The following is a 96,089-nucleotide window of genomic DNA, read 5'->3' as shown; positions in this document are numbered from 1 at the left end:
CCCTCAAGATGAGATTTCCCAGTATGTAAGACCCCTGAAAGACGATCAGGTTGATAGGTTCGAGGTGGAAGTGCAGCAATGCATGCAGCTGACGAATACTAATCGGTCGAGGGCTTATCCTACGAACGTTCGCTCGGATGTTCAACTTCGGACAAGATCAGCTAAACAAGACCTTCGCAAAGGTTCGTATCCAGTTTTCAGGGTGACAAAAGTTCCTGAATTAAACTGTTCCCTGATAGCTCAGTTGGTAGAGCACTCGACTGTTAATCGAGTTGTCACAGGTTCGAGTCCTGTTCGGGGAGCCATTCATGGAGAAGTACCCAAGTGGCTCAAGGGGACCCTCTGCTAAGGGGTTAGACTGCGTAAGTGGTGCGAGGGTTCGAATCCCTCCTTCTCCGTTGTACTTTTTTCATCAAGGCCCGTTGGTCAAGTGGTTAAGACACCTCCCTTTCACGGAGGTAACAGGGGTTCGAGTCCCCTACGGGTCACCATTCATTTCCCTGGAGGCTTAGCTCAGCTGGGAGAGCATCTGCCTTACAAGCAGAGGGTCGGCGGTTCGATCCCGTCAGCCTCCACCATATATGTTTTACTATCGCGGGGTGGAGCAGCTCGGTAGCTCGTCGGGCTCATAACCCGAAGGCCGCAGGTTCAAATCCTGCCCCCGCAACCAATTTTACTGCGGAGCCGTGGTGTAGTGGCCCAACATGCCTGCCTGTCACGCAGGAGACCGCGGGTTCGAATCCCGTCGGCTCCGCCATTTTAACCAAAGCAAACCAATTCAACACTTGCCGGTGTAGCTCAGTTGGTAGAGCAACTGACTTGTAATCAGTAGGTCGTGGGTTCGACTCCTATCGCCGGCACCATCTTTACTCGAGTCATTAGCTCAGTTGGTAGAGCACCTGACTTTTAATCAGGGTGTCGTAGGTTCGAATCCTACATGACTCACCATTTTTTATGGAAAATGATTTTCACTCATGCGCGTATGGCGGAATTGGCAGACGCACCAGACTTAGGATCTGGCGGGCGACCGTGGGGGTTCAAGTCCCTCTACGCGCACCATATTTACTTGCGGAAGTGGCTCAGCGGTAGAGCATCGCCTTGCCAAGGCGAGGGTCGCGGGTTCGATTCCCGTCTTCCGCTCCATTAGTGCCCTTAGCTCAGCTGGATAGAGCATTTGACTACGAATCAAAAGGTCGGGAGTTCGAATCTCTCAGGGCACGCCATTTTTTCTTCATAACGGGATGTAGCTCAGCTTGGTAGAGCACCTGGTTTGGGACCAGGGGGTCGCATGTTCAAATCGTGTCATCCCGACCATCTTTTAAACGAACGCTCCTTGCGAAAGCAAGGGGCTTTTTTTGTGCTTTCCGGCGAGTAGTGGAGTGCGTAGAGAAGCGTGTGTTGAAGCGAGTAGTAAGGTGCGTGATGGAGCGTTTAGTGAGGGTGTAGCATAATGGTGGCATCATACGGTGAGTGGACGAACATGCTGGGGGCAGCTCCTTTTGCGGACATAAAAACGTTTTATATAAATATTGCCGGGCTTGTACGTTTTTTCGTTATTTTTATAGCGAAAAATCGAGAAAGCCCAGTGTTATCAAGGGTTCCACCGCTGAAAAAGTGCCGTTTGTTTTATTGTTGAAGGGATCACGCAGTCGATGGTAAGATGGCAGTATTATGAACTGAAAGTGCTTGCAAAGACTTGATTCTCCATCCTAAGGCGGAGACTAGCCGCTTTAGGATTACATTAAAAACGTTTTATGTGATTATCACGTTTTCTCAATAATGAAGGCTTCGGTTATTTTGCAAAACATCAGTTTCCGCCATTGTTGAACTGTTTATATAGGAATAGCGGGAATCGTATTAGAAATTTATTGTGTCTTTCGAGGCCTGATCCGGAGCAGTTAAATCGTAGGCAAAGTGAGGAACTTACTATGGAGACGACAACAATTAGAGCTGAGGAAAAACTGCCGGTTTGGATTTGGCATCAGGAGCGTGAGCAGCGGCCCAAATGCGTGCTGACTCGTGCATTTACGGCAGAACAAGAAATTCGCCAAGTCTCCTTACACGCATCGTTTACGGGTGGAGCGCGCGTCGTGCTTGACGGGCAAGTAGTTGCAGAGATTGAGGAACGTGCCGGGAATGCCGGTGCTTTTATGAAGATTGTTGATTTTCCCGATGTTTTGCCGCCGGGGGAGCATGAGCTCAGGTTTGAAATGGACTGTACGGCGTTCATCCCGCTGGTAGAAGTGAACTATTATCTGTGGAATCGCCGAGTTGGAGCGATCGCTTTCCTTCACGGAGAAGGATTGTGGGTAACGACGGAGGAAGAGAACTGGCAGGCGGATGAATCGGCTGCAGCACAAATATGCTTATTGGGCGAGGAACCGTTCGGCGATTTAGAGAACAGCCCGCCGGCGTTCGTAGCAGGCGGCTTCGGAGATATTGCGGCCTATGACCTGAATGAAGTGGTTGTGCAGGACCAATTCGCCATTGAAGCGGAGGTAGCGGGCGATGGCAAGGTCAGGCTCAGCGGTGCACATGGACAGGACGGCCTAGCGGTCAAACCGGAGCAGGAGCAGCTAGACCTGTTCTACCATCTGCGGAAGCAGAATGAATGGAAAGCGATGAGACAGCAGCAAATGGAGATGGATCTCAGCGGCGCTTCGAGCGTGACCGTCGATCTGCTGGCGGAGCATAACTGCCGGTTTACAGTCTCCAACCATGGCGCCGAGACGGTCAAGCTGTTATGGAATGGTGCCGAGTCGCTCATGGAGCTGGAACATTATGAGGGATGTATAACGGAGTGGCTCGTTGTAGCTCCGGGAGAAACGGTATGCACGCTCCCGCAGGGCTGCCGCTACATTCAGCTGTATGTGCTTGGCGAGCCGGGGCAGTCTTTCGAGTTGGAGCTGATGTTCCAGACGGTGCATGTGGCGCTGCGTCAGGCCGGGAAGCTGCAAAGCGATAATGCGGAGCTGAATCAAATCTTCGAGGTTTCCGCGCATACGAGCCGGATCTGTCATCAGATTGGTCTGTGGGACGGGATTAAGCGGGATCGGCTGAACTGGACCTTCGATTTCTACCTGGCGGCAAAATCCTGTTATTTCTTATGGGACGATACGAAGGTCACTCGCCGCGCGGTGCGCGAGCTGGGAGAAGGTACGCCGAGCGGGCATTGGATGAACAGCATTTGTGAATATACGCTATGGTGGATGAAGACGGTAACGGAGTATTATTTTCAAACGGGCGATAAAGAGTTCGTGCTGGAGCTGAAGGAGCCGTTACAGCGTCATATCAAATGGGTGCTCGCCAACACGAGACCCGGCGAAGGGCTTCTCATCCAAGACGGCATTCTGATTGAATGGGTGCCGCTCACCAATGAAGAGAAGGTTATAGCGCTTCAGGCCATCTATGCGCTGACGCATGCCGACTTGGTGAAGCTGGCTGCCGAGCTGCCTGAGCTGGAGCTGGCGCCGCTGCTGGATTGGCCGATGCGGAAACTTACTTCCGAGGATTATATGAAGGATTCTTATGCACTGGCGGTTAAAGTGCTTGGCATTGCGAGCGGTTATGTAAGTGCTGAAGCTGCGGAAGCCTTCTTGGATGAATATGAACTGATGGATCCAATCACACCGTTGTCGGCGTTCCAGCTGGCTGAGTGTTACTCCCGGTATGGGAAACACGAGCGGGCGTATGAAGTGATCTCGATCGTATGGGGCGGGATGCTCGATCACGGGGCTACGACTTTCTGGGAAGCCTATTCGCACGGGGATGGCGGGGGGCGCGATTTTCACGATGCCCTTACGACATATACAGCTTACGGTTCGTACCGAATGAGCTTGTGCCATGCCTGGTCCAGCACGCCTGTGAAATGGATCGGCGAAGTTGTTCTCGGCGTTCAGTCGCTTGAGCCCGGCTACAAAACCGTGATGGTCTCACCGAATCCGGTTGGCGGTATTCGCTCATGCAGCGGCACGGTTAACACTCCGCACGGCGACCTCGATGTGAAGTGGTATGTAGACGATAATGGCAAGGTGTGTACGAGTGTTATCGCGCCACCCGGCGTGCAGGTCGTGGAATTGAGCGAAAATAAGGTCATATAAACAGACCGGCAGAATAGTAGTTGATTTATGGGGCTTAATTCGGTATGGTGAAAGTAATTTAGCAGAGAGGTAAGGGGAGCTACGAGTTCTCCTTACCTCTATTTGTATTCGGAGAGGAGCGATGTGCGTGAAATCCTACCAACAGGAATTGTTTGAGAAACCTTATCCGGGGAGAACCTTGATTGCGGGCATGACACCTTCCGGGACGCATTATGTGCAGGTGTATTGGATTATGGGACGCAGTGTAAACAGCCGCAATCGGGTTTTTGAACAGGATGGCTTGTATGTGAGGAACAAAGCATTCGATCCGGCGTTGTTGGAGGACCCTTCACTTATTATTTATTATCCGATCCGCCACTGGGGGGATGCGCACATTGTCTCTAACGGCGATCAGACCGACACAATCTATGAAGGGCTGCAGCTCAGGCAGACGTTCGAGCAAGCGCTTATGAACCGAGAGTTCGAGCCGGATTCGCCGCATTTTACGCCGAGGATCTCGGCTGTTATCTATGCGGATGTGCAGCAGTATGAATTGTCGATTCTCAAAACCTATGACAATGATCCGTCGGTTTGCTTGCGTAATCGATACCATTTCAGCCGCTTCAAGCTGGGAACCGGACATTGTATACATACCTACGAAGCGGAGCGTGACGGTGTATTGAAGCCGTTCAAAGGCGATCCGTTCGAAGTGCCTTTATTCGATTCGATCGAAGAAACCGCCGATTTCTATTGGGAGGGAATCAATCCGGATAACCGCATCTCGCTGCTGGTCAAATCGATTAGCGTGGAGGATCAAACGATTCAGTACGCTTTTCGCAATAAGCATGTATGAGAGGCTGGCGGGATTAGGGAAGATAATCGGGGCATACTGAAGTTTTAGATTATGGCATTAGGTGGAAAAGGAGGCATGAGTGCAGTGGAGCTTCTGAAGCATAAAATCATGCAAGAGGGCATCGTGCTGGATGGCGGCGTGTTAAAAGTAGATACGTTCCTGAATCACCAAGTGGATGCGGAGCTGATGCTTGCGATCGGAAAAGCTTTTGCCGAGCTGTTCCGCGAGAGCGGTGTGACGAAGATCATGACGATCGAGTCTTCGGGTATCGCGCCGGCCGTATTGACCGCGCTTCAGCTTGGCGTGCCGATGGTGTTCGGGCGTAAACGCAAATCGCTGACGCTGCGGGACGATCTGTACACGGAGAAGGTCTATTCGTTCACGAAGCAAGAGGAGAGCGAGGTCACGATATCGAGAAAGTTCCTCGCGCCGAAGGATCGCGTACTGATTATTGATGATTTTCTCGCTCATGGCGAGGCTGCGCTTGGGATGGCTCGCATCGTTCGGCAAGCCGGGGCAGAGGTGGCTGGAATAGGAATTGTAATCGAGAAGTCATTCCAAACCGGAAGAGGCAAACTGCTGGAGCAGGGATTCCGCGTGGAGTCGCTTGCCCGCATTGCTTCGCTGGAAGGCGGCAAGGTGGAATTTGTTTAAATGCAATTGGTGAGCGAGCGCTAACGAATCGTAGGAGTCTTATTTGCACGAAATTAGCCCATATTCAGATCTAACGAATCGTACGGGCCTTATTATGAGGAAACGGTGTTGAAATCGGCATCCGGACACGAAATAAGCCGTGTGGGATTCGTTAGAAATTCAAATCCGGTTAATAGGTTGAAATAAGGCCTCTGGGATTCGTTAGAGTGAAACTCTATAGTGGGGAACGAGGGGGAGAAGCTTGACACTGGGTAATTCTACGGACTAGATCCAGGTCTTCTTCAGCATGTGCAAGTAGCGATTAAGTGCCTCGATGAAGCTGTCGGTGCCGGAGGTCAATCGGCTCAGCAGGGTGTGAAGCGTATCGCCCATTTCGAGGCGGTACGGGGCGACCCACCGTTTCTTGTTTCCCGTCCATAATAAGCGGGATGCGCTGTTCGCCAAAGTCTGCTGCATCTCTTGATTGTGGCTGAGCGCGATGACACGGCTCACGAAGTTATATTCGAACTGGCATAGCGCAAGCTCGCCGCCGGCCTCAGGAGCGGGCTCGTCGCCTTCTGCCAGCAGCGATTCCAGCTCGTTAACCAGCCGGCGGGACAACTCGCCGAGCGCTTCTTCATCGCGGAGGCGCACGCTCGTCACGGCATACAGCAGCAGCGCGGTCAGCAGCTCCAGCAGATCGCCGACCCGCTGAGCGGATGAATCGAGCACGAGCACGCCGTGCTTGGGAATAATGCGCAGGAAGCCTTCGTTCTCAAGCTGCTGCAGCGCGGCGCGGACCGGCGTGCGGCTCATATCGAGCTGACGGCTGAGCTGTACCTCGGAGGTGACGGTTCCTTTGGGCAGCGCACCGCCTATGATTTGTTCATAGATGATGTGATAGGCTTCATCGCGCAGCGATCGACGGGGGATGGGCAGGTGCATGCTGAGCAACCTCCTATTATTAATATGCAGCCAAGCGTTGTTAAAAAGTAGTATAACATAAGAGAGTGGATGCGAAGGAGGGACGGCCGTTGGAGAAGCTGCAGACCGCTGTGACGCTGCGAGACCAAGCCTTCGAAGCGATTAAGAATCGGATTGTAACCGGTGAGTGGCAGGGCGGGATGTTTCTATCCGAGAAGCTGCTCAGTGAACTGCTGGGAATGAGTAAAACGCCGATTCGCTCCGCGCTCGATCGCCTCGAGATGATGGGCCTTGTGAAGCTGTCCCCGAAGCAAGGGGTCATCGTGCAGGAGGTATCGCTTAAGAAGATTCTGGAAATCTACGAGCTGCGATTATCGCTGGAGACCTACGCGGTTCGGCGGCTGACGGGCAAGATGGATGCGGCGTTTTTCGCTGGGCTGGATGATAATTTGGCGCATCAAGCAGAAGCGATAGCCGAGGAAGATATTATTCGTTATGTGGAGCTGGATCGCCAGTTCCATGCACTGATTATCGCGGGGCTCGATAATGAGGAGTATACCGAGGTGATGTCGCGCATCCAGGATAAATTCCTGCTCGTCGTGCGGACGACCTTCAATCGCAATCAGAAGCGGCTCGCGGGCAGCATTGAAGAGCATTGGCAGATTCGTCATGCGCTGGCAGGCACAGACCCTGAGCTTACCGTGCTATTAACGCAGCGGCATATCGAATACGTGAAGAAGATTATGCTTTGATGGGTTGATGGTTTGTTTTTTATGATGTATACAAGTTAGACATCTTGTCGCTCCCTAAACCGCTATGCTACGCTGGGCTCAATCAATGTCAATGAATTTGGGAGGCATAGCGGCAATGAAAATAACAAACATTCGCACCTATATTCTCGGCAACCCGTGGAAGAACTGGCTCTTCGTTTTAGTAGATACGGATGAAGGCGTCACGGGGCTTGGCGAAGGGACGCTGAACGGCTTTGCCAAAACCGTAGAGGCTGCGATTCATGAGCTGAAGCATCTTGTCATCGGACGCGATCCGTTCGACGTGGAAACGATCAGTCTGAAGCTGTTCCGCGACGTCTATTCCGACGGCGGACAGATTCAAGGTTCAGCGCTGGCTGCTATTGAAACCGCTTGCTGGGACATCATGGGCAAGGTGACGAATCAGCCGCTCTATAAGCTGCTTGGCGGCAGCTGTCACGATAAACTGCGCTGCTATGCAAACGGCTGGTACCGTGGGCCGAATACGCCGGAGAATTTCTTCGAGAAAGCGAAGATCGTTGTCGATAAAGGCTACACCGCTTTGAAGTTCGATCCGTTCGGCGCTGCGTGGCGAACTGTCAGCCGGCAGGATTTCTCGGCTGCGATCGAGAATATTGCAGCCGTTCGGGAAGCAGTCGGCAAGGATGTCGACATTCTCATCGAAGGTCATAACCGCTTCAGCGTGAGCACGGCACTGCAATTCGCGGAAGCGATGCTGAAATATGAGCCGACTTGGTTCGAGGCACCCGTTCCGCCGCAGCTCATCTCGAGCATGGTCGAAGTGGCGCGGCGCAGTCCGGTGCCGGTAGCTTGCGGGGAGGACTACTACTCGCGCGAGCAATTTGCGGAGCTGCTCCGTCATGATGCGGTGCATATTATTCAGCTGGAGCCTCAGTATTTGGGCATTTCGGCTTCGAAGCAAATTTGCGGCATGGTGCATGCCCATAACGGCGTGACGGCGCCGCACAGCGCGCAAGGTCCGGTCTGCTCGGTCGTATGCAGCCACTTGAATATGGCGACGCCGAATTTCCTCATCCATGAGATTTTCGATGAATTCAATGAGCCATGGGAAGAGCAGGTGCTGCTTCCGCCTTTGAAGGTTCAGAACGGCTATTTGCTGCCGCCGGAAGGACCGGGCCTTGGAGTGGAGCTGAATCTGGAAGAAATCGATAAGCATCCGTACCAGGTGGGGAACTGGCTGCCGCTCTTCAAACAAGGCTGGGAGAAGCGTGAAACCGTAAAGTAAGAGCAACCGAGAGGCGTCCATTCCAAGGACGTCTCTTTCGATAATAGCGTTAGTCTGACAATGGGGGCGGCATATGAGCTGGATCGGGAAAGTGGTCATCGTTACAGGTGGAGGAAGCGGGATTGGGAGAGCGGTCTGCCACCGTTTTGCCAAGGAAGGCGCGTCGGTCATCGTGGTGAATCGCACCGCTTCGAAGGGCGAGGCGGTTGCAGAGGAGATTACGGAAGCGGGATTGATCGCTACCGCGATGCAGGCCGATGTGTCGTCGGAAGCGGATGTGAAACGGGTGGTGGAGGATACGCTCGCCAAGTACGGCCGCATTGACGTCATGGTGAACAATGCCGCGGTATGCCCGCAAATTCGCATTACGGAGATGAGCTTGCAGGGTTGGAACGAAGTCATCACGAATAATTTGACATCGGTCTTTTTGTTCTGCCGCGAGGTGCTTCCTGCAATGGTCGGTAACGGCGGCGGTGCCATAGTGAACGTCAGCTCCGTGCACGCGCTGGCTACACTGGATGGTTACTCGGCTTACGCGGCATCCAAGGGCGGCATCGTGTCGTTGACTCGGGCCATTGCGCTTGATTTTGCCAAACAGAACATTCGGGTCAACACGGTGCTGCCCGGGGCTGTACATACACCGATGCTGGAGAGCAGCATTAAGAACCTCGACACGCCGCGCGAGGAAACGATGAAGCAGTGGAACGAAGCGCAGCCGATGGGCCGTGTTGGCACAGCGGATGAGATCGCATCGGTCGTCATGTTCGCGGCAAGCGCGGACAACTCGTTCATGACGGGGGCCGTGTTAGTGGCGGATGGCGGGATGACTATTGATTTGTAGGAGGACGAACGATTCATGCAGCAATCGAATGCACAACTGCGGGAGCAGCAACATTTGCGGAAAGCGGAGCTGGTGCTTGATGCCAGAGCGATACTGGCCGAAGGACCAAGCTGGAACGCGCAGCAACGGAAGCTCTATTGGGTGGATATAACAGGCGGTTCATTCAGCCGTTTCGATCCGGCTAAGGGTCACAACGAGCAATTTACGATCGGCAAAACGGTCGGTGCCGTCGTATGCGATGCTTCGGATGGCGACGCCGTCATTCTGACGACGCGGGATGGATTCGAGCATTACCACTGCGGAACCGGCAAGCTGACCCCGATTGCAGATCCGGAGGCACATCTGCCCGAGAACCGATTCAACGACGGGAAATGCGACTCCGCCGGCCGTTATTGGGCAGGGACGATGCAGGACGCCGAAGTGGATGTAAAAGGATCTTTCTATGTGCTGGATCATGATTTAAGCTGCCGCAAAATGGTCGATGACGTTGGCGTATCCAACGGCATCGCTTGGAGTCTCGATGAGACGCAGTTGTACTATATCGATTCCATGAAGCAGACAGTGACAGGGTTCGACTACGACGTGTCCACGGGGACGATCAGTAATTCGCGGCTTGTGATTGATTTTCGGCCGGAGGAAGGGTTCCCGGATGGGATGACGATCGACAGCGAAGGCATGCTGTGGATTGCGCATTGGGACGGCTGGCAGGTGTCGAGATGGAATCCGCTGACCGGACAGAAGCTGGAATCCATCTACGTTCCGGTGGCCAAAGCAAGCTCCTGCATCTTCGGCGGCGACAACCTGGATACTCTCTATATCACGACGGCGAGTATCGGTCTAACGGAAGAGACGAAGGGGGATCAGCCGCATGCAGGCGGCATCTTCACTTGCAAACCGGGTGTAGTCGGTACGCCGACGCATGCTTTCCGAACCGACAAAAGATTTACGTAAAATTTAGCAAATTCGAGCTTGCGGAATCTATCAATTTTGCCCAAAACGGGTATAGTAGAGATAGAGGCAAGCCTTACTCAAAGGGCAAGTCTCGCTAACGCTTGCGAGCGAGGAGATGGCATTTATGAACCGACATGCACTAGGCATCACGCTAACAATCATCGGATTGGTAGCTTGCATCTCAACAGCGTCGGCAGTCGATAATAAGGGCTACGCGCCTGTAACCCAAACTCCGGAAACGATCACCGTATACATCAATGGCATGGACAAGCAAGGCGGGAAGCTGCTTCTGCAGACAGACGAGATTCAGTGGTTCGAAGGCGAAGCGGCGGATGAGGCGTTCGTCATGGAAGAGCCGGATTCCGGTCTCGACAAAGCGCCGGACGGCTATTACATCGTGAACGACGATGAAACGCTGAAGACGCTTGAGGTTGATCCTCACGCAGCCGTCATCATGCAAATCTACGACCGTACCGGCAGTCTCGTAAATGCTTCCACCGAGTGGAATCAAGCGATTTCGCTAGATAAATTCGAAGCGGTTTATCATGCGGACGGCCTCGTTACAGTCAGTGATTATCCGTATCATCTCACGATCAAGAATGGTAAAGTTACGCGCATCGTACAGCAATTCATACCTTAATCTATTGGGCCATTCGCCATTGAAAAGCCGCTATCCATGATGCATCACGGATAGCGGCTTTATTTGTCTGTAACAGATGTATGTTATTCGAAACGTGCGAGGAAATAGTTCTTCTTCCCGCGGCGAAGGACAATGTACTTGCCGCACAGCTTCTGGTCAGGGCCAAGTACGGTTTCACCGTTCGTCAGCTTCTGTCCGTTGACGGAAACCGCACCGCTCTCGATGTCCTGTCTGGCTTGACGACGCGACGGAGCTGCTCCGACTTCAATCATCAGATTGATCAAGCTGCGATCTTCTTCACCCGTGCAAACGGTAGTCGGCATATCCTGCAGGGCTTCTACAAGCTCGGCTTCGCTCAGCGACATGAATTCGCCGGAGAACAGGGCTTGCGTGATTTTCTCTGCGGTGACGACTGCTTCTTCGCCATGTACAATCTTCGTTACTTCGCGAGCGAGCTCGCGTTGGGCAACGCGGCGTTCAGGCTGCTGCTTCAGCTCGTTCTCCAGCGCTTCGATTTCCGCTTGGGAGAGGAACGTGAAGTATTTCAAGAATTTCACGACATCGTTATCGTCGGTATTGATCCAGAACTGATAGAACTGGTACACCGATGTTTTGTTCCGATCGAGCCAGATGGCACCGGTCTCGGATTTACCGAACTTCTTGCCGTCGCTCTTCGTAACAAGCGGCATCGTCATGCCGTAAGCATCGCCGCCGCCCATTTTGCCGATCAGTTCAAGACCTGCGGTAATGTTACCCCATTGGTCGCTGCCGCCCACTTGCAGGGAGCAATTATGTTCTTGGTTGAGCTTATAGAAATCGTAAGCTTGCAAGATCATATAACTGAATTCCGTAAACGATATTCCGTTCGACAACCGCGAGTCTACGGAGTCCTTTGCCAGCATGTAATTAACGGTGAAGTTCTTCCCGATGTCGCGCAGGAACGTAATGACATCAAGCGGAGCAATCCAGTCGTAGTTGCTGACCAGCTTAGCGGGATTGCCTTCTAAATTGAAGTCGAGGAAGGCAGAAAGCTGAGCTTTCAAGCTGTTCGTCCACGAAGCGACCGTATCCGCCGTATTAAGCGAGCGTTCGCTGGAACGACCGCTTGGATCGCCGATCAAGCCTGTGCCTCCGCCTACGAGTGCAAGCGGAATATGACCTGCAAGCTGGAAGCGACGAAGGCATAGAATAGGTAACAGGCTGCCGATATGAAGGCTGTCTGCCGTAGGATCGAAACCGCAGTACAGCGTAACGCGCTCGCTTTCCAGCTTCTTACGCAAATTCTCGGTATCGGTTAGTTGATGAATCAGACCCCGGTACTCGAGATCATTAACCAGGTCTTTACTGCTTTGTACGGTTCCACTTAACATTAGATATCCCTCCAGTAGATAGTTGAAAACAAAAGAAAGACCCGCCCCTGTCATAGACAGGGACGAGTCATCGCGTTACCACCCTAATTGAAAACGCAGCGCGCTGCATTCTCCACTCTTGTCATGTAACGGCTGACAACCGTCTGCTCCTTCTGCAAACTGCAGTTTCAGAGGCGAGAAGCTCGGGAAATGTAATTGACGTTCAACCTGTACCGGCTTGCACCACCCGCCGACTCTCTGGAAGCAAGATTTGAACGCTGCTGTTTTCCTTCATGGCTTTATCCATTTGCTTATTGCAATAACTTTATACGATAGTGGCTCAGCATGTCAACTTTGAAGAGAGCCTAAGAAGAACTTGGCAGGTTTTTCGCTACGTTATAAGATAAGTCCATACCAGTGAAAGGAGCTCGATCACGCATGTTTGATCCGACTGTATTTGATAACTTAAAGGTAGCGATTGAGAACCAAGTCTATGATCTGGACAATATTGCCGGGCAAATCCTGATTACGCATCGGGTCGATCGGCTGGAGATGGCCGTGATGGCACGGGTATTCGCGCTGCAATTCACGCTGGTGAGCGGAGGCGGCATTACGGCAGAGATCCGGCTCGAAGCCTCGCTGAAGGATCTTGCGGCAGAGCTGTTGGAGCAGAAAGGCGAGAACCCGGGATGTGCGCTGCGACTGCGCTTCTATATGCCGGTTCAAGATATCGAAGCAGAGTGCAAAGCCATCGAACAGAAGCTGCTTGAGTTGTGGCAGCCGGAGCTGCCGCCTACACAAACGTTGAGCTTTTTATTCGGCGAAAAGACGGTCAGTTATTTTAATGAAATCGAGCTGCACTTCAATCGGAAAATCAACGAGGAACAAATGGAGGATTTGCCGGATCTTATTGATCATGTGATGCAGACGCTAGAGGCGCTGGATGGCCTGAGTTCGGCGGATTGACGGGGTGTTTTGAATTTTAATTCCGACAAAAACGATAGGAAAAGTCTTGACTTTGGATTCTATTGCCAATAAGATAGAAACAAGTAAAGCAAACGACAGCATTTCATTTGTCGGATGACATAGGATGATCAGTCTACTGGACCACCAGAGATTCAATGTGAGCGTGATTGTACACGCCATCGTTGGGTCTTCTTTTTTTATCCGGAATTCATCATTAAGGGGGAGGAACGACGAAGTAAGCTGTCGTTCTTTACAGGCACGACAAATTAGAATCCCATTACACGATGCTCAGAGAGCGAAGAAGGAGATGTTCTTTCCATGAAAAAACCAAACGTATCCAAACTTACTTATTCCTTAGTGATCGCAAGCGCTGTGTTCCTGGCGTTGACTTATACCGCAGTATTCGCCAATAAAGATTCGCAAGAAAGCACTAATCCTACTACGCCTGCCGTTGAACAAGCTGCAGCACCGGCATCTGCCCCTGCCGAAACGAAAGAAACTGCTCCTGCGGCAGTAGTAACAACGGAAGTACAACAACCGGAGTCAACGGTCGCACCTGCTGAAGAAACGCCGGCAGCTGAACCAGCTGTTGAAACGGCTGCCGCTCCAGCGCCTGCCGAAGAAACACAAACCGCAGCTGTGGAAAATAAGGATGCTTCAGCGAAACAAGCCAAAACAGAGCCGGCTGCTTCCACTAAAGCTGCAGCAGTGAAACAAGTGAAAGCTCCGGCAACAAGCACGAAAGCTGCTTCCCCGGTAACAACCAGCTCTGCTGCGCCTAAAACAGCTGCAGCATCCGTGAAACAAGAAGCACCGGCAGCAGCAGTTGTATCCGCACCGGTAGTTGAAGAGCAACCAAGCACGCCGGCTCCTGCAGCAGCACCTGTTGACAAAGGACCGAAGAAAGTAGGCTCCCTGGTGGCTAAGAAAGAAACTCAGCAACCAGCAGCTTCGACATCGTCTTCTTCATCGTCGTCGTCATCAAGCTCCAACTCTGCGTCTTCGGATTCCTCGAACTCTTCGGGCGGAGAAAACAGTGGTGCGGTGGAAGAAGAGGTTTGCCCATAACCGCAGCTCTATACACTCATCCCACTAATTAGGAGCGTAACCATATGCGAAAACATCAACCAATTGTCAGACTAGGGGCATTACTACTAGCCATCTTCCTAACGATTCCGTTCTTCCAAGCTTCGACCGCTGCCGCGGATCCGGCAACTCCAAGCCCAAGTCCAAGTGCCATCAGCCATTATGATTATTTTAGCGACGTATACCCGAATTTGAAGGATGCCAACCATGTGTTCAGAACGGCTACGTATGAGGATATCGCTCACCTATTCGAGAGTGAAGGAACATTCGCGGTACTGTTCGGCGGCGCATCCGTTGCCAGCACACAGGCGAATATCGGCTTCATTAATCAGGTTGCCAAAGAATACAACATCTCGACGATCTACAACTTTGACACCAAGCTTGACGGTGTCAGCCTGGATCTGGCAGACAGCACCAACCAGTTTGCCGGCGTGTACACCGATCTGGTGAACAAATATTTGACGGCGAAGGATGCAAGCGGCACGGCGGTGGGAACAAGTCCGGCAGCGGACGTGAAGGACCAAACGCTCCTCTTCATCTACGACAAGGACAATAAAGACGGCGCGAACAGCCAGCCAATCGTGGCTTCGCTGAAGAGCAGCAACACCTCGGCTGATTTCCTGACAGACGGCGTTGAGGATGCGGCGAAGGTAACGGCGTATAAGGATCAAGTCAAAGCGGTCTTTGGCGCAGCGCAATCCTTCGACACGATCAATCCGAACGATTTTATCGAATTGGCCTTCAATAAGAACGTGAAATTCAATTCGACGAATGGCCGGGATATCTTCGACGGTACGGACGGTAACGTCGTACTGGAGCATGTGACGTACCATGAGCTTACGAAGTTGCTTGCTTCGCAAGGCAACTACGCGATTCTCTTCGGCGGATCGTGGTGCCCGAATACGCAAGCGGCGATTAAGTTTATCAATGAATACGCGAAGAAATACAACGTCGATAAAGTGTACATGTGGGACCCTAGGCTGGATGCGGGCGTTGATGTGACGCAGACGGATTCGCCTACGTTCGACTCCCACGATATCGATCGTCTGATGGTTCGCGACACGAAACACCCGTATGCCAATCTGTACGTGGACCTGGTGAAAACGTACCTGACTAACATTAAAACGCAATACGTGAAAGGAACTACGGATGTTCGTTACACCGATGCGAATAACAATGAAATCATTGTGAATAAACTGCAAGTTCCTTACTTGTACGTTTACAACAAGGACAACAAGGATGCAGCCGGCAACAGCGCTCCGATCCTTGGACATGTCGAGCTGATGTACTCGTGGACGAATATCCAGCCGGATTACGTATCGAATGGCGTATTGCCAAACACGGTCTACAAGGCTGCGCTCGACAAACTGTTCTCGAGACTGGAAGCTGTACCGACAGGTCTTACGGGGGTAGCACCAACTTCGTCAGGCGCAAGTGACGGTCGCATTACAGGCACGAAAGCGGGCTTGGAATACAAGCTGGCCGGAGCTGCAAGCTACACGGCTGTAACGGGCGATTCCATTACAGGCTTGGCGGCAGGTACTTACAATGTCCGTTTTGCGGCGAAACCGGGCTACAATGGTCCTGTCAGCCAGCGCGTGAACAATGTTTCGACGCTGATTGCTCCAACTGAAGTGCTGTACAATCCGGGAGCATCCGTGGATGTTGTCGTTCCAGGAGATCAAATCATTAGTCCACCAACGCCGCCTTACGGAGTAGTCACGCCTCCTACTGTGGAGGTAACGAATACAACTTCAGGTAATACAGCTACTTCAAGCTTTACCGTGCCTTCCAAAACCGATGCGGCTACAGGTACAACATCAGCTGTCGTCACGAAGGAAGTTGTTACGGCTCTTGTAGCTGATGCAAAGAAAGCAGAAACGGCCGGAAAATCAGCGGTTGTCGAGTTTAAGGTAGAAGCAAGCGCAGCTACCGAAACCGGCCAGCTAAGCATTCCGCGCAGTGCTTTCAACGAAGTTGCGGACGGCACTGGGGCGCAGGTTAAAGTGAACTACACCACAGTCGGATCGATTGCGTTCGACACGAAAGCAGTAGAGAACATTCGTGCAGTCTCCGGTGACGGCGATATCACGATTGAAATTGCTAAGCGCGAGCTTACCGAAGAAGGCAAGCAAGTATTGGGCGACCGACCTGTATATGAGCTTACCGTGAAAGCGGGAGACCAAACGGTTTCCACTTTTGGCGGAGGCAGCGTCAAAGTCAGCGTGCCTTATACGCTGAAAGCGGACGAAGATCCAAATGCAGTCGTGGTCTACTATTTGACCGATGACGGTTACTTGGAAACGGTAAACGGCGTGTTCAACGCTGCAACCGGAACGGTAGATTTCGTGACGACTCACTTCTCGCAATATATCGTGGGCTACAACAAGGTTACGTTCTCCGATGTTGCACCGGCTTATTGGTACAGCAAAGCGGTAACCTTCCTGGCGGCAAGAGATATTGCTGCGGGTACGGACGATACTCACTTCAGCCCGCTCGCGAACGTAACGCGCGGCCAGTTCCTGGTGCTGTTATTGAAAGCATACGGCATCGTGCCGAACGAAACCGAAGCGGCTAATTTTGCGGACGCAGGCAATACCTATTACACGAATTATCTGGGCGCAGCGAAACGTCTTGGCATCACGAACGGCCTTGGCGACAACCTGTTCGTACCGGATAAAGCCATTACCCGCCAGGATCTGTTTACACTTCTGTATCGCTCGCTTGATGCGCTCGGCAAGCTTCCTGAGGCCAAATCAGGCGTAAGCGTAAGCAGCTTCACCGACGCTGATCACATTGCAGCCTATGCACAAGAGGCAGCTGAAACGCTTGTAGAAAGCGGAATCGTATCCGGCAATAACGGCAAGCTAAGCCCGCAAGGGGTTACGACAAGAGCTGAGGTCGCTCAGGTATTGTATAACTTGCTTTCGAGCAAATAAAAGTTTCGTTCAAAATGGGCATCCAATCGGCTGCCCATTTTGTTCATTTAAAGGAAGAGTAGGAGGAGAAAGCATGGATATCATCGTTGCCTTCTCAGCAGGACTGCTTTCTTTTCTGCCTCCGTGTGTGCTGCCGCTTATTCCGATCTACCTCAGTCATCTTGTCGGGACATCGGTCGCTGAACATCAATCCCATCAAGCAAGCATGAAATTGCTTCTGAAAGCGGGGTTCTTGCCGGATTCACGGCGGTTTTTATGCTGCTTGGGATTTCAGTCAGCTCTGTCAGCAAGCTGCTGACGATGAATTTGGAGGCGGTGAAGCAAATCGGCGGCGTGCTGATTATCCTCTTAGGGCTGCATACGACAGGTCTCTTGAAGATAAAAGCCTTGTATGCCGAGAAACGGCTGCTGTCGTTTGGCAAAGTAGGGGAGAAGACGGCCTTCGGGTCGCTTTTGCTGGGGATGGCTTTCGCGGCAGGCTGGACGCCGTGTGTCGGACCTACATTCTAATTTATGCAGGCAGCATGGACACGATCGGGAAAGGCGTATGGCTGCTGGCAGCTTATGCAATGGGACTGGCTCTCCCTCTAATCCTGGCAGCGCTGAGCGGAGGCGAAGGCCTGTTCGATCTATAGAAGGAGCTTGAAGAATGAAGAGAAGCGTACTGTTATGGGGGACGCTGCTTGTTGTCATGATGATTGCGGCTGCCGTGTATGTCACCGGTCATTACAGTCTAAGCGATGCGGAAGCCGGCGTTGCACCCCCCACCGCCAAGGCAACTGAGGATCGGGCCAGCGAGTTTACATTAGAGGATTTGAACGGGAATCATGTTTCCCTGCGGGAGCTGCGAGGACATAACGTCTACATCAACTTCTGGGCAAGCTGGTGCAAATACTGCAAGAAGGAAATGCCGGATATGAAGAAAATCTATGAGCGATATCAGGAAAAAGATCTTATTATTCTGACGGTCAATGTCGGCGAGAATCGAGAGAAGGCCGCTGCGTACCTGCAGGACAACGGCTATCCGTTCCGCGCTGTCCTCGATCCCGATAAGAAGATCGCGATGAAGTACGGCATTACGTCCATTCCGGTATCTGTTTTCGTTGATCGTAAGGGTAATATTGTGCAAAAACGAGTCGGTGCGATGAAGGAAGCGGAGATGAGGGCTATTCTGGATCCGATGATTAATTCGTAACAAAAAGCCCTCCTGCGTCCAAAAGAATTGGACGGGAGGGCAATTTTACTACTTATTAAATCGCAGCTTGCAAGGAAATCTCGTCGTCCTTGTCATTGTTGAAGGCTTCGCGGTCGAACTCGCCTTCCGAATTCGCAACGAGCAAGGAAGTAACGGTTGTTCCTGTTGCGTTAACCGTTGTGCGGCCCATATCGATCAGTGCCTCAACGCCGGCAACAATGGCAATCCCTTCGAGCGGAAGACCCAGAGCGGTCAATACGACGGTTGTCGAGATAACGGCAGGTCCCGGAACGCCGGCAACGCCGATCGAAGAAACAATGCTGACAAGCACAAGCACGATATAATCCGTAAACGATAGATCAATGCTGTACACCTGGGCGGTGAAGACGACGACAATGGCCGGCCAGATGCCGCCGCATGCGTTGAAGTTAACAGAAGCACCAAGCGGTGCGACAAAGCTAGCTATACGCGGCGATACATGCAGACGCTTCGTAATGACATCCAAATTAACGGGAAGCGTTGCGTAGCTGCTGCGGGTTGTAAACGCGACGGCGATTGTCGGATAGATTTTGCGGAAGAACCGGATTGGATTGACTTTGGCCACGAAGAAGACCAGTCCGCCGAATACGAGAACGAAGTGTACGATCAGGGCTACATAGGAGGTGATGATTACACTTCCGAGCTCCTGCAGCGTCTCCCAGCCATAGTGGGATGTAACGCCGGCAATCAGAGCGAATACACCGTAAGGCGTCAGACGGATGATGAACTTCACGACTTGATGAAGCACTTGAGCGAGTGACTGGATCAGATCACGGACGGGCTTCACCGTTTCCGCATTTCTGGATCCAAGCTTGATAATCGCTACGGCAAGGAAGATGGCAAAGATAAGTACGGGTACTACTTTGCCGTTAGCCGCTTCATTAATCGGATTGGATGGAACAAGGTCAAGGATAACTTGGGAGAAGGTCGGAATTTCGCGAGCTTCAAAATCCGCCGGAGCCGCTTGTTGAATGCCGCTGCCCGGATTGAACGCAAGTGCGATCAGAAGGCCGATAATGGAGCCGACTCCGGTCGTTCCCAGGAACCAAGCGAAGGTTTTAAGACCGATTTTGCGCAAATACTCCAGGTTGGTTAAGGAAGAAATGCTGTTCAGTACAAGGATGAAGACCAGCGGTACAACGAGCATACGAATTAAGCTTATGTACATGCTGCCGAACGTTGTAATGCCTTTGGTATCATAGTCCAAATTCTGAAAGAGAATGCCGACGAGAAGTCCGATGCCCAGACCGATCAGAACCCGAGCGCCGAAGTTCACCCGCTTACGTGCAAGAAAGAATAATACCCAAAATACAAAGACGGAAGTAACAAAGCTGTACCAGTTCGTTTCAATGGCTGACAAAAAGTTGTTGTCTATATGTCCCATCGCTTAATCCCCCTAATCCAAGTTGTTTTGTCGGAAATATAGTTTCACTCTACTCGCGAAGGGGATTATTGTCAATAGGGAAGAAAGAACGAGCGGATAAATATCAGCGCTTGTGATTTCTTCCAGGGAAGAAAGAACGGAGCGGATAAATAGCTGCGATTTGAGTATAGGCGAAAGTGATGGAGCTCATAGATTCTAAATATTTCACGGATTCGCTTCCCTGCATTATGATGAAGGCAATCCCTGGAGGTGTTCGGAATGGAGAAACATCAGCATGTTCGCCGTACATTCGATGATACGGCAGCCGTGTACGATCAGCAGCGGCGAAAATTAATACCTTGCTTTGACGACTTCTATGGTGTTGCCTCGGCGCTCGCTGAGGTGGAGACGGAGACGCCTTCGATATTGGATTTGGGTGCGGGAACGGGGCTGCTATCTTCCTTTCTCTTGGCGCGTTATCCGAAAGCGAAGCTTACGCTCATCGATCTGTCCGATAAAATGCTCGCCGTCGCGAAGCTGAGGCTTGAGGAAATGGAATCGTCCGGTGTTACGTACCTCTGCGAAGACTACACGGCCTATGTTCCGGGAGAGGCGTTCGATATCATCGTTTCCGGGCTGTCGATCCACCATCTGTCCGATGCGGATAAGCTCACTTTGTATCGCAACAGCTTCGCGAATCTTAAGCCCGGCGGCGTGTTTATCAATGCGGATCAAGTGTTGGGACATACGCCTTTCGTAGATACGCTCTATAAAGAGGATTGGAGAGGGAAGGTAGAAGCAAGCGGATTGTCAGAGCCGGAAATCGCAGCCGCTTACGAGCGGACTAAGCTTGATCGGATGACGGATTTGCCAACCCAGCTTGGCTGGTTGAAAGATGCCGGGTTCTCTGATGTGGACTGCGTATACAAGTATTATAATTTTGCAGTGATGTACGGAAGAAAGCTATAATGGTCAGCTGAGCGGGTCCGGTGAGTAAAGCGCGCATGATGCGCCTTGCTTGCCGGACTTTACATTTTACCCGGCCATAAGCTATTGTGCTTATTTTACGGGTATAATGAAAACAACACCAAGATGTAGAAGGAGGACGATAGGATGAGTCAAATGCTGAACAAGCTATGCGTGAAAACGTTCAATAATACGAATGTCATTACCGAAATCGGCGTCGTGAAGAAGGTGAACAGCCGCACGATTCACGTGGATTGGGGCAAGAAGGTATGGGTATACCAGAATCGCGAGTTTCGGTGGGTGCCGGTGACGGAAGAAGAATTCCTTCAGAAGTATGGCAAGAATAAGTTTTCCCCTGAGGCACTTGTCAGAGCGGAAGAGCTCGGTCTGAATATCCAGAAGGGATAGGGACATAGGTATAGAATTTGGAATCGACTTTCTTCGACAACCTTCGCAATACCTAATTTTTTTGTAAAATAGGATGCCGTAATCGGCAAACTGCTGATATAATAAGAGTCTACCTTTTTTATCCACTGGAAGGAGACTCTATGCGTAGATATATCAGCCTAGTAATAATGGTTACGCTTCTGGTCGGCAGTCTTGGCATTTCCATGGTTTCCGCCACATCGGCATTCCCTTATCAAGCTAAAGTGAACAGCAGCGCGCTCAATGTACGCAGCGAACCGTCTCTGCAAGCATCTGTCGTAGGCAAGCTGAATAAAGGCGATATCGTTTCGGTTACGGATGAAGACAGCGACGGCTGGGTTCAGATTAAACACAACAAGTTGACCGGTTGGGCAGCCGGATATCTGCTCGGCAAGCTGGATGGCTCCGGTCAGGAATCCAGCCCGGCAGCTAATGAGCCGCCTACGAGCGGTACGGTAAGTACAAGCCCGGGTTCTACGGCGACAGTGCTTGCGGATTCGCTTCGGATTCGCTCCGGCCCGGGTGTGGGCTATAAGGTAGTCGGCTCCTTGTCGCAAGGCGAGCAGATTACGATTACGGGCAGTCAGAGCGAATGGATCAAGATTCGTACGGCAGGCCGTACAACGGGCTGGGTGGCCAAGGCATACGTCGGCAAAGGCGCTGTCCCGCCGAAGCATTCCGGCAAGGGACTCAGAGGCAAGGTCATCGTCGTTGACGCCGGGCATGGCGGTAATGATCCGGGCATGATCGGAACAACGTACGAAACCAAGGAGAAAGACCTGACGCTTAGCACAGCGGGTTATCTCAAGCAGGAACTGCAAAGCTTAGGAGCTACGGTCATCATGACGCGGACGACGGATAAGAAGCCCGAGCTCTCGGAGCGTGTACGGATAAGCGAAAGAGCGGACGCGGATGCGTTCGTCAGCATTCATTATAATTCCTCGGAGAAACAAACGTCCGGCATCCTTACTTTCTTCTATTCCGAGAAGAAAGACAGACCGCTGGCGCAAGCCATTGAGGACGAATTGACTGAAGTCGGCGGGCTGCGCAGCCATGGTCTATCCTTCGGCGATCTGTATGTACTGCGGGAGAATGACACGGTCGCGACGTTGGTCGAACTCGGATTTCTGTCGAACCGCAAGGATGAATCGATTGTTCGCGGATCCGCTTATCAGAAGAAGGCGGCTGCGGCTATCGCAAGAGGATTGGCGAATTATTTCGGATAAGTAGAGTTGCTTAGCAGCAGCAATGAGAAGGAGACTGCCCCTTGTGAGGGCGGTCTCCTTTTGCTTTTGGGGGAGGAATAGAAGTTTCCTTGAGGGGCTGAAGAGCGGCTTAAAAAGAATTGATGGATTTGGCAAACCGGTAGTGTTAAATGCGGCGGAAATCCTTTAAAATAACGATGACACCCCAGATTTAAACCCTATTTATTCCATGCGAAGAAAAGGGGAATCGCCATGCTGACCGTACTGCGACGAATGCAGTCTAGGATGAGTATTTGGCAAGTTATCACAGGGTTGTTCATCGTATTGTTGATTATCGAAGCGGTCGTGCTGCCTTACGGTTCATCAAAGCTGAATGTTTATTCCGGCAGTGCAGGCATTCTGGATTTGCGTCTCTCTTATTCCGTAGACAAGGCGTATGCCATTATTGGGGCATACAGCGACGCTGGAAGAACCTTTTACGTCACCTTTACACTCACAGCGGACTTTATCTATCCCATTGTATATAGTTCATTCTTCGCGCTGCTGACGACCGTTATTTATCGGCGTGCGTTCGCACCCCAGTCATGGGCGCATCAACTACCTCTTCTAATTTACATCACGCTTCTTCTGGATTACTTAGAAAATGCATGCATCGTGACGATGCTGACCCAATACCCGGATCAAATCACGTTCATCGCAAAGGCGAGCAGTCTCTTTACTACCCTCAAATGGATGATGGCGGCGATCAGCGTTCTCCTGCTGCTGCTAGGCGTAGTGATATTGATCGTCAAACGGTTGCGCAAAACCCATTAGAAAAGAGGAGTCCCCGTGTCGCACGAGCATCAGTCCCCGTCTGCCAAGTTCAAACGTCCTACCGCTTATCAAGCTGAAGCTCGGAGCACCGCAGGTTTAGCCTCAACGTCAGCCCAAGCCCCGGCATCCGGCAGTGAACACATGCTCTCTCCCCGGCAGGTGCTGCAGCTGCAGAAAGCTGCAGGCAATCGAGCGGTTGTGCAGATGATGCATAACAGCCGCTCGTCTGCCGTTCAGCGCAGCGCAGAGGGAGATGACGAACAGCGGCAGCAAGGGAAGCTTCCTGCAAGCGTGCAGCAGAAGATGGAAGCTGCCCTTCAAACGAATATGTCGGATGTGCGCGTTCATGAGAACTCCTCTTCTGCAAGGGAAGTAGGCGCGCTTGCCTACACACAGGGCAGCGACGTTCATTTTGCGCCGGGTCAATTTCAACCGGACACCCAAGAAGGGCAAGAGCTGATCGGCCATGAGCTGCAGCATGTCGTTCAGCAGCGTAAAGGGCGAATCGAGCCGACCCTGTCGGTGGCCGGTATGCCCGTGAACGATGACCCTGCGCTTGAGCAGGAAGCTGACGACATGGGCAAGAAAGCCGCTTCGCAGAAGGTTGATTAATCGGAACGGAAACCCGCTCTCCTCCCACATGGGAGAAGGGCATTTTTTCTATCAAGAGAGGGGATGGGAAGATGAGTATGCGGGATGGACAAGCTTTTCTGGCAGGAGCAATTAGGTGGGATGCTTGGTTTCCGACGAATGCATCTTATGCGGGATTCGTAGATTCATCGCTGTATACCGCTTTCAGCAGCAGGGAACCTATCGATGGCTGGTTCGATTCAGAGGTGCCGGATCACGCGGAGCGGGTTGACCGCCAAATTCAAGCTGCCGCTGACGGTCTGCTCGATTTCTGGGCTTTCGTCTGGTATCCCGACGACGATCCTCATGAAGGGATTAGACGTTTGAACAATCCATTGAAGGATTACATGGCTTCATCCAAACATGATCTCCTGCAGTTTGCGCTCATCTTGCAGACCGGTTGGGTAAGCGGCGCTGCCCAAGAGGAGCGGCGGGGTTGGCGGAGACGCAATGTACCTGAGTTTGTCGAGCTGATGAAGGACAAGCAGTATGTGCTTGTAGACGGCAACCGGCCGCTGCTGTTCTGGATGGACACGGCCTTCCTCGATGATGCGGAGCGCGGATTCGGCAGCCGCTGGGCCGAAGAGCTGGCCTACTTGGCGGAAGCTTGTGCCGAGGCCGGTCTGGGAGCGCCATACTTGGTGGATATGCGTAACGATTACGCGTCTGCCGCGCGGTTTGGTTTCGACGGCGTTTCCGATTACGGTCCTGCTTCGCACAGCGGCGAGGGGCATTATGCTTTTGGGGAGCTGGCTCGCCATGATCGTAACAAACGCGATATCGAGAAGGGACTTAAGGTGATCCCCGGCGTCAGCGCGGTTATCGATCCGAGTCCGCGCCATAATGAGGCTTGGACGGCTGCGGTTGGGGCCAGTTATTACGGGTACTCGTTTGAATATCCGACGTATACGGAATGGTTCGAGCATCTTAGCGAAATGCGCGGCTGGCTGCTCCATCATGCGCAGCATACGAGCTCGCCGCCGGTGATGGCGATCTATGCATGGAATGAGCTGGATGAAGGCGGTCCCGGCATTATGCCGACGAAGCAGGAAGGCACGATGTTTCTGGATGCGCTCCGCGCCGTGAAGACAGGTATTCATCCGGAACGTATCGAGAATCGGATCAATGATTCGAATCCCGGCATCACGTATGAAGGGAACTGGCAGCGGGAGCGGGGAGTTGCGGGCAGTTATAACGATGACTATACGTGGAGCGACACGGCAGGCGATAGTTTTAGCTTCTCCTTCCATGGCACCTGGGTGAAGCTCTGCGGAGAGCGCCATATGGCCGGGGGGAAGGCATCGGTAGCGATCGATGGTACTGAGGCGGGTACCGCTGATCGGGCAGTGGAACAGAACGGCGTTTGGTTTGAGACGGAAGGCTTGGCACCGGGTTCTCATACGGTACGTGTAACGTTGACTGACGGAGGTAAACTTGCGCTGGATGTGATTCGGTTCGGCTAAGGCGGGATATTGAACCAAGTTAAAGGATGGAGCGAGTCAGTTCCATTTGAAACCGAAATGTAACTCTTCTGTAACGCAAAACCGGCCATCTCGTTTTATAATCAAACATGCAGCCTAGAGACAGGTTAGTCAGTCAGCAAGTAGGGGGAAACGGTCCCCTGCCGGAAGGAGAAGGTTAATATGCCAAAACCATTAGGAAACAGCGGTCGCTACATGCCCGGAATCGATGGTTTGCGTGCAATTGCCGTAGTTGCGGTAATCGCTTATCATCTGAATCTATCGTGGGTACCGGGCGGATTGCTTGGCGTAGGCATTTTCTTCGTCCTCTCCGGCTACTTGATTACCGATATTTTGTTAAAACAACAGAGTCAAACAAGGCGGCTGAAGCTCGGCGATTTCTGGATTCGCCGGGCGAGAAGGCTGCTGCCGGCCATGTTTATCATGCTCCTGCTCGTAGCGGCTTGGCTGCTATATATAGACCCTGCAAGACTCGCCTCTTTAAAAGGGGAGATCGGCTCAGCGCTGCTTTATACGAGTAACTGGCGATTGATTTTCCATCAGGTCTCGTATTTCGAGTCGTTTGGGCCGCCTTCGCCGTTTGGCCATTTGTGGTCGCTCGCCGTCGAGGAGCAGTTCTATCTCGTATGGCCGGTGCTGCTGATGCTGCTCGTGCGTTTGGTCCCGCAGCGGGGGAAGCTGGCGCTTGTCATCTTGGCAGGGGCGGCGGCATCGGCGGGGCTGATGGCTGCGCTCTATGTGCCGGGGCTTGATCCGAGCCGGGTCTATTACGGTACAGATACAAGGGCGTTTGCGTTGTTGATCGGTGCCGCTTTGGCCGTGATTTGGCCAAGCTGGAAGCTGTCCGACCATGCCGGAAGCAAAACGAAAATGGTGCTGGATATCGCCGGCTTCAGCGGACTGGCCGTCGTGCTGGCGATGATCGCGACGGTTGGCGAATACGATCAGCTGCTGTATCGCGGAGGCATGGTGGTAGTGGCTGTTGCCACTGCGGCCGTGGTCGCTTCATTGGCACATCCATCAAGCAGGTTTGGCCGCATTATCGGCTGCAAGCCGCTGCGCTGGATAGGCGTGCGCTCCTACGGCATTTATCTCTATCATTATCCCATTATTGCTTCGACTACTCCTGCGGCACAGGCAGATGAGTTTCATGCGACGCGAGCCTTGCTTCAGGTGGCGGCAGCCATTGCAACGGCGGAGCTCTCTTGGCGCTTTGTCGAGGAGCCGATCCGGCGAGGTGCGTTTGGCAGAATTCGCAGCAAGCTATCGCAGCTAGTGGCGAGGCAACGGCAGCCGCTTCGCGCAAGTCGAATCGTGATGGTCATGTCGCTCTGCACGCTGATGGCTGTCAGCGTATCATGCTCGACACAATTGTACGCGATAGATGGTGGTTTATCGGTGGGAGTTCCCATTTTGAAGCCGGGCATCTCGAATGAAAGGCCGGGTGAAGATCAAGCCGGACAGGCTGTATCGGAAGGGCACAAGGAATCCGAAGATCGTCCGGTTGTGACGAACCCGGGGGATACGAAGCCGGAGGATACGACTCCAGGCGATACTAAGCCAGGGGACGGGAGTGCAAGTGAACCGGGCGATGGTGATGCGGATTCAGGCCATTCAATAGATACTAAACCGGCTGATCAAGGGACAAGCCCTGATCAGCCGACTACAAGTAAGTCCGGTTATAAGGGTTCGGCGGAGGAAAAACCGGGCAAGGGTGCGAGTGTTCCCGACAGCGCGAAAGACAGCGGGGCAACCACGACGACAACGCCTCCACCTGCAAAATTACCCAAGCCACCGATTACACCGCCTGCGGCAGGCAGCGTTACGGTGATCGGCGACTCGATCCTTCTGGATGCAAAACCCTATCTGGAAGAGCTTGTGAAAGGAATAGTCGTGGACGGGAAAATCGGACGCCAGATGTCTGAGGCTGATGAGGCGGTCTTGGAGCTGAAGGCAAACAACCAGTTGGGCCAAACCGTCGTCATCGAACTTGGCACGAACGGCTCATTTACGGAGAAGCAGTTAAACACGCTGCTAACGGCCATTGGCAGTGAACACAAAGTCATTCTCGTCAATACGCGCGTTCCCCGCAAGTGGCAGGATGTCGTCAACGGCATGCTGGCAGAGAAGGTCGCGAAGACGCCGGGACTCTCGCTCATTGACTGGTATTCGGCAAGCAAAGGCCAAGACGATTTCTTCGGCAACGACGGCGTTCATCTGAGGAAGAACGGCGCGCAGTTTTTCGCACAATTGCTTGTAGACGCATTGGCCAAATCATAAACAAGAAGCCCCCGCGGTTTTGTGTAAACAAACACAGAACCGCGGGGGCTTCTTTTGCCAGGTTAGCGAGTCGCCAGAAGCGCCTCAACTCCGCTTTCATTCGCCGCAATCACATGTGCTGCAACCTGTTCCTGATCGCCGAGAAGCTTCCGCCCCTTACCGTATGGAATACACAGCGGTGTCCCGAATATAGGATCCTGCACGACTTGGCATTCCATGTTAAAGACCTCATGGATAAACGAGGCATCCACGATTTGCTCCGGCTTCCCTTGCGCCAAGATGCGTCCTTCCTTAACCGCTACAATATGATGCGCGTACCGGCAAGCAAGATTGATATCATGGAGCACCATCACGATGGTGCGGTTTTCTTGCGCATTCAGATCAAATAGGAGATCCAATATTTCGATTTGATGCGTCATATCCAGATAGGTGGTCGGCTCATCGAGCAAGATCGTTTGCGTGTTCTGCGCTAACGTCATGGCAATCCAAGCACGCTGGCGTTGTCCGCCTGAGAGGGAGTCTACCGTACGTCCGGACAGTTCCTCCATATGTGTCGCTTGCAGCGCTTTCTTCACCATTTTCTCGTCCTCTGCGGACCACTGCTGAAGGAAGCTCTGATACGGGTAGCGTCCTTGCTTCACAAGCTGCTGCACCGTCAGTCCTTCCGGAGCTGTCGGGCCTTGCGGAAGAATGGCCAGACGCTTTGCTACTTCTTTGCTGGACAGCTTGGCGATGTCGGAGCCATCCAGCACGATAGAGCCCTCCTGCGGCTTCATTAACCGAGCAAGCGAGCGCAGCAGGGTGGATTTGCCGCAGCCGTTGCTCCCGATAAACACGGTGATTTGCCCTTTAGGAATCTCCAGCTCCAGATTTGCGAAGATCGGTTTCTTTCCATACGATAACGTGAGGTTATTAGCTGCAATAACGGACACAAGATTCACTCCTTCTACGAGTTGCGATGGCGGTACAGCAAGAAGATAAAGAACGGCGCTCCGATTGCGGCTGTAAATACGCCTGCCGGGATATCGAGCGGAATAAATGCGACTCTGGCGACCAAATCAGACAGCAGCAGGACTAGCGAGCCGATCAGGGCAGACACCGGGATGACGCCGCCATACGAGGGACCCACAAGCTTCCGCGCAATATGCGGAGCCATGAGTCCGATGAAATTGATGGCGCCGCCGATGGCGACCGCTGTGCCTGCGAGCGCGACGCTGATCATGAGCAGGATCGTTCTTTTGGCATTGACGGAACTGCCCACGCCTGTAGCGACTTCATCGCCGAGCTCTTGTACGTTCAGATGCCGGGCATAGATGAGCGCGATGGGCATTAATACGACCATCCAAGGCAGCAGCGTCATCACATCACGTTTCCAGGATACGCCGTAGATGCTTCCTGTCATAAAAGTGAAGGCTTTCACCGCAACTGCAGTAGGTGTAAACGATGCGGTTAGAATGAGCATGTAGGTGGCCGCCGTTAACGCGGTTGCCATGCCGATCCCGATCAGTACGAGCCGAAGCGGGGTAATGCCGCGCCGATAGGCAAAGAGATAGATCAGGAATGCGGCGGCAAAAGCGCCTGCAATCGAGCTGAGCGGCATGAAGCGTATGCTGACATGCGAGAAATAAATGATAAAGAACACGGTGCCGAGCGAGGCACCTCCGGAAATGCCGATGACGTCCGGAGAAGTCAGCGGATTACGCACGACACCTTGCAGCAGAGCACCGGATACAGCCAGCATCGAGCCCACCATAATGGCAATGACTACACGCGGCATTCGCAGCGAGAAAATAATCATGGAGTCCGCAGGATCGCCGATACCGAGCAGCGAGCGAATGACTGCGATCGGACTTACGAACGTGCTGCCGAGACCTACGCAGACGATAACGCCAACCAAGTTGGCAGCGATTAAGAGCAGAATAACCGATAAGGTTCTGCGTTCGATTAGAAACGAGAGCCGATTGTTTCGCATGGTCAGCGATTTGCTCATCTTAACGCTCCCCCCTTCTGGCGATATACACGAAGAACGGAACACCAATGATTGCGGTCATGATGCCGACGGGCACTTCCCCGGGATACGCGATAAAACGTGAACCCACATCAGCGACAAGCAGCAATATAGCACCTAGGAAGGCGCAGTAAGGGAGAACCCAGCGAAAATCAATGCCTACCACGTAACGCGTAATATGCGGAATAATGATGCCCACGAATGCAATCGGTCCGGCAATGGAAACCGATCCGCCGGCCAGCAGGACAATAATGACGGCGGCTGCGAGCTTCACGTAGACCGTCGTTTGCCCAAGTCCCGTAGCGACATCGTCCCCCAATACGAGCAAATTCATAGGACGGGAGAGGGCCAAGGTGCCCAGAAGCGCAATTCCCATATATGGGGCTGCGGTCGTAAAGATGTGCATGTCTCGTCCGGCTACAGAACCTACGAACCAGTACAAGACTTGATCGAAGGTCTGTCCTCCGGTAAGCAGCACGCCCATGGAAAGGGAAGAGAAGAACGCCGTCATCGCCGCTCCGGCGAGCGTCACCTTCAGCGGCGTGAGTCCATCGCTGCCGATTGAACCCAGAATATAGACAAGCAATGCCGTGAAGGCTGCGCCAACGAATGCCAGCGTCGCGAACGTTCCCAGACTGGTTGCCCCGAAGAATGCGGAGCTTACGACAATGAAGAAAGCCGCCCCGGCGTTGATGCCAAAGAGGCTTGGCGAAGCAAGCGGGTTGCGCGTGATGCCCTGCATCAATGCGCCTGCAACCGCCAGACTTGCACCGGCGAATGCCGCGATTAAAGCTCTGGGCATCCTTGCCGTTTGGATGATGAGGTGCTCTTGCGAACCATTATAGGCGGTGTAAGATTCCATGATGGTAGGTAGGCTTATATTGGAAGTTCCAAAAATAATGCTGCCTGACATCCCGAGGAAGAGAAGGACGAAACAGGCGATTAGACCCAGTACCTTCTGAAAGCGTGTTGTAAGTAAGGTGTTCATAATTGCCCCATTCCCAGCGCGAGAGATTATGTGTAGAAAAGAATAAATGCACTTCGTAATTTTAGGCGATGAGCACTTCGATGTCAATGAGAGTGATTCTCAAAATCATTGACATCCGAATATATCCCTGCTATAGTTGCTATCTGTGAAAGCATTGATAATCATTTTCAAATACGAAAGGAAGTTATTTGCGTAATGATATCCGTTTTGAAGAAGAAGCACATGTGGTCCGTCTCTGTTCTGTTGCTTACTTTCGCACTCATCTTGTCCGCTTGCGGGCAGTCCGATTCCGGCAATAATGCTGGCAATAACACGGGTAATGCATCGAATTCGCCGGCAGCGAATTCGGAAGAACATAAGATCACGCATGCAATGGGAGAGGCCACGATTAAAGGGACTCCGCAGCGTATCGTGGTATTGACGAACGAAGGAACAGAAGCTTTGCTGGCACTGGGCGTGAAGCCCGTTGGCGCTGTTAAATCATGGACAGGCGATCCGTGGTACGAGCATATCAAAGCAGACATGGAAGGCGTCACGGTAGTTGGCGAAGAAAGCCAGCCGAACGTGGAGCTGATTGCCAGCCTGAAACCGGATCTGATCATCGGCAACAAGCTGCGCCAAGAGAAAGTATTCGATCAGCTGAATGCAATCGCACCGACGATCTTCTCGGAAACGCTTCGCGGAGCATGGCAGTCGAACTTCATGCTGTATGCGGATGCGCTGGGCAAAAAAGCCGAAGGCGAGAAAATCATCCAAGCCTACGATGACCGCGCTGCTGATTTCAAAGCGAAGGCAGGCGACAAGCTGAACGAGAAAGTCTCTGTCGTGCGCTTCATGGCAGGCAAAACGCGTATTTATCTGGATGATACCTTTACGGGACTCGCGTTCTCCAAGCTTGGCATTACCCGTCCTGATAATCAGAAGAACTACAAGGATACATTCGTAGAAGAAATCACGAAGGAACGTCTTCCGGAGGTAGATGCGGATCGGTTGTTCTACTTCACTTACGAGACCGGTGACGGCAAAGGTTCGGCGATGGAAGAGGAAATGCTGAAGGATCCGCTGTGGCAGAGCCTGAACGTCGTGAAGAACAAGAAGACGACTCGCGTGAGCGATGCGATCTGGAATACAGCGGGCGGTGTCATTGCAGCAAACCTGATGCTCGATGAGCTGTTCAAAATCTACGAAATCAACTAATCATAGAAGTCAAAAAGAGGCTGAGACGTCCTGAGTAACAGGGCGCTTTCAGTCTCTTTGTCTTTGTCTATTTCTATTTCGTAAGTTTATTGATCTTGTTTCTCATCTTCAAGTAGCCAACCAGCAGCAAGGCGAAGAGGAAGATATACATGACCGCTAAAGGAATGATTATGCCCCAGAACTGATCGCTGCGAGGCAGCAGGTTCACCATATTCATCGTACATAATCCAAAATTCAGGAGCAGCATCAAGCCCATTGCACGCTGAATTTGCTTATAATGCGCGGCAAGCGAATCGCGGTCGGAGTATAGACGAGGCATCTCTCCGGGCTCCCACTCTCTGCGAAAATAGTGCCAAATTCCTCCGTAGGAGGTCATGTACTCCCAGCCCGCATCCCGGTACAGCTCAATATATTCCTGGAGCTTGCCGTTCTTCTTCGTCAGACCCGCTTGATAGTCCAGGCAATAGGTATATCTTACGGTCTCATCTCGAACGAAGGTACTGCTCAAGAAACCGGGTTTCCGGAGATGCAGGCCGCGAGCGGATTGCTCGTTCATCCACTTTTCCTCATTCTCGTAATCCCAGCTCAGGTTCAACCGATACTTTTTCTCCGTGTTTGGTTTCATCTCAGATCACTCCTTGAATGAAATTTGAGCCAGCTGTCCGGCTCTCAGAAGCTCTTCTAATCGAAGCATCTCGGCAGCTACGGCTGTCTTGCCGTCCTCTGTGACGGCATACATCTTCCGCCTTGGATCGAGGCCATCCGGTGCGGGGAATGGCGTAATGAGCCCTTTGTTCAGCAAGGTGTTAAGTGCCGTATAGAGCGTGCCCGCCCCGATCTTCACCCGGCCGCCGCTCATCTTCTCGACGTCCTGCATAATTCCGTAACCGTGGGAAGGCGCTATATGCAGCGCCACAAGAATGTAATAAAAGGCTTCTGTAAGGGGCAAGGAATCTTTGACCATAGGGTTCACTCCCTTCGTACTTATATCGCCAGTCGATATATCTTATAGCGATATAATACTCCCGGATATATCGAGTGTCAATATAGTTTGCGCTCAAATATCGGAAAACGGGCGGACATCTCGCGAACATTGAACGTTTTACCAAAATTTAACCGATTCTGAGCTATCATAGCTGTAGATGAATTGCAGGGGGAGGAAGTATGAATAAACGAATAGCGATGGTAATTATGCTTATCGTAGTTATCGCGGGGCTCTGGATCGGTTTTCTGCAAATGCGGCCGCCGTCACCGCCATCGGAATCCGGTGCGGATTATCCGGCTTTTCAACGGATGCTTGCCAATTTGACAGCCATGACCGTCGCGCCGCATCCATCCGGCTCCAAGGAGCTGGAAGCCGTACGAGCCCATCTACTGGGGCAAATTCGAGACATGGGCTTGGAACCGACCGTAGACGAGGAAGTGTACACGGCCGCCGACTTGGAAGCGGAGCATCTGGCCCAGGATGGACCGCCGAGAGAGGTTCGAATTGAAAAGGAGAAATCTTCGTCGGGAGACAAGAAGCCTGCTCCGGGAAGTAAAACGGTTGAAGTTATTCACAGAGAAGGACCGCCATTGAAAGATCTGGCCTTGAGCAATATTTGGGTGAAACTGGACGCGCCTGACACGGACCGCGGCGTCCTCATGCTGGCTCATTACGACAGTGAGGACAAGGCCCTCGGTGCGGCCGACGATATGGTTTCCGTAAGTTCCCTGTTGGAAGTCATGCGCGAACAAGGGAGCCGCCCCGAGCTGCTGAAGAATGATCTCTACTTCCTGTTTACGGATGGGGAGGAGGAGAGCGCGTTGGGTGCAAAAGCTTTCGTGAAGTCGCATCCGGAGCTTACGAGTAAGATTGATCTTGCCATTAATTTCGATGCGCGCGGGGATCGCGGGGGCCTGCTCATGTTTGAGACCTCTGCGCCGAACCATGGGCTTTTGCGGCATTTTCAAGCGGCAAGCTCTCATCCGATTGCGTTCTCATTCACAACGGGGCTGTACCGCAAAATGCCCAACGGCACGGATTTGACCTTCTTTATGGATGCGGGATATTCGGGGCTTAATTTCGCAGTGGCAGAAGGCGTGGAGCATTATCACCGAATGACGGATAACGTTGAAAATCTGGATCGCGGCACGGCTTATAACTTCTTGCAGACTGCCATGGAAATGGCTGAGTATGCCGCAGGGCATGAGCAGATTGGAGGGGCAGGCAGTTCAACGAGGGATAGTGTCTTCTTCACTTTCTTGCCCGGCCATCTTGTAGTCATGACTGATATAGTCGCTTATTTCATAGCCGCATCGGCAGTATTCGCTTCTTTATTCTGGTTATTGATGCAGCTTCGGCAGGGCAGGGTTCAGCTGCGTCAAATCCTTATTGGCACGGGCTGGTTTGCCGGGATGATAGGGGGCATGGGACTGCTGAGCTGGGGACTCGTCTTATTCGCGACACAGATGATGGGGCTGAGCAAACGGACGAATAATGACGATGTATTTCTCTGCCTGTTCGTTGTACTTAGCTTAATCATCTTTGCTGTCATGTACTTCAGGATGCGGAGTCAATCGCTTGCCGAAGCGCTGGCTGGCTTGCTGCCGATTCAACTGCTGCTCACAATCGGAACCGTACTCTTGTTCGTTGAGCTGAGTTACGTATTTGCCTTATCGACACTGGGCATGTTGATTGTCGCCCTGATGGATAGGCATCGTATAGGACGGATGGTTGCATCGTCCGTGCTCGGTTTCGGCATCTTGGTGCTTTATGTACCGGTAGGCTGGCTGATCTTCGTCATGTTTATGATGCCCATCACGCCGCTTGTTATTGCTTTGAGTGTACTGCCATTTTCGATTCTTAACGCATTCTTTGCAACAACCTATAAGCCGGACTACAAAGCAGCTGTCGAGCTGAAATAAAAATGAAAGCTCCTCTATTGGTCATGCCCTCGTCAAGCAAGACAATTAAAAAAACCAAACTGCAACAACGCGCATCGATACTCAATCGGTGCGCGTTGTTGCAGTTTGGCTTGGAAAACGAACGAACTCCGGAGCACTTCCACGTAGCTAATGCAGGTATTGGAAATTCTAACGAATCGTACAGGTCTTATTTGTTCCAAAACCCCAGCATTTCTGCTTCATTCTGCTAAATAAGACCTCTATGATTCGTTAGAATTTTGAAGGTGCCATTTTAAACAAAATAAGGCTTCTACAATTCGTTAGAGCGGCGAGGACTCCGGAAGCTTGGAAAGTTGACTGGGCTAGCTTGGCGATTGGCAAGTGTACTCCAAAAACTTGATTTGGAATTCTAACTATACGAGGGGGCTTTCTATGTGACTGTCTTTATTATTCAGAATGCTATCCTCCAGCACAGCGGATCGATCGCCATACTCTTTAATAATATGCGTGTCTCCCCAATTGCACAGTGCATTTAAGATGGCTTCCAAGCTCCAGCCATAGTCGCTGAGCTCGTATTCCACTTTAGGCGGAACCTGGTTGTAGCTGATCCGATTCACGATGCCGTCATGCTCTAATTCCCTGAGCTGCTGCGTTAACATCTTCTGCGTGATGCCCGGCATGAGGCGTCTGAAATCACTCGTTCGTTTCTTGCCATGCGTCAGATGACAAAGGATGACGCATTTCCATTTTCCGCCGATTACCTCCAGCGTCGCTTCCACGGAGATGTTGTATTTCTTCTTGAGCAATGGCCGTTCCTCCCCGAACCTAATAGGCACTTTTTAGTGCGTATAGTACTTAGAAGTGCCTATATCACTTTAAAGTACGTACTGTTCATACAAACTTATTTCACCTATAGTAGCACTTACCGGCCGGGAATATCAAACGAAAGAAGGCATCTCACTTGCCACTCGATAAGAAAAGAAGTACATTAGCCCTGCTTGCGCTTGCCATAAGCGCTTTCGCAATCGGGACGACGGAGTTTATCAGCGTGGGGCTGCTGCCTCTGGTCTCGAAAGACTTGAACATATCTGTGACTACATCCGCTTTAACGGTAACTATATATGCGCTTGGAGTAACGTTGGGAGCTCCAATATTGACTACCTTAACGACTGGTATTCCGCGCAAAACTTTGCTGTTATGGATCATGCTTGTCTTCATTGCGGGAAACAGTCTTGCGGCAGGGGCCGGCGGGATCGGCATTCTGCTCGCAGCTCGCGTGGTCTCTGCTTTCGCGCACGGCATCTTCATGTCGATCGGCTCCACTATTGCGGCTGATCTCGTACCTGAGAACCGCAGAGCGAGCGCTATTGCGATTATGTTCTCCGGGCTTACCGTGGCGACCGTTACAGGCGTGCCGCTCGGGACATTGATCGGTCAAGAATGGGGCTGGCGGGCTGCCTTTATTGGGATCGTCGTGATCGGCATCATTGCCTTGATCGCCAACTTGATCTTGATTCCTGCGAATATGCGCAAAGGGAGCCGTACGCCGTTTCGCGAGCAGCTTAAGCTAGTCACGAATGGACGGCTGCTGCTGGCATTCTCCATCACCGCAATTGGATACGGGGGCACCTTTGTCGTCTTCACTTATTTATCCCCGTTGCTTCACGATATAACCGGATTTAAAGATACGACGATCGCGGTCATTCTGCTCGTATATGGCGTGGCTATTGCGATCGGCAACGTTATTGGAGGTAAGGCGGCCAACCGCAAGCCGGTGTCTGCATTGTTCTTTATGTTTATTTTGCAATCCATCGTGCTGCTCGTCTTAACGTTCACCGTCCCGTTTAAAATTGCGGCGCTGATTACGATTTTCTTCATGGGGCTGCTGGCTTTCATGAACGTGCCGGGCCTACAAGTATATGTCGTGCTTTTGGCTGAACGTTATGCGCCCAAAGCGGTTGATGTCGCGTCTGCTGTTAATATTGCCGCGTTTAATGCGGGCATTGCGATTGGCGCCTTTATGGGCGGCGTCGTGACGGACTCTATCGGGCTTGTTCATACCGCATGGGTTGGAGCATTGATGGTCTTCGGAGCGGTTATCTTAACGGGGAGAGCGCGCGTCTTGGAGCGGAGAGCCGAAGCAAGTGCTGCATCGGAATCCGGATCTGTTACTTCGTCTACAACTACAACTACATCTACATCTACATCATACTAAACATAAATACAGGAGGTTTTTCTTATGATTTCGAAACATGTACAGGATACAACAACATTACACAACGGTGTGAAGATGCCTTGGCTGGGCCTCGGCGTATTTCAAGTGGCGGAAGGGGATGAGCTTGTCCAAGCTGTCAAAACAGCGATTAAACAGGGCTATCGCAGTGTAGATACAGCAGCCATTTACGGGAACGAGCAAAGTGTGGGGCAGGGCATTCAAGAAGCGATATCGGAGTCCGGGATCGCCAGGGATGAGCTGTTCGTGACGTCGAAGGTGTGGAATGCCGACTTGGGCTACGAGGCTGCGCTGGCTGCTTATGAGACTAGCTTAGCAAAACTAGGCCTCGATTATCTCGATCTGTATCTCATCCATTGGCCGGTGAAAGGTAAATACAAAGAAGCTTGGCGGGCACTCGAAACGCTCTACAAAGAGGGCCGAGTACGAGCGATTGGCGTGAGCAATTTCCAAATCCATCATCTTGAAGATGTGATGAAAGATGCGACGGTTACACCAATGGTGAACCAGGTAGAGCTCCACCCGCAATTGTCGCAGCAGGAGCTAAGACGATTCTGCGCGGAGCATGGCATTCGAATCGAAGCGTGGTCTCCGTTAATGCAAGGCCAACTGCTGGAGCATCCTGTGTTAAAAGAAATCGCCGACGCTCATAACAAATCGATTGCTCAAGTCATCCTGCGTTGGGATCTGCAGCATGGCATTGTGACGATTCCGAAGTCAACGAAGGAACATCGCATCATCGAGAATGCGTCGCTGTTTGATTTTGAGCTCTCGAGCGGTGAGGTGGCTCGCATTGACCAGCTGAACCAGAACCTTCGCATTGGCCCGGACCCGGACAACTTCGATTTCTAAGATGGGTTCGCCCAGCGGAATATGCGACAAAGAAATGTTGCCTCCAGGGCAACATTTCTTTGTCGTTTAGAGAGTGATTAGAAGCTGTCCGCAAGAGAGGTACTGGTTACCGCACAGTGGCGGGAAAGGGGGAAAGTAGCTGCAAGAGAGGTACTGGTTACCGCACACTGGCGGGAAAGCGAGGGAGAAGCTGCAAGAGAGGCACTGGTTACCGCACATTGGCGGGAAAGCGAGCGAGTAGCCGTAAAGAGAGGTACTGGTTACCGCACACTGACGGGAAAGCGGGAAAGTAGCTTTAAGAGAGGTACTGGTTACCGCACTTGGTGGGAAAGCGAGAGAGCAGCCACCAAGAGAGGTACCAGTTACCGCACATTCGCTAAGCGTTCGTCCAAACCTCGTAGTAGTCAGCGATGGTTGGATACCGATCGTCTTTCTCCGCGCTAACCGCGCGTAGAGCTGCGAGGTACTGCTTCTCGGAAGCTTGCCATTTAGCGATAGAACGGTCCATACCGCCGCCCATCAACTGAAATGCGGTGGCCCCCATTACGAAAACATTGGAGCGTTCATCAATCTCGGCGCCTAGCTGGAATTCTTCCGGAGACATGTACCGACTGGATCCCCACATTCGCCCCATCGTATTGACTACGGGTCTCTTGCTGTACACTTCAATGTCGCAAACCATGGTCCGTTGCGTGCGGAAGTCATACATGATACTGCCATCGTAGAAATCTAAGGCGATATAACCGCAATTGTTGGTATGAATGTGAAATAGCAAGAGGTCTCTGTAGATCGCCAACTTCTCTTCAATCGGCAAAGCTAAGAATTTATCATGAGACTGATATTGTCTGCCCATACACTCGCCTTCGAACCACTCATAGACCGTCAGATAGCCACCGGGAATTTCCTTGTGCGCGATCATATCAATGAGCACCGGATGACGTAAATCCTCATAAACAACTATGGTGGACCGAAGTCGAGCGATGGCTGCTTCCGGACTGACATTACTCTCTAATGTGGCAGCACCGGCCATTTTCAAGAACAGCTTCCTGTTCTCGCTCTTGCTCTCGTTCTCGCTCTTGCTCTTGTTCTCGTTCTCGTTCTCGCTCTGAACGCCAAAGCACAGGTATCCCGAATCCTGCTTATCGAATACGGCAAAGACCTTGCCGTATTCGCAAAGAAAATCAAAGTCAAAATCTTCTTTCAATCCGAAGGAAACGCCATCGATGGTTCTTGTTATCATCTCTGCCTCCTTGAATTAATCGATAATCGATTCGCCACTATCCATTTATTACAAGTATAACGGAATCCGTCCAGCGAAAGCGAAAAAAAGGGCTCTCCCACAAGTCATTCATGATGACGATGGGAAGCCCTTTTTTTTATTTAACGGCGCCAGCGGTAATGCCGCTCGCGATTCGACGTTGGAAGATGATGTACATGAACAGAACAGGTACGATCGTAATGAGCAAAGCGGCGAATAAGGGACCCCACTCGGTACGATACTGCATTTCCGCTCGCATGACGCCAATCTCAACCGGCAATGTATATTGCAGGGGATCATTTACGAGGATCGTCCCTACGATATATTCGTTCCAGATGTTCAAGACATTAATGATCGCCAGGGTGATTAACCCCGGCTGCGACAACGGCAGCATGACCCGGAAGAACGTGCCGAAATAAGAAGTACCGTCGACGATAGCCGCTTCCTCCAGTTCCTTCGGCAATGATTTAAAGAAACCGACGAGCACGAAGATTCCGAAAGCCAGCAAGCTTGAGGCATAGACGACGATCAATCCGAGCTTCGTGTTGATCAAGTGCATCGAATTCATTAGGAAGAACAATGGAATTAGAGCCAGCACGAACGGAATCATCATCGACGAAATGTAGAGCAGATACAGCATGTTGCTGCCTCTGAACTTGTATCTTGCCAGCACGTATGCCGTCATAGCCGATAAGATAAGGCCGAGCCCCGTAGAACCCGCTGTGACCACAAGCGAGTTGATGAAATAGGTGCCGAAGTTGTAATTGCTCCATACATAGGAGAAATTGGACCACAGAAGCGGGAATTCCGGTAAGGCCCACGGCGCGTTGCGGAAGAATTGCTCGTTATTTTTCAAAGCGTCCAGGAGTGTCCAAAACAGCGGGTATAAGACCGAAATGCCCCATACGACCAGGATTCCATAGAAGAATAGTTTAGCGACTGGATTTCTTAAACCTACAATCATCTCGAAGCCCTCCTTAACTCATCTCGACGGTCTCATGACGCATTAACCGCTGAAGTACGATTGTCGTAATCAACGACAAGATCAAGATGATAAATCCGATCGAAGCACCATAGCCGAAATGATATTGGCGGAATGCCATTTGGTATAAATAGGAGCCCATAACCTGCGTGCTGTTATCCGGACCGCCCTCGGTCATGATCCACACGATCACGAAAGAGCCGTTAAGCGTCGTCATCATGATATTGAGCGTCGACACTTTAATTTGCTCCCAAACGAGCGGAAGGGTAATGTTGCGGAATTGCCCCCATTGACCCGCTCCTTCTAAGCTGGCGGCTTCGTAATAGGAGTCCGGAATGCTCTGGATCGCGGCGATCAGGAGAATCATATAAAATCCGATACCGGCCCAAATCGCCGGAGGCAGCAGCATCCAAATCGTGTGATTCGTAAATCCAAGCCAGGTGATCGTAACCTGTTCTTTCGTGAATAGCGACAGAAACGCGTTCAGGAACCCGATTTGCGGATTATATATGAAGTTCCACAATACGCCGATAACGACGACGGAAATAACATTCGGAATGAAGAAAATCGAACGGAAGAACCCTGACAGTCTAAAGCCGAACCGGGTAAGCGCAACAGCGAAAAAGGTGGCGATCGTCATAATGCCGATAACCTTGCCCACTACCAGAAAATAATCGTTGCCAATCGCTCTCCATACAATGGGATCGTGAAACAATTCCTTGAAATTATCCAAGCCGATAAACGTTTTATGCTGCGACATGCCGGACCAGTCGAAGAACGAGAAATACAATCCTTGCGCAACCGGATAAATCGTAAATACCCCAAAGAACAATAGAGTAGGGATAATGAAGGTTGCGATAAATACATTACGCTGCCACTTAGCCGTTCTATGAGTCATAGTGCCTGCCATCCCTCCGAGTAAATTCGCAGAGAAGGATCGAGGCGGCTGCCCCGATCACCCTCCGCGTTAAGCCTCTGAAGGCTTATTATTTACTTACTTTTTTCACTGCGTCAGTTACACGTTTGACCCACTCTTCAGGGGTGATTTTGCTGATTGTAAGGGCATCCGTTGCATCCATCATCGCTTTATCCACGTCCGCGTTGTAAGTGATCGTCGGGATAACAACTGTATTTGGATCTGTTAGGTATTTCGCAGCATCTTTAACGAAGTTCGGAGCGTTGGAAGCGCTGATATCGCCTTTGATGTTGGAAGGTGCGCCGCTCAGCTCTGCCCACTGGGAAGCTTGCGCTTTAGAGAAGATGAATTGCAGGAATGCTTTCGCTGCATCTTTGTTCTTCGCATCTTTAGCGATGGCTACTGTCGATGTAGAAGTATTCGCTACTACTTTGCCGCCTGCATCTTGCGTTACGGAAGGAATGAAGCCGAAGTCGAAGCCATCCGGAATGTCTTTGGACATTTCGTTAGGCAGCCATAGGCCGTTCGGGATAAACGCATCCTTGTTTTGCAGGAAGAGCATTTGCGAATCGGTGTGGTTGATTTGAATCGACGCCGGATCGATGAAGCCTTTGTCGCGCAGCTCTACGATTTTGTTCAAAGCCGTAAGTACGGCAGGGCTTTCGAAAGCTTCTACTTTGTTCGCTGCCATGTCTTGAAGGATGGTGAAATCATTATTATTCGCCGAAACGATGGCCGGGTACAGAATCGATCCGTTGATGTAGTACGGATATTTACCTGTGTGGATAAATGGATTGATGCCGGCCGCTTTGATTTTGTCGCTTGTGTCCAGGAAGGATTGGAAGTCTGTAGGCTCCGTCCAGCCTTTTTCTTTGAACAAGGCTTTGTTCCAGAACACGCCCCATGAGTTAAGTACGAGTGGAATGTTGTATACTTTGCCGTCGAACTGCTGCGCGGGCTGTGCCAGAATATCGGTGATGAGATCGCCGTCGATGTTCTTGGCATCCTTCAGCCAGTCGGTCAAATCTTCAAGCTGGCCATCTTCAACCATTTGGCGGTCATTCAAGCCGGCGCCGTCGATGTACACGAAATCAGGCGGGTTGCCTCCGATCCAACGCGGTTTCATTTGCTCATTGATTTGCGGACCGCCGGATTGTTTGATTTTCAGATCCGGGTTAGCGGCTTGGAAATCGCTGATAACTTGTTTCCACCATTTGTCGCCGTATCCGCCAACGAAATATTGAATTTCGAAATCGCCGGTTAATTTAGCGGTTGTATCCGTGGAGGTGTTAGTGGTATTGGTTGCTGTTGTGTTCTCCGAGGCATTGGCCGTCGTATTTTCGGTTGTCGTGCCCGCAGCCTCGTTGTTATTCTTGGAACCGCATCCTGTTAGTGATACGGCAGCCAGAATGCTGGCAAGACCGATTGCAGCCATTTTTTTGTTCATGGTCATAAAAGCAAACCCTCCCAATAATGATGATTTACGCTTCCTTAGGTCGTTCACAAGTGAACTCCAGCGCTTGTTCTCATCATAAGGTGGGAGGGCTTAAGTCTCTATCGAATATCTTCCACGAATTCTTTGTTTTCTTCTTTTCTTATTTTGCTGCGTTACCGGCCGCTCTTCGTTTCGGCGAATTGCTGCAGCTTGTCCAAGGCGTCTTTGGGAGTAAGGTGCTCGTAGAGGACGGCATCGCCCATCTTGCGGGCGTAATCGAGGACCGCTTGCCAAGCGGGTTCTCCAACCGGATAAAACATCGCTTTGCTCAGCGCATCGAGATTGCCTTTCATGACATTATCTTGTATGGACATCCGGCTGCCTACCGTACTCGTAACAGGGAGGAGGCCTTCGCGCTTGATCATATCGCCATAGGCCGAATCGTCGTACAGGAAATCCATAAACTTGGACAACGCTTCTTTGTTCGTATGATCCGTCTTAAAGGAGATGAGCACGTCCTGCACGGCGAACGTAATCGGAGGCTGCCCGTCTTTCACGGGGATTGGGCCTTTGTCCCACTTGAGCGCGGGAAATTCCTTCGGTACAACGGAAGTGAAGTAGTTGCCCGAGATGAGCATGGCAAGTCCGCCTCCGCCCAGAATCCGCTGCTTCTCGTCACGCGTCGTAACGGTCGGCTCGGGATCGGTTAACCCTTTATCGAACAACTGCTTCAAGTACGTCAATCCCGCGATATTCGCAGGGGAATTAATCGTCCATTTGCCGTCCTTGGTCCAAGAGCCCCCGGCTCCGTAGAAGAAATAGGAGAGATATGCTTGGGTCTCATTGTCGGTCAAATCAACGCCGAAACCATCTGCAGCGCCTGCAGCTTTGATCTTGTGCGCCGCTTTCTCTAATTCAGACCATGTGGTAGGAGGAGACTTAATCCCGGCCTTCTCCAGCAGTTCCTTGTTGTAGTACAGATTCCGCGTCGAGGCTACGTACGGCAAGGCGAACTGCGTGCCGTTCATCCGATCCATCGCGACTAAATTCGGGTAGAGTCTATCGGCAAGCTCCTTCGATATAATCGTACCCATATCATTGAGCAGGCCATCCTGGGCAAAATGAGCGTATACATTCGTATTTAGTAGATCAGGCGGTTGGTTTTTGCTAATCATCGTCGTGTAGATGCCATCAAGAATGTCCCAGTTCGCGACCTGCAGCTCGACGTCGATCAGCGGGTTTTTCATTTCAAAATCTTTCACGAGCTTCTCCAGGAACGGCTTCGTTTCCGTACTGTATTCAGCGGCCACAAACCGAATAAGCGCTCTATCCTCCTTGTCGGGAGGAGTCGGCTCTTCGCCCGATGACATACAGGAGGACAGGATGACGGATAGGAACATTACGGAAACGGTTGCCTTCCAATGCTGACGGACTGGACGGAAGAAGACGGTCATATGCGGCTCACACCCTTCTCCTAGGAATTATTTGTTCTCAATGAATGGAAACAGCAGCTTCTGATTCTCAGGCAAATACATGTTTTTGCGATTGATTACATTCGATTCGATGTAGGTAACGGGAGCCGTATTCGAGCCTTCGATCAGGCTTAAAGCTCGCTTCACGCCGAGATAGCCCATATTAAACGGCTTCTGCGCGATGACCGCATTCAAGACGCCTTCCTCCAGCAGCTGAATTTCGTAGAAGGAGCTGTCGAAGCCGATCAGCTTGATTGCACCGGCTATGTTCTGTTCCTTTAACAATTTGGCTACGCCGATGGTCGCGGATTCGTTCATCGTAATGAAGGTATTGAAGGACTGACCATCGTCCAGCAGCTTCTTGGCAATGTCGTAGGCTTTATCTTCGGATTGCTCGCCATAATAAACACCGACAATGCTGTTCTTATAGCGCTCAAGGGCATGCTTCAAACCCTCCAGCCGCTCCTTCGAGATAGTGGCATCCGCATGATCGCTTATGATCGCGATGACGGGATTCCTCTTGGTCACATTAATTGCCGTTTCTCCCGCTAACCGCCCGGCCTCTACATGATTGTCAGACACGACGACGGGGGCGGATTTCATCTCAAGCGGAGTATCGATCACGACCAATTTAATGCCTTCTTCACGGATTTGTTTGAATAAGGCAGGCATGCGGTCATCCGCATAAGGTGCCACTACGATCGCTTGCGGCTTCTGCCCGATGGCCTCTTCCAGCACGTGAATTTGCTCCTCCGCGTCGCCTTCTTGCAGCGGGCCTTGGACGTTAAGAGTGAGCCCGTTCTCTTTAGCCGCCGCCGCCGATCCCGCACTGACCGCCTGCCAGAAATCCGAACGAACGTTTAAGGACTTCAGGACGACCGTAATGCTCTTCTCATGATGGCTCGTCACGCTAAACAGCTTAAAGTAGAAAATCGAATAAACCGCTGCAATGAATAATACAAGGGCCAGCCCTATCGTAAATCTCTGCCTAAACATAGTATTCTCCCTTTAACCGAGTTTCGGGATCGAAATCGAAACGCAGGTGCCGACTTCGATTTCACTGCGAATTTGGATGCCGTATTCATAGCCGAAATACAGCTTAATCCGCTCGTTGACGTTCCTGATCCCAATGCCTTGATTGCGGGTTTCCCCTTCGACAGGGATCAGCAGGCGTTCGGCTTGCTCCGGCGTCATACCGAAGCCGTTATCCTCGACCTCGAAGATGATCTTATCCTCCGTCTGCCAGCCGCGAATGGTAATGATGCCGTCATTAATGCCGTATTTATTGCGTATGCCATGATAGATCGCATTCTCGATTAAAGGCTGAAGCAAGATCTTCAACGTTTTGAAGTCCAGAATCGATTCATCCATCTGAATTTCATATTCGAGCTCCTCATACCGCATCTTCTGAATGAGCAAGTAGTTCGTGATATGCTCGATCTCCACGCGAATCGGTACCAGCTCCTGATCCTTCGTGATACTGGCACGGAATAGCTTCGCTAATGCCGAAGTCATCAGTACGACCTCTTCATGCTGCTTCTGCTCCGCCATCCATACGATGGAATCCAAGGTGTTGTACAAGAAATGGGGATTGATCTGCGATTGCAGCAGCAGCAGCTCGCTCTTCCTCTTGCTCTCTTGATTATGAATCGTCTCTTCCATGAGCGACTTGGTTCGACTGACCATCATATTAAAGGAACGGCCGAGCTGTCCGATCTCGTTCATTTGCCCGATTTCCGTCTGAATGTCGAAGTTGCCTTTCTCCACTTGCTTCATATCGGATTGCAGCACTTTGATCGGTTTCGATAAACGATGCGAGAGCCAAACCGAGATAAGCAGGGAGATAGCCAGTCCGCACAAGGAATAGAGGAGAATCGAGTTTCTTAAGTCGTCCTTGCTCGCAATAAGATCGTCCGTGTAGGCAACGCCGGCGATTTTCCACCCGAAATTCGTATCCTGCACGGAATAAATCCGCTTGCCTTCACCGTCATTCACGACGAAGGAGCTGCCGCTGGATGCCTTGATGACGTCGGCGATTCTCTCCGTCCGCAATTTACTGTCTATTAACTGTTGCTGAGGATGATAGACAATGTTGCCGCTATTATCGACGATGAAGAGGTAGCCTTTCTTGCCTAAGTCGATATTTTTGCAGATATCATTGATGATGCTGAGGTTCAGATCGACGAGGAAGACGCCCTCCGCCGTAATGCCGTCTGTGCTTTTGAGCTCCCGGCTCAAAGAAACGACCCAGCGGTATTCGTTCTGGATAATGTTCTGCACATGGGGCGAGGAGATGACGGATTTGCCGCCCTCGCTCTTGGCCATCTGGAACCAGCTTTGATCGGACAGCTTCATATTGGGATTCAAGTTCGTAATGCGTCTGTCGGAAACGAAACGCCCATTGTAGCCAAAAACCATAATCGAAGCGATGTCATTGCGCGTGTATAAGATCGCTTGGAAGAGGTCGGATATACGTTTCTCGTAGATCCGGCGATCCTCGGCGCTGATGTACGAATTGTCGGATATGTAGTACTTCACGTCCTTGTTCGTCAATGCGAGCAAGGAAATGTTCTCCATGTTATCCACGTAGGACTGAATATTCGTGTTCACTTGTTTGATGATTTCTTCGATGTACCCCTTGGAATTTCGTTCAACCGCATCGACCGACAGCTGATAGCTAATTAAGCTCGTCAGCACGATTGCCGCAAGGATGAGGAGAGAGAACGCCAAGGAGATATTCGATTGAATGCTCTTTAACGGAAATAGGGGTATTCTTCGCGCGCGTTCGCTTGGCATCGTTAGTTTCCGCTCTCCTTAAGCTGCTTCTCTCTGAAGTCCTTTGGGGTGATACCGGTATGCTTCTTAAACAAAATGCTGAAATAATTCGGATCCTTGTAGCCGACCTGTTCGGCAATTTCATAGAATTTCATCGTCGTGTTATGAAGGAGCTCCTTCGCCCGCGCAATGCGTACCCCGGTCAAAAATTCGATATACGTTTCGCCGGTATGCTGCTTGAAGACGAGGCTGAAGTAGCTGGTGCTCATCAAGACGTGACGGCAGATATCCTGCAGCGACATCTTATCGTTGGCGTAGTTCGTCTCGATATACTCGACTGCCCGATGAATCTGCATGTTCGTCAAATGGCTGCGGTTATCGGCAATCGTGGACATCACCGAGCGCACGACATCCTTGAGCCAAATCTCGACTTCATCGAGCGTCTTGAGCCCATATACATCCATAAGCCGCATCTGCCGGTCGAAGGACGCTTCCGGATCATGGGCAACGAGCTCCTGAATCGAGTTCATCAAGGACAGCACGACCTTCTGCATCTGCAGGAAGCAGGCTTCAATCGGAGCAAGGGAGGATTTCAGCTCCGCGACACCGTCCTCGATAAGCTGAAAAGCTTCCTGGGCAGAGCCCCTCTTGACGGCGGAAGCCAGCTTGCGGTCCCAATCGAGCTGAGGAGGCAGCGGAATGGAAGGTTTGCCCTCCATATCCAATATGCTGAGCACGCGGTTCTTGCCGAGCAAGAAGCGGTAGTCCAAGACGGATAGCGCGCTTTTATACGATTCCGGCAGCTGTTCAAGATGAGCGCAGGCTCGTCCGATGCCGATCGTGACCGTAAACTTTAAGTACTTCTCGATATGGTGCCTCACTTGCTCCGCCAAGGAATAGACCTGCTCGTAGAGCAAGCTTTCGTCATCCTGACCCGATATAATGGCAACCATGCGTTCCTCCCTCGTACGGAAGAGCATAACGCCTTCGCGTTCGAGCGTTTCTTTGAAGATATCGAAAGCCGCAAACCGCAGAAACTCTACATCATGCTCATAGGAATGAAGCTCTCGGTCTCCGAAATCATCAATGTCGACGATTAGCACAACATGCAGGGGAAGCGGCGCCGGAATGCCGAAATAGGAGAACCGTTCGTTGATTTCCTCAAGATTGAGTCCTACTGCGACCAGGCGTTCGAGGAAGCGTTCTTTCAATAGAGGAAGACTCTGGTTCAATTGGCTCTTTAGCCGCCCGAGATCCTCGCGGTGCTTGGTTTCTTCGTCCATTTCTTTCTTGACGCGATCGAGCAAGGCGCGGATTTCATTGGCCGTGATCGGCTTTAGGATGAAATCGGACACTTTCAATCGTATCGCTTGCTGCGCATATTCGAATTCATCAAAGCCCGTTAATATAATGATTTTGATATAAGGAAATTGAGTAGAGATCAATCCGGCCAGCTCAAGGCCATCCATGAATGGCATGCTGATGTCCGAGATAACCAGGTCCGGCTTGTGCTGCTCGACAGCTTCCCAAGCTTCTCGACCGTTCGCATAATCGCCGATCAATTCGAAGCCATGCTCGTTCCAGTTAATCGTATTTTTCAATCCGACCCGGACGACCGCTTCATCATCTACAATAATCACTTTGTACATCGGCGTTCCTCCTGCCTACCTGCGGTAAGTATAAGCGCTATAACCATTTCAATTATGCCTTATCTATAGACCGCTTTCAAAGACTTATTATTTGATGATTGCTTAGGAAGCTGGCATAGCTGTCTATTTAATGTATAGTTAACTTGACATTATGAATGGTTTTTATTACATTATGTATATCATTATTTACTTTATTTAGGGAAGATTATAAACAGGAGGCAAATCCATGACTTACCAAGAGAAGAAGAGCATCGTTTCTTTAATCAGCACTATCGTTATTTTCGGCTCTTATTGCTTGTACATGTATTCGCAGTTCCCCGAAGGCGGGCTTGAAGCGGAGGAAGCCTTTCATTATTGGGGCTCGTTCGTCCTCATTCTCATGTTGGTCTCTATCGTTGCGCATATCCTGGTCAGTATTGTTTTTAACATCATCTTCAGAATAACCACGCAAGAAAAAGAACCGACCTTCGCGGATGAGCTGGATAAACTTATCGAGCTGAAAGCGAATCGGATTTCGTTCTTCGTGTTTATCCTCGGCTTTCTGCTTGCAATGGGGTCACTGGTCTTGGATCAGCCGTCACAGGTGATGTTTGTGATTCTGATCGCGAGCGGATTCTTATCCGATGTGACCGGCTCCTTTACGAAACTTTATCACTACCGGAGAGGAGTATAAGTCTAAGATGAGTAAGCATCTTGTCGGCAATCACATCCGCAAATTACGATTCAACCATGATGAAATGACACAGCAGCAACTGGCTGACAAGGTGGGTGTTACCAGACAAACCATCGTGGCCTTGGAGAAGGGGAATTACTCCCCGTCTCTGGAACTTGCTTTTCGCATCGCGCACGCCTTTAGCTTGCCATTGGAAGAGGTTTTCTTTTACGGGGAATAGAAAAGGAGATGGGGAAATAATGTCGCCTAAATTAGCTGCCAAGATTGTTGGGATCCTGTTCATCCTTGCAGCCGTTACATCGATGATCGCTGCTTTTATTTTGTACAAACCGATTCTAAATAATGCTGATTATCTGGTTCAAGGTTCTAAGCACGCAAACCAAGTGATACTAGGCGCGGTGATGGAATTAATGCTTGTCGTTTCCGCGATTGGTACGGCAACCACCATGTTTCCCATTCTCAGAAAATACAATGAAACGATCGCGCTGTGGCATATATGCTTTCGATTTCTTGAAGCGATTATGATTACGGTTGGCGTAATCAGCGTTCTGTCCCTAGTGACGTTAAGCCGTGAATTTGTTGCAGCAGGCGCTGTCGATGCGGCCGCGTTTCAAGTTTCCGGAACGCTGTTAGCAGCCATTCATGATTGGACCTTTCTGCTTGGACCGTTATTCATGCTGGGGATCAACACGATGATGTACAGTTATATTTTCTATAAATCGAGGCTCGTCCCGAGGTTTATCCCGATCTTGGGCATGACAGGGGCAGTTCTCGTTTTCACTTGCGCCTTGCTCGTTATGTTCGGTGTCATTGAACAAATTTCGTTCTGGGGAGGTATTCTGGCACTGCCCGTAGCAGCGAATGAAATGATTCTCGCGGTGTGGCTCCTCATTAAAGGCTTCAATGACCCAGCGCTTCATTCCCTATCTGCAAATAAGAAAGCGACGACGATAGCAGCCTCTATGTAATTGAGATAGGCGGCCATATGGAAGCGGGCAAATGGCTGATGCAGATCAACCATTTGCCATCCTCTTCAACTAGCACTACCCGCACTCCGGGTACGGCAAAATATCATGAATCTGATTGAACGGATAATGGAATGTCGCGAATTGAGTCGCGTACAAATATTGCATGACATAGACCTCGCCGCCTTGAACACCGCAGATGACGCCGGATACGCCTTGGCCGTTTCGAAGGGAGATCCCGACTGGGCGCCCAGTAAGATACATTGCTTTCTGCTGCACCGACATGTTAATCTGTGCCTGACCGGGATTTTGCATTTGACCCGGACTTTGCATGAACATACGGAATCACTCCTTTATATATTGGCAAGTCGGAGCAAGCGGAAACGTTTATCCCATGTAGTGTATGCCCTGCCGGGTCAGATGCCTTCCGCCTCTGCCCAGCGCGATGTTTAGGCAAGAATTGGTCTGGCAAGTTCTGTTTCAAATATGCGGAATCAGGGTTAAAACACTCTAGTACCCGCAACCAGAGGAGGAGCTCATGTAATGGAAATTGGATTCTTTCTGCTGCCGAAAGAAAAAGTGTCATACCTGACGACATCAGCCACCATGAAAGACGCACTTGAGAAGCTGGAAGCCTGCCATTATTCAGCAATTCCGATTATCGATGAGGAAGGCAAATATATCGGTACGTTATCCGAAGGGGATATTCTGTGGAAGCTTCGGGGGACGGCCGGACTCACCTTTGAGAATATGCACGAAATTCCGGTGATCAGCATCAAGAAAAGAATTTATAACGAGTGCGTCGCCATCGGAGCGCTCATGGACGATATGTTAACCCTCGCAGCTGACCAGAATTTTGTTCCGGTCGTAGATGACGATCGCGTCTTTCTCGGCATTATAAGGCGTAAAGATATTATTGAGTATTACACGCGCAATATTACGGACTGATCCAGTTCATCATGCTTCATCACTGATAAGAACCTATCCGACTTTTCGGGTAGGTTCTTTTGTCGTCCGGCTGTCGGAGTCATCCTCGAGACGGCTTACAGTGCAGCAGCGTCAGCTGATTTATCCCGGGAAATGGATAATGCCATGGCACAAATGGATAAAATGATAATGAAGTAGCAGACTGCTCTGACCAAGCATCGTTAGACAAGAAAAGAACCTATCCGACTGCTCGGATAGGTTCTTTCGCGTTCTCGCGAACATTGAGATACAGGAAGGCTGAGGCAATCAGCACGCCGCCTGCTACGCACCAGGTGATGGAAATCGAAGCATACTGGGCGATGAAGCCGTGGAGAAAGGAGCCAATCAGGCCGCCCAGCTGCAGGAATAACGAATTGAGCGACTGCATCGTCGAACGGTTGTTTTCGTTAAGCTGCTGATTGAACAGGGCGGTATCCGGCGAGCTGGCAATGCCGTTGCACATGAACAAGATAAAGTAAAAGGCGGTGAAGCCTGCTACTCCATGCTGTGCGGCGAGAATGAGGAACAGGATGCCGAGCGCCGAGCGCGATCCGAACAGCATGACCGTTACCGGTACCCGCAGCAGCTTGGAGAGCGGCGTGAAGAGCAGGTTCCCTGCGGACGCAGAGAGGAAATACCCGGCTGTCAGCAATCCGAATTGCCAGTTCGCGGAATCGGGGCCGAGCATGTTCTTCACCTGCGGCTGCCAGTAGGTCTCGAGGCCGGAGAATCCGAAGCCCCAAGCGAAGCTGGTTAACAGAAGCAGGAACACGGCAATCTGTTTGAATCCGTATTGCACGGAATCAGCGACCAGTTGAGGCAGCTGGCGGAAGCCGCTCAGCATGCTCTTCGATCTGCTGGCATGGATTTGCTCCACCACGAGCTTGAACGTGAGCAAGAACTGGACCAAGATCATGACGGCCATGGCAATGAAATTAATGGAGTAGATGCCTGCGCCGAAATCGGAAGTGAGCGGACCGAGCAGATCGGGAAGCCAGCCCCCGGCAAGCGCGCTTATTCCCATCGCAAGCGGGATGAAGATCCCTGCTATTGCAAGTTTGCGGCTTAAGTCGCCTTCGGGCTCAAGCCGATTGTGTTCATCTACGAACCAAGCATCAATGGATCCGGAGGAAAGTGCCCGGGCTGCTCCGAACAGGATGTAGCCGATCATAAGCGTGATCAGATTCCAAGAAACCATGACGAGCAGCACCGCTCCCAGCATGAAGAGCAAGGAGATCAGATAGACGCGTTTGCGGCCGAGCGCATCCGATAATCCGCCTGTCGGCAATTCGAGCAGCAGCACTGCCGCCGAGGATACGGCGAAGACAAGTCCGATCTCTTGCAGATTAAGTCCCTTGTCTAGCATGAACAAGCTGGAGACGGGGAGAATCAAGCCGATAATGAACCAGTGCAGCGATTGATTCAGGATATAAACGAATAATAAGGATCGGGCGGATTTCATGCGAGTAGAACCTCCTGAAGAAGATAGGTTAAAGTTTAACGGTAAATGAATAAACGAACAAGACAATGTTACATGGACAAGGTTGCGCAAACGCGTTAAACTAATGAAGAAAAAGTGGTATTTTTTGCTAATTTGTCGAAACAAAGGCGAAGAGGCTGCATCTTTATGGGGCGTCCACTTGTTATTTGGGGTCGATCGGATGCGGAAATGGCATCATTGGACGAAGTGGGCCGAAAAAAATGATTTTTGAGCCAAAAAATATGGAAGAATTTATTCGTTATGGGAATGCTATACGTGAAACGATTGAGATGTGACATAAGTGTGAGAAAACGTTACATAAGAAGGTAGAGAGACTGGATTTAATCCGCAAAACTAGTTTACAAAAACCTCAAATCACCGTATATTTGATAAAGGTCAAACAAATGCTAAAACAGGTTTTTTACAAATGTTCAGACTGGGGTTAGCAGTAAACTAAATATGGAAATGAGGAGTAGAATACCATGAAGAAAAGTTTAGTAACAATCGTGATCTGTATGCTTGCATTTGCAATGGTCGTAGGTTGTGGAAGCAAGAACAACAACACCAACAACGCAGGTGGGAATGCAGGTACAAACGAAGGCACCAAGGCTTCCTTTAAAGCGGGTATGGTTACAGACTCCGGTACAATTGATGACAAATCCTTTAACCAAGGTACTTGGGAAGGCTTGCAGCGCGCTACGAAAGATCTTGGCGTAGAAACGAAATACTTGAAACCGGCTGGTACGACGGAAGCTGACTACCTGAAAGAAATCGGCAACCTGTACGATGCAGGCTTCAAAGTAATCGTAGCACCGGGCTTCAAATTCGAAACGGCGATCTTTGCGGCGCAAGATAAATATAAAGACGCAAAATTCGTTCTGATCGACGGCGCTCCTCATACTGCTGACGACTTCACGCCGGTTGTGAAAGAGAACACGGTTTCGATCTTCTTCGCAGAGCATGAATCCGGCTTCATCGCGGGTGTTGCAACTGCGGTTCAATTGAAAGAAGGCGAAGCAGGCTTCATCGGCGGCATGGAAATCCCTGCCGTGCAGAAGTTCAACTGGGGCTTCCAGCAAGGCGTGAAATACGCGAACGACAACCTGGGAACTAAAATTTCGATCAAAAAAGAAAACGTAGTATACCAAGGCAGCTTCGACAACGTAGCGGCAGGCGGCCAACTGGCAGCTCAAATGTATGACCGCGGCGTTAAAGTCATCTTCACTGCAGCAGGCGGCGTAGGCGTTGGTGCAATCAACGAAGCTAAGACTCGCGCTAAAGCAGGCAAAGAAGTATGGATCGTTGGCGTTGACGGCGACCAATTCAAAGACGGCGTGTATGAGGGCGACAAATCCATCATCATCACTTCCGCAATGAAGAAAGTTAACTCCGCGTCCTTTGACATGATGAAAGCCGAGCAAGACGGTACATTCCCTGGCGGCCAAACCTTGACGTTCGACATCAAGAACGATGGCGTAGGCTTGCCTGAAGAGAATCCGAACCTTAGCGAAGATACAATGACTAAAGTCAATGATGTTGAAGCTAAAATGAAAAGCGGCGATATCAAAGTAGCAGCTGAAAAAGGCGATCTTATTAAGTAAGAGTCTTTTGCGATAAACCTTCATTCTAAGAAGAGACGGGATGCTCCGTCTCTTTTTACCATTAATCGTCCTAATCAGCTTTACCCTTACGATCAATTAGGTAAAGGAGCCTATCGTATGGAATTTGTAGTGGAAATGTTGAATATTCGTAAGGAGTTTCCGGGGGTCGTGGCTAACGACGATATTACGCTCCAGCTTCGCAAAGGCGAGATTCACGCTTTGCTCGGAGAGAACGGGGCCGGTAAGTCGACGCTGATGAGCATCCTGTTCGGGATGTATCAGCCGGACTGCGGCACGATTAAGATCAATGGCGAACAGGTCAAGATCGCAAATCCGAATGTGGCAAACAAGCTTGGCATCGGCATGGTTCACCAGCATTTTAAGCTGGTCAGCAATTTTACCGTTACCGAAAATATTATTCTTGGCAATGAGCTTAAAAAAGGTTTTGTGCTGAACATCAATGGAGCAGCCCGCCGTATTGAGGAGCTCTCGAAGCGTTATGGCTTGAATGTGGATCCTCATGCGAAGATTGAGGATATTTCGGTTGGCATGCAGCAGCGCGTGGAAATCTTGAAGATGCTGTACCGGGACGCGGAAGTGCTCATTCTGGATGAGCCGTCAGCTGTTCTGACGCCGCAGGAAATTGAAGAATTGGGCAAAATCATGCTGAGCTTGATCGCAGAGGGTAAGTCGATCATTCTGATCACGCATAAGCTGAAAGAAATTAAAGCGGTAGCTAACCGGTGTACGGTCATCCGCCGCGGCAAAACAATCGGTACGGTTGATGTCGCGACAACGGGCGAGCTCAAGATGGCCGAGATGATGGTTGGACGCAATGTCTCGTTTAAAGTTGACAAAGAAGGTAGTCGTCCGGGCGAAGTGATTCTGAAGCTGGATGGGCTCACCGTGAATAATAATAAAAACGTACCCGGGCTCAAAAACTTCTCGCTGGATGTTCGGGCAGGAGAAATCGTCGGTATCGCCGGCGTAGAGGGCAATGGACAAACAGAGCTGGTGGAAGCGATTACAGGCTTGCGCAAAGTCGAAAGCGGACGGATTGAAATCGATGGTCACGACATTACGCGCGAATCGATCCGAGGCCGGATTCAGAAGGGCATCGCGCATATCCCGGAAGATCGTCAGAAACGCGGCTTGGTGCTGGATTACACGCTTGAAGAGAATATGATTTTGCAAATCTACAACCGCAAGCCGTTCGCTAAGCGCGGCATCCTGAACAAGGCTGCGATTCGCAAATATGCAAGCGGCATATTGGAGAGCTTCGACGTGCGTTCGGGCAGAGGCCCGCTTTCCTTATCGCGGTCGTTATCCGGCGGTAACCAGCAGAAGGCGATCATCGGCCGTGAAATTGAACTGGATCCGGGTCTGTTGATCGCGGTTCAGCCTACGCGCGGCCTTGATGTCGGGTCGATTGAATATATTCACAAGCGATTGATCGAGCACCGGAACAGAGGCAAGGCCGTGCTGCTCATCTCGCTGGAGCTTGACGAGGTGCTTAACGTGTCAGACCGCATCGCGGTACTCAATAACGGAGAATTGATCGGCGTCGTCAACGCGTCCGAGACAAACGAGAACGATATCGGCCTAATGATGGCCGGAGTTGGAAATGGGGGAGACCAATGAGAAATGTCATTATATCCCTATGTGCGGTGATATTCGGCTTGCTCGGGGGCGCAATACTGATGGCCGTGACGGGTCATCAGCCATTCGAGGGCTACAGATACCTCTTCGAAGGCGGTCTCAAAAATGCGTCGCGTTTCGGAGACACGTTGGCAACCGGGACTCCGCTTATCTTCACGGGGCTTTCGGTCGCTTTTGCCTTCCGCACGGGCTTGTTTAATATCGGAGCTGCGGGTCAAATGCTGTTCGGCGGTTTCTGCGCCTCGGCAGTAGGTCTTAATGTCGATACGTCCAGACCGCTGCTGCTGCTGCTCATGATCATTGCCGCTATCCTCGGCGGTGCCGTATGGGCATTTATTCCGGGACTTCTCAAGGCCAGATTCAATGTACATGAGGTTGTATCGACCATCATGATGAACTGGGTCGCTTATTGGACGATCTACTACGCCGTTCCGGCCTATCTGAAAGCAGAGCAAATCGAGACGGAATCCCGTTCCCTGGCTGACAAAGCTACCTTGAGAGCGCCATTCCTCTCCGATCTGTTCGGCGGCTCCTATGTGAACTTGGGCTTGTTCCTTGCAGTGATTGTCGTGATCATCATTGCATTCATCATTAACAAAACTACGCTCGGCTACGAGCTTAAAGCAGTCGGCTTCAACCGTCACTCGGCTGAATATGCGGGTATCGGCGTTAATCGCAGCATCATCACGTCCATGCTGATTTCCGGCGCACTCGCGGGACTCGGCGGTTTGGCGCAATATGCAGGTAACGGAAACAACATTCAGATCGGGATCTTGCCGACACAGGGCTATGATGGGATTGCGGTTGCGCTGCTTGGTGCCAACTCGCCGATCGGTGTATTGTTATCCGCGTTATTCTTCGGTCTCCTATACTCCGGTCGCGGCTTTATGAATGCGATGACGGAAATACCGCCGGAAATAGCGGATTCCATTATCGCGATCATTATTTACTTCGCGGCAACGAGCGTACTGATGGACAAGCTGATTACCCGATTCTTGTCCAAGCGTAAAGAGGCAGCTGCAAACTCAGCGGTCAGCGGAAAGGAGAAGGTGTAGCGTATGTGGATCACGATTCAACAAATATTCCCGTATGCGATCATGTTTACGATCCCGCTGCTCATTACGGCGCTTGGCGGATTGTTCAGCGAACGAAGCGGCGTCGTGAACATCGGTTTGGAAGGACTCATGGTCATTGGCTCCTTCGCTTCGGCCTTCACGATGTATAAGCTGCAGACGGCTTGGCCGGATCATCAAATCGCATCGATCTGGATCGGACTTCTGGTCGCGATCGTAGCAGGGACGCTCTTCTCATTGCTCCATGCTTTCGCGAGCATACATCTCAGCGCGAATCAGGTTATCAGCGGTACGGCGATCAACATGATTGCCGGAGCCCTCACGGTGTTCCTTTCCCGTAACATCACAGGCAGCGGGAACATCCGTCTTGCCGGCGGTTTCCCGCCGTTTGATGTGTGGGGACTATCGGATATTCCAATTCTGGGACCGCTGCTCTTCACGAAGACGTACTGGACGACATGGATCATCTTGCTGGTCGTCCTTCTCAGTTCCTTACTTCTGAGAAAAACAGCTTTCGGCTTGCGACTGCGTTCTTGCGGCGAATATCCGCAGGCAGCAGAGGCAGCAGGCGTCAATGTACGGAAAATGCGCTATATCGGCGTGTTGATTTCCGGTGCATTCGCAGGTTTGGGTGGAGGTATCCACCTGGTTACGATCGCCGGTGAATTCACGGGGACGGTCTCCGGTCTCGGTTTCTTGGCACTCGCGGCCTTGATCTTCGGACAATGGCGTCCAATCGGCATTCTGGCCGCAACCCTGTTCTTCGGCTTTGCCAGCACAGTTGCCAACGTATCGCAGGTTATTCCGGCATTTGCTTCATTTCCGCCGATTATCCTTAAGGTGTTCCCATATGTTATTACTTTGATCGCCTTGGTTCTGTTCTCCAAAACATCGCAAGCACCTAAGGCTGCAGGGGAGGTATTCGATTCGGGCAAACGTTGATGAAGAGTGAGTGAGCTATTGACAGGGGAGTGTTGAGAGCCAGTGCATGAAGAACGTTCAGATGATAAAAGGGGAAAAATGCTGGATGCGGTCCGGATGTATTATCAACTGGACTACAGCCAGCAGGAAATTGCCAAGCAGCTCGGGGTATCCAGACCTACTGTAAGTCGCTTCATCCAACAAGCTAAAGAAGAAGGCTATGTGATCATCAGCATCGTCGATCCGCTGGAGAACAATGACCTTCTCGCATGTCAAATCGAGCGTAAGTTCGGGCTCAAGAAAGTCATCATCGTCAATGTGCCGCATTATGAGGATGCCGTGGTCAAGAAGTACTTAGGCCCGGCAGCGGCAAAGTACGTGGACAAAACCATCAAGGACGGCGATATCGTAGGCATCACTTGGGGAACGACCCTATATGAGGTTGCGCTGAACCTGCAGGATAAGCATGTCAAAGACGTAAAGGTCGTGCAGCTAAACGGAGGCGTCAGCCATTCCGAGACGAACACTTATGCGTACGAGATTGTGAATCTGTTCGGTAAAGCGCTCCATACGAACCCGTACTTCATCCCTCTGCCTGCGATCGTCGATCACCCTGTCGTGAAGAAGACGATTGAAACGGATCGCCATATCCAGAATATATTGGAGCTGGGGAAGAAGGCCAACATCGCGATTGTAACGGTGGGTGCGCCGACGGAAGATTCCGTTTTGATCAAAGCGAACTATTTCAACGAGAACGAGCTTCGGATGATCTTCGAGAAAGGCGCCGGCGATATTTGCTCGCGATACTTCAATCTGGACGGTGTGATCTGCTCCCAAGAGCTGAATCAGCGCACCATCGGAATCGATCTCGAGGATCTGAAGAAGAAAGAAAAATCCATTCTGGTAGCAGGCGGTATCCGCAAGGTCGACGGGATCTACGGCGCGCTGCGCGGGAGATATACGAACGTGCTGATAACCGATCAATTTACCGCCAAATACCTGCTGGAACGGACTAACTAAAACAGACAGAGAGTAGGAAATAGGATGGGTAACGAGTTACAAGGAGCAGCATTAGCCGCTTATTTTGACCATACGTTGTTGAAACCGGATGCGACGGCGACGCAAATTGCTAAGCTGTGTGAAGAGGCGAAGCAGTATAAGTTCGCTACCGTTTGCGTGAATCCATACTGGGTATCGGAAGCAGCGAAACAGCTTGCAGGTTCAGGGGTCGGCATCACGACCGTTGTTGGCTTCCCATTGGGCGCTTCAAGCTCGCTCGTCAAAATAGCAGAAACGAAAGATGCCATCGAGAACGGCGCAACGGAAATCGACATGGTGCTAAACGTAGGCGCACTGAAATCGGGTCGCCTCGAAGAGGTGGAAAACGATGTGCGCGGCGTCGTAGAAGCTTGCAAAGGACGCGCAGCCAGCAAAGTTATTCTTGAAGTGGGCTTGCTTACGGATGAAGAGAAAGTGACGGCTTCCGAAATTTGCAAACGTGCCGGCGCAGGTTTCGTGAAAACCTCGACCGGTTTCGGTCCCGGCGGCGCGACGGTCGAGGATATCGCGCTTATGCGTCAAACAGTCGGACCCGAAATGGGCGTTAAAGCTTCGGGCGGCGTGCGTGATCTGGCAGCTGTGCGCAATCTCATTGCTGCAGGCGCGACACGCATCGGTGCGAGTGCGAGCGTGACGATCGTCAGCGGCGGTACAAACGAAGGCTACTAATTTCATGTGGCAAGACAAAGCGAGAGAGGTGCATATCATGCACCTCTCTCGGTTATTTTCTAGCGATTTAAGTATCGTTCACGGATGACATTCAGATGATGCAGCTCGTGGCCGACGATGACGTAAGCAAGCGCCCTGGCGGAAATGTCGGTGTTGCTGGCAAAGCCTTTCCGGAGGAAAGCCTCAGGCGGCAAGCTGCGCAGAAGCGCTGCGGTCGCGCCTTTGACGGCGTTGTAGTTCTCCAGCAGCTCCGCGACCGTTTCGTTATCGAACGTGGCCCCTTGCACAAAATCATTCTCATCGAAGCCCGGCAGCGGCGTGCGGTCTCCGCGTGCGGCGCGCAGCAGGCGATAGCTCATGATTCGTTCCGTATCTGTGATGTGGCCGAGCACTTCTTTCAGGCTCCATTTGCCCGGTGCATAGCGATAGAGCGCTTGTTCTTCGGTCAATGCGGAGAACAGGGCGTTTGTTTGGTTGCGATTGACTTCAAGCGCTTCGCGCAAATCTCCGTCCGGAGCAGCTGCGATATACGTGCCGAAGTGTGATCCGTATTCATCTGCTGAAGGTCTGGTTAACAAGAGCATCATCCCCTTAGGTTGAATTGAGCCTGCGATAAGGTGTAAGCTACTAGAACAAGAGTAACCCTCGAACCAAGTAAATACAAGGAGTGTATGTGAAAATGTCAGGAAGATCGAAAGAAGAGCTGCAAAGCGGCGGCATTACGCAGTTGGGCAATCAAGGCACGTCCTATCTGTTCAACTACAGCCCGGAGGTGCTGGAATCGTTCGATAACAAACATATCGGACGCGATTATTTCGTGAAATTCAACTGCCCGGAGTTTACAAGCCTGTGCCCGATTACGGGACAGCCCGATTTTGCCACAATCTATATCTCGTATATTCCCGATGTGAAAATGGTGGAGAGCAAGTCGCTCAAGCTGTACCTGTTCAGCTTCCGTAACCATGGCGATTTCCACGAGGATTGCATGAACATTATCATGAATGACCTCATCGCGCTCATGGAGCCGCGCTACATCGAGGTATGGGGCAAGTTCACGCCGCGCGGCGGCATTTCGATCGATCCTTACACCAACTGGGGCCGTCCGGGCACTAAGTTTGAAGAAATGGCACAATACCGTCTGATGAATCACGATCTGTATCCGGAGAAAATCGATAACAGATAATAAGTCAGGAAGTGGCTGCAAATGAATTTTTCATGGGAACGGAACTTAGTTGTACTGTGGATCGGGGTTTTCTTCTGCAGCATGGCCTACTCCATCTCGATTCCTTTTCTGCCGATCTTCTTAAATACCGAGCTGGGCGTGGAGCATCATCTGGAAGCATGGTCCGGCATTGCCTTTGGCATTACCTTTCTGGCGAGTGCGCTGATATCGCCGTTCTGGGGTTCGCTCGCCGATAAATATGGGCGTAAGCCGATGTTGATTCGCTCGGGCTTCAGTCTTGCCGCACTTTATTTATTGAACTATTTTGTCCATGATCCGTACTGGTTTCTGCTTATCCGTATTTTCCAAGGGCTGCTTGCCGGCTTCGTGCCTGCCTCTATTGCCCTTGTTGCAACGAATACGCCGGAAGAGAAGACAGGCTATGCGCTTGGTATCATGTCGACGGCCGGAGCGACGGGAAGCATTCTCGGACCGCTCGCCGGCGGTTTGGTCAGCCATTATATCGGCAACCGCGAGGCTTTCCTGTTCTCCAGTGCCATCGTTCTAATCTCTGCCCTTGTAGCGACCTTCTTCGCGAAGGAGCAGAATTTCAATCGCAAGGCCGTCAGGTCGCATGTGCGTGATGATCTGAAGCATGCGCTGGCCAATCGGCCGTTTATGATCCTGCTGATGCTTGTAGCTGTCAGCACCTTTTCGGTTATGATACTGGAGCCGCTCATTACGCTGTATGTCTTGAATATGGGCATTTCTCCTGATCGAGCTTCATTAAGCTCCGGTATTATTTTCTCGGCGGTCGGTATCGCTACGGTCATTATGGCGCCCAGATGGGGCAAATGGGGGCGTAAGCTCGGTTATCAGAAGGTGCTGTTGATTGGGCTTATCGGCGGCGGCATAGGCAATCTGCTGCAAATTTTCGTTACCGGTTATATCGGCTTCGGCGTGCTGCGGTTCGGGTACGGTCTGTTCTTCGCCGCCGTCAATCCGTCGATTAACGCGATGATCGTGCAGCATACCGAATCGGAATTCCGTGGACGAGCATTCAGCTTGAACCAGTCCGCATCGCAGCTTGCAACGATGGCCGGACCGATTATCGGAGGCGTCCTCGGCGGCATGATGCCGATCCACTATATCTTCGTCATTAACGGTAGTCTGCTGCTGTTATCTGCCTTCCTCTTTAAGTTCAAGGTAAAGCAGAATCCCGCGCCTGTTACCAGTCATCAACCATAATTTGTAAAAATACGGAATCCAAAACCGCTTCGCGAGAGGAATGCTCTCGCGGGCGGTTTTTTCGTCATAAAATGACAAAAATATGGCACTTTCGCATTCTCTATCGAATGCTCACGTGGTATAGTAGCAGTAGTATAAATGGTATAGAATGCCTATTGCGATCATAGATTCCGCTCTTCATATATGCCAGGGGAAGGATTTGTTCGTTCATGACTAAGAAACAGAGAAAACAGCGCCTGAAGTCCGTGAAGAAAGCAGCCCAACTATTCGGCACGGCAACCGCGCTGGCCGTTCCGGTTGCCCTCGCGGTACCCGGATTTGCCAGTGCAGACCCGGTTGCCATCCCGCAGCCGGTTAATCTCCCGGTCGTCATCAAGAGCATCAACAGTACGCTCGCCAATGAGTATGCTTCTAAGATAAAGGCGGGAAGTAATTTCCAACTTGATCTGAACACGATTTTTGAAGAGGCGGATACGCTAGAGTATACCGTTGTTGTCCAGAATAACAGCGTAGCCGACGTTAAGGTTACGAGTACGAACAAATTGGCTTTTAACCTCAAAAAAACCGGCTCCACCATGGTAGATCTCATCGTACATAAGCCGAATGAGAGCATGTCCATTCATGAACGCTTCACTCTAAAGGTCGGTGCCAACGGGGCGCTCGATCCCGATCAAGACGGAGCGGGGATTGCTGATATTATCAAGTATTTCAACAGCCACGCCGGCGAATTCCACTCCACAGGTGATTACCGCACACTCCTGCAAGCCGCCGTTTCAAGTACAGTGCCGACGCCGAATCATGCGCCGTTTGTCTCCCCTGAAACCACATCTATCGTAATGCCAGCAGGAACCTACACCGAAATTCAATTAAACGATCTATTCAGCGACGAAGATGGCGATGAGCTTTCCTTCGAGCTGATTGACCCTCCATCCAGCAGTTCCTTTGTCAATGCACACCTTTACAGTGAAACTAGTACTCTAGTCCTAACGGCTGTAAATCCAAGCTCGCAGTCTCTCATTGTTACAGTGGATGGGACAGATGGTGAAGAGAGTGCTACGAAGCTGTTTAGTGTGACGGTTGGGGCTGCGCCAGTGGTGAATCATCCTCCGGTGGCAGGTGCAATTAGCTTCGAAGTCGATGAAGACGGCAGCTATCTCGGTACGTTTAACGGAACGGATGCGGATGAGACAGACACACTTACATACAGCGTGCTCACTCCGCCTGGGCACGGTACGCTAAGTTATGATTCGCTAGATTTGAACCAGTTTAGATATACGCCTGCAGCGGGGTTTAGCGGGACGGACAGCTTCACTTATGTGGCGAATGACGGCACGGCGGAATCGCTGAAAGCGACAGTTTCGATTACGATTAACCCCGTGAACGATAAGCCGGTAGCAAATGCGATTAGTTTAGAAGTCGATGAAGATGAGAGCTATGTCGGAACGTTTACCGGAACAGATGAAGATACGACAGACACACTTACATACAAATTGATTTCTCAGCCGGGTCATGGAACGGTGAGCTACAGCTCACTGGAGTTGAATCAGTTTAGATATACGCCTGCTGCGAACTTTAGCGGAACGGATAACTTCACTTACGTGGCGAACGATGGAACGGTCGATTCGGAGCAGGTGACAGTATCGATCACAGTTCATCCGAAGAACGATAAACCGGTAGCGAACGCGATCAGCTTTGAAGTGGATGAGGATGGCAGCTATGTGGGTACGTACAGCGGCACGGATGTAGATGCGACAGACACACTTACGTACAAAGTGATCTCTCAGCCGGGCAACGGTACGCTGAGCTTTGGCTCGCTGGCATTGAATAAGTTTAGATACACGCCTGCAGCGGATTTTAGCGGAACGGATAGCTTCACTTATGTGGCGAACGATGGAACGGAAGACTCGGAAGCGGTAACCGTCACGATTACCATCAACCCATTGAATGATCGGCCGGAAGCGAATGCGATTAGTTTTGAAGTGGATGAGGATGGCAGTTACACAGGGAATATGAGCGGCGTCGATAAGGATCATGATGGACTGACCTATCGAATTGGATCCGATCCGAGTAAAGGTCAGTTAACCTTTTCAGACGAAACAGGTGCATTTACTTACGCGCCTAATCCGGGAGTAAGCGGAGCAGACTCGTTTACGTATGTTGTATTCGACGGAACGATGACCTCGCAAGCGGTGACGGTTTCCATTACGATCAATCCTGTAAACGATAAGCCGGTAGCGGATGCGATCAGCTTTGAAGTGGATGAAGATGGCAGCTATGTGGGTACGTTCACCGGAACGGATGCTGATGAGACAGATACACTTACATACAGTGTGTTTTCTCCGCCGGGTCACGGCACACTGAGTTATAGCTCAATGGAGTTGAATCAGTTTAGATATACGCCGGCAGCGGACTTTAGCGGCGCGGATAGCTTCACTTACATGGCGAACGATGGAACGGTCGATTCGGTGCCTGTGACAGTATCTATCACGATCAATCCGGTGAACGATAAACCGGTAGCGAGTGCGATTAGCTTCGAAGTGGATGAGGATGGCAGCTATGTGGGTACGTTCACCGGAACGGACGTAGATGCGTCGGATATTCTTTCATATGAAGCTGAGACGCAACCGCTTCACGGTACGTTAAGCTATGGCTCGTTGGCGTTAAATCAGTTTAGGTATACACCGGCAGCGAACTACAACGGCACAGACTCATTCACCTATGTAGCGGATGATGGCACCGAGGAATCGCTGAAAGCGACTGTTTCGATTACGATTAAATCAGTGAACGATAAACCGGTAGCAAATGCGATCAGCTTCGAAATCGATGAGGACGGCAGCTATGTGGGTACGTTTACCGGAACGGACGTAGATGCAGCGGACATTCTTTCTTTTGAAGTTAATTCGCAACCGCTTCACGGAACGCTGAGCTATGACTCGCTCGAGTTGAATCTGTTTAGGTACACGCTGGAAGCGGATTACAACGGCTCGGATTCCTTCACCTACGTGGCGAATGACGGAACGGTCGATTCAGTGCCTGTGACAGTATCTATCACGATCGATCCGGTGAACGATAAACCGGTAGCGAGTGCGATTAGCTTCGAAGTGGATGAGGATGGCAGCTATGTGGGTACGTTTACTGGAACGGATGCAGATGCGGCGGACATTCTTTCATTTGCAACTGCATCGATACCAAGTCACGGTACGCTAAGCTACAGCTCGCTGGAGTTGAACCAGTTTAGATACACACCGGCAGCGAACTACAACGGCACGGACTCTTTCACCTATGTGGCGAATGATGGAACCGGCGAATCGTTGCCAGTGACAGTATCGATCACCGTTACACCGAAGAACGATAAACCGGTAGTGAACGCGATCAGCTTTGAAGTGGATGAGGATGGCAGCTATGTGGGTACGTACAGCGGCACGGATGTAGATGAGACAGACACACTTACGTACAAAGTGATCTCTCAGCCGGGCAACGGTACGCTGAGCTTTGGCTCGCTGGCATTGAATAAGTTTAGATATACGCCGGCAGCGGACTTTAGCGGAACGGATAGCTTCACTTATGTGGCGAACGATGGAACGGAAGACTCGGAAGCGGTAACCGTCTCGATTACCATCAACCCATTGAATGATCGGCCGGAAGCGAACGCGATTAGTTTTGAAGTGGTTGAGGATGGCAGCTACACAGGCAATATGAGCGGCGTAGATAAGGATCATGATGGACTGACCTATCGAATTGGATCCGATCCGAGTAAAGGTCAGTTAACCTTTTCAGACGAAACAGGTGCATTTACTTACGCGCCTAATCCGGGAGTAAGCGGAGCAGACTCGTTTACGTATGTTGTATTCGACGGAACGATGACCTCGCAAGCGGTGACGGTTTCCATTACGATCAATCCTGTGAACGATAAGCCGGTAGCGGATGCGATCAGCTTTGAAGTGGATGAAGATGGCAGCTATGTGGGTACGTTCACCGGAACGGACGCAGATGCGGCGGATATCCTTACATTCGCAACTGCATCGTTACCAAGTCACGGAACGCTAAGCTATGACTCGCTCGAGTTGAATCAGTTTAGGTACACGCCGGAAGCGGATTATAACGGCACGGACTCCTTTACCTACGCGGCTAACGATGGAACGGTCGATTCCGTGCCTGTGACAGTATCTATCACGATCAATCCGGTGAACGATAAACCGGTAGCGAATGCGATTAGCATCGAAGTGGATGAAGATGGCAGCTATGTGGGTACGTTTACCGGGACGGATTTTGATGAAGCGGACATTCTTTCATTCGTAGCTACCTCGACACCAAGTCACGGGACACTGAGCTACAGCTCACTCGAGTTAAATCAGTTTAGGTACACACCTTATGAGGATTATTCGGGAACCGACTCCTTTACTTATAAGGTGAATGACGGAACGGAGGATTCGCTGGCACCAGCTACCGTTTCGATCACAGTCAAGCCTGTAAACGATCTGCCTACTGCGAATGAATTAAGTGTGGATGTCAACGTTGGCAGCAGTGTTGAAGGAAATCTTTGGGGTGAGGATCTTGATGAAGGCGATTCGCTGTCATATAGCATTGTAACTGCGGCAAGCCACGGTACAGTGACGATAAGTTCAACCGAATTAGGTCATTTTACGTATCAACAGGATGGCAGTGAGCAAGCATTCGATTCGTTTACTTATAGGGTCTATGATGGAACAGGGTATTCCCAGGAAGCGACCGTATCCATTTCAATACACTCGGTAAATGCAGCTCCGATAGCGGAAGACTTTGAAATCGCAGTGACGGGGAATGCTCCGTACGAGGATATCTTGCGCGGCGGGGATGCAGATGGGGATGAATTGACCTATTCCATTTATCTTTCCCCAGGTGCAGGCAGCGTGGAATTGAATCCGGAAACGGGCGAGTTTACTTATACACCGATGAGCGGCGTATCCGGCGCGGATTCGTTTGCGTATCAAGTTTATGACGGAAAGAAGTATTCCAATATTGCTTCCGTAGTAATTTCAATAGCTGAAAATGAACTGCCGACTGCATCCGATATGGAGCTTCAAGTGCCGGAAGCTGAATCGCATGCCTATGTTTTGGAAGGCAGTGATGTGAACACGAATGACATATTAAGCTATAGCCTGTTAGAGGGACCTCAACACGGTGAATTGATCATGAATGAGCCGGAGCCGGGGATGTTTACTTATACACCTACGGAAGGCTATAGTGGCAGTGACTCATTCACCTATGTGGTGAACGATGGTTGGGGGGATTCCAATACGGCAACCGTATACATCACAGTTGGTGACGGAAGGCCGAAGGCGATACCGCAAACCGTTGAAACGCTTGAAGATGAGCCTGTCTCCGGAACATTATCAGGAGCAGGTGGCAACGGAGAAGGTCTACAATTTTTCTTAGGTGGGACAAAGGTAAAAGGAGACGTAACGCTAGATCAAGAGACCGGCGAATTCACTTATACGCCGAATGAGAACGCCAACGGAGTGGGTTCCTTTACGTTCAAGGTCTATGACGGAACCTCGTATTCGGATGAAGTGACCGTTACGGTGAATATTACGCCGGAAGACGATGAACCGATTGCCGGTATGGTAGGTCTGGAAGGTTACATTCAGCTTCGCCCGGATCAAACGGCCATGCTGGATCTGTCTCAGATTTTCACCGAAGTGGACGGTCAGCAGCTTACGTATCGTGCAACCTTCCAAGGCAATAGCAGCTTAAACGGAACGCTTAATGGATCGAGTTATTATTTGAATGCGCTGGGCTCCCCAGGCTTCACTTCTTTCGATTTACAGGCTAGCGATGACGGCTTTGAAACGTATGTTTCGGCCCCGGTTATGGTTCAGGTCGATGGAGGCAACCTTCCGGATGTAGAGGAAATCAGCAATGATCAAGATGAGTATACCGTTGATCTATCCGAATATTTCTATGGTTATTTCGATTATGTTGCGTTTGACGCGGAATCAGGCGCAATGCTGCCGATTGAAGAGTCGACGTTAACGGTTCCGTTGGAAGATGATGATATTGTCACTGTTGTCGTTTCAGCTAGAGACGGATACGGTTTGACGATTACAGATACTTTCAACCTGTATGTAGGGATCGGTTTCAAAGATATTGGCGTGCAGTTCTTCGACAATAACGAGGGTTACGAGGATCACAATGCTTATTTAGACATGAAAGACATCTTCCATAATGCCGTTGAATTCCAAGTTACCGCTTATAACGAAGAAGAGATCAAGGGTATCGGCAGTTATACGCTAGGCGTCTGGACGGTTGATCCATGGCTGAACCTGTCGACGGATGTAACATTTACGACTGTGTCAGAGGTTGAAGTCAAAGGGCGTACGGCAGATGGGATCGAAAAAAGCTACACGCTCCGAATTCGGGAAAATACGGCTCCGACTTTAGATGGCGGTGGAGAAGCGCCACCGATCCTGCTTAAGAAAGGCGAAACGGTTGAGCTGGCAATCACGGATGCCGAGGGAGATCCTATTACTTCGGTTATTGCAGATCCTGACGATTCGATCTGCGGCGACAATAGCAGCTGTGTCACTGCCACCTACGCTGACGGGAAGCTGTTTGTAACAGCAGGGATGGAAAACGGTTCTGCGACACTGGATATCATGACATCGGATGGTCTGCCGTTTGGCACCGGTTATTCTTATCGTACCTTCATTATCTATGATGATAGCATTGATATTGTAGACGACTTTAGTATCGATAAAGAACTTGCAGGGCTGTTAGCGGGCATGGACGTAGGTTCATTGACGCTCGTAGGTGTTGAAAGTGAATACATGATTCATGATCCCGGAGCCACATTGAATGGGACAACGTTACATTTTGACGTTAATTCAGAGGCCATGTACCCGGGCGACAGCGAGTTTATAACCGTAACCATTACGGACGGCAATATCACCAGAGTACTCACCCTGTACATGAATGTTGCTTGGACGGAAATAGACCCAGGATCCGCTTAGAAGAAAGTAAAGAAGTTTAACCAATGGCCAACTCATTTCAGGTTGGCCTTTTCTTTTCAACTCAACCCAAAGGAGAATGAGCCCTTGAATCAGGCAACGGATAGAAAACAGTCAGCTTCGAACGCCATTCGTCAAGCGCTAACGGCCCGCAAGTTCAAACTGGCGGAGAAGCTCGCACTGGATAGTCTGCGCAGCCAGCCGCTGCTTGCACAGAATTGGGTGTTTCTTGGGGAAGCGCTGCTGCATCAAGGCTGCGTTCAAGAAGCAGGACATGCCTTCGAGAGAGGCAGCGTGCTAGACCCGCAGGCGCAGTGGGGGAGCGAGGTGCAGAAGGTGCTGGCGGGCAAACCGCCGGGGGACAAGCGCGAGGATTTAGCGGAATTGTGGCAGCTGCAACCGGCCGTAACCGTTGCGGCCGCTATTATGACGCGGAATGAAGCGCGTTGTATCGTCCGCTGCGTCAATAGCTTACAGGATGCCGTGGATGAGATCATTATCATTGACTCGGATTCTACGGACGGCACGATTGAGCTTGTCGAGCATATGCCGAAGGTGAAGATTATTCGGAGCGTGGCGCTGAATGATGATTTTGCGTGGAAACGAAATCAAGCTCTGCCACATATCAAGAGCGATTGGGTGCTCTGGGTGGATGCGGATGAATGGCTCTTTCAGGAGGACATCGGCGCTGTCCGGTTGGCGGCATCGATGTTCCATGATCGGTTTCAGCACACGGTTCTTAATGTATGCCAAGTCAATCAGATCCAAGGCAAAATATCGGCTGATTATGCGAATCCACGGATGTTCCCGCTTAATCGCGGCTTGCATTATTACGGGCGCGTTCACGAGCAGGTTGTGATTGAAGGCGAAGATATGTACGACAACCGCATGATGCGGCGTCCGGTTCGCATTCGGCTTCATCATGACGGCTACGAGCCGGCTATTATGGGTCAGCAGAACAAGCTGGAACGGAACTTGCGGCTGCTGAAGCTGATGGTGGAGCAGGAACCGGACAATCCGGGCTGGCTGCTTTATTATGGCAGAGAGACGCTTGCGACAGGGGACATTGAGAAAGCAAAAGCGTTATTCCTAGAAGCGGAGCGGCTTGCGCCGGGTAAGCCGAATTTTGGCAGGCTGCTGGATGTCCTGATGTATTTGAACAAAATCTATATGAGCACGAAGGATTATGAGCAAGCACAGCGCGTTTGCTTGCGTGCCCTTGAGGTGCAGCCGAACTTCCCGGATGCCAAGTATCATTTGGCGAAAGCTAAGATGAGGCAGGCGGGGGTTCTGCTGCAGCAGGCAGAGCGCAGCCTCAAAGAATCGAAGGAGGCCTTCCGTACGTATCGGGGAACCGTTACGGCGGATGCTGCCATTGCCGATTGGAAAGCGGATCTTGCGCTGGCGGATCTGACAGCAATCGCGGGCAAGCAAGCGGAGGCGAAAGCCCAATATGAACAGATTCTGGGCCGTCATCCCGAACTGAATATGGTGCTAAAGAAACTAGCCGGCATGAACAACGAATAAAAGTTGAACTCGACTGACATGCTGTTGTCAGTAGACCTGCGATATAGTAAATGCGAGAAGGAATTCGAAGCAGGTTATGGAGGCGATAGGCAATGTTTAGAACGGTAAAGGATTTTATTGAAGACTATAAAGATGAATCGCAAGGGACGCAGAAACTTCTTGATCTGCTGACGGATGAATCGCTGACTCAAGCGGTCGGAGAAGGTCGCAGAACAATTGGCCAATTGGCATGGCATTTGATCCACGATGATACAGGGATGCTGCGCCGTATCGGACTTGATTTCAAGGCCCCGGCTGCCAAATCAGAACCGCCGCAATCGGCAGCGGTTATTGCCGCAACCTACCGCGAAACAGCGGCTTCCATTCTTGAAGCGGCTTCGCAGTGGTCCGATGAGAAGCTGCTTGAGAGCCATAACATTTTCGGCGAGGTTTGGGAGAATGGTCTGACGATGCAGCTCTTCATCAAACATGAGGTCCATCATCGCGGTCAACTGACCGTCCTGATGCGCCAAGCCGGACTGCCTGTTGCGGGTTTGTACGGTCCTTCCAAGGAAGAATGGGAACAGATGGGCATGACAGCGCCGAAGTGATGTACGGATACATGAAGAAGGCCGAACGGTCTCCACTCGCATGCGAGGGGAAGACTGCTCGGCCTTTTCTCTTGTTTCTACAAGCCGCCTAAACTGCGCAGCAGCTCTTCGTGCTCGGTGCGTTTGAAATGATTGGCCCATCCGAGCGGCGTACCGTTATAACGGCGATCTCTCCCATTCAGATCGGCGCCTCGGTCCAGGAGCAGATGGATGATGGCCGTATTCGTACCGGCCGCTGCCCAGTGGAGCGGTGCTGCTCCGGTATGGTCAAAGCCGGAAGGAATGCCGTTCACATCGGCACCGCGGTCAAGCAGATAGGCGGCGGATTCGTAGCTGCCTCCAATAATGGCATAGATGAGCGCTTGCTGCAGCAGCTCCTCGGGAGCGCTTGGAGTCGTTGTATTTACAGGCTCGCGGTGTTTGCCTGCGCTAGGCAGAAGCGTTCCATCCGAGCTGAAGAAGGAGGGAAGCAAATCGACTCGGCCTACGGCAGCAGCAAGCTCGAGATCCAGCGCCGCGCCTCGGCGAACGAGCAGTTTCGTCACCTTCGTGCAGCCATACCAAAGGGATTGCGCAAGCGGTCTGCGGTCATCATTCAAGCCGTCGATTGGCGTGCCGGCATCCAGCAGCAAGGTCGCCATCGCAACATCGTCGTTGCTGGCCGTCCATTGCAGCGACGTTTCTCCGCGCTCCGGATCAATAGCCCTCGCATTAACATCTGCTCCCGCATCCAGCAGCGCTTGTCCAATTTCAAGCTGGTTCGGATAATGTCCGGGCCAGTCACATAGATGATGCAGCAGCGTTCTGCCTTGCAGCGACCTGGCATTCGCCAAAGCGGGATGCGCCTGCAGCAGCTGCTTGAGCAGCTCTACATTTCCGGTCTTCACCGCCGTATAGGCATCCGGAAATACTGCCGCGAGCGATTCATCTTTTGCTTGATTATCGAGCTTATTCTCACCATTCATCCGTTAATCATCTCCAACCCGTAATGGTCAAAACATGAGGCCTTTGTTCCCACTCTATCATGAATCGGCCCCGGCGAAAATACGATGTAATAAGCGCCAAATAGCAGGCAACGCTTCTGTCTGATTCAAGAAGGGGGAGCGTATGAGGTGAAATTCTCTCTGACGGAAGAACAATTGATGATTCGCGAGATGGCGGCACGGTTTGCGGAGCATGAGGTTGCAAGGGAAGCAGGCGGACTGGATGAGGCCGAATTATTCGACAGGCGTTCGTTTGACGCGATGGCGCAGCTAGGTTTTACGGCATTGCCTTGGCCCGAGGAGGACGGGGGCGCAGGTGGAGGATTTCTCAGTTTTGTGCTGGTGCTGGAGGAGCTGTCCCGCGTAAGCGCGTCGCTTGGCGCGGCGCTGTGGGCGCATGTTTTTCTGTCGGCGTGGCCGCTGCATCGGTTCGGGAGCGTGGAGCTGAAGCGTCATTATCTGAAGAGACTTATCGATGGGAACAGCATGGGTACGGGCGTGCTTCCGGGGGCGGTTGATCCGAATACCACACTTCGAATTGGCGTCTTTGGGCAATTGCAGTTGCAGGACGATGGGGTAGAAGAGGAGTGTTATGTCCTAAACGGTCAGCAAAAATATATCCTCGGCGGCACGACGGCAGACTTCTTCATCATTTACGCGGTAACCGGAGAAAGCGCGGGAGGGAGACGCAAGCGCTACAGCGCTTTTATTATCGAGAAAGACTGCCCCGGCCTCTTGATTCAGCCGGTCACGAAGAAGCTTGGTTTGCGCTCGGCGGGAATGGCGCATTTGAAATTTCAGGATTGCCGCGTACCGAAGCGGCAGCGAATCGGTCGTGACGGCCAAGGCGGCGCGATCGCAGGCCGTGCGGCGGCAGGTGTGCGCTACGGCCTTGCCGCGGTTGCCGCGGGAATTACCCAAGGCGCTTCGGAAGCTGCGCTTGGTTATGCCAAGGCGCGTTCGCAGTTCGGCAAGCCGATCGCGAAACATCAGGCGGTGGCCTGGATGCTGGCGGATATGCGGACTGCCGCCGATGCATCGAAGCTTCTTGTGTATCAAGCCGCTTGGCAGGAGGATCGGGGGCTTACGGACGGTGAAGGCTGGGAAGCTGCGCTGGCGCTTAGCTTTGCCGCGGATGCGGCGATGACGTCGACGATTCATGCCGTTCAGGTCTATGGCGGTTATGGCTATATGAAGGAATATCCGGTAGAACGGTTCATGCGCGATGCGAAGGCGGTGCAGATTTTCAAAGGACTGGACCTCAGTTCGAAAATGCCGCAGCCCAAAGGAAGAGGCAGTGGCGGAAGCGGAAAGGAAAGGGGGCGACGCCATGGCTGAGCTCGTCATTGTAGGGAGCGCTCGGACGGCCTTCGGCAAGTTTGGCGGAGCGCTGAAGGGGATGAAGGCGACTCGGCTTGGCGCACTCGCCATTGAAGGCGCGCTGCAGCGCGGGGGTATCTCGCCTGCGGCAGTGGATGAGGTCATTATGGGCATGGCCGTTCAAGCGGGAGCGGGCCAGAATCCGGCAAGGCAAGCATCCATACTGGCAGGAGTCAGCCATACGGTGCCGGCTGAGACCATCAATAAAGTGTGCGCCTCCGGGATGCGGGCACTGACGATGGCCTCGCAAATCATAACAGCCGGCGATGCGGAGCTGATCGTCGCAGGCGGCATGGAGAGCATGAGCCAAGTGCCGTATGCGTTGACCGAAGCTCGGTCAGGCATGCGTCTTGGGGATGGCCGGGCAGCGGATCTATTGCTCCGCGATGGGTTACGCTGCGCTTTCGCTGATATGCATATGGGGGACTATGCCGACAACATTGCCGCTGAATATGGCATTAGCCGCTTGGAGCAGGATGCATGGGCGCTGCGCAGTCACGAGCGTGCCGTCCAGAGCAGCCTGCAGGGCTACTTTCATTCGGAAATTATCCCCGTTCCATTACCTGGCGCAGTGCCGACGCAGAGCCACGTGTTCGCGATCGATAAGGATGAGGCTCCCCGCGGAGACACAAGCGCAGAGAAGCTGGCAGCGCTGAATCCGGTATTCGCTGCCGGCAATTCCGGCACGATTACGGCCGGCAATGCCCCAGGGCTTAACGATGGTGCGGCCGCGCTCGTTGTGGCCGCGAAGAGCAGGGCGCTGCAGAATGGCTACGTTCCGCAGGCCGTGCTGCTCGGTCATGCCGCGGTTAGCGTGGAGCCGCGCAACTATCCCATTGCGCCGGCTTTTGCCGTGCAGAAGCTGCTGCAGCAGCACGGGCTCGCGATGGATGCGATTGACCGCTTCGAGATCAACGAAGCGTTCGCGGTCGTCGTCTTGGCCTGCGGCAAGCTGGCAGGCTGGGATGCCGACAAGGTCAACGTGCACGGCGGCGCGATCGCGCTCGGCCATCCTGTCGGGGCAAGCGGAGCGCGGATTGTGATGACGCTGATCAACGACTTGAAGCGGCGCGGCGGGGGGCTTGGGATTGCCGCGATTTGCAGCGGCGGCGGTCAAGGCGATGCCGTGTTGGTTCGGGTGGACTAGGTTGGAATTTGAGGTATAGAAACAAGTGAAAAAGCAATGGCAGGGTAAAGGCAGAAGGGCTAGGGAAGGCGGGAGTCATTCATGGCAGATATCCACCATGTGTCGGTCGTCGGAGCAGGCCAGATGGGAAGCGGCATCGCGCTTGTTGCCGCGCAGGCAGGCTGCCAAGTGCTGCTGCATGATGCGGAAGCGGGACGCATCAGCAAGGCATTGGCGCAAATCGGCATGCAGCTCACCGGCAGCGTTGCGAAAGGCAGAATCACGGAAGAGTCGGCCATGCAGGCGCTTGGGCGCATAACCGCCGCGGCTGACTTGGAGGCTGCCTCAGGCGCTGATCTTGTCATCGAAGCGGTAACCGAAAGCATGCCGGTGAAGAAGGCCCTGTTAGCTAAGCTTGATGGTATTTGCGGGCAAGGGGCGATTCTGGCAAGCAATACGTCATCGCTGTCGCTCACAGAATTGGCAGCGGTGACGGGGCGGCCGGAACAGGTGATCGGGATGCATTTTATGAACCCCGTTCCGGTCATGAAGCTCGTCGAAATCATTCGTGGCTTGCGAACATCGGATGATGTCTATGCCACCATTGCGAAGCTGGCGGAGCGGATGGGGAAGACGCCGCTGGAGGTGCGGGATTTTCCGGGATTCGTGTCCAACCGCATTCTGATGCCTATGATCAATGAGGCCGTGTACACAGTGTATGAAGGCGTGGCTTCGATCGAAGCCGTCGACGGCGTGATGAAGCTGGGCATGAATCATCCGATGGGCCCGCTGGCATTGGCTGACCTGATTGGGCTCGACACCTGCCTTGCCATCATGGAAACGCTGCACGAAGGCTTCGGCGATTCCAAATACCGGCCTTGTCCGCTGCTTCGCAATTATGTTGCAGCCGGTTGGCTGGGTCGCAAGAGCGGGCGAGGCTTCTACGCGTACGAAGGGGGGTGACCGTTGCTATGCTGCTGCATTTTACGGATGAGCAAGAACGGTTGCGTGCGAGGGTCCGAGATTTTGCCATGCAGGAAGTAGCCAAATTCATCCCTGAAATGGAGGAGCATGACCGTTTTCCGGCGCAGCTCGTGAGGGAGATGGGCGCGAGGGGCTTGATGGGGCTGCCTGTGCCGGCTGCATGGGGCGGAAGCGGGCTGGAGCTAACCTCCTATATGCTCACCATTGAAGAAATCGCTCGGGTAAGTGCGACGGTTGGGGTTATTTTGTCGGTGCATACGTCGGTTGGGACGCTTCCGATTCTATATCACGGCACGTCGGAGCAGAAAATGAGGTGTCTGCCTAAGCTCGCCTCTGGGGAATGGTTAGGCGCTTTTGCGTTAACCGAGCCGCATGCAGGCTCAGATGCCTCGACGATTCGGACGGCAGCGGTTCGACATGAGGATAACTATGTGCTGAACGGCACGAAGGTGTTTATAACGAATGCGGGTGAAGCCGACCAATACGTGCTGTTCGCATCGGTGCATAACGGGCAAAGCGGCAGTGTAGGCGGGATAACTGCTTTTCTCGTTGATAAGGATACGCCGGGCTTTCGGGTGGGTAAAAAAGAGAAAAAAATGGGGCTGCACGGATCGAACACCTGCGAGCTGATCCTGGAGGATGCGATCGTGCCGGCGGGCCAGCGCCTCGGCGAGGAAGGGCAAGGCTTCGCCATTGCCAAATCGGCGCTGAACGGCGGGCGGATTGGCATTGGCGCGCAGGCGCTCGGGATTGCGCGAGCGGCGCTGACTTTGAGCGAGCAGCTGCTGCGTGCGCTGCCTCATCGGGAACGGAGCAGAGCCGCGGCGGAGTATCGGGAGCTTGCGGCGCAGGTGGAGGCGGCTGCGCTGCTCGTGTATCGCGCGGCGGATATGCATCAGCGCGGCGTGCGGTGCACGAAGGAAGCGTCCATGGCGAAGATGTTCGCCAGCGATACCGCAATGCATGCGACGACGAAGACGCTGCAGTGGTGCGGCAGCAGCGGTCTGGCGGCTGAATTGCATGCGGAGCGGCTGTTCCGCGATGCGAAAGTGACGCAAATCTACGAGGGTACGAACGAAATTCATCGGCTGGTGATTTCCGGCGAGCTGCTGCGAGGCAGTTAAGAGGATAACAGTTAATCTGAACGGTGTTTGCTTGCGGTCTGTTGTGGAGGGAGATGAGGGCATATGGGATCAACGAATCGCAGCTCGCCGGGAAGCCGGCTTCGAGAGGCGCTGCAGCAAGAGAAGCCGCTTCAGGTGGCAGGAGTGATTCATGCTTATGCCGCGCTGCTCGCCGAATCGGCGGGTTTTCGCGCGCTGTATGTGTCTGGTGCAGGAGTGGCAAACGCATCGTACGGATTGCCGGACCTCGGAATTACGACGCAGGGCGATGTGCTGGAGGACGTGCGGCGCATCAGCAGCGCGGTTGAATTGCCGCTGCTTGTGGACGCCGATACCGGCTTCGGTTCGGCGTTTAACATTGCGCGCACCGTACGCGAGATGATCCGCGCCGGTGCCGCTGGCATTCATATTGAGGATCAGGTGGCCGCCAAGCGCTGCGGGCATCGACCGAACAAAGCCATCGTCAGCCCTGCGGAGATGGTGGATCGTATCCGAAGCGCGGCAGATGCGAAGATTGACGCGGATTTTGTGCTCATGGCACGTACGGATGCGCTTGCTTCGGAAGGCATGGAAGGCGCTGTCGCAAGGGCGCAGGCGTATGTGGAGGCCGGTGCGGATATGATTTTTCTGGAGGCGGCCGGGAGTTTGGAGGAGTATAAGGCATTCACGGACGTGGTGAAGGTACCGGTGCTCGCGAACGTGACGGAGTTCGGGCGGACCCCGCTCTTCACGGTGGATGAGCTGGCAGCGGCCGGGGTATCGCTGGTGCTGTATCCGTTGTCGGCCTTCCGTGCGATGAATGCGGCAGCGTTAAAGGTATATCAGACGATTCGGGAGCAAGGGTCTCAAGCCTCCGTGCTTGGCGAAATGCAGACGCGCGAGGAGCTGTACCGATATCTCGGCTACTACGATTATGAGCGCAAGCTGGATGCGCTGTTCGCCGCACGGAACTCGGAGGAGGAATGAGAGATGACCGTGAAGAAGCCCGGAGGCTTGGCCGGCATTGAAGCCGGTGAAACGGCAATCAGTACGGTAGGAAAAAACGGATTGGGACTCACCTACCGCGGATATTCCATCGAGGATTTGGCAGAGCACGGCAGCTTTGAGGAGACGGCGTATCTGCTCATTCGGGGAAAGCTGCCGAATGTCGATGAGCTTGCGGCTTATCGGCGCAAGCTGGCGGAAGCAAGCCAGCTGCCGGAGACGCTGCAGCGAATTCTGGAGCTGCTGCCTGCAGATGCGCATCCGATGGAGGTGCTGCAGGTGGGCTGCATCGCGCTTGGAACGATGGAGCCGGAATCGGCATCGGTTGGCGCAGCCGATATAGCGGATCGGCTCATTGCTCTGACAGGCCCGATGCTGCTGCATTGGCATCATTTTCATAGGCGGGCTGCCGGTGGGGATGGTTCGGTGGAGGCGCTTCAGTTGGAGTCCTCGGCAAGCGAAGATTCGGTTGACGCTAAAGCCGCTGAGGGAGTGGAATCCGAGGTCACTGCGGATGCCCCCGGATCGAACGGTTCGGACACCGGCGAGGTGCAAGAAGAGCCGTTCGACCTCGACCATTACACGGTAGCGAGCCATTTTCTCTATTTGCTGCATGGCAAACATGCGGAGCATCTCGCTATTCGCGTATTCGATGTTTCGCTTATTCTGTATGCCGAGCATGAGTTTAACGCATCGACTTTTGCCGCCCGCGTAACGGCTTCCACGCTGTCGAACTATTACTCTTGTATTGCGACCGGCATCGGCACGCTGCGGGGCAATCTTCACGGCGGAGCGAATGAGGCTGTCATGGAGCTGATTACTCAGTTCGACAATGCGGAGGAGGCGGAAGCGGCCACGCGTGCGAGACTGGCGGCGAAGCAGCTCATTATGGGGTTTGGCCACCGGGTGTATACCGTTTCCGATCCGCGTTCGGACATCATCAAGAAATGGTCGGAGACACTCTCCTTGTGGGCGGATGACAGCCAGCTCTATGCGATTTCGGAAGCCGTCGAACAGGTGATGCGCCAGGAAAAAAGCTTATTTCCGAACCTCGATTTCTACAGCGCCACCGCCTATCATTTCATGGGCATCCCTACGCGGATGTTCACGCCGATCTTCGTGATCTCTCGTTTGACGGGCTGGACGGCGCACATTATGGAGCAGCGGCAAAATAACCGCATTATCCGGCCGACCGCCGCCTATGTCGGGCCTGATCCGCTGCCTTGGCCGGCTGTTCATGAACGCCATTAAGCGATAATGGGAGGTGCTGCCGCAATGGGACATGGTCAGGATAATAGTCGGCCTGAGCCGGATCAAGTGCTTGCCGATATGGCTTCCTATGTAACGGATTATTCGGTAGACAGCGAGCTTGCCTATGAGACGGCTCGCTATTGTTTGATGGATACGATTGGCTGCGGCATGCTGGCATTAAATTATCCGGCCTGCACCAAGCTGCTCGGCCCGGTTGTGCCGGGAGCAGAGATGGAGGGCGGCGTACGTGTGCCGGGGACCTCGTTTCGGCTAGATCCGGTGACGGCTGCTTTTAACATTGGCTGCATGATTCGCTGGCTGGATTATAACGACACTTGGCTTGCCGCGGAGTGGGGTCACCCGTCCGATAATCTCGGGGCCATTCTCGCTGCTGCCGACTATGCAAGCAAGGTAAGGCAGGCTGCGGGACAGCCTCCGCTCGTCATGCGCGATGTGCTTACCGCTATGATTAAGGCGCATGAGCTGCAAGGCGTAATGGCGCTCGAAAATAGCTTTAACCGGGTCGGACTCGACCATGTCGTGCTTGTAAAAGTGGCGTCCACCGCGGTAGCGACCGGCCTGCTTGGCGGTACGAAGGATGAGATCACGCAGGCGCTGTCCCACGCGTGGATCGACGGCCATGCGCTACGCACCTATCGGCATGCGCCGAACACCGGATCGCGCAAGTCCTGGGCAGCCGGCGACGCAACGAGCCGTGCATTGCGATTGTCGCTGATAGTGCTGCGAGGGGAGATGGGGTATCCATCCGCGTTGTCGGCCAAGGGATGGGGCTTTTATGATGTGCTTTTCAAAGGTAAACCGTTCTCGCTCTCGCGTCCTTACGGCTCCTATGTCATGGAGCATGTGTTGTTCAAAATCTCTTTCCCAGCCGAATTCCACGCGCAAACCGCAGTGGAAAGCGCAATCGCGCTGCATCCCCACGTTGCCGACAGGCTCGACGAAATCGCTCGGATTACCATCACCACACATGAGTCCGCAATCCGCATCATCGACAAGAAAGGGCCGCTGCACAACCCTGCCGACCGCGACCATTGCTTGCAATACATGACGGCGATCGGTCTGCTCCACGGCTCATTGACTGCCGATCATTACGAGGACGAGGCGGCGGCAGATCCACGAGTTGATCGTTTGCGCAATTTAATGGAGGTGAAGGAGCGGGCTGACTTTACGGTCGACTATCTGGACCCGGACAAACGCTCGATCGCAAACAGCGTGCAGGTGTTCTTCACGGACGGCAGCGCGACGGATGACGTACTGACGGAGTATCCGATCGGCCATAGGCGCAGGAGGGATGAAGGAATTCCGTTGTTGAAAAAGAAGTTTGAATCAAATCTGCTGACGCGATTCTCCGCAGAACAAACGGCACGCATTACAGCGGTATGCGAGGACCCGCAGCTGCTGGAGCCGATGAGCGTGAGCGCGTTTCTGGAGCTGTTCGCTCCTTGACGGGAAACGACTCGCTTACTTAGGAGTCGTTTTTTTGTTGGCTGCAGTGTGCGAGCGTGCCTTAGCCCGCCCGCCGCAAGCCTCTTCCACCATGACTACGGTAGCCTGAGAGACTCAATATTGAACTCTCAGTTGAGTAAAGCCACTCCCACCACCACATCCGCTCCCTGAGAGTCGCAAAATGGAACTCTCAGAGGTAAAATCGCGCAAAAACAAAGCTGAGAGTTCGAAAATCGAACTCTCAGCTCGCCGCACCCCATCAAACCACTGCTCCCGCCTCTTGAGAGTCGCAAAATGGAACTCTCAGCTGAGGTAAGCCTCTCCCACCACTAATTCCTTCCCCTGAGAGTCGCAAAATGGAACTCTCAGAGGTAAAATCGCGCAAAAGCAAAGCTGAGAGTTCGAAAACCGAACTCTCAGCCGAGGCAAGCCCTCTCACAATCACCACTACCACGCCCTGATAGTCGGAAAACCCGACTCTCGATCACAAAATCACTGAAAAATGATGCTGAGAGTCGGAAAATCCGCCTCTTAACCACCCGAATCGCTCGCCGCGACCACTATCTTGCCCTGATAGTCGGAAAACCCGACTCTCGATCACAAAATCACTGGAAAATGATACTGAGAGTCGGAAAATCCGCCTCTCATCCATCAAAGTCGCCCGCCACCACGCCTACCACACCATCCCCGCCTCGCCCCTCCACAATCGCACCACACAAAAAAGCCGTCCCAACCCACATCCTACGGATGACGATCGGGACAGCTCTTCAACTTTTTAGCGTGCTTTTTAGAGGTACTTTAACGGTGCTTATTACCGGTGCAACCGGTAAGGCACAGTCGCAATTACAACGTCTTTCTGCGTGAACAGGTACGCGCGAAGCAGAAGGCTCGACTGGTTATGCAGAATGTTATGCCACCAGTGCTTCGTGATGAACTGCGGAATCAGCACGGTGATATGATCCGTCTCCTGCGTCTTCCATTCCACCGTCTCGATGAAGCGGACGAGCGGGCGGATAATGCTGCGGTAGCTCGAACGCAGGACGATCAGCCGCACGCCGGGATTCCACTCTTCCCATTTCTTTTCGAGCCGTTCGATTTCTTCTTCATCAAACCCGACATAGACCGCAACCACGTTATCCGTCAGCGATTTGGCATAGCTGATGGACTGCAGAACGACCTTCGTAATGCCAGCGACCGGAACCACGATGGTGCTGCCTTTAATCGCAGGTTTCTCTTTATCGATGTTGATCCGAAGCTCGTCAGCGGTGTTCATATAGTGGCGGTTGATCTTGTAGAACCCGATAATAACGATCGGCAAGAAGATGAAGACCATCCAAATCTGACTAAACTTCGTGAAAATAAAGATCAGCGTAATGATGAGCGTGGTCAACATACCGATTGTATTAACCGTCAGGCCAACGCCCCAGTTCGCCGGTTTCAGCTTAATCCAGCGGACCATCATCCCAAGCTGCGAGAGCGTGAACGGGATAAATACCCCGACCGCATAGAGCGGAATAAGATTTTCTGTGTCCCCGTGGAACAGGACGACTAAGAGCGCAGAGAACACGCCGAGAAAAATAATCCCGTTCGAAAACCCGAGCCGATCTCCGCGCACCATGAACGCATGGGGCATATACTTGTCTTTGGCCAGCATGAACGCGAGCAGCGGGAAAGCAGAGTAGGCCGTGTTAGCCGCAAGGAACAGAATCAATGCGGTAATCCCTTGAATCGCATAATAGAGGACACCTCGTCCGAACGTCGCGTTCGCGATTTGGGAAACGACGGTTTCCGTAGCGCTCGGCACGATGCCGTACCAATAAGCGAGCAAGCTGATACCGATGAACATGGCACCGAGAATGCTACCCATCATGATGAGCGTTGTCGCGGCATTGCGCTCCGCCGGTTTCTTGAAGTTCGGAATCGCATTGGATACGGCCTCGACGCCGGTGAGCGCCGAACAACCGGAGCTGAATGCCTTAAGTAACATGAACAAACTGATGTTGGACACCGCGGTGCCGATCTCCGGCACATCGGCATGGACGCCGCCTACGATTACTTTTACAACGCCTGCGATAATCAATACGAAGATCGCGCCGACGAAGAGATAGACGGGATAGGCAAGTACGGAAGCGGACTCCCCAATTCCCCGCAAATTCATGACCGTTAGAAATACGATCATAATTAAGGCGATGCTGACCCGATGATCATGCAGCGAAGGGAATGCGGATGTGATGGCATCGGTTCCTGCCGATGAACTAACGGCTACGGTCAGAATATAATCGACAAGCAGCGATCCGCCTGCAAGCAGCCCGGTGGAAACGCCTAAGTTATCTTTGGCCACGACATAAGCGCCGCCGCCCTTCGGATAAGCGAAGATGGTTTGACGATACGAGATAATTAGTATCAATAATAGACCGAGCACGGCAATGGATATCGGAATGGAGTACCACACCGCGGCAAAACCGGCAGCCATGAGTACGAGCAAGATCTGCTCCGTTCCGTACGCGACCGACGACAAGGCGTCGGAGGACAGTACGGCGAGTGCTTTTAGCTTACTGAGCTTCTCGCCTTCGAGTTCTGCGCTTTTCATCGGCCGCCCGATAAGAAGTCGTTTAAATCGGCTGATCATACATGTTCCTCTCTTCTTTGCTTGGGGTGAAAAAAATTTACAAGGATTTCTATTTTAGATTAACCTAAATGAACAGAATTCATTATAACAGAAATGCCGCTTGTTGGAAGAAGCAGTTTCGCTTGCTGCAGTTCCTTATTGAAGGCATTTTTCAAGATGATATACTGAGTAGGTACATATTGCCATGAGATGAGTAAATAGCGGTTAGAGGAGTTGGTAGAGCAGCATGTCAAACGTAATGAAATGGGATGGACATACACATACAAAGTTCTGCTATCACGGCAACGATGCGCCGTCGGAACTTTATGTGGACCGTGCCATTGAGCTTGGTTTTACGCGTTATACCATCAGTGAGCATCCGCCGCTTCCTGCAAATTGGGTACAAGACGAGAAGCTGATGTACGAGCTTGCCATGCCGAGCGAGGAGCTTCCGCTCTATATGGCCTATGCGAACTCGATCAAGCAGCAGTATGAAGGAAAAATCGATATTGTCGTCGGACTCGAGCTGGACTATTTGCAAGGTGCACTGCCGTTTACGGAAGCGATCGTTGAGCGGTATCAGCAGCAGCTGGAGGATGTCGTTTATTCAGTTCACTATTTACCGGGTAAAGACGGTATGTACTGCGTTGATTTCACGGCTGACGATTTCACGGCCAACTTATTAAGCTACTACGGTACGATGGAGAAGGTCGTCGACGAATATTACAACCATGTGGAAGCTGCCATTGCTTTCGCAAGTAAGCTTCCGATGCGCAAACGGATCGGTCATATTAATTTAATTGAGAAATTCGCACTGAAGCTTCCGCCCATCGATGAAGCGCAGATTCGGAGGCGCTTGACGACCCTCTTACCGTTGCTGCAACAAGGAAATGTCGGTATCGACGTCAATACGGCGGGCCTGCGCGTGCCGAGCTGCGGCAAGCCTTACGTGCCGGAATGGTTCATGCAGGAATGTATGACCATGGGGATTGAACTGGTTTATGGCTCAGACGCTCATCGTCCTGAACATGTCGGCTCCGGCTGGGATTGGTTTGAATCGCAGTTTAATCGCAGCTAGCAGCGCTCGGATCATGTCAAGAATTTATATTTTTTCGGCCTATCAGTAGGCATTCGCTGTTGCCTTGCGTATAGATAAGCAAAGGACCATAAACAAAGAAGGATTGACGCATATGGGAGAAACGGCGGCACAAGTGTACGACCCTAGCATCTGGCAAATCAGTTATTTGGAGCTGACGATTCGATTGGTGCTGGCGCTTATTCTGGGTGGTTTAATCGGAGTAGAACGCGAGCTTGGCGGGCATTCGGCAGGATTTAGGACACATATTCTCGTTTGTTTGGGATCTGCGGCGATCGTCTTGTTATCCATGTATGGTTTTGCCGAGTTTGCGGCAGATCCGAATGTCCGGCTAGACCCGGCCCGGTTAGCGGCTCAGGTGATCAGCGGGATTGGTTTTCTTGGCGCAGGGACGATATTGCGAACAGGGATTACGGTTTCGGGACTTACGACGGCTGCCTCGCTTTGGGTAGTCGCTGCAATTGGGCTTACGGTAGGCGCAGGGTTCTATTATGGATCCGCGGTGCTCACGCTCCTTGTCGTGGTCAGCTTGTTTTTCCTGAATAAGTTCGAGAAGAAATTCTCACGAACCAAGCGCAAGCAGGACTTGATGATGAAAATAAACAAAGATTCCGCAAGCCTGAACAAAGTTGTAACGGAGCTTCACCACTTCGGTATCCAGATTAGCAAAATCATCGTGGAGAACGAAGAAGCCGCGCATGGCGATTCCGGCGAGATGCTGATTGTCCGGATGCAAGTGAAGCTTAATTATAAGAAGCGTTTCGAGGAAGTCATCGTTTCGCTTGCTTCAATTGAAGGCGTTATCGGGATTGAAGCCGGAGGAGAATCGCTCTAGGATGGGGGATGAGTAAGATGGGGAAAAAACTGCATTATCGCGAGGACGGCACATTTACCATTGTGCAATTTACGGATCTTCACTGGCAAAATGGGGAGCCGGGAGATATCCTGACTCGTTTGCTGATGGAGCGGGTGCTCGAGAAAACTTCTCCAGACTTGGTCATCTTTACAGGCGATGTGATTTACAGCGACAATTGCACGGATCCGAGGCAGTCTTTTCGTGAGGCTGTGAGTGAAGTCGAGGTCAGAGGCATCCCATGGGCAGCTGTTTTTGGGAATCATGATACCGAGCATGGGATAACGCGAGATGAGTTGATGGACGTTCAGCTGGAGCACGAGCATTGTGTTGGCGAAGCGGGTCCGGAGGCGCTTAAAGGTACGGGTAATTTCAAGCTGTTAATTCAAGATTCCGGCACGGAAAAACCCCATCATGCTCTCTATCTCCTCGACAGCGGGAGCTATTCGGAGATTCCGAATCTTGAAGGTTACGCCTGGATTGGCCGTGATCAGATCGATTGGTATACGGCGCAATCCACGGCACTGAAGGCTGCAAACGACGGTCAGCCGCTGCCTTCGCTCGCTTTCTTCCATATTCCGTTGCCGGAATACGAAGAGGTATGGAGAAAAGAGCTGTGCTACGGCAGTAAGTTTGAAGGTGTCGCAAGTGCCCCTATCAATTCGGGGATGTTCGCCGCGATGGTGGAGATGGGCGATGTCGTGGGAACCTTCTGCGGGCATGATCACGTCAATGATTACCGGGGTGACCTGCATGGCATCAGCTTATGTTACGGCCGGGCCAGCGGCTATCAGACCTACGGCCGGGAAGGCTTTCCCCGCGGTGCGCGCGTCATTAAGCTGCACAAAGGAGCGCGGGAATTTACAACCGAAATCCAGTTGGATGATGGGACGGTCATTCGCGAGCCGCAGCCTCATTACCCGCAAGGGATGGAGTAGAGTCGAGAAGCTGTCTTTAACGTGCATCGGCGCACGCTTGAGGCAGTTTTTTATGTTCAACGTAGGGGGAAGTGAGCTGAGCTATCCCAGGCGGACCGAGCGGTCTATTGTTGCCTCGCTAATTCGTTAGAATGAAAACTCGAGTGAAATTTCGTCACGCGTATGCTACCCTTATTTGGAAGAGTAGACGAGGAGCAAACCGCGATGAAGCAGGTATTGATTACAGGTTATAGAGCAACAGAGCTGGGCATATTCTCGGCTAAGCATCCCGGCATCGCCATCATCAAGAAGGCACTCAAGAAACAGATTACGGCTCTTGTGGAGGATGGACTGGAGTGGGTGATTGTGAGCGGCGGCTGGGGCGTGGAGCTGTGGGCAGCGGAAGTGACCATCGAGCTGAAAGCCAGCTACGAGAGCTTGCGACTCGCGATTATTACCCCTTTCCTGGATCAAGAAGAGAATTGGAACGAGCAGAAGAAGACGACCTACAGCGAAATACTGGCCGGTGCGGATTACGTGAGCGCAATCTCCAAACAGAAGTATGATGGACCGTGGCAGTTCAAGGCGAGAGATCGGTTTCTGCTCGATAATTCCGAGGGACTCATTCTCATCTATGATGAGGAGCAGGATGGTTCGCCGCGTTATTTGCTTGAGCTGGCTAAGCAGCATGCCGAGATTACGCCGGACTACCGCATCATTACGATATCCGGCTACGATTTGCAAAACATTGCAGAGGAAGAGCAGCTGCACGAATACGAGTAAAGTGAGGATTACCTATGCCCCAATTAAATGTTCGAGGCGTTGAAACGTCTATATTAGCGGAAGTGAGCAAGGCTCTGGTCGAAGAGATGGCTGGCATCTGTCAGTGCGGTACCGATAATTTCACGATTGACGCGCTGCAGATGGTTTCCGTGTTCGGAGGCGAAACGGTGCCGACCTATCCTTTTGTAGAAATTGCTTGGTTCGACAGAGGACAAGTCGTTCAAGACGAGCTTGCCCGTGCCGTTACTCAACATCTGAATAAGGCCGGTGTTGCCGAAGTAGAGGTTGCGTTCAAGGTATATCAAGAAACCGCCTACTATATCAATGGTCGTGCTTGTGCGACGCCGGAATAGCGGCGCGGCAATAAGCCGGCGGCAGCCAGCTATAGGCTTCTAAGCCTTGGCGGCTGCCCGGCTTTGCCGGAAGGCGCGAGGCGACTCGCCCTTCTCCCTTTTGAACATCGTACAGAATTGCGCATCATTCGAGAAGCCGCATTCCATCGCGATGGCGGTGACAGGGAGCGCGGAATGCAGGAGCAGATGCTCCGCTTTCTGTATGCGCTTACGGAGTAAGTAGGAAATAGGCGATAAACCGAACTTATCCTTAAATAGATGCCGGAAGTGGTGGTAGCTGTACCCGACCATCTCGGCCAATTCTTCGATCGTAATCTTCTGGTTGCAGTTCTCGTCGATGAAGGTGCGGGCATACAACAGATGATCAACCGATCCTCCCGATGTGCCGGTAGCCGCGGCTCGCTGATGCGCGATCACGATGGAACTGATGTAATAATTCAACTGTTCCGCATAAAAGGCTCGCTGCTCCTGCATTTCCTCGATCATGTTCAGCAGAAGCGGCAAGATCGGGGAAGAGGAGTCATCCTGATACAGCCCTTCCTTGAGCAGCAGCTCCCCCCGAGGCAGTCGAAAGCCGACAAAAATAACATCCGTATCCTGTGTGCGCCGCTCATCATGCAGCGTTCCTGCCGCAATGATCGCGTACGTGCCGGGCGTGTAGGTATAGACCGTGTCAAGGAAGCGCGTAAGGCCTTTCCCCGTTTGATAGTAAACCAGCTCGTAACAGGTATGCTCATGCATCGGCATATAGGAATGCGCGTGCCGCGTAGCTTGAAACAGAAAATCCATTTGCGCCAGCAATCAGCATGCTCCCCTCTCATTATCCTAGCCAAATCATGCAAACAAACAGCCATATCCTATAATCTTCATATGCGGTATTCGTTGTAGAATAAGCGTAGTAAGCGAGAAAAATCCTGAATTCATAACCACATCATAAAAGGAATACAGGATATATTCAAGGAGGATGACAAGGGACATGGTTGAATTTCCAAAATTGCCTCAGCAAAAGCTTCTGCAGCGTTTAGAACATCCGCAGCGCAAGGTTCGAATGGTTTTGGATACGGATACATACAACGAAATCGACGATCAATTCGCCGTCATCTACGCATTGAAATCACCGGAAAGCGTAACGGTTGAAGCGTTCTATGCTGCCCCGTTCTTCAACGATCTGTCTGAAGGTCCGAAGGACGGCATGGAGAAAAGCTATAACGAGCTGCTTAAGATCCGCGCGATTATGCCGGAGATGACGGATATTCCGATCTACCGCGGGTCGGAGGGATATTTGGCAGAAGCCGGCGTTCCTCAAGAGAGCGCTGCGGCAAGGAACCTGGTGGAGCGGGCGATGGCATCAAGCGAAGATGATCCGCTGTATGTAGTTGCGATCGGAGCGATTACGAATGTAGCTTCGGCCCTGCTGATGGAGCCTCGTATTATTGAGAAAATCGTTGTTGTCTGGCTCGGCGGACATGCGCTGCATTGGCCTGATACGACGGAATTCAATCTAGCTCAGGATCTGCATGCTTCCCGCACGGTGCTTAACAGCGGCGTTCCGCTTATCTTGGTTCCGTGTGCAGGGGTAGCCTCCCATCTGGCGACAACCTTGTCCGAGGTCGAGGATTACGTCCGCGATAAAGGGCCGATCGGTCAATATTTGTATGAAACCTATCGGGATTGCAGCAAAGATCACTTCGGCTATTCCCGCGTAATCTGGGACATCTCGACCATTGCTTATCTGGTTGATCCAAGCTGGATTCCGAGTACGCTTGTGCACAGCCCGCTGCTGTCAGAGGACTTCCGCTGGAGCGTCGACCATTCCCGCCATTTCATCCGGTGTGCCCACTATGCGCATCGTGATTCGGTCTTTAAGGATCTGTTCCGGAAGCTCGGCGAATAACGCGGCGAGTTGCAATTATGGAAAATGGTGGCGCAGAGTCTTGATTCTGCGTCACCATTTTTCATGACTAGTAATCCGATTGCCCCTTCCAAAAGCATAAACAAAAGCTGCCACAAAAGTCAGTGGTACACTTTTGTGGCAGCCCCGTATCAGAACTGTGCCATATAGGCTTCGAACGTTTCGCCCTTCTTCTTGATTTCCTGTGCGATGAAGACGCCGACGTAGCGGATATGCCACGGCTCGTACATGTAGCCGGTTTCGTCTTCTTTGCCGAGCTCGTAGCGAATGATGAAACCATAGTCCGCCGCATGCTCTTTCAGCCATTTGCCTTCCTTCGTTTCACCGAAGCTCTTATCCAGATCGTATTTGACGCTGGCACTCGACACATCCATTGCAAGTCCGGTCTGATGCTCGCTTTGTCCGGGATGCGCGCTGAACGTATTGGCTTCTTCTTCGCCGTTCTTCTTGGCATAGTTGTTGAAGATGGAACGCTGCGAAGCGTACGAGCGATAGCCGGAAACGGCTTTCAGCTCAATGCCGTCTTGTTTTGCCCCGGCAAACAGCTTCTCCAGCGCCGTCGCCGCAACTTGGCGCAGCTGCTGCTTCGGATTGTCGCCGGAGAAGGAGAAGCCTACGTTTGCCTTCACAAGATCCTTCGGTACGTAAGTCGATTCGAGCTCGCGTTTCTTGTTGACGAGAACAAGCGGGCTGTCCGTGTTGGTTACATATACTACGCCGTCCTTCTTCTTAATGGTGCGGGACGGAGCATTCTCACGCATGAACGCTATAAAAGCAGATTGATTGCTCGATTGGACGTTGGCGGAAGTGCTGACGCTCGACTTTCCGGGATCTGTCGTACCTTTTCCCGTGGAGTCTGATGGACCGCCGTTTGAATCGGAATTGCCGGTTCCGGAAGCTGTCCCGGTCGTGCCCTTCGTGTCGCCGGTGCTCGTCTTAACGGTGCTCGACGCCGCATCGTCGCCTGCAACCGGATTGCCGGTGTTCAGTTGATTGTTTTCGGTAGCGGATTTGCCGAATAAATTGTAGGTGCATGAAGTTTGGGTCGTTAGAATAACGGCACTAAGCGCCGCGCCGAGTATGAGATAGGGCATACGGATATTCGTTTTCAATTGCTGTTCCTCCTATGAATAAAGCGCAAACCATAATAAAGATAATTATAGACGCTAGAATCTCATTTACAACTGGTCACTGCTGCCAAGCCTGTCTAACCGCCTATACCAGACTTAACGAATGGATGTCGCAACATGTTGCAGGAAGTTGATTATTGTAACATTTTGTAAAACTTTGTCTTTCCAATCCATCCCATATGCTGTAAAATGTCGCTGTAACTTCTACTACTAGCACATGGAGGAATCATGGTGACTTACAAGAATTACTTTACGTTTGGCCGTAAAATGATGGTGGCATTATTTACGATTATTGTTGCTTTCACGACATTCCATACCTATGAAGCACAGGCGATGGATGTATGGGGGATATTCAAACAAGCGCAGAAACTCGACCAGCAAGGGAAATATGCGGAGGCGATCGCGAAATACAATCAAATCGCGCCCGAGTTTCTGAAGAAGAAAGAGTACGGTAATGCAGCCGGCATGTACCGCCGCATCGGCGACGATTATGCCAAGCTGAAGAAATATGACGATGCCGTCACGAACTGGGATAAGGAAGCGGAGTATACCGGCAAAGCGAACATGACGCAGATGAGCATCGCCGCCAAACGCAAGGCCGATCAGCTTCGCAGCTCGGCACGACTGTTTGTGGAGACTACGGCTTCCGCACTCGGTTCAACGAACACGCATGGAGCGATTTTCGAACCGAAGAATGGCGCTTATATCGGTGCATACGCGGAGCTTGATCCGGCCGTGCACAATTCGAAGACGGCCAAACCTTTCTACACCGACGGATTCCCGGCGCTTACAGGTAAGGGTCATGCAGCTTATTTGATTTATTTTACATATGGAAAGCCGCTTTCAAGCATTAAGAGCCACATCGATCACGCCCGTGAAGCCGGTGTCGCCCTGCAGCTTGGCATTCAGCCGCTAAAGGGACTTGGCGAAGTACAAGATGATGCATATTTGCGCCAGCTGGCACGTGATATTGCGGCATCCGGCGTTAACGTATTCCTGCGTTTCGCGAATGAAATGAATGGCGATTGGGTGCCTTGGCATGAAACGAACCCGAAGAATTATATCGAGAAGTTCCGTATCGTTGCGAAAGTTTTTCACGAGGAAGCACCGGATAATGTGGCTATGGTTTGGGCGCCGGACCGCTCGCCGGAGTATAGCATTAACGACTACTATCCGGGTGACGATGCAGTAGATTGGGTGGGTGTCAGTCTGTATACCATCTTTAACCCCACTCTTGACCCGCTGAAGCAAGGGGAAGACCGTTCAAGCCATTTGGAGAAATTCGATTATATCTACAAACAATACGCATCGCGCAAACCGGTTTATATTTCTGAAGGCGGCGTCGCGTACATGTACCCGGAGAAGAAACAAGATAAGACGGACTGGGCCGTGTACAAAATGAAAGAATTTTACGCTTCGCTTCCGATGCTGTACCCGAAGGTAAAAGCGGTATTCTGGTTCGACAGCAACCATGATGCTTCCGCTCGGATAAAATATTATATGCTTTCGGCCAATCAGAAGCTTCTTGAAGGCTACAAGCAGTCCGTTGCCAATCCCTTCTATCTGAGCGGCCTTGGCGATGAATCGCCGGTCGCTTACAAGCCGATTAACGCCGCTTCGCCGGTACCGGCGTCGACGCAGAAGATTTCGGCATATGTGAAAACATGGTCGCCAACAATCAGCAAAGTGACCTATACGATCGGCGGCAAGACGGTGGCGACCGTAACTTCGCTGCCTTGGACGGCTCAGATTGATTTTGCGCCGTATAAAGGGAAGAAGATTGATGTGGTTGTCAAAGCGTTCGACAGCAAGAATGCTCTCGTGACGACGCAGAAGGTTGCCGTTGCGGTGAAGTAAGGAGCCAAATGAACAAGCAAAGTTCCGATAGCTGCGGCACTTGGCGTTCTCCATGGAGAGCGCCGGTTGCATGCGATGCCGGAGCTTTTTTTTACATTGAGGAGGGTCAGCGTTACAATAGAGAGAAGTGATGTGAATAGAGGGAGGGGGAAGCCGGCGATGAACGAGCCGATTTCTTCATTGCAAGAGCAGCTCATACAGGCGCAAGCTGAGATTGAGCAGCTGCGGGGAGATAAGCTCCGCCTTCAGCAAGAGGTTGCGAAGCTTCGCGGAAAGCTGCGTGCGGGAAGTGCGGACAACATGTCCACCAAGCTGAAGGATGCGCTGCGGGAGTAGCATGCGGGATATAATGGCAAAGATGTGAAAATTGATGCCGCGCACACTGGAAAGCAAGCGAAAAAAAGGCTACAATACAACTAGTACAAACAGACGAGGTGATCTGAAATGGAAGAAAACCAAACGACGCCGGAAGTGCAAGAGCAAGAGCCGAAGAAAATTTCCCTTGCCGAAGCAATGAAGCAGAAGCTCGCCCAGAAGAAACAAGAGCAAGCGAATGCGAACAGTAAGCAAAAACACGGTCCAGGCGGCAACCAACAAACGATGAAAAGCCAAAACCACAAAAAAGTTAACAATCAGCGCAAGAAAATGGGCGTATAGCAGCGAAACCGAAGAACTGAAGGTGAAATTCACCTTCAGTTTTTTTAAATGGATTGAAGTTGAAGTTCAAAGGTTGAAGGGAGCAAATGGCATTGTTGCAGCAACTGACCGGTGTCGGCGCGGGAGAGCGCCATGCCGCCATTATTTTGAACAGCTACAAAAGGCTGCTGGGTAAGCCGTTACTTCCGCAGGGAGAGCAGGAGTCGGCAGCGGACGCGTTATTTCATGCGGATCTCGTGGTGCTTTCACATGGCACGCAGCAGGACCCGGTGCTTAATTACGGCAACCGGGCGGCTTTGTCGTTATGGGAAATGGATTGGGATGCTTTTACGCGAATCGAGTCGAAGCATACGGCGGAGCCGATGATTCAAGAGGAGCGGCAGCGATTTCTGGAAGCCGTCGCAGGGCAAGGTTATATCGACGACTACAATGGCATCCGAATTTCCAGCAGCGGCAGGCGTTTTCGAATCGAGCAGGCTGTCGTATGGAACTTGTATGATGAAGCCGGCGCGTATTATGGACAAGCGGCTGCATTTGCGAACTATACTTTTGTGTGAAGAGGGGAAGATAAGCGGATGGAAGAGTTAACTACTTATTGCTTGTCCATGCCGGGGGCAGAGAAGGATTATCCGTTTGGACCGGATCCATTGGTGATGAAGGCAGGCGGCAAAATGTTCGCGCTCCTCTCGGAAGGCAGCATTTCCTTGAAATGCGATCCCATTATCGCAGAGAATCTGCGGCAGCAATATGATGCCATCACGCCGGGTTATCATTTGAACAAGAAACACTGGAACTCCATCGCGCTCGATGGATCCATTCCGCAAGGCGAGCTGGAGGATATGATCAAGCACTCCTATGAGCTTGTCCTTAAAGGGATGACGAAGGCGGAGCGAAGCCGTATTGCCGAGCTGGCTGGTTTGAAGGGCTAGGTTAAACTCCATCAGGGCTGATGGCCTCATTACTGAGGGCACCAGCCGGGAGGTCCTGAACAAATAGCCATTGTAAACGATGGTGCTTCCCGCGCCAAATCGGCAAAATAGCTGCTGATCACATGATTTCCTCCGACGGAGCCCATTCGGAAATTCCGTTTGACCTCTTCTTTGACGTGCAAATAATAGTACGTTTTGTCGGTATTCGGGGATTGATACACGAGCGGCGGCAGGTGAGGCACGACGTCGAATTCATTTTGTACCCGGAAGGTGACCGGCACGGCTGCATTATAGGCCCGAACGAAAGCGGGATCTCCGGTGCGAGGCGATCCGTACGTATAGGTGATGAGGGCGGCAGGCATGCGGTTGGCCGCGATATCAAGCGAGGCGAGCGTCGCCAATGCTCCGCCAAGACTATGTCCGGTTACGAAAAGCGGCTTCGACTTCGGCACTTGATCGAGCAAGCGGAAGATTTGATCCCGAGCCGACAAATAGACTTCGGTAAACCCTTTGTGCGTATTGCCCCCATTCTTAACGGGCTTGAACGGAATTTGCTGGGCGATCATATCCATCACCCAGTCAGTGGGGGAGCTTGTGCCGCGAAAAGCCAATACGACCGCTCGGTCTGATTCGATAACGAAGCCGAAAGACTCTTCTTTGCCGATGTAGGAAGCGGCATTGAACGACCCGACCAGCCGGTAGGAATCAGGCACCAGGAATAACCCGCCATTATTGTATTGCACATAGGTTTGCCCACAAACCGCAGCCAAAAAGATGGCCGTTCGAATGTCCATCGCACTGCCATTGTTCATTTCTGCACCCACTCTCCTTGCTACCAGTGTATGAGGCTATGGGCCAATGTGCTTTAGGCTGCTGTCCTACATGTTCCAGATTCAAAGCATGATCTGCGGGGGTAACGAAGTACATAACGTCGTACCGGTGAAGGACAACGATAAGGAGATCAGAAATGCCTAGGAAATTGAAGATGCGAATTGCAGTGGTGGATGACAACCCGATGAATATTACGGTTGTCAGAGAGATTTTGAAGCGTGCGGGGTATACGAATGTTTTGCAGGCTGCCTCTGGCAGCGAATTGTTTAGTTTGCTTGGCTTAAACAGGCAGGGGCGTGAGCCGGAGGAAGAGCCGGGCGATGACGATCATGACATCGATTTGATTTTGCTCGATATGATGATGCCGGGCGTGGATGGAATTACAGCCTGTGCGATGATTCAGGAATCGCCGCGTCTGAAGGATATTCCCATCATCATGGTGACGGCCATCGGCGATTCGAAGAAGCTGGCCGAGGCGCTGGATGCCGGAGCGATCGATTATGTGACGAAGCCTATCAATCGCATAGAGCTGCTTGCCCGTATACGCGTGGCCCTGCGGCTGAAGGAGCAGAAGGATTGGCATAAGGAGCGAGATCGGCGGATGAGGGAGGAGCTGCAGCTGGCACGCGAGGTACAGCTTGCGGCGCTCCCGCAGCCGGTGGATGACGAGCGTATTGCCATCGATGCGATATTCCGCCCGTCGGAGGAGCTGTCCGGCGATTTGTATGCGTGGCATCGAATCGATGATAACCGTTACGGCGTAGCCGTGATGGACGCGATGGGCCATGGCATATCGTCCTCGTTGGCCTGTATGTTTATCGCATCCGTGCTCAAGGAAGCGATGACGAAGCAGTCCGGGGCCAAACGCGTCATCAAGGAACTGAACCGTCGGTCGCTGCAGCTGCAATTTGCGGATCAGCTGATCCAGTACTATTTCACGGGGCTGTATATGGTCGTCGATTTAGGCGCAGGCACGCTCGAATATGTGAATGCCGGGCATCCGCCGGGGATGCTCATTCGAAGCGACGGCAGCATCGAACGGTTCGCCCAAGGCGGCGTCGCCATCGGCATGTTCAGCGAAATGCCGATCGAGAAGCACACGCTCGCCATCGGACCCGGCGACCGCATCGTGCTGCTGACCGACGGCATCTACGACCTCGTCGGCAGCGACTACGCGGAAGACCGCGAGGCCAGCCTCACCGAGCTGCTGCAGCCTTACGGCATACACGCGCCGCTGCAGGCGCTCGAAGAAGCACTCTTCTCGCGCGAGCAGACCGAAGAGCTGCAATCCGACGACCGATGCTTGGTCGTCGTGGATTTGAAGTAGAAATTGAGAGAGCCCCCATGGTTGTGGGCTCTTTTGTTTGCCCAACCCGCACCCGAACCCGAACCCGAACCCGAACCCCCTGGACACTGAAGCCCGCATCCAGTATCCGCGCCAGTACGAGCTCCCCGAATCCGTACTCCGCATGATTTCCCCTCGCCTTAAGCGGCATAACCGCTAACAGTAGGGGAAACCACCCGAAATAAGCACGATAAGCGGATATTCCGCTTATCAGCGCTCAATAAACCAACTAACTAACACTTCTCGCATGATTTCTCTCGCCTTAGAGGCATATCCGCTAACAGTTGGGAAAACCACCTGAAATAAGCACGATACCCGGATATTCCGCTTATCAGTGCTCAATACCGAACTAACTAGCACTTCTCGCATTAGTTCCGCCACCGATAGTGGCAAATCAACCCCAGAAACCAACCCAAACTGCCCTCGCCGAGGCCGAGAGTCGCAAAACCCGACTCTCAGCTCCGGAAACCAACCCAAACTGCCCGCGCCGGAGGCTGAAAGTCGCAAAACCCGACTCTCAGCGGCGAAACCGCACAAAAAAGGAGCTGAGAGTGCCGAAAACCGACTCGTAGGTCGATGAACCAACTCAAACAGGGCCGAGGAGCACAGGTCAT

The 96,089-nt window shown here is 52.0% G+C and carries 84 protein-coding genes, 12 tRNA genes, 1 rRNA gene and 1 other annotated feature; of the genes, 72 read left to right on the top strand and 25 right to left on the bottom strand.

All coding sequences use genetic code 11. The annotated features are described in order from the left end of the window. From I8J30_RS27760 to I8J30_RS27685, 16 genes are all read left to right on the top strand, one after another. Nucleotides 1-122: ribosomal RNA gene (locus tag I8J30_RS27760) — 23S ribosomal RNA — on the top strand; the annotation flags it as partial. Nucleotides 123-229: 107 nt separating this feature from the next. Continuing rightward, nucleotides 230-305: transfer RNA gene (locus tag I8J30_RS27755), tRNA-Asn, on the top strand. Between the two features lie 5 nt (nt 306-310). Then, nucleotides 311-398: transfer RNA gene (locus I8J30_RS27750), tRNA-Ser, on the top strand. 18 nt (nt 399-416) lie between these two features. Then, a tRNA-Glu gene (locus I8J30_RS27745) sits at nt 417-491 on the top strand. 11 nt (nt 492-502) lie between these two features. Continuing rightward, nucleotides 503-578: transfer RNA gene (locus tag I8J30_RS27740), tRNA-Val, on the top strand. 15 nt (nt 579-593) lie between these two features. Next, a tRNA-Met gene (locus I8J30_RS27735) sits at nt 594-670 on the top strand. Between the two features lie 10 nt (nt 671-680). After that, a tRNA-Asp gene (locus I8J30_RS27730) sits at nt 681-757 on the top strand. 30 nt (nt 758-787) lie between these two features. Further along, nucleotides 788-863: transfer RNA gene (locus I8J30_RS27725), tRNA-Thr, on the top strand. Nucleotides 864-872: 9 nt separating this feature from the next. Beyond that, nucleotides 873-948, top strand: a tRNA-Lys gene (locus I8J30_RS27720). A 28-nt stretch (nt 949-976) separates the two neighbouring features. Next, nucleotides 977-1,059: transfer RNA gene (locus I8J30_RS27715), tRNA-Leu, on the top strand. A 9-nt stretch (nt 1,060-1,068) separates the two neighbouring features. Further along, nucleotides 1,069-1,143: transfer RNA gene (locus I8J30_RS27710), tRNA-Gly, on the top strand. A 3-nt stretch (nt 1,144-1,146) separates the two neighbouring features. Then, nucleotides 1,147-1,223, top strand: a tRNA-Arg gene (locus tag I8J30_RS27705). A gap of 14 nt (nt 1,224-1,237) precedes the next feature. Further along, nucleotides 1,238-1,314 (top strand) — tRNA-Pro (locus I8J30_RS27700). A gap of 614 nt (nt 1,315-1,928) precedes the next feature. Continuing rightward, nucleotides 1,929-4,100 (top strand): alpha-L-rhamnosidase-related protein, encoded by a 2,172-nt coding sequence (locus I8J30_RS27695; RefSeq protein WP_210663718.1) that lies wholly within the window; start codon nt 1,929-1,931, stop codon nt 4,098-4,100. 121 nt (nt 4,101-4,221) lie between these two features. After that, entirely contained in the window at nt 4,222-4,932 is a 711-nt protein-coding gene (locus I8J30_RS27690) for an IMP cyclohydrolase (RefSeq protein WP_210663716.1), read from the top strand. Nucleotides 4,933-5,016: 84 nt separating this feature from the next. After that, nucleotides 5,017-5,586 (top strand): xanthine phosphoribosyltransferase, encoded by a 570-nt coding sequence (locus I8J30_RS27685; RefSeq protein ID WP_210663736.1) that lies wholly within the window; start codon nt 5,017-5,019, stop codon nt 5,584-5,586. A 264-nt stretch (nt 5,587-5,850) separates the two neighbouring features. Here I8J30_RS27685 and I8J30_RS27680 read toward each other — a convergent pair whose 3' ends face one another. Then, nucleotides 5,851-6,510, bottom strand: a complete 660-nt coding sequence (locus tag I8J30_RS27680; protein WP_210663714.1) for a GntR family transcriptional regulator — start codon at nt 6,508-6,510, stop codon at nt 5,851-5,853. Between the two features lie 89 nt (nt 6,511-6,599). On the opposite strand from I8J30_RS27680, the gene I8J30_RS27675 reads away from it, so the two are divergent. The 5 genes from I8J30_RS27675 (at nt 6,600) to I8J30_RS27655 (ending at nt 10,937) form a co-directional block, all read left to right on the top strand. Continuing rightward, complete coding sequence (locus I8J30_RS27675; protein ID WP_210663712.1) at nt 6,600-7,241, top strand: GntR family transcriptional regulator; 642 nt, start codon at nt 6,600-6,602, stop codon at nt 7,239-7,241. 115 nt (nt 7,242-7,356) lie between these two features. Then, a complete protein-coding gene (locus I8J30_RS27670) occupies nt 7,357-8,505 on the top strand; it encodes a mandelate racemase/muconate lactonizing enzyme family protein (protein WP_210663710.1) in 1,149 nt (382 codons plus the stop codon). 73 nt (nt 8,506-8,578) lie between these two features. Continuing rightward, nucleotides 8,579-9,346, top strand: a complete 768-nt coding sequence (locus I8J30_RS27665) for an SDR family NAD(P)-dependent oxidoreductase (RefSeq protein WP_210663708.1) — start codon at nt 8,579-8,581, stop codon at nt 9,344-9,346. 15 nt (nt 9,347-9,361) lie between these two features. After that, a complete protein-coding gene (locus I8J30_RS27660; protein ID WP_210663706.1) occupies nt 9,362-10,297 on the top strand; it encodes an SMP-30/gluconolactonase/LRE family protein in 936 nt (311 codons plus the stop codon). Nucleotides 10,298-10,421: 124 nt separating this feature from the next. After that, nucleotides 10,422-10,937, top strand: a complete 516-nt coding sequence (locus I8J30_RS27655; RefSeq protein ID WP_210663704.1) for a hypothetical protein — start codon at nt 10,422-10,424, stop codon at nt 10,935-10,937. A gap of 83 nt (nt 10,938-11,020) precedes the next feature. Here I8J30_RS27655 and tyrS read toward each other — a convergent pair whose 3' ends face one another. Further along, nucleotides 11,021-12,307 carry a tyrosine--tRNA ligase gene (gene tyrS, locus I8J30_RS27650; RefSeq protein ID WP_210663702.1) on the bottom strand — a complete coding sequence of 429 codons (1,287 nt, stop codon included), beginning with the start codon at nt 12,305-12,307 and terminating at the stop codon, nt 11,021-11,023. Nucleotides 12,308-12,362: 55 nt separating this feature from the next. Continuing rightward, nucleotides 12,363-12,590, bottom strand: a binding site (T-box leader). A gap of 134 nt (nt 12,591-12,724) precedes the next feature. Here tyrS and I8J30_RS27645 point away from each other — a divergent pair. From I8J30_RS27645 to I8J30_RS27620, 6 genes are all read left to right on the top strand, one after another. Continuing rightward, nucleotides 12,725-13,252 (top strand): hypothetical protein, encoded by a 528-nt coding sequence (locus I8J30_RS27645; protein ID WP_210663701.1) that lies wholly within the window; start codon nt 12,725-12,727, stop codon nt 13,250-13,252. Nucleotides 13,253-13,570: 318 nt separating this feature from the next. After that, nucleotides 13,571-14,320, top strand: a complete 750-nt coding sequence (locus I8J30_RS27640; RefSeq protein ID WP_210663699.1) for a hypothetical protein — start codon at nt 13,571-13,573, stop codon at nt 14,318-14,320. Between the two features lie 44 nt (nt 14,321-14,364). Next, complete coding sequence (locus tag I8J30_RS27635) at nt 14,365-17,277, top strand: S-layer homology domain-containing protein (protein ID WP_210663697.1); 2,913 nt, start codon at nt 14,365-14,367, stop codon at nt 17,275-17,277. Nucleotides 17,278-17,350: 73 nt separating this feature from the next. After that, nucleotides 17,351-17,575, top strand: a complete 225-nt coding sequence (locus I8J30_RS33815; RefSeq protein WP_210663695.1) for a cytochrome c biogenesis protein CcdA — start codon at nt 17,351-17,353, stop codon at nt 17,573-17,575. Continuing rightward, nucleotides 17,533-17,787, top strand: a complete 255-nt coding sequence (locus tag I8J30_RS33810) for a cytochrome c biogenesis CcdA family protein (RefSeq protein WP_210663693.1) — start codon at nt 17,533-17,535, stop codon at nt 17,785-17,787. Before I8J30_RS33815 ends, I8J30_RS33810 begins: the two co-directional genes overlap by 43 nt. A gap of 139 nt (nt 17,788-17,926) precedes the next feature. Next, a complete protein-coding gene (locus I8J30_RS27620; protein ID WP_210663690.1) occupies nt 17,927-18,472 on the top strand; it encodes a TlpA family protein disulfide reductase in 546 nt (181 codons plus the stop codon). Between the two features lie 55 nt (nt 18,473-18,527). Here I8J30_RS27620 and I8J30_RS27615 read toward each other — a convergent pair whose 3' ends face one another. Next, nucleotides 18,528-19,895 (bottom strand): dicarboxylate/amino acid:cation symporter, encoded by a 1,368-nt coding sequence (locus tag I8J30_RS27615; RefSeq protein WP_210663688.1) that lies wholly within the window; start codon nt 19,893-19,895, stop codon nt 18,528-18,530. Between the two features lie 258 nt (nt 19,896-20,153). Between I8J30_RS27615 and I8J30_RS27610 the strand changes: the two genes are divergently transcribed. The 7 genes from I8J30_RS27610 (at nt 20,154) to I8J30_RS27580 (ending at nt 27,675) form a co-directional block, all read left to right on the top strand. Continuing rightward, complete coding sequence (locus I8J30_RS27610; protein WP_210663686.1) at nt 20,154-20,843, top strand: class I SAM-dependent methyltransferase; 690 nt, start codon at nt 20,154-20,156, stop codon at nt 20,841-20,843. Nucleotides 20,844-20,987: 144 nt separating this feature from the next. Beyond that, nucleotides 20,988-21,248: a hypothetical protein gene (locus I8J30_RS27605; RefSeq protein WP_091225435.1), complete on the top strand. Its 261-nt coding sequence runs from the start codon at nt 20,988-20,990 to the stop codon at nt 21,246-21,248. A gap of 140 nt (nt 21,249-21,388) precedes the next feature. Beyond that, nucleotides 21,389-22,492, top strand: a complete 1,104-nt coding sequence (locus I8J30_RS27600; RefSeq protein ID WP_210663684.1) for an N-acetylmuramoyl-L-alanine amidase family protein — start codon at nt 21,389-21,391, stop codon at nt 22,490-22,492. Nucleotides 22,493-22,756: 264 nt separating this feature from the next. Further along, complete coding sequence (locus I8J30_RS27595) at nt 22,757-23,284, top strand: hypothetical protein (RefSeq protein ID WP_210663682.1); 528 nt, start codon at nt 22,757-22,759, stop codon at nt 23,282-23,284. A gap of 15 nt (nt 23,285-23,299) precedes the next feature. Beyond that, nucleotides 23,300-23,896: an eCIS core domain-containing protein gene (locus I8J30_RS33345; protein WP_210663680.1), complete on the top strand. Its 597-nt coding sequence runs from the start codon at nt 23,300-23,302 to the stop codon at nt 23,894-23,896. A 71-nt stretch (nt 23,897-23,967) separates the two neighbouring features. Beyond that, nucleotides 23,968-25,377: a glycoside hydrolase family 71/99 protein gene (locus I8J30_RS27585; protein WP_210663678.1), complete on the top strand. Its 1,410-nt coding sequence runs from the start codon at nt 23,968-23,970 to the stop codon at nt 25,375-25,377. A 180-nt stretch (nt 25,378-25,557) separates the two neighbouring features. Further along, the gene (locus I8J30_RS27580; protein ID WP_210663675.1) at nt 25,558-27,675 is read left to right on the top strand and encodes an acyltransferase family protein; all 2,118 of its coding nucleotides are present in this window, start codon (nt 25,558-25,560) and stop codon (nt 27,673-27,675) included. 62 nt (nt 27,676-27,737) lie between these two features. Here I8J30_RS27580 and I8J30_RS27575 read toward each other — a convergent pair whose 3' ends face one another. From I8J30_RS27575 to I8J30_RS27565, 3 genes are read right to left on the bottom strand one after another with little or no spacing between them, the layout of a single operon-like run. Beyond that, complete coding sequence (locus tag I8J30_RS27575; RefSeq protein WP_210663672.1) at nt 27,738-28,607, bottom strand: ABC transporter ATP-binding protein; 870 nt, start codon at nt 28,605-28,607, stop codon at nt 27,738-27,740. Between the two features lie 14 nt (nt 28,608-28,621). Beyond that, nucleotides 28,622-29,665 carry a FecCD family ABC transporter permease gene (locus I8J30_RS27570; RefSeq protein ID WP_210663670.1) on the bottom strand — a complete coding sequence of 348 codons (1,044 nt, stop codon included), beginning with the start codon at nt 29,663-29,665 and terminating at the stop codon, nt 28,622-28,624. A 1-nt stretch (nt 29,666) separates the two neighbouring features. Beyond that, on the bottom strand, nt 29,667-30,671 hold the full coding sequence (locus I8J30_RS27565) for a FecCD family ABC transporter permease (RefSeq protein ID WP_210663668.1): 1,005 nt from the start codon (nt 30,669-30,671) through the stop codon (nt 29,667-29,669). A 195-nt stretch (nt 30,672-30,866) separates the two neighbouring features. Between I8J30_RS27565 and I8J30_RS27560 the strand changes: the two genes are divergently transcribed. Beyond that, a complete protein-coding gene (locus I8J30_RS27560) occupies nt 30,867-31,868 on the top strand; it encodes an ABC transporter substrate-binding protein (RefSeq protein WP_210663666.1) in 1,002 nt (333 codons plus the stop codon). A 73-nt stretch (nt 31,869-31,941) separates the two neighbouring features. Here I8J30_RS27560 and I8J30_RS27555 read toward each other — a convergent pair whose 3' ends face one another. Next, nucleotides 31,942-32,493, bottom strand: coding sequence for a DUF2812 domain-containing protein (locus tag I8J30_RS27555; RefSeq protein ID WP_210663664.1), 552 nt, complete (start codon nt 32,491-32,493; stop codon nt 31,942-31,944). A gap of 6 nt (nt 32,494-32,499) precedes the next feature. After that, the gene (locus tag I8J30_RS27550; protein WP_210663662.1) at nt 32,500-32,832 is read right to left on the bottom strand and encodes a PadR family transcriptional regulator; all 333 of its coding nucleotides are present in this window, start codon (nt 32,830-32,832) and stop codon (nt 32,500-32,502) included. 200 nt (nt 32,833-33,032) lie between these two features. Here I8J30_RS27550 and I8J30_RS27545 point away from each other — a divergent pair, with 200 nt between their 5' ends. Then, the gene (locus I8J30_RS27545; RefSeq protein ID WP_210663660.1) at nt 33,033-34,775 is read left to right on the top strand and encodes a M28 family peptidase; all 1,743 of its coding nucleotides are present in this window, start codon (nt 33,033-33,035) and stop codon (nt 34,773-34,775) included. A gap of 392 nt (nt 34,776-35,167) precedes the next feature. On the opposite strand, the gene I8J30_RS27540 is transcribed toward I8J30_RS27545, so the two are convergent. Continuing rightward, a complete protein-coding gene (locus I8J30_RS27540; RefSeq protein ID WP_210663658.1) occupies nt 35,168-35,560 on the bottom strand; it encodes a winged helix-turn-helix transcriptional regulator in 393 nt (130 codons plus the stop codon). Between the two features lie 155 nt (nt 35,561-35,715). On the opposite strand from I8J30_RS27540, the gene I8J30_RS27535 reads away from it, so the two are divergent. Then, on the top strand, nt 35,716-36,969 hold the full coding sequence (locus I8J30_RS27535; RefSeq protein WP_210663656.1) for an MFS transporter: 1,254 nt from the start codon (nt 35,716-35,718) through the stop codon (nt 36,967-36,969). 24 nt (nt 36,970-36,993) lie between these two features. Continuing rightward, nucleotides 36,994-37,839, top strand: a complete 846-nt coding sequence (locus I8J30_RS27530) for an aldo/keto reductase (RefSeq protein ID WP_240548431.1) — start codon at nt 36,994-36,996, stop codon at nt 37,837-37,839. 376 nt (nt 37,840-38,215) lie between these two features. Here I8J30_RS27530 and I8J30_RS27525 read toward each other — a convergent pair whose 3' ends face one another. The 8 genes from I8J30_RS27525 to I8J30_RS27490 all read right to left on the bottom strand — a co-directional run bounded on the left by I8J30_RS27525 (nt 38,216) and on the right by I8J30_RS27490 (nt 48,326). Next, nucleotides 38,216-39,079 carry a protein kinase family protein gene (locus tag I8J30_RS27525; protein WP_210663654.1) on the bottom strand — a complete coding sequence of 288 codons (864 nt, stop codon included), beginning with the start codon at nt 39,077-39,079 and terminating at the stop codon, nt 38,216-38,218. A 136-nt stretch (nt 39,080-39,215) separates the two neighbouring features. Continuing rightward, nucleotides 39,216-40,061, bottom strand: a complete 846-nt coding sequence (locus I8J30_RS27520; protein WP_210663652.1) for a carbohydrate ABC transporter permease — start codon at nt 40,059-40,061, stop codon at nt 39,216-39,218. Between the two features lie 13 nt (nt 40,062-40,074). Continuing rightward, entirely contained in the window at nt 40,075-40,977 is a 903-nt protein-coding gene (locus tag I8J30_RS27515) for a carbohydrate ABC transporter permease (protein WP_210663650.1), read from the bottom strand. 88 nt (nt 40,978-41,065) lie between these two features. Next, entirely contained in the window at nt 41,066-42,448 is a 1,383-nt protein-coding gene (locus I8J30_RS27510; protein ID WP_210663648.1) for an ABC transporter substrate-binding protein, read from the bottom strand. A 155-nt stretch (nt 42,449-42,603) separates the two neighbouring features. Next, a complete protein-coding gene (locus I8J30_RS27505) occupies nt 42,604-43,884 on the bottom strand; it encodes an extracellular solute-binding protein (protein ID WP_210663647.1) in 1,281 nt (426 codons plus the stop codon). A 27-nt stretch (nt 43,885-43,911) separates the two neighbouring features. Further along, nucleotides 43,912-44,898 carry a substrate-binding domain-containing protein gene (locus tag I8J30_RS27500; RefSeq protein ID WP_210663645.1) on the bottom strand — a complete coding sequence of 329 codons (987 nt, stop codon included), beginning with the start codon at nt 44,896-44,898 and terminating at the stop codon, nt 43,912-43,914. A gap of 12 nt (nt 44,899-44,910) precedes the next feature. Then, nucleotides 44,911-46,698 (bottom strand): cache domain-containing sensor histidine kinase, encoded by a 1,788-nt coding sequence (locus I8J30_RS27495; protein ID WP_210663643.1) that lies wholly within the window; start codon nt 46,696-46,698, stop codon nt 44,911-44,913. Nucleotides 46,699-46,700: 2 nt separating this feature from the next. Continuing rightward, nucleotides 46,701-48,326, bottom strand: a complete 1,626-nt coding sequence (locus I8J30_RS27490) for a response regulator transcription factor (protein WP_210663640.1) — start codon at nt 48,324-48,326, stop codon at nt 46,701-46,703. Nucleotides 48,327-48,552: 226 nt separating this feature from the next. Here I8J30_RS27490 and I8J30_RS27485 point away from each other — a divergent pair, with 226 nt between their 5' ends. From I8J30_RS27485 to I8J30_RS27475, 3 genes are read left to right on the top strand one after another with little or no spacing between them, the layout of a single operon-like run. Next, nucleotides 48,553-48,999, top strand: a complete 447-nt coding sequence (locus tag I8J30_RS27485) for a hypothetical protein (RefSeq protein WP_210663638.1) — start codon at nt 48,553-48,555, stop codon at nt 48,997-48,999. Nucleotides 49,000-49,006: 7 nt separating this feature from the next. After that, nucleotides 49,007-49,219, top strand: a complete 213-nt coding sequence (locus tag I8J30_RS27480; protein WP_210663636.1) for a helix-turn-helix transcriptional regulator — start codon at nt 49,007-49,009, stop codon at nt 49,217-49,219. 19 nt (nt 49,220-49,238) lie between these two features. After that, on the top strand, nt 49,239-49,967 hold the full coding sequence (locus I8J30_RS27475; protein ID WP_240548430.1) for a DUF4386 domain-containing protein: 729 nt from the start codon (nt 49,239-49,241) through the stop codon (nt 49,965-49,967). Between the two features lie 75 nt (nt 49,968-50,042). On the opposite strand, the gene I8J30_RS27470 is transcribed toward I8J30_RS27475, so the two are convergent. Next, on the bottom strand, nt 50,043-50,249 hold the full coding sequence (locus I8J30_RS27470) for a hypothetical protein (protein WP_210663729.1): 207 nt from the start codon (nt 50,247-50,249) through the stop codon (nt 50,043-50,045). Between the two features lie 258 nt (nt 50,250-50,507). Here I8J30_RS27470 and I8J30_RS27465 point away from each other — a divergent pair, with 258 nt between their 5' ends. Next, nucleotides 50,508-50,912: a CBS domain-containing protein gene (locus I8J30_RS27465; protein WP_210663634.1), complete on the top strand. Its 405-nt coding sequence runs from the start codon at nt 50,508-50,510 to the stop codon at nt 50,910-50,912. 217 nt (nt 50,913-51,129) lie between these two features. Here the strand turns inward: I8J30_RS27465 and I8J30_RS27460 are convergent, their stop codons facing one another. Further along, nucleotides 51,130-52,392: an MFS transporter gene (locus tag I8J30_RS27460; RefSeq protein WP_210663632.1), complete on the bottom strand. Its 1,263-nt coding sequence runs from the start codon at nt 52,390-52,392 to the stop codon at nt 51,130-51,132. Between the two features lie 500 nt (nt 52,393-52,892). Between I8J30_RS27460 and I8J30_RS27455 the strand changes: the two genes are divergently transcribed. The 6 genes from I8J30_RS27455 to deoC all read left to right on the top strand — a co-directional run bounded on the left by I8J30_RS27455 (nt 52,893) and on the right by deoC (nt 59,392). Next, a complete protein-coding gene (locus I8J30_RS27455; RefSeq protein ID WP_210663631.1) occupies nt 52,893-54,011 on the top strand; it encodes a BMP family lipoprotein in 1,119 nt (372 codons plus the stop codon). Between the two features lie 117 nt (nt 54,012-54,128). Further along, nucleotides 54,129-55,652 (top strand): ABC transporter ATP-binding protein, encoded by a 1,524-nt coding sequence (locus tag I8J30_RS27450; RefSeq protein WP_210663629.1) that lies wholly within the window; start codon nt 54,129-54,131, stop codon nt 55,650-55,652. Next, nucleotides 55,649-56,725, top strand: a complete 1,077-nt coding sequence (locus I8J30_RS27445) for an ABC transporter permease (RefSeq protein WP_210663626.1) — start codon at nt 55,649-55,651, stop codon at nt 56,723-56,725. Before I8J30_RS27450 ends, I8J30_RS27445 begins: the two co-directional genes overlap by 4 nt. Nucleotides 56,726-56,728: 3 nt before the next feature. After that, entirely contained in the window at nt 56,729-57,685 is a 957-nt protein-coding gene (locus tag I8J30_RS27440) for an ABC transporter permease (protein ID WP_210663625.1), read from the top strand. Nucleotides 57,686-57,781: 96 nt separating this feature from the next. Next, nucleotides 57,782-58,684, top strand: coding sequence for a sugar-binding transcriptional regulator (locus I8J30_RS27435; RefSeq protein ID WP_276316190.1), 903 nt, complete (start codon nt 57,782-57,784; stop codon nt 58,682-58,684). A gap of 24 nt (nt 58,685-58,708) precedes the next feature. Beyond that, nucleotides 58,709-59,392: a deoxyribose-phosphate aldolase gene (deoC, locus tag I8J30_RS27430; RefSeq protein WP_210663623.1), complete on the top strand. Its 684-nt coding sequence runs from the start codon at nt 58,709-58,711 to the stop codon at nt 59,390-59,392. Between the two features lie 59 nt (nt 59,393-59,451). Here deoC and I8J30_RS27425 read toward each other — a convergent pair whose 3' ends face one another. Then, a complete protein-coding gene (locus tag I8J30_RS27425; RefSeq protein ID WP_210663621.1) occupies nt 59,452-59,970 on the bottom strand; it encodes a DinB family protein in 519 nt (172 codons plus the stop codon). A 101-nt stretch (nt 59,971-60,071) separates the two neighbouring features. Between I8J30_RS27425 and queF the strand changes: the two genes are divergently transcribed. The 5 genes from queF to I8J30_RS27400 all read left to right on the top strand — a co-directional run bounded on the left by queF (nt 60,072) and on the right by I8J30_RS27400 (nt 70,905). Beyond that, the gene (gene queF / locus I8J30_RS27420; protein ID WP_090985217.1) at nt 60,072-60,575 is read left to right on the top strand and encodes a preQ(1) synthase; all 504 of its coding nucleotides are present in this window, start codon (nt 60,072-60,074) and stop codon (nt 60,573-60,575) included. A gap of 21 nt (nt 60,576-60,596) precedes the next feature. Continuing rightward, nucleotides 60,597-61,802 carry an MFS transporter gene (locus I8J30_RS27415; RefSeq protein ID WP_091225400.1) on the top strand — a complete coding sequence of 402 codons (1,206 nt, stop codon included), beginning with the start codon at nt 60,597-60,599 and terminating at the stop codon, nt 61,800-61,802. Between the two features lie 209 nt (nt 61,803-62,011). Next, a complete protein-coding gene (locus I8J30_RS27410) occupies nt 62,012-68,791 on the top strand; it encodes an Ig-like domain-containing protein (RefSeq protein ID WP_210663619.1) in 6,780 nt (2,259 codons plus the stop codon). 84 nt (nt 68,792-68,875) lie between these two features. Beyond that, nucleotides 68,876-70,315 carry a tetratricopeptide repeat-containing glycosyltransferase family 2 protein gene (locus I8J30_RS27405; RefSeq protein WP_210663617.1) on the top strand — a complete coding sequence of 480 codons (1,440 nt, stop codon included), beginning with the start codon at nt 68,876-68,878 and terminating at the stop codon, nt 70,313-70,315. 92 nt (nt 70,316-70,407) lie between these two features. Further along, on the top strand, nt 70,408-70,905 hold the full coding sequence (locus I8J30_RS27400; protein WP_210663615.1) for a DinB family protein: 498 nt from the start codon (nt 70,408-70,410) through the stop codon (nt 70,903-70,905). Between the two features lie 77 nt (nt 70,906-70,982). Here I8J30_RS27400 and I8J30_RS27395 read toward each other — a convergent pair whose 3' ends face one another. After that, a complete protein-coding gene (locus tag I8J30_RS27395; protein ID WP_210663612.1) occupies nt 70,983-71,870 on the bottom strand; it encodes an ankyrin repeat domain-containing protein in 888 nt (295 codons plus the stop codon). A 147-nt stretch (nt 71,871-72,017) separates the two neighbouring features. Between I8J30_RS27395 and I8J30_RS27390 the strand changes: the two genes are divergently transcribed. The 7 genes from I8J30_RS27390 to I8J30_RS27360 all read left to right on the top strand — a co-directional run bounded on the left by I8J30_RS27390 (nt 72,018) and on the right by I8J30_RS27360 (nt 80,204). Beyond that, nucleotides 72,018-73,226: an acyl-CoA dehydrogenase family protein gene (locus I8J30_RS27390; protein WP_210663609.1), complete on the top strand. Its 1,209-nt coding sequence runs from the start codon at nt 72,018-72,020 to the stop codon at nt 73,224-73,226. Then, nucleotides 73,219-74,415, top strand: a complete 1,197-nt coding sequence (locus I8J30_RS27385; RefSeq protein WP_210663607.1) for an acetyl-CoA C-acetyltransferase — start codon at nt 73,219-73,221, stop codon at nt 74,413-74,415. Before I8J30_RS27390 ends, I8J30_RS27385 begins: the two co-directional genes overlap by 8 nt. A gap of 81 nt (nt 74,416-74,496) precedes the next feature. Further along, nucleotides 74,497-75,357, top strand: coding sequence for a 3-hydroxybutyryl-CoA dehydrogenase (locus I8J30_RS27380; protein ID WP_210663606.1), 861 nt, complete (start codon nt 74,497-74,499; stop codon nt 75,355-75,357). Nucleotides 75,358-75,365: 8 nt separating this feature from the next. Beyond that, nucleotides 75,366-76,502: an acyl-CoA dehydrogenase family protein gene (locus tag I8J30_RS27375; RefSeq protein ID WP_210663604.1), complete on the top strand. Its 1,137-nt coding sequence runs from the start codon at nt 75,366-75,368 to the stop codon at nt 76,500-76,502. Nucleotides 76,503-76,565: 63 nt separating this feature from the next. Beyond that, the gene (prpB, locus tag I8J30_RS27370; protein WP_210663602.1) at nt 76,566-77,468 is read left to right on the top strand and encodes a methylisocitrate lyase; all 903 of its coding nucleotides are present in this window, start codon (nt 76,566-76,568) and stop codon (nt 77,466-77,468) included. A 3-nt stretch (nt 77,469-77,471) separates the two neighbouring features. Next, nucleotides 77,472-78,737 (top strand): citrate/2-methylcitrate synthase, encoded by a 1,266-nt coding sequence (locus I8J30_RS27365; protein ID WP_210663600.1) that lies wholly within the window; start codon nt 77,472-77,474, stop codon nt 78,735-78,737. Nucleotides 78,738-78,761: 24 nt separating this feature from the next. Continuing rightward, entirely contained in the window at nt 78,762-80,204 is a 1,443-nt protein-coding gene (locus I8J30_RS27360; protein ID WP_210663598.1) for a bifunctional 2-methylcitrate dehydratase/aconitate hydratase, read from the top strand. 811 nt (nt 80,205-81,015) lie between these two features. On the opposite strand, the gene I8J30_RS27355 is transcribed toward I8J30_RS27360, so the two are convergent. Next, entirely contained in the window at nt 81,016-82,833 is a 1,818-nt protein-coding gene (locus tag I8J30_RS27355) for an APC family permease (protein WP_210663596.1), read from the bottom strand. A 226-nt stretch (nt 82,834-83,059) separates the two neighbouring features. On the opposite strand from I8J30_RS27355, the gene hisJ reads away from it, so the two are divergent. From hisJ to I8J30_RS27330, 5 genes are all read left to right on the top strand, one after another. Further along, nucleotides 83,060-83,890: a histidinol-phosphatase HisJ gene (gene hisJ, locus I8J30_RS27350; RefSeq protein ID WP_210663594.1), complete on the top strand. Its 831-nt coding sequence runs from the start codon at nt 83,060-83,062 to the stop codon at nt 83,888-83,890. 112 nt (nt 83,891-84,002) lie between these two features. After that, nucleotides 84,003-84,743: an MgtC/SapB family protein gene (locus tag I8J30_RS27345; RefSeq protein ID WP_210663592.1), complete on the top strand. Its 741-nt coding sequence runs from the start codon at nt 84,003-84,005 to the stop codon at nt 84,741-84,743. A 17-nt stretch (nt 84,744-84,760) separates the two neighbouring features. Continuing rightward, the gene (locus tag I8J30_RS27340) at nt 84,761-85,699 is read left to right on the top strand and encodes a metallophosphoesterase family protein (RefSeq protein ID WP_210663589.1); all 939 of its coding nucleotides are present in this window, start codon (nt 84,761-84,763) and stop codon (nt 85,697-85,699) included. A gap of 204 nt (nt 85,700-85,903) precedes the next feature. Then, nucleotides 85,904-86,461 carry an SLOG family protein gene (locus I8J30_RS27335; protein ID WP_210663587.1) on the top strand — a complete coding sequence of 186 codons (558 nt, stop codon included), beginning with the start codon at nt 85,904-85,906 and terminating at the stop codon, nt 86,459-86,461. Nucleotides 86,462-86,475: 14 nt separating this feature from the next. Next, nucleotides 86,476-86,814, top strand: coding sequence for a DUF1904 family protein (locus I8J30_RS27330; protein ID WP_210663584.1), 339 nt, complete (start codon nt 86,476-86,478; stop codon nt 86,812-86,814). Between the two features lie 39 nt (nt 86,815-86,853). Here the strand turns inward: I8J30_RS27330 and I8J30_RS27325 are convergent, their stop codons facing one another. Further along, complete coding sequence (locus I8J30_RS27325) at nt 86,854-87,615, bottom strand: helix-turn-helix domain-containing protein (RefSeq protein ID WP_210663582.1); 762 nt, start codon at nt 87,613-87,615, stop codon at nt 86,854-86,856. 175 nt (nt 87,616-87,790) lie between these two features. Here I8J30_RS27325 and I8J30_RS27320 point away from each other — a divergent pair, with 175 nt between their 5' ends. Further along, a complete protein-coding gene (locus I8J30_RS27320; RefSeq protein ID WP_210663580.1) occupies nt 87,791-88,708 on the top strand; it encodes a nucleoside hydrolase in 918 nt (305 codons plus the stop codon). Between the two features lie 149 nt (nt 88,709-88,857). Here I8J30_RS27320 and I8J30_RS33340 read toward each other — a convergent pair whose 3' ends face one another. Further along, a complete protein-coding gene (locus I8J30_RS33340) occupies nt 88,858-89,838 on the bottom strand; it encodes a M15 family metallopeptidase (protein ID WP_240548429.1) in 981 nt (326 codons plus the stop codon). 246 nt (nt 89,839-90,084) lie between these two features. Here I8J30_RS33340 and I8J30_RS27310 point away from each other — a divergent pair, with 246 nt between their 5' ends. The 5 genes from I8J30_RS27310 (at nt 90,085) to I8J30_RS27290 (ending at nt 93,299) form a co-directional block, all read left to right on the top strand. Beyond that, entirely contained in the window at nt 90,085-91,713 is a 1,629-nt protein-coding gene (locus tag I8J30_RS27310; RefSeq protein WP_240548428.1) for a glycoside hydrolase family 26 protein, read from the top strand. Between the two features lie 159 nt (nt 91,714-91,872). Continuing rightward, nucleotides 91,873-92,049 carry a hypothetical protein gene (locus I8J30_RS27305; RefSeq protein WP_210663578.1) on the top strand — a complete coding sequence of 59 codons (177 nt, stop codon included), beginning with the start codon at nt 91,873-91,875 and terminating at the stop codon, nt 92,047-92,049. Nucleotides 92,050-92,157: 108 nt separating this feature from the next. Continuing rightward, nucleotides 92,158-92,370, top strand: coding sequence for a hypothetical protein (locus I8J30_RS27300; protein ID WP_091225382.1), 213 nt, complete (start codon nt 92,158-92,160; stop codon nt 92,368-92,370). A gap of 92 nt (nt 92,371-92,462) precedes the next feature. After that, nucleotides 92,463-92,927, top strand: a complete 465-nt coding sequence (locus I8J30_RS27295) for an MEKHLA domain-containing protein (RefSeq protein WP_240548427.1) — start codon at nt 92,463-92,465, stop codon at nt 92,925-92,927. An 18-nt stretch (nt 92,928-92,945) separates the two neighbouring features. Next, nucleotides 92,946-93,299, top strand: coding sequence for an MmcQ/YjbR family DNA-binding protein (locus I8J30_RS27290; protein WP_210663575.1), 354 nt, complete (start codon nt 92,946-92,948; stop codon nt 93,297-93,299). A 29-nt stretch (nt 93,300-93,328) separates the two neighbouring features. Here the strand turns inward: I8J30_RS27290 and I8J30_RS27285 are convergent, their stop codons facing one another. Further along, nucleotides 93,329-94,111 (bottom strand): lipase family protein, encoded by a 783-nt coding sequence (locus tag I8J30_RS27285; protein WP_240548426.1) that lies wholly within the window; start codon nt 94,109-94,111, stop codon nt 93,329-93,331. A gap of 173 nt (nt 94,112-94,284) precedes the next feature. On the opposite strand from I8J30_RS27285, the gene I8J30_RS27280 reads away from it, so the two are divergent. Continuing rightward, nucleotides 94,285-95,457 carry a PP2C family protein-serine/threonine phosphatase gene (locus I8J30_RS27280; RefSeq protein ID WP_210663720.1) on the top strand — a complete coding sequence of 391 codons (1,173 nt, stop codon included), beginning with the start codon at nt 94,285-94,287 and terminating at the stop codon, nt 95,455-95,457. Nucleotides 95,458-96,089: the final 632 nt, after the last annotated feature.

The sequence above is a fragment of the Paenibacillus lignilyticus genome, assembly GCF_017942085.1.
Lineage (GTDB): Bacteria > Bacillota > Bacilli > Paenibacillales > Paenibacillaceae > Paenibacillus_Z > Paenibacillus_Z lignilyticus.
This window is presented reverse-complemented; position numbering and strand designations above follow the sequence as displayed.

Coding starts and splice junctions, on each gene's coding strand:
- I8J30_RS27695 (WP_210663718.1), top strand. CDS start 1,929: ATGGAGACGACAACAATTAGAGCTGAGGAAAAACTGCCGGTTTGGATT.
- I8J30_RS27690 (WP_210663716.1), top strand. CDS start 4,222: ATGTGCGTGAAATCCTACCAACAGGAATTGTTTGAGAAACCTTATCCG.
- I8J30_RS27680 (WP_210663714.1), bottom strand. CDS start 6,510: ATGCACCTGCCCATCCCCCGTCGATCGCTGCGCGATGAAGCCTATCAC.
- I8J30_RS27670 (WP_210663710.1), top strand. CDS start 7,357: ATGAAAATAACAAACATTCGCACCTATATTCTCGGCAACCCGTGGAAG.
- I8J30_RS27665 (WP_210663708.1), top strand. CDS start 8,579: ATGAGCTGGATCGGGAAAGTGGTCATCGTTACAGGTGGAGGAAGCGGG.
- I8J30_RS27660 (WP_210663706.1), top strand. CDS start 9,362: ATGCAGCAATCGAATGCACAACTGCGGGAGCAGCAACATTTGCGGAAA.
- I8J30_RS27655 (WP_210663704.1), top strand. CDS start 10,422: ATGAACCGACATGCACTAGGCATCACGCTAACAATCATCGGATTGGTA.
- tyrS (WP_210663702.1), bottom strand. CDS start 12,307: ATGTTAAGTGGAACCGTACAAAGCAGTAAAGACCTGGTTAATGATCTC.
- I8J30_RS27645 (WP_210663701.1), top strand. CDS start 12,725: ATGTTTGATCCGACTGTATTTGATAACTTAAAGGTAGCGATTGAGAAC.
- I8J30_RS27640 (WP_210663699.1), top strand. CDS start 13,571: ATGAAAAAACCAAACGTATCCAAACTTACTTATTCCTTAGTGATCGCA.
- I8J30_RS27635 (WP_210663697.1), top strand. CDS start 14,365: ATGCGAAAACATCAACCAATTGTCAGACTAGGGGCATTACTACTAGCC.
- I8J30_RS33815 (WP_210663695.1), top strand. CDS start 17,351: ATGGATATCATCGTTGCCTTCTCAGCAGGACTGCTTTCTTTTCTGCCT.
- I8J30_RS33810 (WP_210663693.1), top strand. CDS start 17,533: ATGCTGCTTGGGATTTCAGTCAGCTCTGTCAGCAAGCTGCTGACGATG.
- I8J30_RS27620 (WP_210663690.1), top strand. CDS start 17,927: ATGAAGAGAAGCGTACTGTTATGGGGGACGCTGCTTGTTGTCATGATG.
- I8J30_RS27615 (WP_210663688.1), bottom strand. CDS start 19,895: ATGGGACATATAGACAACAACTTTTTGTCAGCCATTGAAACGAACTGG.
- I8J30_RS27610 (WP_210663686.1), top strand. CDS start 20,154: ATGGAGAAACATCAGCATGTTCGCCGTACATTCGATGATACGGCAGCC.
- I8J30_RS27605 (WP_091225435.1), top strand. CDS start 20,988: ATGAGTCAAATGCTGAACAAGCTATGCGTGAAAACGTTCAATAATACG.
- I8J30_RS27600 (WP_210663684.1), top strand. CDS start 21,389: ATGCGTAGATATATCAGCCTAGTAATAATGGTTACGCTTCTGGTCGGC.
- I8J30_RS27595 (WP_210663682.1), top strand. CDS start 22,757: ATGAGTATTTGGCAAGTTATCACAGGGTTGTTCATCGTATTGTTGATT.
- I8J30_RS27585 (WP_210663678.1), top strand. CDS start 23,968: ATGAGTATGCGGGATGGACAAGCTTTTCTGGCAGGAGCAATTAGGTGG.
- I8J30_RS27580 (WP_210663675.1), top strand. CDS start 25,558: ATGCCAAAACCATTAGGAAACAGCGGTCGCTACATGCCCGGAATCGAT.
- I8J30_RS27570 (WP_210663670.1), bottom strand. CDS start 29,665: ATGAGCAAATCGCTGACCATGCGAAACAATCGGCTCTCGTTTCTAATC.
- I8J30_RS27565 (WP_210663668.1), bottom strand. CDS start 30,671: ATGAACACCTTACTTACAACACGCTTTCAGAAGGTACTGGGTCTAATC.
- I8J30_RS27560 (WP_210663666.1), top strand. CDS start 30,867: ATGATATCCGTTTTGAAGAAGAAGCACATGTGGTCCGTCTCTGTTCTG.
- I8J30_RS27555 (WP_210663664.1), bottom strand. CDS start 32,493: ATGAAACCAAACACGGAGAAAAAGTATCGGTTGAACCTGAGCTGGGAT.
- I8J30_RS27550 (WP_210663662.1), bottom strand. CDS start 32,832: ATGGTCAAAGATTCCTTGCCCCTTACAGAAGCCTTTTATTACATTCTT.
- I8J30_RS27545 (WP_210663660.1), top strand. CDS start 33,033: ATGAATAAACGAATAGCGATGGTAATTATGCTTATCGTAGTTATCGCG.
- I8J30_RS27530 (WP_240548431.1), top strand. CDS start 36,994: ATGATTTCGAAACATGTACAGGATACAACAACATTACACAACGGTGTG.
- I8J30_RS27525 (WP_210663654.1), bottom strand. CDS start 39,079: ATGATAACAAGAACCATCGATGGCGTTTCCTTCGGATTGAAAGAAGAT.
- I8J30_RS27520 (WP_210663652.1), bottom strand. CDS start 40,061: ATGATTGTAGGTTTAAGAAATCCAGTCGCTAAACTATTCTTCTATGGA.
- I8J30_RS27515 (WP_210663650.1), bottom strand. CDS start 40,977: ATGACTCATAGAACGGCTAAGTGGCAGCGTAATGTATTTATCGCAACC.
- I8J30_RS27510 (WP_210663648.1), bottom strand. CDS start 42,448: ATGACCATGAACAAAAAAATGGCTGCAATCGGTCTTGCCAGCATTCTG.
- I8J30_RS27505 (WP_210663647.1), bottom strand. CDS start 43,884: ATGACCGTCTTCTTCCGTCCAGTCCGTCAGCATTGGAAGGCAACCGTT.
- I8J30_RS27500 (WP_210663645.1), bottom strand. CDS start 44,898: ATGTTTAGGCAGAGATTTACGATAGGGCTGGCCCTTGTATTATTCATT.
- I8J30_RS27495 (WP_210663643.1), bottom strand. CDS start 46,698: ATGCCAAGCGAACGCGCGCGAAGAATACCCCTATTTCCGTTAAAGAGC.
- I8J30_RS27490 (WP_210663640.1), bottom strand. CDS start 48,326: ATGTACAAAGTGATTATTGTAGATGATGAAGCGGTCGTCCGGGTCGGA.
- I8J30_RS27485 (WP_210663638.1), top strand. CDS start 48,553: ATGACTTACCAAGAGAAGAAGAGCATCGTTTCTTTAATCAGCACTATC.
- I8J30_RS27480 (WP_210663636.1), top strand. CDS start 49,007: ATGAGTAAGCATCTTGTCGGCAATCACATCCGCAAATTACGATTCAAC.
- I8J30_RS27475 (WP_240548430.1), top strand. CDS start 49,239: ATGTCGCCTAAATTAGCTGCCAAGATTGTTGGGATCCTGTTCATCCTT.
- I8J30_RS27470 (WP_210663729.1), bottom strand. CDS start 50,249: ATGTCGGTGCAGCAGAAAGCAATGTATCTTACTGGGCGCCCAGTCGGG.
- I8J30_RS27465 (WP_210663634.1), top strand. CDS start 50,508: ATGGAAATTGGATTCTTTCTGCTGCCGAAAGAAAAAGTGTCATACCTG.
- I8J30_RS27460 (WP_210663632.1), bottom strand. CDS start 52,392: ATGAAATCCGCCCGATCCTTATTATTCGTTTATATCCTGAATCAATCG.
- I8J30_RS27455 (WP_210663631.1), top strand. CDS start 52,893: ATGAAGAAAAGTTTAGTAACAATCGTGATCTGTATGCTTGCATTTGCA.
- I8J30_RS27450 (WP_210663629.1), top strand. CDS start 54,129: ATGGAATTTGTAGTGGAAATGTTGAATATTCGTAAGGAGTTTCCGGGG.
- I8J30_RS27445 (WP_210663626.1), top strand. CDS start 55,649: ATGAGAAATGTCATTATATCCCTATGTGCGGTGATATTCGGCTTGCTC.
- I8J30_RS27440 (WP_210663625.1), top strand. CDS start 56,729: ATGTGGATCACGATTCAACAAATATTCCCGTATGCGATCATGTTTACG.
- I8J30_RS27435 (WP_276316190.1), top strand. CDS start 57,782: ATGTATTATCAACTGGACTACAGCCAGCAGGAAATTGCCAAGCAGCTC.
- deoC (WP_210663623.1), top strand. CDS start 58,709: ATGGGTAACGAGTTACAAGGAGCAGCATTAGCCGCTTATTTTGACCAT.
- queF (WP_090985217.1), top strand. CDS start 60,072: ATGTCAGGAAGATCGAAAGAAGAGCTGCAAAGCGGCGGCATTACGCAG.
- I8J30_RS27415 (WP_091225400.1), top strand. CDS start 60,597: ATGAATTTTTCATGGGAACGGAACTTAGTTGTACTGTGGATCGGGGTT.
- I8J30_RS27410 (WP_210663619.1), top strand. CDS start 62,012: ATGACTAAGAAACAGAGAAAACAGCGCCTGAAGTCCGTGAAGAAAGCA.
- I8J30_RS27400 (WP_210663615.1), top strand. CDS start 70,408: ATGTTTAGAACGGTAAAGGATTTTATTGAAGACTATAAAGATGAATCG.
- I8J30_RS27395 (WP_210663612.1), bottom strand. CDS start 71,870: ATGAATGGTGAGAATAAGCTCGATAATCAAGCAAAAGATGAATCGCTC.
- I8J30_RS27385 (WP_210663607.1), top strand. CDS start 73,219: ATGGCTGAGCTCGTCATTGTAGGGAGCGCTCGGACGGCCTTCGGCAAG.
- I8J30_RS27380 (WP_210663606.1), top strand. CDS start 74,497: ATGGCAGATATCCACCATGTGTCGGTCGTCGGAGCAGGCCAGATGGGA.
- I8J30_RS27375 (WP_210663604.1), top strand. CDS start 75,366: ATGCTGCTGCATTTTACGGATGAGCAAGAACGGTTGCGTGCGAGGGTC.
- prpB (WP_210663602.1), top strand. CDS start 76,566: ATGGGATCAACGAATCGCAGCTCGCCGGGAAGCCGGCTTCGAGAGGCG.
- I8J30_RS27365 (WP_210663600.1), top strand. CDS start 77,472: ATGACCGTGAAGAAGCCCGGAGGCTTGGCCGGCATTGAAGCCGGTGAA.
- I8J30_RS27360 (WP_210663598.1), top strand. CDS start 78,762: ATGGGACATGGTCAGGATAATAGTCGGCCTGAGCCGGATCAAGTGCTT.
- I8J30_RS27355 (WP_210663596.1), bottom strand. CDS start 82,833: ATGATCAGCCGATTTAAACGACTTCTTATCGGGCGGCCGATGAAAAGC.
- hisJ (WP_210663594.1), top strand. CDS start 83,060: ATGTCAAACGTAATGAAATGGGATGGACATACACATACAAAGTTCTGC.
- I8J30_RS27345 (WP_210663592.1), top strand. CDS start 84,003: ATGGGAGAAACGGCGGCACAAGTGTACGACCCTAGCATCTGGCAAATC.
- I8J30_RS27340 (WP_210663589.1), top strand. CDS start 84,761: ATGGGGAAAAAACTGCATTATCGCGAGGACGGCACATTTACCATTGTG.
- I8J30_RS27335 (WP_210663587.1), top strand. CDS start 85,904: ATGAAGCAGGTATTGATTACAGGTTATAGAGCAACAGAGCTGGGCATA.
- I8J30_RS27330 (WP_210663584.1), top strand. CDS start 86,476: ATGCCCCAATTAAATGTTCGAGGCGTTGAAACGTCTATATTAGCGGAA.
- I8J30_RS27320 (WP_210663580.1), top strand. CDS start 87,791: ATGGTTGAATTTCCAAAATTGCCTCAGCAAAAGCTTCTGCAGCGTTTA.
- I8J30_RS27310 (WP_240548428.1), top strand. CDS start 90,085: ATGGTGACTTACAAGAATTACTTTACGTTTGGCCGTAAAATGATGGTG.
- I8J30_RS27305 (WP_210663578.1), top strand. CDS start 91,873: ATGAACGAGCCGATTTCTTCATTGCAAGAGCAGCTCATACAGGCGCAA.
- I8J30_RS27300 (WP_091225382.1), top strand. CDS start 92,158: ATGGAAGAAAACCAAACGACGCCGGAAGTGCAAGAGCAAGAGCCGAAG.
- I8J30_RS27290 (WP_210663575.1), top strand. CDS start 92,946: ATGGAAGAGTTAACTACTTATTGCTTGTCCATGCCGGGGGCAGAGAAG.
- I8J30_RS27285 (WP_240548426.1), bottom strand. CDS start 94,111: ATGAACAATGGCAGTGCGATGGACATTCGAACGGCCATCTTTTTGGCT.
- I8J30_RS27280 (WP_210663720.1), top strand. CDS start 94,285: ATGCGAATTGCAGTGGTGGATGACAACCCGATGAATATTACGGTTGTC.